The organism is Pseudomonas sp. LS_2, assembly GCF_042709235.1.
Classification (GTDB): Bacteria; Pseudomonadota; Gammaproteobacteria; order Pseudomonadales; family Pseudomonadaceae; genus Aquipseudomonas.
In genome coordinates, this window is sequence record NZ_JAVAYC010000017.1 from 1 (window position 1) to 104,955 (window position 104,955).

Annotated in this window: 89 protein-coding genes, 11 tRNA genes and 1 pseudogene; 82 read left to right on the top strand and 19 right to left on the bottom strand. The window is 63.3% G+C overall.

The window, feature by feature from the left end; genetic code table 11:
* The 4 genes from RAC97_RS16180 to RAC97_RS16195 all read left to right on the top strand — a co-directional run.
* A partial coding sequence (locus RAC97_RS16180; protein ID WP_375100322.1) for an RHS repeat domain-containing protein occupies window positions 1-2,361 on the top strand: 2,361 nt, incomplete at its 5' end.
* 178 nt (window positions 2,362-2,539) lie between these two features.
* The gene (locus RAC97_RS16185; RefSeq protein ID WP_375100323.1) at window positions 2,540-4,474 is read left to right on the top strand and encodes a hypothetical protein; all 1,935 of its coding nucleotides are present in this window, start codon (window positions 2,540-2,542) and stop codon (window positions 4,472-4,474) included.
* A 132-nt stretch (window positions 4,475-4,606) separates the two neighbouring features.
* Window positions 4,607-6,790 carry an autotransporter outer membrane beta-barrel domain-containing protein gene (locus RAC97_RS16190; protein WP_375100324.1) on the top strand — a complete coding sequence of 728 codons (2,184 nt, stop codon included), beginning with the start codon at window positions 4,607-4,609 and terminating at the stop codon, window positions 6,788-6,790.
* A gap of 64 nt (window positions 6,791-6,854) precedes the next feature.
* Window positions 6,855-8,312 (top strand): hypothetical protein, encoded by a 1,458-nt coding sequence (locus RAC97_RS16195; protein ID WP_375100325.1) that lies wholly within the window; start codon window positions 6,855-6,857, stop codon window positions 8,310-8,312.
* A gap of 8 nt (window positions 8,313-8,320) precedes the next feature.
* Here RAC97_RS16195 and RAC97_RS16200 read toward each other — a convergent pair whose 3' ends face one another.
* The 3 genes from RAC97_RS16200 to RAC97_RS16210 all read right to left on the bottom strand — a co-directional run bounded on the left by RAC97_RS16200 (window position 8,321) and on the right by RAC97_RS16210 (window position 10,269).
* Window positions 8,321-9,064, bottom strand: a complete 744-nt coding sequence (locus tag RAC97_RS16200) for a molecular chaperone (RefSeq protein WP_375100326.1) — start codon at window positions 9,062-9,064, stop codon at window positions 8,321-8,323.
* A 63-nt stretch (window positions 9,065-9,127) separates the two neighbouring features.
* The gene (locus RAC97_RS16205) at window positions 9,128-9,673 is read right to left on the bottom strand and encodes a fimbrial protein (protein WP_375100327.1); all 546 of its coding nucleotides are present in this window, start codon (window positions 9,671-9,673) and stop codon (window positions 9,128-9,130) included.
* A gap of 185 nt (window positions 9,674-9,858) precedes the next feature.
* Complete coding sequence (locus tag RAC97_RS16210; protein WP_375100328.1) at window positions 9,859-10,269, bottom strand: PA2817 family protein; 411 nt, start codon at window positions 10,267-10,269, stop codon at window positions 9,859-9,861.
* 177 nt (window positions 10,270-10,446) lie between these two features.
* Between RAC97_RS16210 and RAC97_RS16215 the strand changes: the two genes are divergently transcribed.
* Window positions 10,447-11,940, top strand: a complete 1,494-nt coding sequence (locus RAC97_RS16215) for a hypothetical protein (RefSeq protein ID WP_375100329.1) — start codon at window positions 10,447-10,449, stop codon at window positions 11,938-11,940.
* 39 nt (window positions 11,941-11,979) lie between these two features.
* Here RAC97_RS16215 and RAC97_RS16220 read toward each other — a convergent pair whose 3' ends face one another.
* Window positions 11,980-14,427: an acyl-CoA dehydrogenase gene (locus RAC97_RS16220; RefSeq protein ID WP_375100330.1), complete on the bottom strand. Its 2,448-nt coding sequence runs from the start codon at window positions 14,425-14,427 to the stop codon at window positions 11,980-11,982.
* A 195-nt stretch (window positions 14,428-14,622) separates the two neighbouring features.
* Between RAC97_RS16220 and RAC97_RS16225 the strand changes: the two genes are divergently transcribed.
* The 3 genes from RAC97_RS16225 (at window position 14,623) to RAC97_RS16235 (ending at window position 17,098) form a co-directional block, all read left to right on the top strand.
* Window positions 14,623-15,246, top strand: coding sequence for a glutathione S-transferase (locus tag RAC97_RS16225; protein ID WP_375100331.1), 624 nt, complete (start codon window positions 14,623-14,625; stop codon window positions 15,244-15,246).
* A gap of 143 nt (window positions 15,247-15,389) precedes the next feature.
* On the top strand, window positions 15,390-16,322 hold the full coding sequence (locus tag RAC97_RS16230; protein WP_375100332.1) for an ABC transporter ATP-binding protein: 933 nt from the start codon (window positions 15,390-15,392) through the stop codon (window positions 16,320-16,322).
* A complete protein-coding gene (locus tag RAC97_RS16235; protein WP_375100333.1) occupies window positions 16,319-17,098 on the top strand; it encodes an ABC transporter permease in 780 nt (259 codons plus the stop codon). The genes RAC97_RS16230 and RAC97_RS16235 overlap by 4 nt, the downstream gene beginning before the upstream one ends.
* 12 nt (window positions 17,099-17,110) lie before the next feature.
* Here RAC97_RS16235 and RAC97_RS16240 read toward each other — a convergent pair.
* Window positions 17,111-17,608 (bottom strand): annotated as a pseudogene (locus RAC97_RS16240) (DUF2062 domain-containing protein); the annotation flags it as partial.
* A gap of 141 nt (window positions 17,609-17,749) precedes the next feature.
* On the opposite strand from RAC97_RS16240, the gene RAC97_RS16245 reads away from it, so the two are divergent.
* The 8 genes from RAC97_RS16245 to murB all read left to right on the top strand — a co-directional run bounded on the left by RAC97_RS16245 (window position 17,750) and on the right by murB (window position 24,600).
* Window positions 17,750-19,975 (top strand): DNA internalization-related competence protein ComEC/Rec2, encoded by a 2,226-nt coding sequence (locus RAC97_RS16245; protein ID WP_375100334.1) that lies wholly within the window; start codon window positions 17,750-17,752, stop codon window positions 19,973-19,975.
* Between the two features lie 80 nt (window positions 19,976-20,055).
* Window positions 20,056-20,691, top strand: a complete 636-nt coding sequence (locus RAC97_RS16250) for a MotA/TolQ/ExbB proton channel family protein (RefSeq protein ID WP_375100335.1) — start codon at window positions 20,056-20,058, stop codon at window positions 20,689-20,691.
* Window positions 20,688-21,122 (top strand): ExbD/TolR family protein, encoded by a 435-nt coding sequence (locus RAC97_RS16255; RefSeq protein ID WP_375100336.1) that lies wholly within the window; start codon window positions 20,688-20,690, stop codon window positions 21,120-21,122. Before RAC97_RS16250 ends, RAC97_RS16255 begins: the two co-directional genes overlap by 4 nt.
* A complete protein-coding gene (lpxK, locus tag RAC97_RS16260; RefSeq protein ID WP_375100337.1) occupies window positions 21,122-22,132 on the top strand; it encodes a tetraacyldisaccharide 4'-kinase in 1,011 nt (336 codons plus the stop codon). Before RAC97_RS16255 ends, lpxK begins: the two co-directional genes overlap by 1 nt.
* A gap of 41 nt (window positions 22,133-22,173) precedes the next feature.
* Window positions 22,174-22,359: a Trm112 family protein gene (locus RAC97_RS16265; RefSeq protein ID WP_049861532.1), complete on the top strand. Its 186-nt coding sequence runs from the start codon at window positions 22,174-22,176 to the stop codon at window positions 22,357-22,359.
* On the top strand, window positions 22,356-23,120 hold the full coding sequence (gene kdsB, locus RAC97_RS16270; protein WP_375100338.1) for a 3-deoxy-manno-octulosonate cytidylyltransferase: 765 nt from the start codon (window positions 22,356-22,358) through the stop codon (window positions 23,118-23,120). Before RAC97_RS16265 ends, kdsB begins: the two co-directional genes overlap by 4 nt.
* Window positions 23,120-23,584, top strand: coding sequence for a low molecular weight protein-tyrosine-phosphatase (locus tag RAC97_RS16275; protein ID WP_375100339.1), 465 nt, complete (start codon window positions 23,120-23,122; stop codon window positions 23,582-23,584). The genes kdsB and RAC97_RS16275 overlap by 1 nt, the downstream gene beginning before the upstream one ends.
* Window positions 23,581-24,600, top strand: coding sequence for a UDP-N-acetylmuramate dehydrogenase (murB, locus tag RAC97_RS16280; RefSeq protein WP_375100340.1), 1,020 nt, complete (start codon window positions 23,581-23,583; stop codon window positions 24,598-24,600). The genes RAC97_RS16275 and murB overlap by 4 nt, the downstream gene beginning before the upstream one ends.
* Before the next feature lie 106 nt (window positions 24,601-24,706).
* Here the strand turns inward: murB and rne are convergent, their stop codons facing one another.
* Complete coding sequence (gene rne, locus RAC97_RS16285; protein WP_375100341.1) at window positions 24,707-27,931, bottom strand: ribonuclease E; 3,225 nt, start codon at window positions 27,929-27,931, stop codon at window positions 24,707-24,709.
* 753 nt (window positions 27,932-28,684) lie between these two features.
* Between rne and rluC the strand changes: the two genes are divergently transcribed.
* Genes rluC through RAC97_RS16300 form a run of 3 tightly spaced genes read left to right on the top strand, consistent with a single transcriptional unit; the run spans window position 28,685 to window position 31,314 of the window.
* The gene (rluC, locus tag RAC97_RS16290; RefSeq protein WP_375100342.1) at window positions 28,685-29,641 is read left to right on the top strand and encodes a 23S rRNA pseudouridine(955/2504/2580) synthase RluC; all 957 of its coding nucleotides are present in this window, start codon (window positions 28,685-28,687) and stop codon (window positions 29,639-29,641) included.
* Between the two features lie 6 nt (window positions 29,642-29,647).
* A complete protein-coding gene (locus tag RAC97_RS16295; RefSeq protein ID WP_375100343.1) occupies window positions 29,648-30,328 on the top strand; it encodes an HAD family hydrolase in 681 nt (226 codons plus the stop codon).
* 2 nt (window positions 30,329-30,330) lie between these two features.
* Window positions 30,331-31,314, top strand: coding sequence for a S49 family peptidase (locus RAC97_RS16300; protein ID WP_375100344.1), 984 nt, complete (start codon window positions 30,331-30,333; stop codon window positions 31,312-31,314).
* Window positions 31,315-31,333: 19 nt separating this feature from the next.
* Here RAC97_RS16300 and RAC97_RS16305 read toward each other — a convergent pair whose 3' ends face one another.
* On the bottom strand, window positions 31,334-31,912 hold the full coding sequence (locus tag RAC97_RS16305) for a Maf family protein (protein ID WP_375100345.1): 579 nt from the start codon (window positions 31,910-31,912) through the stop codon (window positions 31,334-31,336).
* 95 nt (window positions 31,913-32,007) lie between these two features.
* Between RAC97_RS16305 and RAC97_RS16310 the strand changes: the two genes are divergently transcribed.
* The 12 genes from RAC97_RS16310 (at window position 32,008) to RAC97_RS16365 (ending at window position 41,833) form a co-directional block, all read left to right on the top strand.
* A complete protein-coding gene (locus RAC97_RS16310; RefSeq protein WP_375100346.1) occupies window positions 32,008-32,535 on the top strand; it encodes a YceD family protein in 528 nt (175 codons plus the stop codon).
* 13 nt (window positions 32,536-32,548) lie between these two features.
* On the top strand, window positions 32,549-32,731 hold the full coding sequence (rpmF, locus tag RAC97_RS16315) for a 50S ribosomal protein L32 (protein WP_010223221.1): 183 nt from the start codon (window positions 32,549-32,551) through the stop codon (window positions 32,729-32,731).
* 3 nt (window positions 32,732-32,734) lie between these two features.
* Window positions 32,735-33,745 carry a phosphate acyltransferase PlsX gene (gene plsX / locus RAC97_RS16320; RefSeq protein WP_375100347.1) on the top strand — a complete coding sequence of 337 codons (1,011 nt, stop codon included), beginning with the start codon at window positions 32,735-32,737 and terminating at the stop codon, window positions 33,743-33,745.
* Window positions 33,746-33,872: 127 nt separating this feature from the next.
* Window positions 33,873-34,811, top strand: coding sequence for an ACP S-malonyltransferase (gene fabD, locus RAC97_RS16325; RefSeq protein WP_375100348.1), 939 nt, complete (start codon window positions 33,873-33,875; stop codon window positions 34,809-34,811).
* 16 nt (window positions 34,812-34,827) lie between these two features.
* Window positions 34,828-35,568, top strand: coding sequence for a 3-oxoacyl-ACP reductase FabG (fabG, locus tag RAC97_RS16330; protein ID WP_375100349.1), 741 nt, complete (start codon window positions 34,828-34,830; stop codon window positions 35,566-35,568).
* Between the two features lie 203 nt (window positions 35,569-35,771).
* Entirely contained in the window at window positions 35,772-36,008 is a 237-nt protein-coding gene (gene acpP / locus RAC97_RS16335; RefSeq protein ID WP_375100350.1) for an acyl carrier protein, read from the top strand.
* A 152-nt stretch (window positions 36,009-36,160) separates the two neighbouring features.
* Window positions 36,161-37,405 (top strand): beta-ketoacyl-ACP synthase II, encoded by a 1,245-nt coding sequence (gene fabF / locus RAC97_RS16340; protein WP_375100351.1) that lies wholly within the window; start codon window positions 36,161-36,163, stop codon window positions 37,403-37,405.
* A complete protein-coding gene (pabC, locus tag RAC97_RS16345; RefSeq protein WP_375100352.1) occupies window positions 37,405-38,226 on the top strand; it encodes an aminodeoxychorismate lyase in 822 nt (273 codons plus the stop codon). Before fabF ends, pabC begins: the two co-directional genes overlap by 1 nt.
* A 4-nt stretch (window positions 38,227-38,230) precedes the next feature.
* Window positions 38,231-39,394 carry an endolytic transglycosylase MltG gene (gene mltG / locus RAC97_RS16350; protein WP_375100353.1) on the top strand — a complete coding sequence of 388 codons (1,164 nt, stop codon included), beginning with the start codon at window positions 38,231-38,233 and terminating at the stop codon, window positions 39,392-39,394.
* Between the two features lie 9 nt (window positions 39,395-39,403).
* Window positions 39,404-40,036, top strand: a complete 633-nt coding sequence (gene tmk, locus RAC97_RS16355; RefSeq protein ID WP_375100354.1) for a dTMP kinase — start codon at window positions 39,404-39,406, stop codon at window positions 40,034-40,036.
* Window positions 40,029-41,015: a DNA polymerase III subunit delta' gene (locus RAC97_RS16360; RefSeq protein ID WP_375100355.1), complete on the top strand. Its 987-nt coding sequence runs from the start codon at window positions 40,029-40,031 to the stop codon at window positions 41,013-41,015. The genes tmk and RAC97_RS16360 overlap by 8 nt, the downstream gene beginning before the upstream one ends.
* Window positions 41,016-41,050: 35 nt before the next feature.
* A complete protein-coding gene (locus tag RAC97_RS16365; RefSeq protein WP_375100356.1) occupies window positions 41,051-41,833 on the top strand; it encodes a TatD family hydrolase in 783 nt (260 codons plus the stop codon).
* 225 nt (window positions 41,834-42,058) lie between these two features.
* Here the strand turns inward: RAC97_RS16365 and RAC97_RS16370 are convergent, their stop codons facing one another.
* Window positions 42,059-43,192 (bottom strand): aminotransferase class V-fold PLP-dependent enzyme, encoded by a 1,134-nt coding sequence (locus RAC97_RS16370; protein ID WP_375100357.1) that lies wholly within the window; start codon window positions 43,190-43,192, stop codon window positions 42,059-42,061.
* 72 nt (window positions 43,193-43,264) lie between these two features.
* On the opposite strand from RAC97_RS16370, the gene RAC97_RS16375 reads away from it, so the two are divergent.
* From RAC97_RS16375 to RAC97_RS16395, 5 genes are all read left to right on the top strand, one after another.
* On the top strand, window positions 43,265-43,900 hold the full coding sequence (locus tag RAC97_RS16375) for a TetR/AcrR family transcriptional regulator (RefSeq protein ID WP_375100358.1): 636 nt from the start codon (window positions 43,265-43,267) through the stop codon (window positions 43,898-43,900).
* Between the two features lie 130 nt (window positions 43,901-44,030).
* Complete coding sequence (locus RAC97_RS16380) at window positions 44,031-44,999, top strand: GTP 3',8-cyclase MoaA (protein WP_375100359.1); 969 nt, start codon at window positions 44,031-44,033, stop codon at window positions 44,997-44,999.
* 65 nt (window positions 45,000-45,064) lie between these two features.
* A complete protein-coding gene (locus tag RAC97_RS16385) occupies window positions 45,065-45,670 on the top strand; it encodes a DUF4823 domain-containing protein (RefSeq protein ID WP_375100360.1) in 606 nt (201 codons plus the stop codon).
* Window positions 45,671-45,680: 10 nt separating this feature from the next.
* Complete coding sequence (locus RAC97_RS16390; RefSeq protein ID WP_375100361.1) at window positions 45,681-46,241, top strand: DUF1285 domain-containing protein; 561 nt, start codon at window positions 45,681-45,683, stop codon at window positions 46,239-46,241.
* A gap of 91 nt (window positions 46,242-46,332) precedes the next feature.
* The gene (locus RAC97_RS16395) at window positions 46,333-46,752 is read left to right on the top strand and encodes a cupin domain-containing protein (protein ID WP_375100362.1); all 420 of its coding nucleotides are present in this window, start codon (window positions 46,333-46,335) and stop codon (window positions 46,750-46,752) included.
* Window positions 46,753-46,806: 54 nt separating this feature from the next.
* On the opposite strand, the gene RAC97_RS16400 is transcribed toward RAC97_RS16395, so the two are convergent.
* Window positions 46,807-46,882: transfer RNA gene (locus RAC97_RS16400), tRNA-Asn, on the bottom strand.
* Between the two features lie 61 nt (window positions 46,883-46,943).
* Window positions 46,944-48,140, bottom strand: coding sequence for an amino acid aminotransferase (locus RAC97_RS16405; protein ID WP_375100363.1), 1,197 nt, complete (start codon window positions 48,138-48,140; stop codon window positions 46,944-46,946).
* A gap of 286 nt (window positions 48,141-48,426) precedes the next feature.
* Here RAC97_RS16405 and uvrB point away from each other — a divergent pair, with 286 nt between their 5' ends.
* The 13 genes from uvrB (at window position 48,427) to RAC97_RS16470 (ending at window position 56,656) form a co-directional block, all read left to right on the top strand.
* Window positions 48,427-50,442 (top strand): excinuclease ABC subunit UvrB, encoded by a 2,016-nt coding sequence (uvrB, locus tag RAC97_RS16410; RefSeq protein ID WP_375100364.1) that lies wholly within the window; start codon window positions 48,427-48,429, stop codon window positions 50,440-50,442.
* A 98-nt stretch (window positions 50,443-50,540) separates the two neighbouring features.
* Window positions 50,541-52,022 carry a glutamate--tRNA ligase gene (gltX, locus tag RAC97_RS16415; protein ID WP_375100365.1) on the top strand — a complete coding sequence of 494 codons (1,482 nt, stop codon included), beginning with the start codon at window positions 50,541-50,543 and terminating at the stop codon, window positions 52,020-52,022.
* A 232-nt stretch (window positions 52,023-52,254) separates the two neighbouring features.
* Window positions 52,255-52,330 (top strand) — tRNA-Ala (locus tag RAC97_RS16420).
* 72 nt (window positions 52,331-52,402) lie between these two features.
* Window positions 52,403-52,478 (top strand) — tRNA-Glu (locus RAC97_RS16425).
* A 53-nt stretch (window positions 52,479-52,531) separates the two neighbouring features.
* Window positions 52,532-52,607, top strand: a tRNA-Ala gene (locus tag RAC97_RS16430).
* Window positions 52,608-52,648: 41 nt separating this feature from the next.
* Window positions 52,649-52,724: transfer RNA gene (locus tag RAC97_RS16435), tRNA-Glu, on the top strand.
* Between the two features lie 67 nt (window positions 52,725-52,791).
* A tRNA-Ala gene (locus RAC97_RS16440) sits at window positions 52,792-52,867 on the top strand.
* Window positions 52,868-52,909: 42 nt separating this feature from the next.
* Window positions 52,910-52,985, top strand: a tRNA-Glu gene (locus RAC97_RS16445).
* A 168-nt stretch (window positions 52,986-53,153) separates the two neighbouring features.
* On the top strand, window positions 53,154-53,699 hold the full coding sequence (locus tag RAC97_RS16450) for a TetR/AcrR family transcriptional regulator (RefSeq protein ID WP_375100366.1): 546 nt from the start codon (window positions 53,154-53,156) through the stop codon (window positions 53,697-53,699).
* Between the two features lie 25 nt (window positions 53,700-53,724).
* Window positions 53,725-54,558, top strand: coding sequence for an alpha/beta fold hydrolase (locus tag RAC97_RS16455; protein ID WP_375100367.1), 834 nt, complete (start codon window positions 53,725-53,727; stop codon window positions 54,556-54,558).
* A gap of 44 nt (window positions 54,559-54,602) precedes the next feature.
* The gene (locus RAC97_RS16460; protein ID WP_375100368.1) at window positions 54,603-55,037 is read left to right on the top strand and encodes an acyl-CoA thioesterase; all 435 of its coding nucleotides are present in this window, start codon (window positions 54,603-54,605) and stop codon (window positions 55,035-55,037) included.
* Window positions 55,038-55,088: 51 nt separating this feature from the next.
* A complete protein-coding gene (locus RAC97_RS16465; RefSeq protein ID WP_375100369.1) occupies window positions 55,089-56,057 on the top strand; it encodes a tRNA dihydrouridine synthase in 969 nt (322 codons plus the stop codon).
* Between the two features lie 152 nt (window positions 56,058-56,209).
* A complete protein-coding gene (locus RAC97_RS16470; RefSeq protein ID WP_375100370.1) occupies window positions 56,210-56,656 on the top strand; it encodes an Hsp20 family protein in 447 nt (148 codons plus the stop codon).
* Window positions 56,657-56,702: 46 nt separating this feature from the next.
* Here RAC97_RS16470 and RAC97_RS16475 read toward each other — a convergent pair whose 3' ends face one another.
* On the bottom strand, window positions 56,703-60,002 hold the full coding sequence (locus tag RAC97_RS16475) for a PAS domain S-box protein (RefSeq protein WP_375100371.1): 3,300 nt from the start codon (window positions 60,000-60,002) through the stop codon (window positions 56,703-56,705).
* A 61-nt stretch (window positions 60,003-60,063) separates the two neighbouring features.
* A complete protein-coding gene (locus RAC97_RS16480; protein ID WP_375100372.1) occupies window positions 60,064-60,942 on the bottom strand; it encodes a LysR family transcriptional regulator in 879 nt (292 codons plus the stop codon).
* Between the two features lie 131 nt (window positions 60,943-61,073).
* Between RAC97_RS16480 and leuC the strand changes: the two genes are divergently transcribed.
* The 20 genes from leuC (at window position 61,074) to RAC97_RS16580 (ending at window position 80,116) form a co-directional block, all read left to right on the top strand.
* Complete coding sequence (gene leuC, locus RAC97_RS16485) at window positions 61,074-62,507, top strand: 3-isopropylmalate dehydratase large subunit (RefSeq protein WP_375100373.1); 1,434 nt, start codon at window positions 61,074-61,076, stop codon at window positions 62,505-62,507.
* Window positions 62,504-63,148, top strand: coding sequence for a 3-isopropylmalate dehydratase small subunit (gene leuD, locus RAC97_RS16490; protein WP_375100374.1), 645 nt, complete (start codon window positions 62,504-62,506; stop codon window positions 63,146-63,148). The genes leuC and leuD overlap by 4 nt, the downstream gene beginning before the upstream one ends.
* A gap of 104 nt (window positions 63,149-63,252) precedes the next feature.
* The gene (leuB, locus tag RAC97_RS16495) at window positions 63,253-64,335 is read left to right on the top strand and encodes a 3-isopropylmalate dehydrogenase (protein ID WP_375100375.1); all 1,083 of its coding nucleotides are present in this window, start codon (window positions 63,253-63,255) and stop codon (window positions 64,333-64,335) included.
* A 64-nt stretch (window positions 64,336-64,399) separates the two neighbouring features.
* Window positions 64,400-65,512, top strand: a complete 1,113-nt coding sequence (asd, locus tag RAC97_RS16500) for an aspartate-semialdehyde dehydrogenase (RefSeq protein ID WP_375100376.1) — start codon at window positions 64,400-64,402, stop codon at window positions 65,510-65,512.
* 114 nt (window positions 65,513-65,626) lie between these two features.
* The gene (locus RAC97_RS16505; RefSeq protein ID WP_375100377.1) at window positions 65,627-66,631 is read left to right on the top strand and encodes an aspartate-semialdehyde dehydrogenase; all 1,005 of its coding nucleotides are present in this window, start codon (window positions 65,627-65,629) and stop codon (window positions 66,629-66,631) included.
* 75 nt (window positions 66,632-66,706) lie between these two features.
* A complete protein-coding gene (locus RAC97_RS16510) occupies window positions 66,707-69,334 on the top strand; it encodes a FimV/HubP family polar landmark protein (protein ID WP_375100378.1) in 2,628 nt (875 codons plus the stop codon).
* 89 nt (window positions 69,335-69,423) lie between these two features.
* Entirely contained in the window at window positions 69,424-70,278 is an 855-nt protein-coding gene (truA, locus tag RAC97_RS16515; RefSeq protein WP_375100379.1) for a tRNA pseudouridine(38-40) synthase TruA, read from the top strand.
* A gap of 60 nt (window positions 70,279-70,338) precedes the next feature.
* Window positions 70,339-70,959 carry a phosphoribosylanthranilate isomerase gene (locus tag RAC97_RS16520; RefSeq protein WP_375100380.1) on the top strand — a complete coding sequence of 207 codons (621 nt, stop codon included), beginning with the start codon at window positions 70,339-70,341 and terminating at the stop codon, window positions 70,957-70,959.
* Window positions 70,960-71,207: 248 nt separating this feature from the next.
* Complete coding sequence (gene accD, locus RAC97_RS16525; RefSeq protein WP_375100381.1) at window positions 71,208-72,101, top strand: acetyl-CoA carboxylase, carboxyltransferase subunit beta; 894 nt, start codon at window positions 71,208-71,210, stop codon at window positions 72,099-72,101.
* On the top strand, window positions 72,101-73,408 hold the full coding sequence (gene folC, locus RAC97_RS16530; RefSeq protein WP_375100382.1) for a bifunctional tetrahydrofolate synthase/dihydrofolate synthase: 1,308 nt from the start codon (window positions 72,101-72,103) through the stop codon (window positions 73,406-73,408). Before accD ends, folC begins: the two co-directional genes overlap by 1 nt.
* Window positions 73,392-74,051: an SPOR domain-containing protein gene (locus RAC97_RS16535; protein ID WP_375100383.1), complete on the top strand. Its 660-nt coding sequence runs from the start codon at window positions 73,392-73,394 to the stop codon at window positions 74,049-74,051. The genes folC and RAC97_RS16535 overlap by 17 nt, the downstream gene beginning before the upstream one ends.
* 155 nt (window positions 74,052-74,206) lie before the next feature.
* Window positions 74,207-74,761, top strand: a complete 555-nt coding sequence (locus tag RAC97_RS16540; RefSeq protein ID WP_375100384.1) for a CvpA family protein — start codon at window positions 74,207-74,209, stop codon at window positions 74,759-74,761.
* Between the two features lie 42 nt (window positions 74,762-74,803).
* A complete protein-coding gene (gene purF / locus RAC97_RS16545; protein ID WP_375100385.1) occupies window positions 74,804-76,309 on the top strand; it encodes an amidophosphoribosyltransferase in 1,506 nt (501 codons plus the stop codon).
* Between the two features lie 16 nt (window positions 76,310-76,325).
* On the top strand, window positions 76,326-77,537 hold the full coding sequence (locus RAC97_RS16550; protein WP_375100386.1) for an O-succinylhomoserine sulfhydrylase: 1,212 nt from the start codon (window positions 76,326-76,328) through the stop codon (window positions 77,535-77,537).
* Window positions 77,534-78,307 (top strand): SDR family oxidoreductase, encoded by a 774-nt coding sequence (locus RAC97_RS16555; protein WP_375100387.1) that lies wholly within the window; start codon window positions 77,534-77,536, stop codon window positions 78,305-78,307. Before RAC97_RS16550 ends, RAC97_RS16555 begins: the two co-directional genes overlap by 4 nt.
* A gap of 151 nt (window positions 78,308-78,458) precedes the next feature.
* A tRNA-Val gene (locus RAC97_RS16560) sits at window positions 78,459-78,534 on the top strand.
* Window positions 78,535-78,613: 79 nt separating this feature from the next.
* Window positions 78,614-78,690: transfer RNA gene (locus tag RAC97_RS16565), tRNA-Asp, on the top strand.
* A 97-nt stretch (window positions 78,691-78,787) separates the two neighbouring features.
* A tRNA-Asp gene (locus RAC97_RS16570) sits at window positions 78,788-78,864 on the top strand.
* Window positions 78,865-78,998: 134 nt separating this feature from the next.
* Window positions 78,999-79,075 (top strand) — tRNA-Asp (locus RAC97_RS16575).
* A 180-nt stretch (window positions 79,076-79,255) separates the two neighbouring features.
* Window positions 79,256-80,116, top strand: coding sequence for a DUF2242 domain-containing protein (locus RAC97_RS16580; RefSeq protein WP_375100388.1), 861 nt, complete (start codon window positions 79,256-79,258; stop codon window positions 80,114-80,116).
* A 241-nt stretch (window positions 80,117-80,357) separates the two neighbouring features.
* Here the strand turns inward: RAC97_RS16580 and RAC97_RS16585 are convergent, their stop codons facing one another.
* Together RAC97_RS16585 and RAC97_RS16590 are read right to left on the bottom strand one after the other, a co-directional pair.
* Window positions 80,358-81,398 (bottom strand): AraC family transcriptional regulator, encoded by a 1,041-nt coding sequence (locus tag RAC97_RS16585; RefSeq protein WP_375100389.1) that lies wholly within the window; start codon window positions 81,396-81,398, stop codon window positions 80,358-80,360.
* Between the two features lie 6 nt (window positions 81,399-81,404).
* Window positions 81,405-82,523 carry a nitrilase-related carbon-nitrogen hydrolase gene (locus tag RAC97_RS16590; RefSeq protein WP_375100390.1) on the bottom strand — a complete coding sequence of 373 codons (1,119 nt, stop codon included), beginning with the start codon at window positions 82,521-82,523 and terminating at the stop codon, window positions 81,405-81,407.
* Between the two features lie 184 nt (window positions 82,524-82,707).
* Here RAC97_RS16590 and RAC97_RS16595 point away from each other — a divergent pair, with 184 nt between their 5' ends.
* Window positions 82,708-84,744: an FAD-dependent oxidoreductase gene (locus tag RAC97_RS16595; RefSeq protein ID WP_375100391.1), complete on the top strand. Its 2,037-nt coding sequence runs from the start codon at window positions 82,708-82,710 to the stop codon at window positions 84,742-84,744.
* Between the two features lie 83 nt (window positions 84,745-84,827).
* Window positions 84,828-85,727 (top strand): 1-aminocyclopropane-1-carboxylate deaminase/D-cysteine desulfhydrase, encoded by a 900-nt coding sequence (locus tag RAC97_RS16600; protein WP_375100407.1) that lies wholly within the window; start codon window positions 84,828-84,830, stop codon window positions 85,725-85,727.
* Here RAC97_RS16600 and RAC97_RS16605 read toward each other — a convergent pair.
* Together RAC97_RS16605 and RAC97_RS16610 are read right to left on the bottom strand one after the other, a co-directional pair.
* The gene (locus RAC97_RS16605) at window positions 85,718-86,263 is read right to left on the bottom strand and encodes a cytochrome b (RefSeq protein WP_375100392.1); all 546 of its coding nucleotides are present in this window, start codon (window positions 86,261-86,263) and stop codon (window positions 85,718-85,720) included. The genes RAC97_RS16600 and RAC97_RS16605 overlap by 10 nt on opposite strands.
* 77 nt (window positions 86,264-86,340) lie before the next feature.
* A complete protein-coding gene (locus RAC97_RS16610; protein ID WP_375100393.1) occupies window positions 86,341-87,312 on the bottom strand; it encodes a DUF1853 family protein in 972 nt (323 codons plus the stop codon).
* A gap of 44 nt (window positions 87,313-87,356) precedes the next feature.
* Between RAC97_RS16610 and RAC97_RS16615 the strand changes: the two genes are divergently transcribed.
* The 11 genes from RAC97_RS16615 (at window position 87,357) to RAC97_RS16665 (ending at window position 99,231) form a co-directional block, all read left to right on the top strand.
* Window positions 87,357-88,247 carry an NAD(+) kinase gene (locus RAC97_RS16615; protein WP_375100394.1) on the top strand — a complete coding sequence of 297 codons (891 nt, stop codon included), beginning with the start codon at window positions 87,357-87,359 and terminating at the stop codon, window positions 88,245-88,247.
* The gene (locus RAC97_RS16620) at window positions 88,247-89,218 is read left to right on the top strand and encodes a metallophosphoesterase (RefSeq protein ID WP_375100395.1); all 972 of its coding nucleotides are present in this window, start codon (window positions 88,247-88,249) and stop codon (window positions 89,216-89,218) included. The genes RAC97_RS16615 and RAC97_RS16620 overlap by 1 nt, the downstream gene beginning before the upstream one ends.
* Window positions 89,215-90,108 carry a rhomboid family intramembrane serine protease gene (locus RAC97_RS16625; protein ID WP_375100396.1) on the top strand — a complete coding sequence of 298 codons (894 nt, stop codon included), beginning with the start codon at window positions 89,215-89,217 and terminating at the stop codon, window positions 90,106-90,108. Before RAC97_RS16620 ends, RAC97_RS16625 begins: the two co-directional genes overlap by 4 nt.
* A gap of 13 nt (window positions 90,109-90,121) precedes the next feature.
* Window positions 90,122-90,382 carry a YeaC family protein gene (locus RAC97_RS16630; protein WP_375100397.1) on the top strand — a complete coding sequence of 87 codons (261 nt, stop codon included), beginning with the start codon at window positions 90,122-90,124 and terminating at the stop codon, window positions 90,380-90,382.
* A complete protein-coding gene (locus tag RAC97_RS16635; protein ID WP_375100398.1) occupies window positions 90,379-91,209 on the top strand; it encodes a DUF2797 domain-containing protein in 831 nt (276 codons plus the stop codon). Before RAC97_RS16630 ends, RAC97_RS16635 begins: the two co-directional genes overlap by 4 nt.
* 12 nt (window positions 91,210-91,221) lie before the next feature.
* Window positions 91,222-93,879, top strand: a complete 2,658-nt coding sequence (gene pepN, locus RAC97_RS16640; protein WP_375100399.1) for an aminopeptidase N — start codon at window positions 91,222-91,224, stop codon at window positions 93,877-93,879.
* A gap of 192 nt (window positions 93,880-94,071) precedes the next feature.
* Window positions 94,072-95,085, top strand: coding sequence for a YCF48-related protein (locus RAC97_RS16645; protein ID WP_375100400.1), 1,014 nt, complete (start codon window positions 94,072-94,074; stop codon window positions 95,083-95,085).
* Window positions 95,082-97,478 carry an RND family transporter gene (locus RAC97_RS16650; protein WP_375100401.1) on the top strand — a complete coding sequence of 799 codons (2,397 nt, stop codon included), beginning with the start codon at window positions 95,082-95,084 and terminating at the stop codon, window positions 97,476-97,478. Before RAC97_RS16645 ends, RAC97_RS16650 begins: the two co-directional genes overlap by 4 nt.
* A gap of 65 nt (window positions 97,479-97,543) precedes the next feature.
* Entirely contained in the window at window positions 97,544-97,834 is a 291-nt protein-coding gene (locus RAC97_RS16655) for a DUF5629 family protein (protein ID WP_375100402.1), read from the top strand.
* Entirely contained in the window at window positions 97,797-98,930 is a 1,134-nt protein-coding gene (locus RAC97_RS16660; RefSeq protein WP_375100403.1) for a lactonase family protein, read from the top strand. Before RAC97_RS16655 ends, RAC97_RS16660 begins: the two co-directional genes overlap by 38 nt.
* A gap of 121 nt (window positions 98,931-99,051) precedes the next feature.
* Window positions 99,052-99,231, top strand: a complete 180-nt coding sequence (locus RAC97_RS16665; protein WP_375100404.1) for a hypothetical protein — start codon at window positions 99,052-99,054, stop codon at window positions 99,229-99,231.
* A 259-nt stretch (window positions 99,232-99,490) separates the two neighbouring features.
* On the opposite strand, the gene RAC97_RS16670 is transcribed toward RAC97_RS16665, so the two are convergent.
* Genes RAC97_RS16670 through RAC97_RS16680 form a run of 3 tightly spaced genes read right to left on the bottom strand, consistent with a single transcriptional unit; the run spans window position 99,491 to window position 104,954 of the window.
* Window positions 99,491-100,084, bottom strand: a complete 594-nt coding sequence (locus RAC97_RS16670) for a glutathione S-transferase N-terminal domain-containing protein (protein WP_375100405.1) — start codon at window positions 100,082-100,084, stop codon at window positions 99,491-99,493.
* On the bottom strand, window positions 100,081-103,725 hold the full coding sequence (locus tag RAC97_RS16675; protein WP_375100406.1) for an AAA family ATPase: 3,645 nt from the start codon (window positions 103,723-103,725) through the stop codon (window positions 100,081-100,083). Before RAC97_RS16675 ends, RAC97_RS16670 begins: the two co-directional genes overlap by 4 nt.
* Entirely contained in the window at window positions 103,722-104,954 is a 1,233-nt protein-coding gene (locus RAC97_RS16680; RefSeq protein ID WP_379671497.1) for an exonuclease SbcCD subunit D C-terminal domain-containing protein, read from the bottom strand. Before RAC97_RS16680 ends, RAC97_RS16675 begins: the two co-directional genes overlap by 4 nt.
* Window position 104,955: the final 1 nt, after the last annotated feature.

A 104,955-nucleotide genomic window follows, 5' to 3' on the forward strand; every position in this document is an offset into this window, starting at 1 on the left:
AAAAGCACCTCCCTACGCCATGCAGAACTCCCGACCGACGCTCTGCTGCATGGTCGCCTCCTGGTGAGCACGCAACGGTTCAACGGCTTGCCGACACAGGTCGCGTATGCCTACGCCAAGCGTGGGCAGGTGCTGGAAGAGGTTCAGACCATCACCGGCTTCGATCATGACCAGCCGCTCCCGGACGGCTCCCGCAGCCATGTTCTCAAGATCATCACCTTGCAGCACTCGGTGTTGATCAACCAGCCATTGCTGACCCGCGACGACAACGATGTAGAGATTGCCTATCTCTACGACGCCCTGCGGCGAGTTGTGCGGGAAACGGTGGCCCCGGGTGATCCGGATCTTGAGGCTACGCGCAAGTACACCTACCAACTGGTCAGCGGGCCCGGTGGCCAGGCCACTCAGACGGAAGAGGATGTCAACGGCGTGGTCACACAGACGCTGGTCGACGGGCTCAACCGTGTGGTGGCGCGTTTGCGCCAGGACGCCGACAACCCGGACCTGGCCCTGCGGGGGCAATTGCGCCCGATTTACCGCGCTCGTTACGACGCGTTGGGCAATCAGGTGGAGCAGACCGAGCTGGACTGGCTGGATTACGAGGGGCAGGCGCCTAGGGAGCTGCCATTGTCCCGGCAATTCCTCTTCGATGGCTGGGGCAATCCGTACTGTGAGATCGCCTCCGACCAGGTGCGCCACTTCGACCGGCTCGACCCGATTGGCACGCGGCTCTGGCAAGGGCCGCAGCAGACAAGCTGGCGCGAGTCCGCCGATGGCACTCTGCGCACCGGCAAGACCGTCACCTGGCTTACGTTGTTCGATGAGCCGACGCGCGAGGAGCGTTTCGACGCTGACGGCTTGTCCCAGAGCGTGAACCAGCTGTTCTACGATGGGCTGCAGCGCAAGGCGCGTGAAGTGAATGCCCGCAACGAGGTCAAGCAGTTCACCTATGACGCGTTTGACCGACTGGCTGAAGAGACGCTGGCCGATGACAACGTGGTGTATCGGGATTATGCGCGCCATAGCGGCGAGGACTTGCCGGTACGGATTCGCGTCGGCGATGTGGTGCTGGGCGAGCAACGCTTCGACGGCCTGGACCGCATGATCGAGTCGAACACCGGCGGGCGTTTACGCCAGTTCAGCTACGAACCCGGGCAGATCAAGCCGAGCCAGGTCAGGACGCCGGCTGGGCAACTGGTCGAGTACCGTTATCTGCCACAGCTCAGTGAAGAACCGGTGATGCGCCAGATCACCTCGCAACAGATCCGCACTGACTATGACTACGACGGCAAGAACGCGCGCCTGCAGCGCTGCGAGGAGCATGGCCAGGTGATGAGCCGGGCGTATTTCAGCCATGGCGAGGTCCGCCGCGAAACCCGAGAGTATCAGGGCCAGACGCACACCATGCACTATCAGACCAGCCTGTTAGGCCGCCAGCTGGGTTACCTCGACGTGCTGGGCAACCTGCAGTCGTATGAGTACGACGCTCATGGCCGCTTGACCCGGACGGCGTTGTCGGGGATCACCAGCGAGTTTGGTTACGATGCGCTGGGGCGGATGAACAGGATCGACACCCGCGAGGGTGATCGTTACCTCATCACGACGCTTCATCACGACGACTTCGATCGTGAGGTACGGCGCGATTTCGACACGGGGGATACCCGTCAGAGCTTGTCGCAGGCATACGATGGCGAGGATTCGATCGTCACCAAGACGTTGAGCGAAGGCAGCACACTCTTGCGCCACGAGACCTTCGAATACGACGTGCGCGCACGTCTGGTCCGCTATGAGTGCGAGGGCAGCGTATTGCCCGAGGACCCCTATGGCAAAGTGATTCAGCGGCAGGTGTTCAGGTTCGATGCGCTGGACAACATCACCCGGGTCCAAACCACGTTTGCCGAAGGCGTCAATCTGGCGAACTATTACTTCGAGAACGAGGATCCGGTGCAGTTGAGCCGCATCGAGAACAGCCACGCCGACTACCCTGCGCAGATCGACCTGGCATACGACGCCGATGGCAATCTCATTCGCGACGAGGCGGGGCGCATGCTGAAGTATGACGGGCTCGGGCGCCTGGTCAGGGTCGAGGCGCCAGCAGTGATCGAGAGCGCTTTCGATGAGGACGGCAACTCAGTCTGGGATGATCGCGGCCGAAGGCTGACGGCCGATGCCAGTGGCAAGCTGCTCAAGGTAGGCGTGCCTTCAGCGACCACCGTTGCCGTCGATGTCCCGTCCAGGGCAAACCTGACGCCCATGCGTGAAGCCGATGGCCGGTTGCTGTGGTGCGAGAGTATCGCGCCGGGGGAGGGCTCGACTTATGGTTATGACGCGCTCGACAGGCTGACCAGCCAGGAAAGCTGAACGAGGAGCCGCTAAGGTCTGCAGTAAAAAGGCCCGCCCGCAAAGGCGGGCCTTTCAGTTGAGGGTGTGCCGACCTGACAAAAATGCCAGTAGCCGATCTTTTTTTGCTGATGAAAAATTGCAGGGGCAGCGGTAGCGAGTTTTCCCATTAGCGAAAGTCACGGCGGAGAAGTGGCAAATGAACGAATTCATTTATGCACCGGTGAATACGAAAAGGCGAAAAGGTAAAGGTGTATTCAGACAGCAAACGCCAGCGCCGATTGTAGCGCCTGAAGTTCTGGCTGATGCCAATGACAATACAGTCAAGGTCACATACTTGCGGGCCGGTGGTCCTGCTCTGATTGTCACGGTTGAAGATCCCTGGATCCTGCCGACAGAACCTGGCGATGAGGACTATTTTGAAATCTATCATCTGCAAACCGATACCACTGTCTTGCAAGAAACGTTTGTGCCCGGGGATGAAGCGCGCTTCCCATTCAGTATTACGATTCCCCAGGAAATGATCGAGGTTTGGGGGGAAGGCCAAAACACGTTCATCTACAAAGTGGAGCATTACAATGGGTCCTATAGCGATTCGGCACCGCTGGTGCTGCTCTTCGACCGCTTTGCACCCTACGATCAGTTGCCACCCGTTAAAATGCCAGATATTACCGATATCACGAGTGCCAACATCGATGACGTCGAGCTGACCATACCGAATTATTCCGACTTCATGCCGGGTGATCGAGTCTTTTGGTGGTGGGGCACTGACCTCCCTTCAGACCCCACTATTGTACCGCCCACCGGGAATGCGCCTGTCCTCGCGAGTGGGACGACAATTCCGGTCGCTCGGAGTGTGATCGAAGCGACGGGCAATGGCGGTGTCGTTGCGCTCTACGTGCTGATGGACAAGGCGGGCAACAACAGTTCGCCCTCTGTCTACACCCAGGTCGGTGTTGCCCTGGGGGATCTGCCGGACAACCTTCAGGACCCTGTGGTACCGCGGGCGGCCAAGGGGCGGATCATCCAGGAGGATGCGGCGGCTGGCGTGGTAGTTCAGGTGCCGGAGTTCGATCATTGGATTGCGAGCGATGAACTGTGTGTCAGTTGGGGCGCTCATGTGTTCGACTGGAGCGCCATCGGCGAGGCCAGGCCATTCCCGCTTGAGTTCACCATTCCCAGCGAAGTGCTGAAGGCCCAGTACGGTAGCGCTACCGGTGACCTGGCCACGCCCGTTGCCTACGAGGTAAGGCGCGGCACCGTCAAGCAAGGACGGCGAGAGATCGAGGTCGATGTCAACCTCGAAACCATCGGCCCTGTCGACCCGGATTGGCCGGACCCGGTCAACTCGCTGCTTGAACTGGCAAGGGTGGTCGGCGAAGCGGGAGAAGAGAACTTCCTTACGGAGGACGACGAGGGTCTAGATGCCACGATCCATCTCGAGGTAAACACTGCCCTTCAGGAAGATGACCTGATCCAGTTCTACTGGGACGAAGAGCTGATGTCGAATGCCGACCATACAGTGCTGCCTGGGGAGCCCGGTACAACAATCGAGAAAACAGTACTTTGGGAGGTCATCAACAGAAGGGGAAATGCGATCGTTCCCGTTCGCTACACCGTGACGCGGCCGGGCAATCCGAACACGATCAGTTCCAGAGACACCGCGGTTCGGGTCGAGGCCGTTAACATTTATCCTGAAGCCCCCGAGTTTCTTAAAACCACCGCGAATGGTTGGTTGAACTGCAACTCGATCTACGAAGACGATAATGACACCGATCCCGCCGTGCGCGTACAAGTGCAGGACTTGAGCCAATATGGTCTCAAAGTTGGCGATACGGTCGTCATGCATTGGCGGGCGTTATATGCTCGAAACGGAGATGATGCGGTACCGGACACCGACTGGGATGAGTCGATAGAGTTGGATGGCACTAACCTCGGTGGGTTTGTCTGGAGGATTCCCTACGTTGAATATGTTCAACCCATTTATGACAAGGACAATGGCAGGCCCGATGGCCGTGGGAGAGCGCACTTCGACTTTACGCTCGCCGGTAGGGTTTATACATCAATGGTGAAAGAGGCCGTAGTGTCAATGCATAATGGCGTGGTGACATGTCCTTTGCGACCAACTCCTTGAGAAATGACTCACGGCGGGTGTCAATTCGCTTCTTTGACGATTTTTCCTACATGATTTTCGGAATCTCGCGTGTATCGTGCCGTCCTTGAAATTTGGGCGGTATCTAGACGTGTGAATATTCGAGGTGGTTTCATGAGTGTTGAGAAGTTTGGGTTGCATCCGCTGGTGCAGGCTCTGCTGCTGATATCGGCGGCAACAATGAGTTTCTCGGTATCTGGGCGTACTGTCGTGGACCGCGAACTGGTCATCGATTCCAGTACCCCTGCCGACGATTACATCGTCAACACTGGCGGCAAGCTGGTGGCAAATGGTGCCACGATGAATGAGGTCGGCTTGCGTGGTGGGTCACTCGAAATGAGTGGCAGTTCGCTGACGGCAACGGGGGCCGACGGGGTAAACCTGCAACCTGGGAGCCACGCCGCCATATCCGCCAATTCGCGCGTGACCAGTGACCGGTTCGGGTTGCGGTTGCTGCGCACTGGTCTGAATGGATCATCGGCGACCGTTACCGACAGCTATGTCGAAGGGGCGTCGGGGGGCGCGACGCTCTCGGGTGCCTCGACGCTGAATCTGCAGGGCAGTACCCTGGTCGGCGGCGGTACCAGTAGCGCCGCCACACTGTTCGGCGATGCCGTGCTCAATGCCCGCAACAGCCAGCTGATCGGAGGTGGCGCTGGCCTGATCATCCGCGGTGACGCAGCGTTCACCGATGCCACCACTGTCGTTCTCGACGGCACCACGGTCATCGGCCAGGATGGTTCGGCGATCGTCGTCGGCGTTGGGTCGGGCGAGCCTGCCAAGGCTGATATCCGTGTCGGTCCTGGTTCGAGCCTTCAAGGCAGCAACGGGACGATTCTGGAGATCAGGAGCGGCTCCAGCGCTTCGATGTACGTCGATGGCAGCGACCTGGTCGGTGACGTCGTCGCGCAGGCCGGCGCCAGCGCCAGCATCGCCCTGGACAACCGCGCCAGCCTGACCGGCCGACTGGAGAACGTCGAGGCATTGTCCATCGCCAACCAGGCACGCTGGAACATGGTCGAGGACACCACCCTGGGTAGCCTGACCCTTAACGGTGGCTCGGTGCGATTCGGCGAGGGCACCGAGTACCTGCGCCTGAGCGTGGGTGATCTCAGCGGCAGCGGCACGTTCGTCATGGATGCCGATTTCAGTACCGGGCAGACCGACTTCCTCGACGTGACCGGCACCGCCACCGGCCAGCACAGTCTGCTGGTCGGTAGCAGCGGCGCTGACCCGGTCACGGAGAACCAGTTGCACCTGGTGCGGGTGGCCGCAGGCGATGCCACCTTCTCGCTGCTCAATGGCCCCGTCGATCTCGGCGCTTTCTCCTATGAACTGGTACAGCGCGGCAACGACTGGTTCCTCGATGGTTCGCGCAGGCTCATCAGCCCGGGAACGGCCTCGGTGCTGGCGCTGTTCAACACCGCGCCAACAGTCTGGTACGGCGAACTCAGCACCCTGCGCAGCCGCATGGGCGAACTGCGCCAGGATGAGGGCAGGGCGGGGGGCTGGGTCAGGGCCTATGGCAACAAGTTCAACGTATCGGCCATGTCCGGTGGTGCCTACCAGCAGGTCCAGCAGGGCTTCTCGCTGGGTGCCGACGCCCCTTTGCCAATCGGTGACGGGCAGTGGCTGGTTGGGGTATTGGCTGGACACAGCAGCTCTGACCTGAACCTCGAGCGTGGCGCCTCGGCCGACGTCAAGAGCTACTACCTGGGCCTGTACACCACCTGGCTTGATGCCGCGAGCGGCTATTACTTCGACGGTGTGGTCAAGCTCAACCGCTTCGACAACAGCGCTGACGTCACCCTCAGCGATGGCAAGCGTACCAAGGGCGATTACGACAACATGGGGGTGGGTGTTTCCGCCGAGTTCGGCCGGCATATCGAGCTTGCCGACGGTTACTTCGTCGAACCCTATACCCAATGGTCTGCCGTTGACATCCAGGGCAAGGACTATCACCTGGACAACGGCCTGCGAGCTCAAGGCGATGACACCCGCTCGCTGCTCGGCAAGGTCGGTGCCAGCCTTGGTCGTACCTACGACATGGGGGATGGTCGGTTCGCCCAGCCTTATGTGCGACTGGCTTACGCCCATGAGTTCGTCAACAACAACCAAGTCGAAGTCAACGACAACCGTTTCGATAACGACTTGTCCGGTTCGCGAGGCGAAATCGGTGCTGGCCTGGCGGTGTCGTTGGGCGATCGGTTGCAGTTGCACGCCGATTTCGACTACAGCAACGGTGCAAAGATCGAGCAGCCTTGGGGGGCCAATGTGGGGCTGCGCTACAGCTGGTAGTGCAAACATCAAGGGCAGGCGTTGAGCCTGCCCTTTCTTTTTTCCATGCATGCAGGAGTAGAACATGATCGGTGTCGATGCTGCTCGGCCGTTGGCCACTGCCGATTTGCCCGAGCCTGGTGTACCGCAGGCGCTGCCTGATATTCCAGGCGGCGAGCCCAATCTGATGCCGGTGTCGGCATTGAACCAGCCGGTACGGCTCACGTTCACACTCTGGAATATTTCCGATCCCGCGCCTGACGCTCCCGAGTCGGTCATTTTCTACTGCAATGGCATTGAGGTGGTCCGCAAGCGCTGGGAGGCGCCGCTGGCAGAGGACGAGCGTTACGTGGAGGTGCGGCCGGAGGTTTTCGCCGAGGGCACATTGACGTTCGATTACCAAGGGTTGGTCTACAACGGCACCGAACTTCACTCCAGCCCGCTGACCGTGACGGTGGACAAGACCCCGCCTGTGTTGGGCGGTGACCGAGGGCGGGGGCAGTTGCTGTTTCCCGAGCTGGGGGACGATACGCTGACCGAAGACTTCCTTGCCAGGCACCAGGATCTGTTGGTGGCCGAAGTGCCCGATTATCTCCACCCAGCGCCCGGTGACACGATTGTCTATTTCTGGGACCGCGGGCTGTTCGACGATGACTGGGCTGGAGAGTGGGTGCTGACCCAGGAGGACATCGGGCGACCGCTGCGGTTCTCCTACAGTGGCGATCTGATTCGCGAGCGCGGCGATGGTGTGCGCTATGCGCAGTATGAGGTCCACGACCGCGCCGGCAACCGCAGCGCTGTGGCCAGCCCCAAAGATCTGCAGGTGGCCGCGCAACCTGCGCCTCGGGTACTCCCCGCTATTGAGATTCCGCTGGTGGACGGCAGTGGCCAGGCAAGCGAACTACCCCTGATGCAGTTGCAGAGTGATCTCGGCCTGGTCATCCCGCAGGCAGCGGTCATCAGGCCAGGTGAGCAGTTCGAACTGGTCTGGGCGGATGAAGACGCTTTCGGCCATTGGCTCGAACCGGGGCAGGAGGGCAAGCGAGACTACAGCCTGCCGCTGGCGAAGATAGTTTCCATGGCCGGCAAGGTCGTGCCGCTGTACTACCAGGTGTATGTCGAGGGGGCTGCGCAAGTATCGGTACGGCGTGAGATCAGGGTCGTGGCGGTACCGCAGAACAACATGCCGAGCTCGCAACTGAACAGCAAAAATGGCGGCACACTGGTTGTATCGGAGTTGACAGCGGATCTGCTGGTGACGCTGGGCACTTGGCGGCACATAGGACTCGAGCAGCGGGTCTCGATCTGGGTTGAGGGTGTGGGGCCCACACCACGGCACTCCGTACTTGACAGCTACAAGCTCACCGCGACCGATGTGCAAAGGGGTATCGGCAGCAGTGGCAGCGTCAAGCTTCCCTTGTCCTATGTGCGGCAGCTTTCGATTGGCAGTCAGATGGTCGTATCCGCCATGCTCAGCTACGACGATGGTGAGACCTGGCCACGCTCGCCGAACTTCCCAAGGACGACGTTTACGCTGGCCTGAGGGCCTCCTCATGGGGCGTTGCTGGTGAGTTGCTGAGTGAGGGCCGGGGTGCTGCCACCGTAATCGCCAAGGGTGGTGAACGTGACGCTGAGCTTGCCCGAGGGTGCTGAGGGGGGCAGCTCGTAGCGCTGGCGTCCAAAAGGCGCGACCATTTCGCGGGCGTTGAGCTGCTTGGTCCCGCCAGCGCCGGAAACTTCCAGCCGGCCAAGGGTGAAGTGATACGGCGAGGGGTTGTCGACCACCAGCTGTCGCTTGCCATCGACTTTTTCCACCGACCATTTCAGCTGGCTGAGGTAGGCAGCGGGGCTGCCCTGCAACTGGCTGGGGCGATAGAACAGCTTGATGCGCGTGCGCAAGGCGATGTTGAGGCTGTTGTGATCATGCTCCGAATCGACCTGGGGGATTTCCTGCAGATTGAAATAGAACAGCGACTCGCGATCCTGTGGCAGGTCGTTGGGCAGGCGGTTGATCTGTATCGATTGTTCATCGCCCGGGTCCAGGCGGAACAGCGCGGGCGAGGCAATGAGCGGTACGCTGGTGGTGGTGTCGTCCGTTTCGGTGTTGACCCACGCCTGAGCGGCATATGGGCGCTGACTGGGGTTGCCAACGGTGACCGAACTGCTGTTTCGGTCGCTCTCATGAACGATGCGGCTGTTGCTGAGGGTCAGGGCTGCGCTGGCGCTGTCGAGGCAGCCCAGCAGCGCCAGCAAGCAACTTGCCGAACGAAAGTGTCGGAAAGGGTGGAATGACATTGTGGGTCCTGGCGGATGTTGATGAACGTCGGTTTCCGGGTGCGATCGCACCCGGAAAGCCAGTTACGGCAGGCTGACCGTGAAGCCGACGTTGGCCATGGCGGGGCCAGACGTTACCGGTATGCCGATGGCCTCATACCTGGCAGAGAACGGCATCATGGTTTCGACCTGCTCATCGACTTGGTAATCCATCGATGCGGTGCCTGGTGCCAGCTTGGTGTCACTGTCGTCGAAAATGGCAACCGCTAGATTGTCAGCGCTGCCAGGCATCAGCCGATACAGGTCGTTACCCGGGCCGATGGCACCGCCCTGGGAGTCGAACGTGACCTGCACCTCGGTGCCCGGGGCGATTATGCAACCGCCGCCAGGGGTGATTTTCAGGGCAAACCGGGCTTCGGTCGTGTGGTCGCCCACTTGTTCGAATTGCGAGGCGCGAGGATGGCCGAGCATCACGCGGGATGGAATACCGGTGGTCGGGTCGACGACTTCGATCGGGCAGGGACCGGCGTCGGTCACGGTACCGTAAAAGTTGATGGTGCCGGTTTCCGGCGCCGCGATGGCAGCGCTGCTGGCGAATACCAGGGCCAGTGGGGTGAATATTTTTTTCACTGCAACTCCTACTCGTGTTCAATGTTGGCATGCGTTGAACGCATGAAGCGTCCTGGATGGATAGAGGCTTCCAGAACGCCGAGCAGAGTAGGGAAAGACGGGGCGGATAAATGTAAGGAGATTCGCGGTTTGGCTGTGCCTTTTCGTCACAGGCCTCGCGCCAGAGCGGCGCAAGGCCCGTCCAATCAGTGCCCGTTTTGCTCGTGCGGCATGCTAAGTAGTTGCTTTTGTTGGTGCCAGTCGAACGCCTCACCGCTCTGTTCGGCTTCGTAACGACGCTCTTCCAACTGCTGGTACAGGTCCAGTTCCTCATCAGGCATGAAGTGCAGGCAATCACCAGCGAAGAACCACAGAAGATCACGAGGCACCAGGTGGGCGATCTGCGGGTAGCGCTGGATCACCTGGCAGATCAGATCCTGGCCCAGGTACTGGCTCTCCAGCGGATCATGCGCCAGCACGGTCAGCAGTTCGTCGAAGCGCTCGAGGAACAGGGCGTGGCTTTCCTCCGGTACCTGTTCGGCATCACCCAGCGCGGCCAGGATGGTGCGCAAGTGGTGGAGCAATTGCATGTGGTAGTCCAGGTGGGGGGTGGCCATGAACATTTCCTCGGTATTGATTGAAGCGGGGGCGAAGTATACGTCCGATCACAGGAAGGGTGGAGTGGGTAGGGCTAGCTGGCGAATTCAAGCGTTGTTCAACTGTTAACTATGTCAGTTGTGGCGGCTCTGTTAGAAAAGGCTCTATGTGAATCATCCTCACAATGGTGATTCGCCATGAATGTTAACGAAATCTCGGATAGCGATAGATTGAAAGGTTGGGTTGGCTGTTTGGGTTATCCCCTGAGCCGCCTCAACGAAGCGCTGCAGAGCGCGCACAAAAATTCGCCAGGCCGCCCTCTTTATTTGGAAACCGTTATTACACCTGGCACTGCGTGGTCCGCCTTCCGAGGGACCGTCAGCGCACCACTTCTGCAGTTCGGAGAGGGTACCGGCACCCAGGCGATGCTGACGGTGAGTCGAGAAGTGTCCAAGGCTATTCATCTGGTTCTCGGGAAAGACTCAGGACGCAAGCACAGAGAGGTCCGCCAGGTTGAGGCTGATTGGAGCAGCGAGGGAACCTTGTCCGCAGAGACTGAGGTATTCAACCACGTGGGTAGCTATCAGGCGGATGGGAGCATTGTCCTCAACTGGAGATCACGCCCTCGTTACAGCTTCATTCAGGGGGACGTGGACGACCCTACCAAGGCTGCCAGATTAGCCGAAGGGCTGGAGGAAATAGGCGAGCCTATGGGCTGGCTTGGCAAGCGGGAATATCTGTCGCCGCCGTTGGTCGGGGCTCGATTCCGATTGGTGGTCGATACTGGATTGCTTGGGTTCAGAGAGGTATGGCTGTACTTCTCCACCTTGCGCGAAGCCGACGGACGTGTCGAGGCAAGAAGCCAGGATCTGCTGATTTACGTGACGTGCTACCTTGATTTGCTCAAGCTCGAGGCGGCTGGCAACTGGGAGGGTAATGACCTCTTGCAACTGCCGTACGTTCTTTATCCTTCAGGCAAATTGATTGCGGGTGAGTGGAAAGAGCTTGCGGGAAACGTCTACGAGATGAAGTTCACCCGCTTACGGGGAGCATCAACCGATGAGGCCACTGAGCCGTCCGCCCTTTCACTCGTGACCAACCCTGTTGCAAGGGTGGTTCAGCGTGGCCAGCAGCCCCTGCGACTCGAACATAACGGGGGTGCCCTGGCGGTCGACATGACGCTGCGCCAAGGTGGCGTGGGAGCGATCGAGCAGATGGAGGGTGCCTGGTACTACCGTCCCCCCGTGCTCATGGACCCAGGTGCCCTCTACGACGCACAAGGCAAGACGCAGCAGCTGCCTGCGCTGAAATCCAGCGTGATGGCCCCTGCCAACGTGGATTTCATCGATACCACGCTCCGTAATCTCAAGACCACCTCGGCATGCCTCATATTCAACGTCATGCAGACGCATTTCCTTCGCATGAGCATGATCGATGGGCAGTTGTACCTGCGCTTGTGGTACATCGACAAGAGTGGCGCCGAGGTGCCTGTCAACACTGCGTTGACCGAGTGGAGCGTGTTGGCCGGTAACGGCAAGATTTCCCAGGAGGGAGGGTTCGTACCAGGGCAGGCGCTCAGCGGCTGTACCGTCATTCAAGCTGTCGAGCCGGATGACAGGAGATGGTATTGGGCCGTCATTATCATCCCCGACCTTGATCCGGATGAGCTGCTGAAGCTACAGAGTGAATAGGTATCGGCCTCGCCATCGTGTGCGAGGCCGGTACTGTATTCAGCGCGTCTTTCCTGGGGTGGGTGTCAATGTTTGCTTGTCGAACGCATCGACATCGATCACTTGCCGTCGTGCGTCTTCTGCTCGTTGCAGCCTGTGCTGTTCCTCGGCTGTGATCACTCCTGCATCGACCGCCGCTTGGAGCTTTGATTGGCCAGGCGACGGATGCAGCTTGCCTTCCCGGCTAGCTTGGTGAAGCGTCTTGTGCAGCACGGCCACATCGTCCAGCAGATCGCTGGCCCGCTGCAAGGCGGCCACCGGGTCGCCGTCGGCTTGGGGCCTGAAGCATCCCGCCAGCAGTTCCTCCAGGGCAGGGTCACCTTTATGCCTGCCAATCAGCTCTGCGACTTCGGCATCCAGCGCGTCACTCGGGCCGTGATGTTGGCGCCCGAACGGGAACACCAGCACGCTCAGGGCACAGCCAAGCAAGCGGTTGGGGAAATTCTCGAGCAGAGCGCTCAATGCCTTTTCCGCCTGCCCCAGGCTTTCTTCCATGGCCCAACGCAACAGGGGGCGCATGTGCTCAGGTGAGCCCAGGTCGTGGTAGCGCTTGAGGGCAGCCGAGGAGAGGTACAGGTAGCTAAGCACATCGCCCAGGCGCGCACTCAGCCGTTCCCGGCGCTTGAGGGCGCCGCCGAGCAGCATCATCGACAGGTCCGCCAGCACAGCGAACGCGGCCGCTTGGCGGTTGAGGGCGCGGAAATAGCCCTGGCTCAGGGCATCGCCAGGCACCTGCTCGAAGCGTCCCAGACCCAGCCCAAGCACTAATGTGCTGGCGGCGTTGCCTGCGGCGAACATGACATGCTTCATCAACAGGTCATCGAACTCGCTCACTGCCTGTTCGTGGTCGTCACGACTTGCCAGGGCCATTTCCTTGAGAACGAAGGGATGACAGCGGATGGCGCCCTGACCAAAGATCATCAGGTTGCGTGAAAGAATGTTGGCGCCTTCGACCGTGATGAAGATCGGTGCGCCTTGCCAGTTGCGGCCCAGGTAGTTGTTGGGCCCCATGATGATGCCCTTGCCGCCGTGCACGTCCATGGCGTGCTGGATGCACTCGCGGCCGCGCTCGGTGAGGTGGTACTTGAGAATCGCCGAGAGCACCGAGGGTTTTTCGCCCAGGTCTACCGCCTTGGCAGTTAGCAGACGGGCACTGTCCATCAGCCAGGCGTTGCCGCCGATGCGTGCCAACGACTCCTGGATACCTTCGAAAGCGGCCAGCGGCACGTTGAACTGTTCACGGATATTGGCGTATTGGCCAGTGACCAGGCTGGTGTACTTGGCCGCGCCGGTACCCACTGCGGGCAGGGAAATGGAGCGGCCCACCGACAGGCAGTTCATCAGCATCATCCAGCCTTTGCCGAGCATCTCCTGGCCGCCAATGAGGAAGCTCAGCGGCACGAACACGTCCTTGCCGCTGTTGGGGCCGTTCATGAAGGCGGCGCCAAGGGGCAGGTGGCGCTTGCCGATCTCAACACCCGGTGTGTCGGTGGGAATCAGCGCCAGGCTGATGCCCAACTCCTCTTTTTCCCCCAGCAGATGGTCGGGGTCATAGGCCTTGAATGCCAGGCCCAGCAGGGTGGCGACCGGGCCCAGGGTGATGTAGCGCTTTTCCCAGTTGAGGCGCAAGCCGAGCACCTCTTCGCCGTTCCACTGGCCTTTGCAGATGATGCCGGTGTCAGGCATGGCACCTGCGTCGGAGCCGGCCAGTGGACCGGTGAGGGCGAAACAGGGGATTTCTTCGCCACGCGCCAGGCGTGGCAGGTAATGGTTGCGTTGCTCGTCAGTGCCATAGTGCAGCAGCAATTCGGCCGGGCCGAGGGAGTTGGGCACCATCACCGTGGAGGCCAGGTCGCCGCTGCGGGTGGCCAGCTTCATGGCCACTTGCGAGTGGGCATAAGCGCTGAAGCCCTTGCCGCCATATTCCTTGGGAATGATCAGTGCGAAGAAGCCGTGCTGCTTGATGTGGGCCCAGGCTTCGGGTGGCAGGTCGAGGTCCTGGCCGATCTGCCAGTCGCTGACCATGGCGCAGAGCGCTTCGGTGGGGCCGTCGATAAATGCCTGTTCTTCCTCAGTCAGCTTGGGCGCGGGATAGTCGAGCAGGGTGTGCCAGTCAGGTCGCCCGCTGAACAACTCACCGTCCCACCACACGGTACCGGCGTCGATCGCCTCGCGTTCGGTCTGCGACATTGGCGGCAGGGTGCGCTTGAACCAGTTGAACACCGGGCCGGTCAGTACCTTGCGGCGCCATTGCGGCAGCAGCAGGACTGCGGCTTTGAACGCCAGCACCAGCCAGATCAACGCCAGCAACCAGCCGGGCGCAGAGCTGAAGATACCCATCGCCAGCACATAGGCGGCGATGATTCCGAGAATCTGCAGGGGCGCCAGGCGCCGGTGCGTGAGATACGCCGCGCCGATCACCAGTACCACCAACCACAACAGCAACATAGACCTTCCTCCATGGCACAGGGGCTCGAAGCCAACCCAGAGAGCTTAGACCGCCCACCGGGTATGGCCCGCTCTGAACAGTGACAGGGTGTGGCAGGAGGAGTTCGCAGGGGGTTCAGCCAGGCTGTTCTATTCATCAACGTCGCTGGCTTCTTGGGTTAGACTGGACGACCTTCACTCAATCAGGACGTTACCATGCTGAAGATCTGGGGCCGGAAGAACTCGAGCAATGTGCGCAAGGCACTGTGGATCGCCCATGAACTGGGCCTGGAGTTCGAGTCGATCGACGCCGGTGGCGCCTTCGGCGTGGTCAACGAACCGCATTACCGGGCACGCAACCCCAACGGCCTGGTGCCGATGCTCGAGGATGGCGACCTGGTGCTTTGGGAGTCCAATGCCATCGTGCGTTACCTCTGCGCTGAATACGGCAGCGAGCAGGGCTGGTACCTGGACGACCCGCGTCAGCGTGCCCAGGCCGACAAATGGATGGACTGGACCACCTCGTCCTTTGCCACGCCGTTCCGCCCGTTGTTCTGGGGCCTGCTGCGCACGCCCGAGGAACAGCGCGACTGGGTGGCGATCAACGCAGCGCACAAGGCTTGCGCCGAGTTGCTGTCGCTTGCCGACCAGGCGCTGGCGCATCAGCCGTACTTGTCGGGGGAGCGGATAGGCATGGGTGACATTCCACTGGGTTGCTTCGTCTACGCCTGGTTCGAGATGCCGATCGAGCGTCCCGAGATGCATCACCTGCGCGCCTGGTACGAGCGGTTGAAAGCGCGCCCGGCCTACCAGGCCGCAGTGATGACTGCGCTGACCTGATCGAACACCTCGGCGGTTTCGATAGTCACTATCGATACGCATGACTGTACTTGCGCGGCCTGGCCTTGCACCATGGCCGCACTCACTGCGCCAGTGAACGCACCTGGCGTGTCCTGAACCTATTTCTCGGTACCTGGCCCGCTATGAGTTCCGCCCTGTCCATAAGACAGCTGACCAAAACCTACGGCAATGGCTTTCAAGCCCTCAAAGGCATCGACCTAGATGTTGCCGAAGGTGATTTCTTCGCCTTGCTCGGCCCCAACGGCGCCGGCAAGTCCACTACCATCGGTATTCTCTCGACCCTGGTGAACAAGACCAGTGGCACCGTCAACGTGTTCGGCCATGACCTGGACCGCGAGCCTGCTGCGCTCAAGCGCAACCTTGGCGTGGTGCCCCAGGAGTTCAACTTCAACCAGTTCGAGAAGACCTTCGACATAGTCGTGACCCAGGCCGGCTACTACGGCATCCCGCCCAAGTTGGCCAAGGAGCGCGCCGAGCAGTACCTGACCCAGCTGGGCCTGTGGGACAAGCGCGACGTGCAGTCGCGCGCCCTGTCCGGTGGCATGAAGCGCCGCTTGATGATCGCCCGTGCGCTGATCCACGAACCGCGCCTGCTGATTCTCGACGAGCCTACCGCCGGGGTGGACATCGAGCTGCGTCGCTCGATGTGGACCTTCCTCAGCGAGCTGAATGAAAAAGGCATCACCATCATTCTCACCACTCACTACCTCGAGGAAGCCGAGCAGCTGTGCCGCCATATCGGCATCATCGACCACGGTACCATCGTCGAGAACACCAGCATGCGCAAGTTGCTGGGCAAGCTGCATGTCGAGACCTTCGTCCTCGACCTCAAGCAGGAACTGGCCGGCGCCCCGCTGCTGCAGGGCTACCCCTGCCGGTTGCTGACCCCGCACAGCCTCGAGGTGCAAGTGGACAAGGACATTGGCATCACCGCGCTGTTCGGCCAGTTGGCACTGCAGAACATCGAGGTGCTGAGCCTGCGCAACAAGACCAATCGACTCGAGGAGCTGTTCGTGTCCCTGGTGGAAAAAAACCTTAACAAGGTGGCGGTATGAGCCTGGACCTTCGCACCAACTGGGTCGCCCTGAACACCATTGTCTACCGTGAAGTGCGGCGGTTCCTGCGGATCTGGCCGCAGACCCTGCTACCGCCAGCGATCACCATGGTGTTGTACTTCGTCATCTTCGGTAACCTGATTGGTCGGCAGATCGGCGACATGGGTGGCTTCACCTACATGGAGTACATCGTGCCGGGCCTGATCATGATGTCGGTGATCACCAACTCCTACGGCAACGTGGTATCGAGCTTCTTCGGCAGCAAGTTCCAGCGTTCGATCGAGGAGCTGATGGTGTCGCCGGTGTCGCCCCACACCATTCTCGTAGGCTACGTGCTCGGAGGGGTGCTGCGCGGCTTGGCGGTGGGCGTGATCGTCACGTTGCTGTCGATGTTCTTCACCCATTTGCAAGTGCATCACCTGGGCGTGACCGTGGTGGTGGTGGTGCTGACCGCGACCATTTTCTCCCTGCTGGGCTTCGTCAACGCGGTGTTCGCGCGCAACTTCGACGATATCTCGATCATCCCGACCTTCGTGCTGACACCGCTGACCTATCTGGGCGGGGTGTTCTATTCGATCAACCTGCTCCCACCGTTCTGGCAGACCGTGTCGTTGGCCAACCCCGTGCTGCACATGGTGAATTCGTTCCGCTACGGCATCCTAGGGGTTTCGGACATCAGCATTGGCTCGGCGATCACCTTCATGCTGGTGGCCACCGCCGTGCTTTACGGCATTTGCGTGCGCTTGCTGGTCAGCGGACGCGGCATGCGTGCATGACGCCCTGAGCTTGCGCCGCCGCCACTGCCGACCGACCCACCAACGCCAGTAGAGCATGGTCAGGCAGTAGGCGAGGGCGCCCAGTACCACGCCACACACTACCGAACCAAGCAGGAAGGGTTGCCAGACCGTGGAAAGCTGGTCGGTGATCCATTCAAAAGTCAGTTCCTCCGGCAGGGTGCGCGGAGGAACCTGCATCAGCCAGGCGCCGGTCATGTAGGTGACGATGAACACCGGCGGCATGGTCAGCGGGTTGGTCAGCCAGACCAGGCTGACGGCGATCGGCAGGTTGCCTCGCACTGGAATGGCCAGGGCGGCGGCCAGCAGCATCTGCATGGGAATGGGGATGAGCGCCGCGAACAGGCCAACGCCCATGGCCCGGGCCACCGAATGGCGATTCAGGTGCCAGAGGTTGGGGTCATGTAGCAGTTTGCCGAAGAAGCGTAACGACTTGTGTTCCCGAATGCTGGTCGGGTCCGGCATGTAGCGTTTGAAAAGTCGGCGCGGCATGTAGGCTCCCGGGGCTCGAATGCGGGCAGTATGCCTTGATTCCATCTCAGCCTTGTTCAGAGTTTGTGACAATTGTTGAGCGAGTAGAGGGTCGATTGCACCTAGCCTGATGGGCCGTGGTGTTTTTCGGAGCTCTATTTCATGCGCACAGGGATGATCGCGCTGGCACTTGGGCTGCTCGGCCTGAGGTTCTTGCCTGTCTTGCCGTCTGTCGGATGGCTTTTCCTCATTGCTGTGTTGGGTATTGCATGCCTGCGCACGCGCTTGTGGCCGCTCGGCTTCATGGCGTTGGGCCTGGTATGGGCCTGTGTGTCGGCGCAGCAGGCGCTCGACGACCGCCTGCCCGCCGAGTTGGATGGGCGCACCTTGTGGCTGGAGGGCAGGGTAGTGGGGCTGCCAACGCAAACCGAGCAGAGCGTTCGCTTTGAAATCGAGGACGCCGCCTCGCGCCGCGCCGAGCTGCCGCGGCGCCTGCAACTAAGCTGGTTCGACGGCCCGCGGGTCACGGCCGGAGAACGCTGGCGCCTGGCAGTCAACCTGCGCCGCCCCCATGGTTTGCTCAACCCCCATGGCCCCGATCGGGAGGCCACCTTGCTGGCGCGCCGGGTCGGCGCAACCGGCATGGTCAAGGCCGGGCAGTTGCTGGCCCCTGCCAGTGGAGGCTGGCGCGACGTACTGCGCCAACGCTTGCGGGCGGTCGATGGCAATGGTCGGGAAGCGGCCCTGGCGGCGTTGGTGCTGGGCGATGGCGGCGGGCTGTCCCAGGAACTGTGGCAAACCTTGCAGGCCACCGGCACGGTACACCTGCTGGTGATTTCCGGGCAACACATCGGCCTGCTGGCCGGGCTGATCTACGGGCTGGTGGCCGGTCTGGCGCGACTGGGGGCCTGGCCGCGAAGGGCGCCTTGGCTGCCGTGGGCCTGCGGCTTGTCGATGGTAGCGGCGCTGGGCTATGGCGCGTTGGCTGGGTTTCAGGTGCCGGTGCAGCGTGCATGCCTGATGTTGGCGGTGGTGCTGCTCTGGCGTTTGCGTTTTCGCCACCTGGGTGCATTCGTGCCGCTGTTGCTGGCACTGGTATGCGTGCTTCTGGTCGAGCCGCTGGCCAGCTTGCTGCCGGGGTTCTGGCTGTCATTCAGCGCAGTCGCGGTACTGAGCTACTGCTTCAGTGGTCGGCTAGGGGGTTGGCGTCCTTGGCAAGCCTGGAGCCGGGCTCAGTGGGTAATCGCCTTGGGCCTTTTGCCAGCGTTGCTTGCGCTGGGGCTACCGGTCAGCGTCAGTGGGCCTTTTGTCAATCTGCTGGCAGTGCCGTGGGTTGGCCTGGTCATACTTCCCTTGGCATTGCTCGGCACGTTGCTGCTGCCATTGGCAGGGTTGGGCGAAGCGTTGCTCTGGCTGGCCGGTGGAGCGCTCGATGTGTTGTTTCGGCTGCTGGCGTGGGTGGCCGCTTGGCAGCCCGCCTGGCTTCCACCGCCAGTGCCGACGTGGGCTTGGTTTCTGGTTAGTCTTGGGGCGCTACTGATGTTGCTGCCAAGGGGGGTGCCATTGCGCGGCCTGGGTGCTGTCATGCTACTGGCTCTTTGGGTGCCCAGGCCTACCATGCCCGAGGGGCAGGTGGAGGTCTGGCAACTGGACGTCGGGCAGGGCCTGGCAGTACTGCTGCGTACCCGCAATCACGCGCTCTTGTATGATGCGGGCCCGGCCAGCGGCGCCTACGACCTGGGAGAGAGCGTGGTACTGCCCACGTTGCGCAAGCTTGGCGTGCGGCAACTGGACCTGCTGCTGGTGAGCCATGCCCATGCCGATCACGCCGGTGGCGCGGCTGCGATCCAGCGTGGCATGCCGGTCGCCTGGGGGCTGGCGGGCGAGGCAAGTGATTTGGCGCAGGCGCTGGATGCCCGGGCCTGCCCTTCTGGCGAGGGCTGGCAATGGGATGGGGTCAGCTTTTCGTTGTGGCAGTGGCCCGCCGCGCAAACCAGCAACGATCGTTCCTGCGCACTGTTGGTGGAGGCCGGTGGCGAGCGGCTGTTGCTCGCCGGGGATATGGAGGCAGGGGCCGAGCGAGCCTGGCTGGCTGCCACCGAGGATCCGCGCCTGGACTGGTTGCAGTCGCCCCACCACGGTAGTCGCAGTTCGTCCAGCGAACCGTTCATTCGTGCTACCTCACCACGCGGGGTGTTGATTTCCCGGGGGCGCCACAACAGCTTCGGCCATCCGCACCCACAGGTCATGGCGCGTTACCTGCGCCATGGCCTGGCGATCCACGACACCGCGATCGACGGCGCATTGCGCCTGCAACTGGGAACCCGGGGCGAAGCCTTGAGCACACGCGGGCAGCGGCGCTTCTGGCGCCAGCCGAGCGATGGCTGAGCCACAGCCTGACCTCCGGCAGATGAGCGACCTGCGCGCCTATGGTAGAGTGGCGGCCTTTTTCCAGGGGGATGCGCACTGTGTGGGAATTGGTCAAGTCCGGTGGTTGGATGATGCTGCCGATCATTCTGAGCTCCATCGCTGCCATGGCGATCGTCATCGAACGCCTGTGGACCCTGCGCGCCAGCCGCGTGACCCCACCGCACTTGCTGGGCCAGGTGTGGATGTGGATCAAGGACAAGCAACTGACCAGTGACAAGCTCAAGGCTCTGCGCGCCGATTCGCCGTTGGGAGAGATCCTTGCGGCAGGCCTGGCCAACTCCCGCCATGGCCGCGAGATCATGAAGGAATGCATCGAGGAGGCCGCCTCCCGGGTCATCCACGAGCTCGAACGCTACATCAGCACCCTCGGCACCATTGCCGCCATGGCCCCGCTGCTCGGCCTGCTGGGCACGGTGCTGGGCATGATCGACATCTTCAGCGCCTTCATGGGGTCGCAGATGACCGCCAACGCCTCGGTGCTCGCCGGTGGCATCTCCAAGGCCTTGGTGACTACCGCAGCCGGCCTGATGGTGGGTATCCCGGCGGTGTTCTTCCACCGCTTCCTGCTGCGCCGCATCGATGAACTGGTAGTGGGCATGGAGCAGGAGGCGATCAAGCTGGTCGAGGTGCTGCAAGGCGACCGCGAGGTCGAGGTGGCCGGAGGCAAGGCGTGAAGTTCCGGCGCAATCGTCAGCGCGAGAACGTGGACATCAACCTGGCGTCGTTGATCGACGTGGTGTTCGTCCTGTTGCTGTTCTTCGTGGTCACCACCACCTTCACCCGCGAGACGCAACTGCGCGTGGAATTGCCGGAAGCCGCCACCGGCGCGCCGGCGCCAGCGGAGCAGGGCAAACGCATGGAGCTCACCATCAGCGCCGAGGGCGTCTATTCGCTGAACAACCAACTGCTGCCCAAGAGCGACCTGGCCACGTTGACCGAGGCTTTGCAGCGCGAGTCTGGCGGCGACAACCAGTTACCGCTCTCGATCAGTGCTGATGGCAAGACGCCGCACCAGGCCGTGATCACCGCAATGGACGCTGCCGGCAAGCTCGGCTTCAGTCACTTGCGCATGACCACCGTCGAGGCGGCCCAGGGGACACCCTGATGGCGCTTGCCGACCGCTTGCTTGCCGCGTGGTACGCCGGACACCCCGCCCTGGTCCTGTTGCGCCCGTTGGAAGTGTTGTACCGATATGTGGTAACACGCAAGCGCGCACGCTTTCTCAGCGGTGACAGCCCCAGCTACCGCGCGCCGGTGCCGGTGATCGTGGTCGGTAATATCACTGTGGGCGGCACTGGCAAGACACCGATGATCCTCTGGCTGATCGAGCATTGCCGACGCCAGGGCCTGAAGGTAGGCGTGGTCAGTCGTGGCTATGGCGCCAAGCCACCCAGCTTGCCTTGGCGGGTCGAGGCGCAGCAAAGCGCCGAGCATGCGGGCGACGAGCCCTTGCTGATTGTCCAGCGTACAGGCGTGGCGTTGATGATCGACCCTGATCGCTCCCGCGCCGTGCGCGCCCTGCTGGCACATGAGCCGCTGGATTTGATCCTCTGCGATGATGGCATGCAGCATTACCGTCTGGCCCGCGACCTGGAACTGGTGTTGATCGATGCCGCCCGCGGCCTGGGCAACCGGCGCTGTCTGCCGGCCGGCCCGCTGCGTGAGCCGGTCGAGCGACTGGCCGAGGTGGGTGCAGTGCTGCATAACGGAGCCGCTGCCGACCCTGCCGGCGGTTTCGCCTTCAGCCTGCAGCCCAGTGCCCTGGTCAACCTGCGTAGCGGCGAGCGCCGCGCGCTCGATCACTTCCCGGCAGGGCAGGCGCTGCATGCGGTCGCCGGCATCGGTAACCCCCAGCGTTTCTTCAATACCCTGCTGGCGCTAAACTGGCAGCCTGTGCCGCACCCCTTCGCCGACCATGCCCAGTTCAGTGCTCAAAGCCTGGCCTTCGAGCCCCCCCTACCGTTGGTGATGACCGAGAAGGACGCGGTGAAATGTCGTGCCTTCGCCGCGGGCGATTGGTGGTACCTCGCCGTCGATGCCGTGCCGTCGCCGGCGTTCGTCACCTGGTTCGATGGGCAGCTCGCAGGTTTGCTGTCGGCTCAACGGCAGCCCTGAAACTTTCACAACTTCGGCCTCCGGGTCTCAAGGACGCATTCATGGACACCAAACTGCTCGATATCCTGGCCTGCCCGATCACCAAGGGGCCGCTCAAGCTCAGCGCCGACAAGACCGAACTCATCAGTAAAGGTGCAGGCTTGGCCTACCCGATTCGCGATGGTATCCCGGTGATGCTGGAAACCGAGGCGCGCACCCTGACCGACGACGAGCGTCTGGACAAATGAGCCTGAACTTCACCGTGGTGATTCCTGCCCGGCTGAGCTCCACGCGCCTGCCGGGCAAACCTTTGTTGGCGATTGCCGGCAAACCGATGGTCCAGCATGTCTGGGAGCAGGCCTGCAAGAGCGGCGCCAGCCGCGTGGTCATCGCCACCGACGATGTCAGCATCGTCGAGGCGTGCCAGGCCTTTGGCGCCGAGGTGTTGCTGACCCGCGCCGACCACGAGTCGGGCACCGATCGCCTGGCCGAAGTTGCCGCGCGCCTGGGCTTGCCGGCCGATGCCATCGTGGTCAACGTGCAGGGTGACGAGCCGTTGATTCCACCGGTCATCATCGACCAGGTCGCCGCCAACCTCGCCGCGCACCCGGAAGCGGGCATTGCTACCCTGGCCGAGCCGATCCATGCGCCGGAAACCGTATTCAACCCCAATGCCGTCAAGGTCGTCAGCGACAAGCACGGTCTGGCGCTGACCTTCAGCCGCGCGCCGCTGCCCTGGGCGCGTGACGCCTTCGCGCTGAACCGCGAGCAGTTGCCGACAGACGTGCCGTATCGCCGTCATATCGGCATGTACGCCTACCGTGTCGGCTTCCTTCAGGACTTCGTCAACTGGGGCCCATGCTGGCTGGAGCAAACGGAAGCGCTGGAGCAATTGCGTGCCTTGTGGCACGGAGTGCGCATTCATGTCGCGGATGCCATCGAGGCGCCGGCAGTGGGGGTAGACACCCCTGAAGACCTGGAGCGCGTAAGGCGCTTGCTGGAGGCCTGATGCGCGTCCTGTTCGTCTGCCTCGGCAACATCTGTCGCTCGCCTACCGCCGAAGGCGTTCTGCGTCACCAGCTCGAGGCCGCAGGCCTGGGCGAGGTGGTTCATGTGGCCTCCGCCGGCACGGGTGATTGGCACGTGGGCAACGCGCCCGACAGCCGTACCTGCCAGGCAGCGTTGGTGCGTGGCTACGATCTTTCGCATCAACGTGCACAGCAGGTCACGGCCGCCCACTTCGCCGAATACGATCTTGTCCTGGCCATGGACAAGAGCAACCTGACCAACCTCACGGCGTTGCGCCCATATAATGCACGCGCTGAGCTCGACCTGTTCCTGCGCCGCTATGGGGCGGCCGTCCACGAGGTGCCGGACCCTTACTACGGCGGCGCCGAAGGCTTCGAGCAGGTATTGGACCTGATCGAGGACGCTTGCCGCGAGTTGGTCGTGGAAATCAAGGGGCGCCTATGACTCAGCGCTGGCAGGAGCAGGTATCGCTCAAGCCCTACAACACCTTCGGTATTGATGTTCGCGCGCGCTACTTCGCCCAGGCCCACGACGATGAGCAGGTTCGCCAGTCTCTTGCCCAGGCTGCGCAACGCGAGGTGCCGGTGATGGTCATCGGTGGCGGCAGCAATTTACTGCTCACCCGCGATGTCGATGCCCTGGTGTTGCACATGGCCAGTCGCGGCCGGCGCCTGCTCAGTGACGATGGCGAGCGGGTGGTGGTGGAGGCCGAGGCCGGTGAGCCCTGGCACCCGTTCGTGCAATGGAGCATCGAGCAGGGCTTGTGCGGGCTGGAGAACCTCAGCCTGATCCCCGGCACCGTGGGCGCCGCGCCCATGCAGAACGTCGGCGCCTATGGCGTGGAGATCAAGGACGTGTTCGCTGGCTTGACCGCGCTGGACCGCGTAACCGGTGAGTTGCAGGATTTCGACCTGAATGATTGCGCCTTCGCTTACCGTGACAGCGTGTTCAAGCGCAATCCGGGGCGATGGTTGATCCTGCGGGTGCGTTTTGCGCTGAGCCGAACATTGCTTGCGCACCTGGACTACGGCCCGGTTCGCCAGCGTCTGACCGAGCAAGGCGTGGCGCAGCCGACCGCGCGGGCCATCAGCGATGCCATCTGTAGTATTCGTCGTGAAAAGCTGCCTGACCCTGCCGAGTTGGGCAATGCCGGCAGCTTCTTCAAGAACCCTGTAGTGCCGGCTGTATTGGCCCAGCGTATCCGCAACAACTATCCGGGTGTAGTGGCTTACCCGCAGGCGGATGGCCAGGTGAAGCTGGCCGCTGGCTGGTTGATCGAGCAGGCTGGGTGGAAAGGGTATCGGGAAGGTGATGCCGGGGTGCACCGCCTTCAGTCGCTGGTGTTGGTGAACTATGGCCAGGCGACGGGGGAGCAGTTGCATGCATTGGCGCGCAAGATCCAGGCGGATGTGCTCGAGCGCTTCGGCGTAGCGCTGGAGATGGAACCGAACCTGTACTGAGCCAAGCCCCGAAAGGACGCGAAGCCTGGCCTTTTGCACAAAAAGCCGGGCAAGAAAAAGCCCCGCCAGTTCGCACTGGCGGGGCTTTTTCATTCAGCCGTTGGAATCAACCGTGATGAGGCTTGTGCTCTTCGGAGGTTTCCAGTGGCAGAGGCTGCTGCTCGGCTACTTCAGCTTCCACCACAGGGCTTGCCTGGGTGGCTGCTTCGGCAGCTGCGGCGGCCGCAGCAGCTGCTGCTTCGGCTTCGCGCTTGCGGCGACGCACTTCACGTGGGTCGTTCGGCGCGCGGCCGTTGGTCAGCATGACGGTGGCCGGTTCGGCCGGGGCAGGCTCGGCGGCGGCCGGGGCGGCTTCAACGACGGCAGGCTCGACCACTTCAACCGGGGCCTGGACAACCGGCGCGGCTTCGACGACCGGCGCTTGTTCGACCACGGCTGCTTGCGCTGCGGGTACTTCTTCTGCCTGTGCCTGGGTGGCAGGCAACTCGGCAACTTCTGCAACAGGCTCGTCGACAGCGGCTTCAACAGCAGGCTGCGGAGTCACTTCGACCGCAGGAGCGAAGCTCGGCTCGACCACCGGCACTGGCTCGCTGAGCGGCTGCTCGACCACTGGCGCGATGATCGCTTCCTCGGCCGGGGTGGCGGTTGCCGCTTGCTCGGTCGGCTGAGCAATTTCCTGGGTCTGGGCTTCTACGACTTCAGCGGTAGCGCGCTCGGCCTGCTCGTTGGCTTGGGCTTCGGCTTGCGCGCTGATGTTGCTGGTGGCAACGGCGGCGGTGACGGCAAGGCCAGCAGCAAGCTCAGCGCCCAGCTCGGTCGCCTTGTGTTGCTGCGGTTGTTGCTCTTCGCCGGACTCTTCCTCGCCATCGATCAGCTCGCCATTGGCATTGCGCTGACGCTCACGACGGTTGCTGCGACGACGCTGGCCGCGGGAGCGGCGACGCGGACGCTCGCCATCGGCACCTTCCTGCTCGTCCTGCAGCAGTTCTTCGTTCGGCAGTTGTTCCTCGGCGACCTCGGCTTCCTGCTCGGCGGCGCGTGGTGCACGCTCTTCGCGAGGTGGGCGTGGTTGGCGTTCTTCGCGTGGCGCGCGCGTTTCGCGTTCCTCACGAGGGGCGCGCTCTTCACGGGCTGGGCGATCTTCGCGCGGTGCACGTTCTTCGCGCGCTGCACGCTCTTCACGTGGTGCGCGTTCTTCACGGGCTTCACGTGGAGCGCGCTCCTCGCGGGCTACACGCTCCTCGCGTGGTGCACGCTCTTCACGCGGCTGGCGCTCCTCGCGGGCGGCCGGTGCAGCATCCAGAGGTTCACGCAGCTCACGCACGCGCTCCTCGCGGTTGCCGCGGCGATCTTCGCGTGGCTGACGCTGGGCACGCTCTTCGCGTGGAGCACGTTCTTCACGAGGGGCGCGCTCTTCGCGTGGAGCACGTTCTTCACGAGGGGCGCGCTCTTCACGTGGTGCACGCTCTTCGCGCGGCTTGCGGTCGTCTTCGCGACGGCCATTGCGGTTGCGGCTCTGCTGACGGCCGTTACGACGCTCGTCGTTACGCTGCGGGCGCTCGGTAGCGGGCTTCTCGGCGTTGGCAACCGGGGCAGGGGCGGTTTCTTCCTTGCCGGCGAACAGGCTGACCAACGACTTCACCAGGCCTTTGAACAGGCTCGGCTCAGGTGCGTTCGCAGCGGCCGGGGCGGTAGCAGCGGGCTGCTCTTCCTGCGCGCTCGGTACCGGTGCGTTGGCGCGAGCCGGGGCGGTCTTGACCGCCGCTTCCTGGCGGACCAGGGTGCGAGTGGCAGTCGGCTGCGGCGCTTCTTCGGTTTCGGCAGCGGCGATCTCGTAGCTGGACTGGTTGTTCAGCACTTCCGGGTTGTCGTCGCGCAGGCGCTGGACTTCGAAGTGCGGGGTTTCCAGGTGATCGTTCGGCAGGATGATGATGCGGGCACGGGTACGCAGTTCGATCTTGGTGATGGAATTGCGTTTTTCGTTGAGCAGGAACGCAGCCACCGGGATCGGCACCTGGGCGCGTACCTCGGCGGTACGGTCCTTCAGGGCTTCTTCTTCGATCAGGCGCAGGATCGCCAGCGACAGCGACTCGACGTCACGGATGATGCCGGTGCCGGAGCAGCGTGGGCAGACGATGCCGCTGCTTTCGCCCAATGATGGACGCAGGCGCTGACGGGACATTTCCAGCAGGCCGAAGCGCGAGATGCGGCCCACCTGCACGCGGGCGCGGTCGGCCTCGAGGCACTCGCGCACACGCTCTTCGACGGCGCGCTGGTTCTTGGCTGGGGTCATGTCGATGAAGTCGATGACGATCAGGCCGCCGATATCACGCAGACGTAGCTGGCGGGCGATTTCCTCGGCCGCCTCCAGGTTGGTCTGCAGGGCGGTTTCCTCGATGTCGCTGCCTTTGGTGGCACGCGCCGAGTTGATGTCGATGGACACCAGGGCTTCGGTCGGGTCGATGACGATCGAGCCGCCGGAGGGCAGGTCGACCACGCGCTGGAAGGCGGTTTCGATCTGGCTTTCGATCTGGAAACGGTTGAACAGCGGCACGCTGTCTTCGTACAGCTTCACCTTACTGGCGTACTGCGGCATGACCTGGCGGATGAAGGTGAGGGCTTCTTCCTGGGCGTCGATGCTGTCGATCAGCACCTCGCCGATGTCCTGGCGCAGGTAGTCGCGGATGGCGCGGATGATGACGTTGCTTTCCTGGTAGATCAGGAAGGGCGCGACGCGGTCCTGGGAGGCTTCCTTGATGGCGGTCCACAGCTGCAGCAGGTAGTCGAGGTCCCACTGCATTTCTTCGCTGCTGCGGCCAAGGCCCGCAGTGCGCACGATCAGGCCCATGTCACCGGGAACGGTCAGGCCGTTCAAGGCTTCACGCAGTTCGTTGCGCTCTTCGCCTTCGATGCGGCGGGAGATGCCGCCGGCACGCGGGTTGTTGGGCATCAGCACCAGGTAGCGGCCGGCGAGGCTGATGAAGGTGGTCAGGGCTGCGCCCTTGTTGCCACGCTCCTCTTTCTCTACCTGGACGATGACTTCCTGGCCTTCGCTCAGCACTTCCTTGATGTTGACACGGCCTTCAGGGGCCTTTTTGAAGTACTCGCGGGAAATTTCCTTCAACGGCAGGAAGCCGTGACGTTCGGAGCCGAAGTCGACGAAGGCGGCTTCAAGGCTGGGCTCGATGCGGGTGATCTTGCCTTTGTAGATGTTGGCTTTCTTCTGCTCACGTGCGCCGGATTCGATATCCAGGTCGTAGAGGCGCTGGCCATCCACCAGGGCAACACGCAACTCTTCGGGTTGAGTTGCGTTAATCAGCATTCTTTTCATGTTGTACCGTCGGTTTCCGGGCTGCCGGAAACGGCGTTCGGCACACACGACTTCTCATGGTCGGTGCCAAGGTGCGCAAGGGTGGCGGGCCACCCTGTGTCTGGCGACATTCGGCACCAGCCGGTTACCCAGCCTGCCGTGGTCGCGACGACGCGTCCTGTTTGCTGCGGTGCCTATGCACTCAGTCAGGAGGAGGAATAAGCCGAGGGCCGTGGACGCCTCTGGGGCATCTGTAAACACCGGTTCCGCTCGCCAGGCCATTGATTACAGTGGGCCGTTTGGCCGGACTCCGTACTTACACGGTCCGGGCTGTACATCTCCACCCTGCACGTATCCCTGATAATTCGGGTGCTGCCGCGCGCTGAATCCGCAACGGGTTGCATTTATTCGCGAGCTCGGTTGGTGAGCTTGCGCCATTCATGTCCAAGGCAGGTATTTCCGAAGCATTCGCCAAGCGCTGCGCGGAAGCGACGGTGGCGGGCAGAGGTATGGCGAAAAGAATCGGGGTAAGCAGGTGAAACACCGCACTTGTCGTTTTTTTTCGTTCTTCTCTGCTCGGCGCTGGTGGCGATTCCAGGCATTTCGGTAAACTGGCGAAAACCCCGTCGGACGGCCTCGCGTCCTCGAGAATTGCGTTGGTCAGGGGCCGACCTGAAGCCGTGTGCCGCTGGCCTGCCGCTTTTGGCGGCGTTCGCGACTATAGCAGCAATCATTAAGTGCTTCAATTCCATAAAAAATTGTTATGATCCCGCAATGACGACCAATAATCCCCCGACTTCCGGCGTTCAGCTGATCGAAGTCGCGCCGGAACTTGCCGGCCAGCGCATCGACAACTTCCTCATCACCGCGCTCAAGGGCGTGCCTAAAACCCTGGTCTACCGCATCCTGCGCAAGGGTGAAGTGCGGGTGAACAAAGGGCGTATCAAACCCGAATACAAGCTCCAGGCTGGCGACATCGTCCGGGTGCCGCCGGTGCGCCTGCCCGAGCGTGACGAGCCTGCTCCGGTCGCCCAGAGCCTGCTGCAGCGTCTGGAGGCGGCCATCGTCCATGAAGACAAGGCGCTGATAGTGATGAACAAGCCAGCCGGTATCGCCGTGCACGGCGGCAGCGGCCTGAGCTTCGGGGTCATCGAGGCCTTGCGCCAGCTGCGTCCGGATGCCAAGGAGCTGGAGTTGGTCCATCGTCTGGATCGCGACACGTCAGGCCTGCTGATGATCGCCAAGAAGCGCAGCATGCTGCGTCACCTCCATGCCGCGCTGCGTGGCGATGGCGTCGACAAGCGCTACATGGCGCTGGTGCGTGGCCACTGGCCAACATCCAAGAAGCAGGTCAGCGCACCGTTGCAGAAGAGCAACCTGCGTTCGGGGGAGCGCATGGTGGAGGTCAGTGATGAAGGCAAGGAAGCGCTGACGATGTTCCGGGTGCTGCGTCGCTTCGGCGAGTTCGCCACTATCGTCGAGGCGCGCCCGATCACCGGGCGCACCCATCAGATTCGCGTGCATGCCCTGCATGCTGGCCACATGATTGCCGGCGACAGCAAGTATGGCGACGAGGATTTCAGTCGCGAGATCCGCGAACTGGGTGGCAAGCGCCTGTTCCTGCATGCCTATGCCCTGACCGTGCCATTGCCCGACGGCGGCGAGCTCAAGCTCGAGGCGCCAGTAGATGAAGTGTGGGCCAAGACCGTGGAGCGCCTGAGTGCGACCTGATCGTTCATGAGCAAAAGCTATGAGTTGTTGATCTTCGATTGGGACGGCACCTTGGCCGATTCCATCGGGCGTATCGTGCAGGCAATGAATACCGCCGCCGAGCGTGCAGGCGAGGCGCCCAGCGATGAGGCTGCCATCAAGGGCATCATCGGGCTGGCGTTGGGCGAGGCTATCTCGACGCTCTATCCGCACCTCGATGCTCTTCAGGTCGAAATCTTCCGCCAGCATTACGCTGATATCTACATGGCGCTGGACCAGCAGCCATCGCCGCTGTTCGATGGGGTGGTGGAGTCGCTGGAGGCGTTTCGCGTCGAGGGCTATCGTCTGGCGGTTGCCACCGGCAAGGCGCGTCGAGGGTTGGATCGCGTGCTTCGGGCCAATGGTTGGGAAAACTATTTCGACATCACCCGTGCAGCCGACGAAACCCGTGGCAAGCCACACCCGCTGATGCTCGAACAGATCCTCGCGCACTGCCAGGTAGAACCTGAGCGTGCGCTGATGGTCGGAGATTCGGCGTTCGATTTGCAGATGGCCAGCAATGCTGGCATGCATTCGGTCGCCGTGGGTTATGGTGCCATGTCCCTGCAAGCCTTGAGTGAGTTCGGGCCGCAGGTGTGCATCGATCATTTTTCGCAATTGCGCGAGTGGCTGGCCGGTGCCTCGCCACTGCGCTTCCAGGGTAGGTAAGCATGGCTGACGAATGGAAGGCGCCCGAGCCGCAGGACGGTGAGGAGCGCAAAAGCTGGAAACTGCTGGAGAAGACCCTGCTGGCGGGTGTCCAGGAGCAGCGCCGGGCGCGGCGCTGGGGGATTTTTTTCAAGCTGCTGACCTTCCTTTACCTGTTTGGCATCCTGTTCCTGTTCTCGCCGTTGATGGATATGGAGAGCACTGCCACGCGTAGCGCGAACCATACCGCGCTGGTCGAACTGCGTGGGGTGATCGCCGACCAGGAGGCAGCAAGCGCCGACAACCTGATCAAGAGCCTGCGCGAAGCGTTCAAGGACCCCAAGACCAAGGCTGTGGTAATGCGCATCAACAGCCCGGGCGGCAGCCCGGTGCAGGCTGGCTACGTGTATGACGAGATCCGTCGCCTGCGCGCCGAATACCCGGCCATCAAGCTGTATGCCGTCATTACCGACCTGGGCGCGTCCGGGGCTTACTACATCGCCAGTGCCGCTGACGAAATCTATGCCGACAAGGCCAGCCTGGTCGGCTCGATTGGCGTCACTGCTGCCGGTTATGGTTTCGTTGGTGCGATGGAAAAGCTCGGTGTCGAGCGGCGCACTTACACCGCGGGTGAGCACAAGGCGTTCCTCGACCCGTTCTCGCCGCAGAAACCTGATGAAACCGCTTTCTGGCAGAGCGTGCTGGATACCACCCATCGTCAGTTCATCAGCATGGTCAAGCAGGGGCGGGGCGAGCGCCTGAAGGATCAGGAGCACCCTGAGTTGTTCAGCGGTCTTGTCTGGTCTGGCGAGCAGGCCAAGGCCCTGGGCTTGGTGGATGGCCTGGGCAGTGCCAGTTATGTGGCGCGCGAGATCGTTGGCGAGAAGGAGCTGGTCGACTTCACTGTGCAGGAGTCGCCGTTCGATCGTTTCTCCAAGCGCCTGGGGGCCAGCGTGGCCGAACACCTGGCGATGTGGATGGGCTTCCAGGGGCCGACGTTGCGTTGAGTCGCATGGTGCAGGTGCCTCAAGGCACCTGTACGCCTTCCTTTATCAGCATGTCCACCAGCCGAATCAGTGGTAGCCCTACCAGGCTGGTGGCATCGCTGCCGTGGGTCTCCCGGAAGAGGCTGACCCCCAATCCTTCCGCCTTGAAGCTTCCGGCGCAATCCAGCGGTTGTTCGGCGAGCACGTAGCGCTCCACGCGCTCACGGTCCAGTTCGCGCAGAGTGACGGTAAAGGGCACGCAATCGATTTGGCATTGCCTGGTGCTGCTGTTGAGCAGGGCCAGGCCGGTCAGGAAAGTCACCTGCTGGCCGCTGGCGGCGAGCAGTTGTTCGCAGGCGTGTTCGAAGGTGTGTGGTTTGCCGAGGATCTGCTCGCCGAGCACGGCAACCTGGTCGGAGCCGATGATCAGGTGTCCAGGGTGGGTGGCGGCCAGCGCCGACGCTTTTTCCCTGGCCAGTCGTCGTACGAGCTCATGGGCGGGTTCGTCGTCCAGGCGCCGTTCGTCTATGTCGGGGCTCGCCCAGGTAAAGGGCAGGCGCAGGCGCTGCAGCAGTTCGCGGCGGTAAGGGGAGCTGGAGGCGAGCAACAGGGGTAGCATGGTAGACTCCTGGGTAATTGCGCCCACTTTAACATGTTGAATGTCGCCTAATTTCCTTTGACAGAGTCGGGGGGCATCCCTAGAATGCTGCGCCTATGTTGAATGACCCGATTCCACCTCACGTTGACCCGCGCAAATTGGCCGATCGTGGCGTAACCCTCCAAGGTTCGCTGCAACTCGCTGATTTGGAAAGACTCTGCGACCCGCTGTCTGACGATGTCGGTACAGTGCAGGCGAAGTTCGATTTTGAGCGAGACGAGCAAGGCGTTGTGGTTGTCCACAGCGAACTCGATGTCGAAGTCAAGATGGTTTGCCAGCGTTGTCTTGAGCTGGTCACCCTGCCGATTCACAGCGAATGTACGTACGCTGTGGTGAAGGAGGGTGCGAATACCCAGTCGTTGCCGAAAGGCTATGACGTGCTGGAACTGGGCGAAGATCCATTGGATCTGCAGGCGTTGATCGAGGAAGAGCTATTGCTCGCCTTGCCAATCGTGCCTGCTCATCATCCGGAAGAATGCCAGCAGCCGGCGGGCGCAGACGAGCCCGAATCGAGCAAGGACGAGGTATCGCGGTCCAACCCGTTCAGTGTCTTGGCGCAGTTAAAGCGTGACCCAAACGTTTAGGAGTTAATCAATTATGGCTGTTCAGCAGAACAAAAAATCCCGCTCTGCCCGTGACATGCGCCGTTCGCACGACGCCCTGTCGGAAAACGCACTGTCGGTAGAGAAAACCACCGGTGAAGTCCACCTGCGCCACCACGTTTCGCCAGAAGGCGTATACCGTGGTCGCAAAGTGATCGACAAGGGCGCTGACGAGTAATCCTTGTCCGCTCAGATCATCGCGATCGACGCAATGGGCGGGGACTTCGGTCCCCGCAGCATTGTCCAGGCCAGCATTGCCTGCCTGTCCGCCACGCCCTCGCTTCACCTGACCCTCGTCGGTCATACCTCCCTTCTTGAAGAACTCGTCAGTGGCCTTTCGGTTGCCGATCGCGCGCGCCTGCAAATCGTCGGTGCCAGTGAGGTGGTCGGCATGGACGAGCGGCCTTCGCAGGCGCTGCGCGGCAAGCCGGATTCGTCGATGCGCGTCGCGCTGGAACTGGTACGCGACGGCAAGGCCCAGGCCTGCGTGAGTGCGGGCAACACGGGGGCGCTGATGGCATTGTCGCGTTTCGTGCTCAAGACCTTGCCGGGTATCGATCGGCCGGCCATGGTCGCAGCCATTCCGACCCAGGCAGGTTATTGCCAGTTGCTGGACCTCGGCGCGAATGTCGATTGCAGTGCCGAGAACCTCTACCAGTTCGCCGTCATGGGCTCGGTGGCCGCCCAGGCGCTGGGCATCCCGCGACCGCGAGTGGCCCTGCTCAATGTCGGTACCGAGGATATCAAGGGCAACCAGCAGGTGAAGCTTGCCGCCAGCTTGCTGCAAGGCGCCCGGGGGCTTAACTATATTGGCTTCATCGAAGGCGACGGCTTGTATCGTGGCGAGGCCGACGTGGTGGTGTGCGACGGGTTTGTCGGCAATATCCTGCTCAAGTCGAGCGAAGGGCTGGCAACCATGATCGCTGCGCGTATCGAGGCATTGTTCAAGGGCGGCGTGTTTTCGCGAGCGGCGGGCGCCCTGGCGATGCCGCTGCTCAAGCGCCTGCAGGCCGACCTTGCGCCTGCGCGTCACAATGGCGCCAGCTTTCTCGGCTTGCAGGGTATCGTCATCAAGAGCCATGGCTCGGCGGGCGTGCAGGGCCTGCAGAGCGCGATCCAGCGAGCGCTCATCGAAATCCAGGAGAACCTGCCGCAGCGCCTGCATGGTCGCCTGGAAGATCTGTTGCTTTAGGCATATTCGGCGTGAAGTGGTTAAATGTGACCGCTTGGTCTGCGTGTTCATCCAAGTCTTCAGTTTCCGCGCCCGGGCTTAGTCCCCACGCGCACTTTCCGACGACAAGATCATAAGGGCTTGTTCAATGTCTGCATCCCTCGCATTCGTCTTTCCTGGTCAAGGTTCCCAGTCGCTGGGCATGCTCGCCGAGCTCGGCGCCGAGAAGCCACTGATCATCGAGACCTTCAAGGAAGCTTCCGAGGCTCTGGGCTACGACCTGTGGAAGCTGGTCCAGGAAGGGCCGGAAGAACAACTCAATCAAACCGACAAGACCCAGCCGGCCATCCTCACCGCCTCCATCGCCTTGTGGCGCCTGTGGCTGGCCGAGGGCGGTGCGCAGCCGGCCTTTGTTTCCGGCCATAGCCTGGGCGAGTACAGTGCGTTGGTCGCTGCTGGCAGCCTGAGCCTCAAGGACGCCGTGCGCCTGGTGGAGCGCCGTGGTCAGCTGATGCAGGAAGCTGTACCGGCCGGGCACGGCGCCATGGCTGCGATCCTTGGCCTGGACGACGCCGTGGTGGTAGAGATCTGCGCCGAAGCGGCGGAAGACGAGGTGGTCAGCGCGGTCAACTTCAACTCGCCTGGCCAGGTGGTCATTGCCGGCAACAAGGCTGCGGTGGACCGCGCCATCGAGCTGTGCAAGGCCAAGGGTGCCAAGCGCGCATTGCCGCTGGCCGTCAGCGTGCCCTCGCACTGCGCACTGATGAAGCCCGCCGCCGAGCGCTTTGCCGAGTCGGTCAACGCCATCGACTGGAAGGCCCCGCAGATTCCGGTGGTGCAGAATGTCAGCGCCACCGTCGCCGGCAACCTCGATGCGCTCAAGCAGGACTTGCTGGCCCAGCTGTACCAGCCGGTACGTTGGGTGGAGTGTGTCCAGGCCCTGGCCGCCAATGGTGCGGTGAACTTGGTCGAGTGCGGCCCAGGCAAGGTCCTGGCTGGCCTGAACAAGCGTTGCGCCGATGGCGTGACCACCTACAACCTCAATACCCCGGATGCCATCGCCGCCACGCGCGCGGCGTTGGCCTGATTTAGGAGAAGCTTGCATGAGCCTGCAAGGTAAAGTTGCACTGGTTACCGGCGCCAGCCGTGGTATCGGCCAGGCCATCGCCCTCGAGCTGGGTCGCCAGGGCGCGATCGTGATCGGTACTGCCACCTCTGCCTCCGGTGCTGCGCGCATTGCCGAGACCCTGAAAGGTCACGGTATCACCGGTACGGGCATGGAGCTGAACGTGACCAGCGACGAGTCGGTCACCGCTGTGCTGGGCGCCATTCAGGAGCAGTTCGGTGCGCCGACCATCCTGGTGAACAATGCCGGCATCACCCGCGACAACCTGATGCTGCGCATGAAGGACGATGAGTGGTTCGATGTGATCGACACCAACCTCAACAGCCTTTACCGTCTGTCCAAGGGCGTGCTGCGTGGCATGACCAAGGCACGTTGGGGTCGTATCATCAGCATCGGCTCGGTGGTCGGTGCGATGGGTAACGTCGGCCAGGTCAACTATGCGGCCGCCAAGGCCGGCCTCGAAGGCTTCAGCCGCGCCATGGCGCGCGAAGTCGGCTCGCGCAGCATCACCGTCAACTCGGTCACCCCGGGTTTCATCGATACCGACATGACCCGTGAGCTGCCAGACGCCCAGCGCGAAGCGCTGCTGACCCAGATTCCGCTGGGCCGCCTGGGCCAGGCCGAGGAAATCGCGAAAGTGGTTTCCTTCCTGGCTTCCGACGGCGCAGCCTATGTCACCGGCGCTACCGTGCCGGTGAACGGCGGGATGTACATGTAACACCGCAACTCAATGTGACGGATTGCTTAAAAAAACAGTCATACTGCGAGCCTAAAATCCGTTATAAAGCTGCAACCAGATTCCGGGCAGCAGGCCGGTGGGTTTTGGGGACGGCGCGTTACGCTTGAAAAGCGGGCGTCTTCCTATAAACTTGGTCACCGGCCAGCTGCCTGACATATGTCCATTAGGAGTGAAAACTAGGTATGAGCACCATCGAAGAACGCGTCAAGAAAATCGTCGCCGAGCAACTGGGCGTCAAGGAAGAAGAAGTGACCAATGAGAAGTCCTTCGTCGATGACCTGGGTGCCGATTCGCTTGACACCGTTGAGCTGGTGATGGCTCTGGAAGAGGAATTCGAGACCGAAATCCCTGACGAAGAAGCCGAGAAGATCACTACCGTTCAAGCTGCAATCGACTACGTCAACACCCACCAGGGCTAAGACGCAAGCAGTCGACGCTTCTTGTCGGGAAAAACCGCACTGCCTTCGCTGGCGTGCGGTTTTTTCTTTACGAGGGTCGGGGCTTGTTGCGATTTCATTCGCCATCGTGAATGCCATGGCAAGAAACCCTGTTATCAAAAGAGGAGAGTACTGTGTCGCGTAGACGCGTCGTGGTCACAGGTATGGGTATGCTGTCGCCACTGGGTACGGACGTACCGAGCACCTGGCAGGGCATTCTGGCTGGTCGCAGTGGCATTGGTCTGATCGAGCATACGGACCTGTCTGCCTACTCCACCCGTTTTGGCGGCTCGGTGAAGGGCTTCGAGGTCGAGCAGTATCTCGATCAGAAGGAAGCCCGCAAATTGGATTTGTTCATCCAGTACGGCCTGGCGGCTGGCTTCCAGGCCGTTCGTAACGCCGGCCTGGAAGTGACCGATGCCAACCGGGAGCGCATTGGCGTGGCCATGGGTTCGGGTATCGGTGGCCTGACCAATATCGAAGAAACCAGCAAGATCCTGCACGAGAAAGGGCCGCGTCGTATCTCGCCGTTCTTCGTGCCGGGTTCGATCATCAACATGATCTCGGGCTTCCTGTCGATTCACCTGGGTGTGCAGGGGCCGAACTACGCCATCGCTACCGCCTGTACCACCGGTACCCACTGCATCGGCATGGCCGCGCGCAATATCGCCTACGGCGAAGCCGACGTGATGATCGCCGGTGGCGCCGAGATGGCGGCCTGTGGCCTGGGCATGGGTGGCTTCGGCGCTTCGCGCGCGCTGTCCACCCGCAATGACGAGCCTACCCGCGCCAGCCGTCCGTGGGACAAAGGCCGCGATGGCTTCGTGCTGGCCGATGGCGCAGGTGCCCTGGTGCTCGAAGAACTTGAGCATGCCAAGGCCCGTGGCGCGACCATCTACGCGGAGCTGGTCGGTTTCGGCATGAGCGGCGATGCGTTCCACATGACCTCGCCACCCGAGGACGGCGCCGGTGCCGCGCGCTGCATGGCCAATGCCTTGCGAGATGCGCAACTGAACCCCGACCAGGTCAGCTACATCAACGCCCATGGCACGTCGACTCCGGCAGGCGACGTCGCCGAGGCCGCAGCAGTCAAGCAGGTGTTCGGCGAACACGCCTACAAGCTGGCAGTCAGTTCGACCAAATCGATGACCGGCCACTTGCTGGGTGCTGCGGGGGCGGTGGAGGCCATTTTCAGCGTCCTGGCCATCAACAGCCAGATCGCACCGCCGACCATCAACCTCGAAGAGCCGGAGGAGGGCTGCGACCTCGACTTCGTGCCTCACAAGGCGCGTGAGATGCCGATCGACGTGGTGTTGTCCAATTCGTTCGGCTTTGGCGGCACCAACGGTTCGCTGGTATTCCGCCGGTTCGCCGGCTGATGCACAGCTGGATCGACGGCCAGCCGGGTACTGCGGTAAACCTGCAGAACCGCGGCCTGGCCTACGGCGATGGCCTGTTCGAGACCATCGCCGTGCGCGCCGGCAGGCCCAGCCTGCTGCGCTACCACCTTGATCGCCTGGCGCTGGGTTGCCAGCGCTTGGCGATCGAGGCGGACATCCCCTTGATGCGTGACGAGCTGCTGCGTTTCTCCAGCCAATTGGGCGAAGGCGTGGCCAAGCTGGTCGTTACCCGTGGCGACAGCCCGCGTGGCTATGCGCCGGCGCCTGGTGCGATGGCGCGGCGTATCCTCCAGGGTGCGCCATTGCCCGCATACCCCGCTGCCCATGCCGAACTGGGCATCAGTCTCTACGCCTGCAAGACCCGCCTTGCGGAACAACCGCTGCTGGCCGGGCTCAAACATCTCAACCGCCTGGAGCAGGTGCTCGCTCGGGCCGAATGGCAAGGTGCCGAGTTCGCCGAAGGCCTGATGCGCGATACCCAGGGGCGGTTGATCGAGGGTGTGTACAGCAACCTGTTCCTGATTCGTGACGACATGTTACTGACTGCGGACCTGAGCCGCTGTGGCGTAGCAGGTGTGATGCGTGCGGCGTTGCTGGAGCAGGCACCGTCCCTGGGTCTCGACCCGCAGGTAAGGGACCTTGAGCAGGCTGACCTGGAGCAGGCCGATGAGGTGTTCCTGTGCAACAGCGTCTATGGTATCTGGCCAGTACGCATGTTTGCCGAGCTGAACCTGAACTGGTCGCCAGGCCCGCTCACCCGTAAACTGCAGGCCGTTGCCCGTACGTTACTGGATACCTGAATTCGTGAGACGCAAATTCCTGCTGCTGCTGGAAATGGGGTTGATTCTGGCCGGCCTTGCCCTCGGTTGGTCGGCATGGAAGCTCAATTCGGTGCTCGAGCAGCCGCTGCAAGTTACGCAGGAACGCCTGCTCGATGTGCCCAACGGCACGACCCCCAACCGCATGTTCTACCGCATGCAAAACGAGGGGCTGCTGGATGACGCTTTCTGGCTGCGTCTTTACTGGCGCTTCAACATGGCCGGCACCGCGCTGCATACCGGTGAGTACCGCCTGACCCCTGGCATGACCGTGGAGTCGCTGTTCGACGCCTGGCGCCGTGGCGATGTGGTGCAGTACAACATCACCCTCGTCGAGGGCTGGACGTTCCGCCAGGTGCGGGCCGCAGTCGCCAAGCATGAAAAACTCAAGCACACCCTCGAAGGCCTGTCCGATGCGCAAGTGATGGATAAGCTCGGTCACACCGGTGTGTTCCCTGAGGGGCGCTTCTTCCCCGATACCTACCGCTTCGTGCGCGGCATGAGCGATGTCGAGCTGCTGCAGCAGGCCTACATGCGCCTTGAAGAGGTGCTGGCCAAGGAGTGGGCAGAGCGCATCGCCGGCCTGCCGTACCGCGACCCCTACCAGGCGCTGATCATGGCTTCGCTGGTCGAAAAGGAAACCGGTATTCCCCAGGAACGCGGGCAGATCGCCGGGGTCTTTGTGCGCCGTCTGCGCCTGGGCATGATGCTGCAGACCGACCCGACGGTGATCTACGGCATGGGCGAGCGCTACAACGGCCGGATCACCCGCGCCGACCTGCGCGAACCCACACCCTACAACACCTACACCATCAGCGGCTTGCCGCCGACGCCTATCGCCATGGTCGGCCGCGAGGCCATTCACGCGGCGCTCAACCCATCCGATGGCACCAGTCTGTATTTCGTCGCCCGTGGCGATGGCAGCCATGTGTTTTCCGATGACCTGGACGATCACAACAGCGCGGTGCGCGAGTTCCAGCTCAAGCGGCGTGCCGATTACCGCTCCAGCCCTGCTCCGCAGGCGCAGCCCGGGGCAGGCGAAGCGCCGACCGAGGCTTCTGGAGAAACTGCGCCGCAGGCCGAAGCGCCGACCCTACCCGCCAACGAAGCTGCCCCGGCCGATGTGCCGACGCCCAGCGAACAACAGTAAGGAATGCCCGTGAGCGGCTTGTTCATCACCCTGGAAGGCCCCGAAGGCGCGGGCAAGAGTACCAACCGCGAGTACCTGGCCGAGCGCTTGCGCGAACACGGCCTGGACGTGGTCCTGACTCGTGAGCCGGGCGGCACGCCACTGGCTGAGCGCATTCGTGAACTGCTGCTGGCTCCCAGCGATGAGATCATGGCGGCCGATACCGAGTTGCTGCTGGTGTTCGCGGCGCGTGCGCAGCACCTGGCGGGCATTATCCGTCCGGCACTGGCACGCGGCGCAGTGGTGCTGTGCGATCGTTTCACCGATGCCACCTACGCCTATCAGGGGGGCGGCCGCGGTTTGTCCGTGGAGCGCATTGCCCAGCTGGAGAGCTTTGTCCAGGGCGGCTTGCGTCCCGACTTGACCCTGGTCTTCGACCTGCCCGTAGAAGTGGGTCTGGCCCGCGCTGCGGCCCGCGGCCGGCTGGATCGCTTCGAGCAGGAAGGCCAGGCATTCTTCGAGGCAGTGCGCCAGGCCTACCTGCAACGCGCCATGCGAGAGCCTGCGCGCTACAGCCTGCTGGATGCCGCGCAGCCGCTGACGGTCGTACAGCGTTCCATCGACGATCTGCTGCCAGGCATCCTGGGGCTTTGCCGTGGCTGAGGGGTTCCCCTGGCAGCAAGGGCTCTGGCAGCAACTGGCAGGCCGTGCCCAGCATGCCCATGCCTACCTGTTGCACGGCCCCCAGGGCACCGGCAAGCGCGCCCTGGCCGAACGCCTCATGGCCAGGCTGTTGTGCCAGCGGCCCGACGGGTTGGAGGCTTGCGGCCAGTGCAAGTCGTGCCTGTTGCTCAAGGCAGGCAGCCATCCGGACAACTTCGTGCTAGAGCCGGAAGAGGCCGACAAGCCGATCAAGGTCGACCAGGTTCGTGACCTGGTGGCTTTTGTGGTACAGACCGCGCAGTTGGGCGGGCGCAAGGTAGTGTTGATCGAACCGGTGGAGGCGATGAACGTCAATGCCTCCAATGCCTTGCTCAAGAGCCTCGAGGAACCTTCTGGGGACACCGTGCTGCTGTTGGTCACGCATCAGCCCAGCCGCCTGCTGCCCACGATCAAGAGCCGTTGCCAGCAGGTGGCATGCCCGCAGCCAAGCCTGGCCCAGAGCCAGGCTTGGCTGGCGGCGGCGCTGCCGGAATGCGATGAAGCGGAGCGCGAGGAGTTGCTCGCCTTGGCCATGGGCTCGCCGCTGATGGCGGTCGACCTGCATGCCCAAGGCGTGCGCGAGCAGCGGGCACTGGTCACCGAGGGGGTGAAGAAGCTGCTCAAGCAGCAGCAGTCCCCAAGCCAACTGGCCGAGGCCTGGAGCAATGTTCCTCTGCTGCTGCTGTTCGACTGGTTCTGCGACTGGTCGCACCTGGTTCTGCGCTATCAGTTGACGCAGGACGAGGAGGGGTTAGGCTTGGGCGACATGCGCAAGGTGCTGCAATACCTCGCGCAGAAAAGTCGGCAGGCCAAGGTGCTGGAGGTCCAGGCCTGGATCCTCGAGCAGCGCCAGAAGGTGCTGGGCAAGGCCAACCTCAACCGCGCGCTGTTGCTCGAGGCGTTGCTGGCGCATTGGGTGCAACTTCCAGGCGCCCGCTAGTTTTCCACCACTCATTTCCTGTGTGTCGACATCCCATGCTCGTAGATTCCCATTGCCATCTCGATCGTCTTGACCTGAGTGCCCACGGCGGCTCCCTGGACGCTGCCCTGCACGCCGCGCGGGAGCGTGGGGTCGGGCATTTCCTGTGCATTGGCGTAAGCGCCGACAACGCCGGTGTCGTAAAGGCCTTGACTGAGCAATACGCGGATGTGGACTGCTCTGTCGGTGTCCACCCTCTCGACCTGGCGCCCGGCGAAACACCCACACTGGAGTGGCTGCTGCGCGAACTGGCACACCCCCATGTGGTGGCCATCGGCGAGACCGGGCTGGACTACCACTACGAGCCGGAAGCCGCCGAGCTGCAACAGGCGTCTTTGCGCCTGCACCTGGAGGCCTCGCGCCAGACCGGCAAGCCGGTGATCGTTCACACCCGGGCGGCGCGGGCCGATACCCTGGCCCTGCTGCGCGAGGCCAGCCTGCCCCAAGCCGGGGTGCTGCATTGCTTCACCGAAGACTGGGACATGGCCAAGGCCGCGCTCGACCTGGGCTACTACATCTCGCTCTCCGGCATTGTCACCTTCCGCAACGCCGATGCCCTGCGCGAGGTGGCTCGCCAGGTGCCGGCCGATCGCCTGCTGGTCGAGACCGACTCCCCGTACCTGGCACCCATCCCTCATCGCGGCAAACCGAACTTGCCGCAGTACGTGCGCGAAGTGGCCGAGTACATCGCATCCTTGCGCGGGGCGAGCTACGAGCAACTGGCCGAGCAGACCACCGCCAACTTCAAGCGGCTGTTCCCCTTGGCGCGGGTGGCCTGAGGCCGAGCGGCAAGGCAAAAAAAACCCGGGTTCTGGGGGAGGAATCCGGGTTAAGACCATTAGGAGTAAAACAAAGGTACGCGGTCCCTGGGCACCTTTATTGGCGCTTCACTAGGGGGGATGCGCTGCGCCAACACTTCAAGTATTGGCCAGGTTTGGCGCACTGCCAGCGACAGTTGGTCGTTTTTTAAACAGATTTGGAATACAGGCGAGGCCCGTTGAGCCTCAATGCATGGCAATGCGCCGAACTTTTTGCAAAGCTTGGTCGATCAGGCGCTCATCTGTATAGAAATGTGGCGAAAAGCGTATGCCACCGGCGCGTTTTGCACAAATCACCTGTTCGTCGGCAAGCAAGCGGTAAATGTGTTCGGGGTCGCGGCCAGCAAGGCTGAATGTAACGATTCCTGCGCGGCGCTGACGTTGCCGGGGGCTGATCACTTGCACGCCTGGCATGCCGACAAGCCCTTGCAGTAATTGCTCGACACGCAGATGAAGCTGTTGCGCGACTACCTCCATGCCGACTTCCTCAAGAAGCGAAAGGCTGGCCTCCAGTGCGCAGGCCGCGAGCATGTTCGGGCTGCCGCACTCAAAGCGCCTGGCGCTGGGCGCGGCTCGCCACTGGCGGCGTTCGAAATCGCCCAGTTGCTCCAGCATATGCCAGCCATAGGCATGCAGCTTGAGTTGGGGGCGCAGGGTCGAGCGGCAGTAGAAAAAGCCAAGGCCTTCGGGACCAAGCATCCACTTGTGACCATCGGCCATGGCGAAGTCGCAGTCATAGCGTTGCACATCGAAGGGCAGGGCGCCGACCTGCTGGATCGCATCCACGCAAAACAGCACGCTACGCTGGCGACAGCCTTGCCCGAGGCGTTCCAGGTCCAGGCGCAGGCCGCTACCGAACTGCACCGCGCTGACCGACAGCAGGCGCGTACGAGGGCCGCAGGCGGCCAGCAACGCACCTTCCGGGTCATCGCCGGCCAAGCTGGCTTGAATCACCTCGACCCCCTGATCGGCCAGCGCCTCCCATACCACGCGGTTCGAGGGAAACTCCTCGTCGCCGATCACCACTTGGTCACCGGCTTGCCAGGTCAAGCCAAAGGCGACCAGGGACAAGGCTTCGGAGGTGCTCTTGACCAATGCGATATCGCCCTGTGAAGGCGCGTTCACCAGGCGCGCCAGGCGCTGGCGCAGCCGTCGCTCGGTGGCCAGCCGGGCGGGGTAATCGCGAGCTCCGGCGCAAACGTTGTCGCGAGCGAAGCGTGCCACCGCCTCGGCGGCTCGCCTGGGCCACGGCGCTACGGCAGCGTGGTTCAGGTAGCACAAGCCTGGTGCTTGGTCGAACTCATCGTGAAACATAGACATGCTTGGATGATCCGTGCAATTTGCCGCAAGTTAGGCATAATAACCCGCTTCGATTGTCATCCAGTCCTTCCCATGCAGAAAGAACCTCGTAAGGTCCGTGAATTTCGCCGCCGCGAACAAGAGATCCTCGACACCGCGCTCAAGCTGTTCCTCGAACAGGGCGAAGACAGCGTAACCGTCGAAATGATCGCCGACGCCGTCGGTATCGGCAAAGGCACGATCTACAAGCACTTCAAGTCCAAGGCGGAGATCTACCTGCGCCTGATGCTCGATTACGAGCGCGACCTGAACGAATTGCTGCACTCGGCCGATGTCGATCGCGACAAGGAAGCCTTGTCGCGCGCCTACTTCGAATTCCGCATGCGTGACCCGCAACGCTATCGCCTGTTCGATCGCCTTGAAGAAAAAGTGGTCAAGGGTAATCAGGTGCCGGATATGGTCGAGGAGCTGCACCGCATTCGCGCCTCCAACTTCGACCGCCTGACCCAGCTGATCAAGGGCCGCATCAGCGAAGGCAAGCTCGAGGACGTGCCTCCCTATTTCCACTACTGCGCAGCCTGGGCCCTGGTGCACGGTGCCGTGGCGCTGTACCACTCGCCGTTCTGGAGCAACGTGCTCGAGGACCAGGAAGGTTTCTTCCAGTTCCTGATGGACATCGGCGTGCGGATGGGCAACAAGCGCAAGCGCGACCCGGAACCGGCGAACTGAAGCCACTGCTGGCGGCTTGTCGATAACGGGCCAGCCGGCGCCGCGCCCTGACTTCGGTAGCGGAGCTTGCAAAAACCTGATTTTTAAGTCAGGTTTTGCCGGCTCGCTTCCTACCATGCCGGAGTCATCCATGATCGTTGATCGTCAAGGCAGGCGTTTTCGCAATCTGCGCGTCAGCCTGACCGCCGCCTGCAACTACGCCTGTACCTACTGCGTGCCCAATGGCAAGCGTCTGGTCGCGACCCAGGATGAATTGCCTGCCGAGGTCTTGGCGCGTGGCGTCGCCTACCTTGTGGAAGCGGCTGGTATCGACCAATTGCGTATCACTGGCGGCGAACCTTTGCTCAGTCCTCGTCTGGAAGCCTTTCTTTCGGCAGTCGCCACGTTGCGCCTGAACGACGTGAGCCTCACCACCAATGGCCAACTGTTGTCGCGCAAGCTGCCTTTGTTGCAGGCGGCAGGTATTCGACGGCTGAACGTATCCCTCGACACCCTCGACCCCGATGCCTTCCGCCGCATCGCTCGCGGTGGCGACCTGGCTTGCGTGTTGGAGGGCATGACGCAGGCCAGTGCTGCGGGCATGCGTGTCAAGGTGAACATGGTGCCGATGCATGGCCAGAACTTTGACCAGGTACTGCCGTTGCTGGAGTACTGCCTGGAGCGAGGCTACGAATTGCGTTTCATCGAACTGATGCGTATGGGGCACCTGGCGCGGGATGCCAGCGCCTTCCTGCAACAGTTCGTAGGTCTCGGACAGTTGCTGGAGAGGATCGGCCAGGCCCATGACTATGCGCAGGCCTCGGCGCCACAGGACGCTACGGCGCTGCGCTATCAGATCCCCGGCAAAGGCTATTTCGGCGTTATCGCCAACGAGAGCGTACCGTTCTGCCGCACCTGCTCGCGGTTGCGCTTGTCGTCGACCGGCTGGCTGCACGGCTGCCTGTCGTCGAGTAACCGCCATTTCATCGGCGATCTGCTGGAGAAGCCGCGTCACCAGGCACTGCCGGCCTTGCAGCGCCTGCTGGTCAAGGCCTTGGCGGACAAACAGGAGCAGGCGTTCGCCGGCGACGTGATGGTGATGAAGGTGATTGGTGGCTGAGCTGGCGCAAAAGCTGCATCTGGCGGCTATTCGCCGGTTTTTCGTCACCGGTCACTGGAGGAAAAATGCGTAGCCTGGTCTTGCTGCTGGCGCTGATGGTGCTGGGCGGCTGCATGAAAGTCAGCGATATGGGCGAGGGTGTGCGCTACCACATGAGCGACGCCGGCCTGCTCGATCACAGCGATACGACCCGCAGCCTGTCGGTGCGCCTGCAGCCGGACTCGTTCATCTACATTGGCCAGGGCGCCTTCATGCCGCCAGGCAAGGGCCCTGCGCCAAGGCCCAACGCGGTAGCCGAGGAGGCGTTCAAGAGCTTCGTCGAGTACTTCCCGCTGGTGCGGCGCGCCCAAGGCCCGCTGGGCCTCGAAGATGCCCTGGCCGAGGCGCGCTCGGTGGGCGCCCACTACGTGCTGTACACCCGTTTTGCCCGTACCGACGACCGCATCGGCAATGGCGACGAGTGGTACGACGAACAGGCGGTCGACCGCTTGGGGTGGGACAGTGGCGTCGTGCAGATGATGTTGATCGAAACCAACACCCGTTACCTGATCGATACCGCGCGCATCAAGAGTCGCGGCGGTTTGTTGACGTTCCACGACAATACTCCCCAGGATTTGCTAGCCGCACCCATGCGCGAGTACGCTCGTAGCCTTCTGGGCATGAGTCGTTGAGGTAAGGGTAATGGCAGCTTCCGGCAAGGCCAACGATCTTCTGGCGCAAATTCCCAAGGAGAAGGGCCTGCCCCCGGTGCACCTGTGGAACCCGGATTTCTGCGGCGATATCGACATGCGTATCGCCCGTGACGGAACTTGGTACTACTTGGGCACCCCTATAGGTCGCAAGCCGATGGTGCGGCTGTTTTCCACGATCATTCGCCGCGACGGCGACGATTACTTCCTGGTCACGCCAGTGGAGAAGGTGGGTATCCAGGTCGACGATGCCCCCTTTGTCGCCGTGGCCCTGGACGTCGAAGGCAGCGGTGAGCAGCAGGTATTGCGCTTCACCAGCAATGTCGACGACCAGGTCGAGGCGGGGCCGGAGCATCCGCTGCGGGTCGAGACCGATCCGCTAACCCAGGAACCCTCGCCCTACATCCTCATGCGCAGCAACCTCGAAGCGCTCGTCCATCGCAATGTGTTCTACCAGCTGGTCGAACTGGCGGTGCCCCGCGAGCGGGAGGGCCAGCAGTGGCTGGGCGTCTGGAGTCGGGGGCAGTTCTACCCCATCGGGCGGGCGGTCTGAATCGGCCTCCTGATTTTTCTCGCTATTGGTCGTTTTGCTTGTTGCATGCCTTGCCTAACCTGTGGACACCCTCTACAGGAGACGCATCGAGATGAAGACTTCCCACTTGTCCCTTTCCCTGCTGATGGCCATGGGCCTGGTCACGGTCAACGCGCCCGCATGGGCTCACGACGAAGCGCTGGTGCTCAGTCAGGTAAAGGTGCTGCAGGAGCAGCGCCCTGATATTGCGCCGGACAAGAAGATCGTGATGCTGACCGTCAACTACGAGCCTGGGCAATCGTCGCCGGCGCACGCGCACCCGGGCGCGGTCATGGCCTATGTATTGGAGGGCGCGGTGGTGTCCCAGCTCAATGACGAGGCGGAGCACACCTTCAAGGCGGGGGAGTACTGGTACGAAGCGCCGGGCACGCAGCACAAGGTCTCGCGCAACGCCAGCAAGACCCAGCCGGCCAAGTTGCTGGTCTGGAGCCTGGTGGCGCAAGACAGCCCGGTTACCACGCCGCTGAAATAAAGCCGCTCAAAAGAAAAACCTCCAGTGCTTGCGCATCTGGAGGTTTTCAGTATTTGGCTCCGCGACCTGGACTCGAACCAGGGACCCAATGATTAACAGTCATTTGCTCTACCGACTGAGCTATCGCGGAATCTGCACGTATCTTACTGATTGCCAAGGGGAAGTCAAGCTTCCCCAGGGCAGGCTGGGGCTTACAGAACCTTGACGATAGCCTTGGTTACGACATGGATATTGCTCTGGTTCAGGGCGGCCACGCAAATACGGCCGGTGTCCAGTGCATAGATGCCGAACTCGTCCTTCAGGCGTGCAACCTGCTCGGCGCTCAGGCCCGAGTACGAGAACATGCCGCGCTGGCGGCCGACGAAGCTGAAGTCGCGGTTGGCGCCATATTGGGCCAGCAACTCGACCATCTGCTTGCGCATGCCGTGGATGCGGGTGCGCATCTCGCCCAGCTCGGCCTCCCACATCTGACGCAGTTCGTCGTTGTTCAGCACGGCAGCGACGATGCTGGCGCCGTGGGTCGGCGGGTTGGAGTAGGTGGTGCGGATGACCCGCTTGACCTGCGACAGCACGCGGGTGCTTTCGTCCTTGGAGCCGGTGACGATCGACAGCGCACCGACGCGCTCGCCATACAGCGAGAACGATTTGGAGAACGAGCTGGAGACGAAGAACTCAAGGCCCGACTCGGCGAACAGTCGTACGGCGAAGGCGTCCTCGGCGATACCATCGCCAAAGCCCTGGTAGGCCATGTCGAGGAATGGCACGTGGCCCTTGGCCTTGACCACCTCCAGGACGTTTTTCCAGTCGTCCAGGGTGAGGTCCACGCCAGTCGGGTTGTGGCAGCAGGCGTGCAGGACGATGACCGAGCCGGATGGCAGATTGTTCAGGTCCTCGAGCATGCCGGCGCGGTTGACGCCATTGCTCGGGGCATCGTAATAGCGATAGTTCTGCACCGGGAAACCGGCGGTCTCGAACAGCGCGCGGTGGTTTTCCCAGCTCGGGTCGCTGATGGCCACCACGGCATTGGGGTTCAGGCGCTTGAGGAAGTCGGCGCCGATCTTCAGCGCGCCAGTACCGCCGACCGCCTGAACGGTCACCACGCGGCCTGCGGCCAGCAGCGGCGACTCGGCGCCGAACAGCAACTTCTGCACGGCCTGGTCATAGGCGACGATACCGTCGATCGGCAAGTAGCCACGGGAGGCATGCTGGGCGGCACGCTGGGTCTCGGCTTCGATCACCGCGCGCAGCAGCGGGATACGGCCTTCCTCATTGCAGTACACGCCAACGCCAAGATTGACCTTGTCGGTACGGGTATCGGCGTTGAATGCTTCGTTGAGGCCCAGGATGGGGTCGCGGGGTGCCAGCTCGACGGCGGAAAACAGGCTCATTGTTACCTTGGCTCTGAATGGAGAGTGAGAGGACGCACATGCTCCAGCCCAGTGCACTGAAGCGGTGCAAACGGGGAGTCAGTATAGTGATAGCTGGCGGTCAGGGCGACAGTCCGGCGCAGGTTTTCAGACCGTTTACGCAAATATTTTTCAACCATCGGTCGAATTGCCGGGTCCACTGCAACAGACAGTCGCACACCCGGCGAGAAAGCTGCGCCCGATCAGCGGGTTTGGGTATAGACTACTGGCTAAATTTACAGTTACTGCTTCATCCGCGAGGTCCGTCATGTCCGAGTTCCAGCTCGTTACCCGATTCCAGCCGGCCGGCGACCAGCCCGAGGCCATCCGCCTGATGGTCGAGGGGATCGAGGCAGGGCTGTCGCACCAGACCCTGCTCGGCGTGACGGGCTCCGGCAAGACCTTCAGTATCGCCAACGTGATCCAGCAGGTGCAGCGCCCGACCATGGTGCTGGCGCCCAACAAGACGCTGGCTGCCCAGCTGTACGGGGAGTTCAAGGCATTCTTCCCGAACAATGCGGTGGAGTACTTCGTTTCCTACTACGACTACTATCAGCCCGAGGCCTACGTGCCGTCGTCGGACACCTTCATCGAGAAGGATGCCTCGATCAACGACCACATCGAGCAGATGCGCCTGTCGGCGACCAAGGCGCTACTCGAGCGGCGCGACGCGATCATCGTTACCACGGTGTCCTGCATCTACGGTCTGGGCAGCCCCGAGACCTACCTGAAGATGGTCCTGCATGTCGACCGCGGCGACAAGCTTGACCAGCGTGCCTTGCTGCGCCGCCTGGCCGACCTGCAGTACACCCGCAACGAAATGGATTTTGCACGCGCCACCTTTCGCGTGCGCGGCGATGTGATCGACATCTTCCCCGCCGAATCGGACCTCGAGGCCATTCGCATCGAGCTGTTCGACGATGAGGTCGAGAACATTGCAGCCTTCGATCCGCTGACCGGCGAGGTCACCCGCAAGCTGCCGCGCTTCACCTTCTATCCCAAGAGCCACTACGTCACTCCCCGTGAAACCCTGCTAGAGGCAGTGGAGGGCATCAAGGAAGAGCTCAAGGAACGCCTGGAATACCTCAACAAGGCCAACAAGCTGGTGGAGGCCCAGCGCCTGGAGCAGCGCACCCGCTTCGACCTGGAAATGATCCTCGAACTGGGCTATTGCAACGGCATCGAGAACTACTCGCGCTATCTCTCCGGGCGTCCGGCCGGGGCGCCGCCGCCCACGCTCTACGATTACCTGCCCGCCGATGCGTTGCTGGTGATCGACGAGTCCCACGTCAGCGTCCCGCAGGTCGGTGCCATGTACAAGGGCGACCGTTCGCGCAAGGAGACCCTGGTGGAATATGGCTTCCGCCTGCCCTCGGCGCTGGACAACCGGCCCATGCGATTCGATGAATGGGAGTCGGTCAGCCCGCAGACCATCTTCGTCTCGGCCACGCCAGGCCCCTACGAGGGCGAGCATGCTGGCCGGGTGGTCGAGCAGGTGGTGCGGCCCACGGGCTTGGTCGACCCACAGGTGGAAGTGCGCCCGGCGCTGACCCAGGTAGACGACCTGCTCTCGGAAATCGGCAAGCGTGTCGCAGCTGGCGAGCGGGTGCTGGCCACTACCTTGACCAAGCGCATGGCCGAAGACCTGACCGATTACCTGGCTGACCACGACGTGCGGGTGCGCTACCTGCATTCGGACATCGACACCGTCGAGCGGGTCGAGATCATCCGTGACCTGCGCCTGGGTACCTTCGACGTGTTGGTGGGCATCAACCTGCTGCGTGAAGGTCTGGACATGCCCGAGGTGTCGCTGGTGGCCATCCTCGATGCCGACAAGGAAGGCTTCCTGCGTTCGGAGCGCTCGCTGATCCAGACCATTGGCCGCGCAGCGCGTAACCTCAATGGCAAGGCGATCCTCTATGCCGACCAGGTCACCGGCTCGATGCAGCGGGCCATCGACGAGACCGAGCGGCGCCGCACCAAGCAGATCGAGTTCAACGAAGCGAATGGCATCGTGCCCAGGGGCGTGGTCAAGGACATCGCCGACATCATGGAAGGCGCCACCGTGCCTGGAGCACGCAGCAAGAAGCGCAAGGGTATGGCCAAGGCTGCCGAGGACGCCGCGCGCTACGAAGCCGAGCTGCAGACCCCGGCACAGATCACCAAGCGCATCAAGTTGCTGGAGGACAAGATGTTCCAGTTCGCTCGCGACCTGGAGTTCGAGGCCGCAGCGCAATTGCGCGACGAGATCGGCAAGTTGCGCGAGCGGTTGATCGCCAGCTGAGGTCGGGGAGGGCGCAGAGGGTTTCCTGATTGCTGGAGCCCGGTGCCCGCTCCCTGCTAACATCCCGCCTTTGTTTCATCTTTCGTCCGAGACTGTCCATGACCACCGTTCGCACGCGTATCGCGCCATCGCCCACTGGCGACCCCCACGTTGGCACCGCCTACATCGCCCTGTTCAACTACTGCTTCGCCAAGCAGCATGGCGGTGAGTTCATCCTGCGTATCGAAGACACCGACCAACTGCGTTCTACCCGCGAGTCGGAACAACAGATCTTCGACGCCCTGCGCTGGCTCGGCATCGAATGGAACGAAGGCCCGGACGTCGGGGGCCCCCACGGCCCGTACCGGCAGAGCGAGCGTGGCGACATCTACGCCAAGTACGCCAAGCAACTGGTCGACGCCGGCCATGCCTTCTACTGCTTCTGCACCGCCGAGGAGCTGGAGCAGATGCGCGCCGAGCAGATGGCCCGTGGCGAGACACCACGCTACGACGGCCGTGCATTGAAGATGAGCGCCGAGGAAGTGCAGCAGCGCCTGGCCGCAGGCCAGCCACACGTGATCCGCATGAAGGTGCCGAGCGAAGGTATCTGCGTGGTGCCAGACATGCTGCGTGGCGATGTCGAGATCCCGTGGGACCGCATGGACATGCAGGTCCTGATGAAGAACGACGGCTTGCCGACCTACTTCCTGGCCAACGTGGTCGACGACCACCTGATGGGTATCACCCATGTGCTGCGGGGTGAGGAGTGGCTGCCATCGGCGCCCAAGCTCATCAAGCTCTACGAGTATTTCGGCTGGGAGCAGCCCAAGCTGTGCTACATGCCGTTGCTGCGTAACCCCGACAAGAGCAAGCTGTCCAAGCGCAAGAACCCGACCTCGGTGACTTTCTACGAGCGCATGGGCTTCCTGCCTGAAGCCATGCTCAACTACCTCGGTCGCATGGGTTGGTCCATGCCGGACGAGCGTGAGAAGTTCTCCCTGGACGAAATGGTCGAGCATTTCGACCTGTCGCGTATCTCCCTGGGCGGCCCGATTTTCGACATAGAAAAGCTGTCCTGGCTCAACGGCCAGTGGCTGCGTGACCTGCCGGTGGAAGCGTTTGCTGCCCGCGTGCAGAAATGGGCATTCAACAGCGACTACATGATGAAGATCGCCCCGCACGTGCAAGGGCGTGTCGAAACCTTCAGCCAGATCGCGCCGCTGGGTGGGTTCTTCTTCGAGGGTGGTCTGAAGCTCGATGCCAAGCTGTTCGAGCACAAGAAACTGTCTGCCGACCAGGTGCGCCAGGTCATGCAGCTGATCTTGTGGAAACTCGAAAGCCTGCGTCAGTGGGAGAAAGAGCGCATCACCGGTTGTATCCAGGCGGTGGTCGAGGCGCTGGAATTGAAGCTGCGCGATGCCATGCCGCTGATGTTCGCCGCCATTACCGGCCAGGCCAGTTCGGTGTCGGTGCTCGATGCCATGGAAATCCTGGGCCCGGACCTGACCCGCTACCGTCTGCGCCAGGCGCTGGAGCTGCTTGGCGGCGTATCGAAGAAAGAAAACAAGGAATGGGAAAAGCTGCTGGCGACCATCGCCTGAGGGCTTCCTTGTCCCTTGCAGGAGTGGTCCTGGCCTGCTTCTGCAAGGGAGATGTTTTCATGACGGTCGGGGCAGGGCGGTAAGTGGTTGTTATCTGTGAAAAAAACTTTGAAGTTTTTCATGAATTCGTTTGACAGCCCTGCAATCCGATCTTAATATGCGCCCCGTCCACAGCGATGAACGAAATGAAACATCAGCACCCAGCCGATGCTTCTGTTCAAAGCGACATCGTGGGGCTATAGCTCAGCTGGGAGAGCGCCTGCATGGCATGCAGGAGGTCAGCGGTTCGATCCCGCTTAGCTCCACCAATTTCCGCTTCCGGGCCAAGGCCTTGAAGCAAGACCAGGTCCAGCAACCGGGTCTTGAAGGTAAGAAGGTTCGTCCCCTTCGTCTAGTGGCCTAGGACACCGCCCTTTCACGGCGGTAACAGGGGTTCGAGTCCCCTAGGGGACGCCAGTTTTGCACAAGCGATGTTTCAAGATGTCGCTGGGCCGAGAGGCTAGAAATCCGGGGCTATAGCTCAGCTGGGAGAGCGCCTGCATGGCATGCAGGAGGTCAGCGGTTCGATCCCGCTTAGCTCCACCAATTTGCCGCGGTTCGTGAATGCGAGCCGGCACGAAGGTTACGTCCCCTTCGTCTAGTGGCCTAGGACACCGCCCTTTCACGGCGGTAACAGGGGTTCGAGTCCCCTAGGGGACGCCACTTTTCCTGCGTTTTGCAGGGCTTGAAAGGCTCATTCGAATGTTGGATGAGCTTTTTGTTTTATACCGGGGCTATAGCTCAGCTGGGAGAGCGCCTGCATGGCATGCAGGAGGTCAGCGGTTCGATCCCGCTTAGCTCCACCAATCGCCAGGGTTTTGTGAATACGAACCCCGCACGAAGGTTACGTCCCCTTCGTCTAGTGGCCTAGGACACCGCCCTTTCACGGCGGTAACAGGGGTTCGAGTCCCCTAGGGGACGCCACTTTTCCCCGCGTTTTGCGGGACTTAAAAGGCTCATTCGCTTATTGAATGGGCCTTTTGTTTTTCTGCCCTTCCGTTTTTGTTCATCAGCGACCAGCGGTTGCGATTTTTGCTTGCATAAAAATATTACGAGCATAATATTATGCTCATCATATTCAGGTGCGGCCCCATGAACGACAAGAAGACCAAGACCCGCGAACGCATCCTCGAGGCGGCTCGTGACGCGCTGATCGAACAGGGGCCGGTTGACCCCAGCGTAGGCCAGGTAATGGCCGCCGCCGGGCTGACGGTGGGCGGTTTCTATGCGCACTTCGACAGCAAGGAAGAACTGATGCTGGAGGCGTTTCGCCAGTTGCTCGCTGAACGCCGAGCCAGGTTGGCCGCAATCGACTCGAGCCTCGACGGGGAAGAGCGCCGAGCCCTGGTAGCGGCGTTCTACCTTTCGCGTAAGCATCGGGATCGCGATGTCCAGGAGCATGCCTGTCCGATCCCTAATGCCTTGAACGAGATTCAGCGCCTGCCAGAGGTGTTTCGCCAAGTATTGGCCGAGCACATCGAGCTGATGACCGCGCAAATGGTCGATCGCCCAGAGGACATCGACAAGGCCTTCGCCGACCTTGCCCTGATGATCGGTGGGCTGGCGCTTGCGCGTGCCCTCGGCGACTGCGAGTTGTCCGATCGAGTCCTGCGTGCCGCCAAGTCGGCGGTTATCTGAACAACCTGAACCCTGGAGCAAGGCGATGACTACCCTGAGCTGGATTCGTAGCGTCAATGGCACCCTTGGCCACCTGGCCCCTGAGCACGTCGCCGGCCGCATGCGCCGGGCTTTCATGACGCCACGCAATTTGCCGCCCAAACCTTGGGAACTGCCCTTGCTGGCCAAGGCCGAGCGCATCACCTTGCGCTTCGGGTTGTCTGCCCTGCGCTGGGGTCAGGGGCCAACGATATTGCTGATGCACGGGTGGGAAGGGCGGCCAACGCAGTTTGCCGCCTTGATCGAAACGCTGGTGCAAGCCGGGCACACCGTGGTGTCCCTGGAAGGACCAGCACACGGGCGATCCCCTGGGCATCAGGCGCATGTGGCGCTGTTTGCGCGTGCCCTGTTGGAAGCGGCAGCTGAACTGCCGCCGTTGCGTGCAGTGATCGGGCACTCCATGGGTGGCGCCAGTATGATGCTGGCATTGCAGTGGGGCCTGCGTGCAGAGGCGGCGGTAAGTATTGCCGCTCCGGCGCAACTGCTGGGCGTGTTGCGCGGCTTTGCCCGGCGCCTGGGCATGCCGGCACGGGCGCGTGCGGCGTTCATTCGCCAGGTCGAGCGCGATGTCGGGGTGCAGGTGGCGCGGCTGGATGTCAGCGGGTATCAGTTGGAACTGCCGGGCCTGGTGGTGCATGCTGCCGACGACAACGTGGTGCCTGCCAGCGAAGCGCAGTTGATCCACAAGGCCTGGTTCGACAGCCGCCTGTTGCAGCTACAGGAGGGCGGCCACCAGCGAGTGCTGGCAGACCCGCGGCTGGGTCAGGCGGTACTTGAGCTGTTGCAGCGCGCGGCACAACCGGCACGGCAAAGCGCCTGAGCATCCGTTACACTCTGCCCGTCCAAAGAAAACGGGGAGCGGGCATGAGCTGGGACCTGGCAGCGCCATTCATCATCGACCTTCGCGTCGGCATCGAAGACATCGACGGCCTCGGCCATGCCAACAACGCGGTCTACGTGACCTGGCTGGAGCGCTGTGCCTGGCGTCACTCGCAACGCCTGGGCCTGGACCTGGCCGAGTACCGGCGCCTGGACCGGGCAATGGCCGTCGTACGCCACGAAATCGACTACCTGGCCGCCGCCTATGAAGACGATGAGTTGCAGCTGGCCACCTGGATCATCGACTGGGACTTGCGCCTACGCATGACGCGACGTTTCCAGCTCAAGCGCCCACGCGATGGCGTCACCTTGCTTCGTGCGCAGACCACATTCGCCTGCATCGAGTTGTCCAGCGGCAAGCCCAAGCGCATGCCTGCCGAATTCCTCGAAGGCTATGGCCCGGCGCTGATCGGTACCTGAGCACGCCGGTTTTCTTGCTAGACTGCCGCCTTTTTCCGCCGAGAGCCTTCCATGCAAATTGCCCTGGCCCCTATGGAGGGGCTGGTCGACAACATCCTTCGCGACGTCCTGACCCGGGTGGGTGGCATCGATTGGTGCGTCACCGAGTTCATTCGCGTCTGCGATCGCCTGCTGCCACCGGCGCAGTTCGACAAGCTGGCGCCCGAGCTGCGCCAGGGCGCGCGTACTGCCGCGGGTGTGCCCATGCGCGTGCAGTTGCTGGGCTCTGACCCGGTGTGCCTGGCGGAAAACGCGGTGCTGGCCTGCGAACTCGGCGCGCCGGTCATCGACCTGAACTTTGGTTGCCCAGCCAAGACGGTCAACAAGTCGCGCGGTGGTGCGGTGCTGCTCAAGGAGCCCGAACTGCTGCATGCGATCGTGCGCGAAGTGCGTCGCGCGGTGCCGGTGCAAATTCCGGTCACCGCCAAGATGCGCCTGGGCTTCGACAGTCCGGACGGCGCCTTGGAGTGTGCTACCGCCTTGGCCGAGGCGGGTGCCGAACACTTGGTGGTGCACGCGCGCACCAAGGTGGATGGTTACAAGCCTCCGGCCCATTGGGAGTGGGTGGCGCGGGTGCAGGACGTGGTGCAGGTGCCGGTCTTCGCCAACGGCGAGATCTGGACCGTGGACGACTGGCGGCGCTGTCGTGAAGTGAGCGGTGCGCAAGACATCATGCTGGGGCGCGGGCTGGTGTCGCGGCCGGACCTGGCCCTGCAGATCGCTGCCGCGCGCGAAGGGCGCGACTACCAGCCGATGAGCTGGGAACAGTTGCTGCCTTTGTTACGCGAATTCTGGCGCCAGGCCCAGGCAAAATTGTCGCCGCGCTACGCCCCAGGGCGAATGAAGCAGTGGCTGGCGATGCTCACCCGCAGCTACCCCGAGGCCGTGGTGTTGTTCGCCGAGCTGCGCCGGGTGGACGATTGCCAGCGCATCAGTGAATTGCTGGGTGTACTGGAGCAACCTGAGGCCCAGGTTGCCTGACTGCGCGATGGGGGCGTAGGCAACGGCGCGCATCGACAAAAATTTTCCGCTGTCCCCTTGAAAGCGCATTTCCCAACCTTATCTCTTGAGTACGCGATGCCGAAGTCGGGTCGCGTAATGACCTACTTGCTGATTCTCAGGAGTTAATGACCATGACTACCGCTTTCTCTCTCGCACCACTGTTCCGCCATTCCGTAGGCTTCGACCGTTTCAACGATCTGTTCGAGTCTGCGGCCCGTAACGAGGCTGGTAGCAGCTACCCGCCCTACAACGTGGAAAAGCATGGCGAAGACCAATATCGCATCGTCGTTGCCGCAGCCGGTTTCCAGGAGCAGGACCTTGACCTTCAAGTGGAAAAGGGCGTCCTGACGGTCACCGGTGGCAAGCGCGAAAACAGTGCCGAAGGCAGCGTCACCTTCCTGCACCAAGGCATTGCCCAGCGCGCTTTCAAGCTGTCGTTCCGCCTGGCCGACCACATCGAGGTCAAGGGCGCCGGGCTGGCCAACGGCCTGCTGAGCATCGACCTGCTGCGGGTCGTGCCGGAAGAGGCCAAGGCCAAGCGCATTCCGATCAACGGTGAAAAACCAGCGTTGAACTAAGCTTGGCGGCATAAAAAAGGGCACCTTCGGGTGCCCTTTTTGCGTTTCAGTAATCCGCCGGCGTTTCCAGCAACATCTGCCGGAACTCCGGCAACGGCAGGGGGCGACTGTGCAGGTAGCCCTGGTACAGGTGACAGCCCAGGCGCTCCAGAAACTCCAGCTGCTCGGTCAGCTCCACACCCTCGGCGATCACCGCCAGCTCGAGGCTGCGGGCCATGGCGACGATAGCGCGGACGATTTCGGCGTCGTTGGAGTCGACCGGGGCGTCGCGCACGAAGGTCTGGTCGATCTTCAGCGCATCCACCGGCAAGCGCTTGAGGTAGGTGAGCGACGAATAGCCGGTGCCAAAATCGTCCATGGCAAAGCTCACGCCGTAGCGTTTGAGCTCGCGCATCTTGCTGATGGTGTCCTCCAGGTTCTGGATGACGATACCCTCGGTGATCTCCAGCTTCAGCATGTGGCGCGGCAGGCGGTAGTCGTCGAGGCTGCGCAGCACCCGTTCGACGAAGTCGTTCTGTCGGAACTGGCGCGGGCTGATGTTCACGCACAGGCTGAAGTCGTTGGGGTCGATCAATCCGTCCTCTAGCATGCGAGCGCAGGCATCGCAGGCTTCATCGAGTATCCAGCTGCCCACTTCGAGGATCAGGCCGCTTTCCTCCAGTACCTGAATGAACTGCGCGGGCGGCTGTTGGCCCAGCTGCGGGTGGTGCCAGCGCAGCAGCACCTCGGCACCGACGATGCGGTTGTCGCGGGCGTCGACCTGGGGCTGGAAGTGCAGGGCCAGCTCGCCACGGGCCAGGGCCAGGCGCAGGTCGTTTTCCATGCGCAGGCGTTCGCTGGCAGCCTTTTGCATGGTGGTGTGGAACAGTTGCGTGGTGTTGCGTCCAGAATCCTTGGCCCGGTACAGGGCGATGTCGGCGCGCTTGAGCAGGTCGGCCGGGGTGGCGCCGTGGTCGGGGATCAACGCCACGCCAATGCTCGGGGTCACCTGCAGGCGCTGGCCGTCCAGCGACATCGGCTCGGCAAGCAGCTCGCGCAGGGTGTCGGCCAGCTCGCGAACCTTGGCCTCGACCTCCTCACGGCTGCCTTCCAGGCCGCTTAGCAGCACCACGAACTCGTCGCCGCCCAGGCGTGCCACGGTGTCTTCCAGACGCACGCTGGCTTCCAGGCGCGCGGTGATGATCTTCAGCACGGTGTCGCCGACCGGGTGGCCGAGCGAGTCGTTGATGTGCTTGAAGTGGTCCAGATCGAGGAACAGCAGGGCACCGCGCAATTTGTGACGCTTGAGCAGGGCGATCTGCTGGCTCAGGCGGTCCATCAGCAGGGCGCGGTTGGGCAGGTTGGTCAGGGGGTCGTGGTAGGCCAGGTGGCGGATCTGCGCTTGGGCATTCTTCAGCAGGCTGACGTCGCGTGCGGTCAACAGCAGGCAATCGGTCTCGTTGAGGCTGATCGGCTCTACCGACACCTCCACGGTAAGGATGTCGCCCCGCTTGTTACGCCCGAGCATTTCCCGATGATGTACCCTGCCGCGCTCCCTGAGCTCGGTGAGCAGGGCGCTGCGTTGCTTTTCGTCGGCCCAGATACCGATCTCGAGGACCGTGCGCCCGAGCACCTCGCCGGCGGTATAGCCGGTCAGGCGCGAGAAGCCATCGTTGACCTCCAGGTAGCGACCGCTATCGCGTTCGGTGATGGTGATGGCGTCGGGGCTCGAGTGAAACGCCTTGGCGAACTTCTCCTCGCTGGCCTTGAGCGCTGCTTCGGCGCGTTGCTGCTGAGTGATATCGCGCAGGGTGGTGACACTGCAGGGCTGGTTGTCCACGCTGATAAGACGACTGGAAATCACGCAGGTCAGGGGGGTGCCGTTGCGATGGTTGACCCCTACCGCCACATTGCTCAGGGCCTGCTCGCGAATCACCCGTTCGATGCGCAGCGCGCGTTCCGACGACTCGGCCCACAGCCCGAGCTGCTCGGCGGTGCGGCCAATCACCTGGTCGGCGCTCCAGCCGAAGGTCTGGGTGAACGCCGGGTTCACCTCGATGAACTGGCCGTTATCCTGACGGGTGACACAGATCGGATCGGGGCTGACCTGGAACAGGCTCGCGAACTTCTCTTCCGAAGCGCTCAGGCGTTGTTCGCGCTCGACCTGGTCGGTGATGTCCAGCAGGGTACCGGCCATGCGTAGCGGGTTGCCCTGGTCGTCGCGGTAGAGTCGTGCCCGGCTTTCGATAAAGCGCGAGGTGCCGTTGTCCAGTTGGATGCGGTAGGTGATCTGGTAGTTGCCCGCCGGGCCTTCACGCAGGCTGCGGTAGGCCTGACGCATGGCGCTGCGCTCCTGTTCCGGCACACCCTCGAAGAACGCCTCGAAGGACTCGTGGAAGGGTGCAGGGTCCAGGCCATGCAACTGCGCCGCGCGGGCCGAGCCATAGAGCATGCCGCTGGGAATGTGCCAGTCCCAGGTGCCCAACTGCGCCGAGTCCAGGGCCAGGTCCAGGCGCTCCTGGCTGTCCTTGAGGGCCTGCTCGGCGCGCTTGCGTTCGGTGGTGTCGACAAAGGTGCTGATCAGGTAGGTGATGCCTTCGAGTTCGATGCCCTGAGTGCACAGGATGCCGTCGTGCACCTTGCCGTTGCTGGCGCGGAACTGCACCTCCATGATGAGCGGGCCGCTGCTTGCGGTGGTGGTGGCTTCCAGCACCTGGCGGCGTTGCTCGGGGTGAACCCACAGCCCCAGCTCCATGCTGGTCTTGCCCACCACATGGGTGCCAGGCCAGCCGAACATGTCCTCGAAGTGCTGGTTGACCTCGAAAATCAGGCCGTCGTTACGACGGGACAGCAAAATGGCGTTGGGGCTCAGGTGGAAGAGGGTGGCAAAGCGCTTTTCCGAATTGACCAACGCCGTTTCGCGTTCGCGCTGGCGGGTAATTTCACGGATCACCCCGATCATCTGCGGCCGGCCGTGGGGATCGTGGGTCAGGCTGCCGTTGATTTCCAGCCAGTGCAGGCTGCCGTCTGGCCAGCGAATGCGGTGGCGCATCGCCTGCTCCACCGGCTCGCCACTGACCACGGCCTGGAACGCCTGGCGCGTGCGTGCGCGGTCTTCCTCGGGCAGCAGGTCGAGGTAGTCGACATCGGCGGGCAAAGGACGCAGCGGATCGAAGCCGAACAGCGCCTGGGTGCCCCGTGACCAACTGACCCGGCCGGTCTCGATGTCCCACAGCCAGGCCCCCAGGCGTGCTGCATTGAGCGCAGCCAGCAACTGCGGGGCATTTTGCCAGGCCTGCTCCGACTCCTGTGGATCGACCGCAGGGATGCGCGGCAGGCGCGGAAAGCGGTTTGCTGATTTGGGCATCGGTACCAGACCTTTGGCGGATGACGCGTCCTTGGAAGTGATATGCCGTGCTGACGACCGGTCAGGCGGACCCCGCGTGGCTGTCGAGCAATGCCATGAAGGCCCTTGCCGCGTTCGATAGCGTTCGTTCCGTATGCAAAATGTAGCCTAGCTGGCGCGACAGCTGTATGCCGGGTAAAGCGATGGGTGAAACCTGTTCATCGAGCATAGTACGTGGCAGCACGCTCCACGCCAGGCCGATGGAGACCATCATCTTGATGGTCTCCAGGTAGTTGGTGCTCATGGCGATGTTCGGCGTCAGCCCCTGGCTCTCGAACAGGCGTTGCACGATGTGATGGGTAAAGGTGTTGCCGCCGGGGAACACCGCTGGGTGCCGGGCCACGTCGGCCAGGTTGACGTTGTCGTTGTTGGCCAGCGGGTGCTCCGGCGCGGCCACGAAATCCAGCGCGTCGTCCCATACCGGGATGGCCCGCACCAGGTGATGGGGCTCCGGAGCCAGGGTGATTACCGCAATTTCCGCTCGGCCGTGGAGAATTTCATCGTAGGCCGCTTCCGAATCAAGGAACTGAATATCCAGCGCCACGGCAGGGTATTGGCGGGTGAACGCCCGGAGTAGCGGGGGCAGGCGATGGAGGCCGATATGGTGGCTGGTGGCTAGGGTCAAGCGACCGGTCACTTCCCCTGTCAAATTGGTCAGTGCGCGTCGGGTATCCTCTAACACGTTGAGAATCTGGTAGGCGCGTGGCAAGAGCGCGCGACCGGCCTCGGTCAACGTCACCTCGCGGCCCAGGCGGTCGAACAGACGTACCTCCAGTTGTTGCTCCAGCCCGGCAATACGTTTGCTGATGGCCGGCTGGGTCAGGTGCAGTCGCTCGCCCGCGCCAGAAAAGCTGCCGATTTCGGCAATGGCGATGAAAGCGCTGAGGTTGGCCAGGTCCATGACGATGAATTCCTATTGGTTATCCAAAGCATAAAAATTATGAATTTGAGTTATTCAATCTAACCCCCTAGCATCGCCCGTACAAGCCAAGGGGTTATTGGCATAGAAAGACGCTGATGAGGAACAGTCTGATGGCTGGCAAAACGCTCTACGACAAACTCTGGGATGCCCATGAGGTCAAGCGCCGCGATGACGGCTCTTCCTTGATCTACATCGACCGTCACATCATTCACGAAGTGACCTCGCCACAGGCCTTCGAAGGCCTGCGCCTGGCCAACCGCAAGCCATGGCGCATCGATACCAACATCGCCACGCCCGACCACAACGTGCCGACCACGCCAGAGCGCAAGGGCGGTATCGAGGCCATTGCCGACCAGGTTTCGCGCCTGCAAGTGCAGACCCTTGACGAAAACTGTGACGAATACGGCATCGTCGAATTCAAGATGAACGACGAGCGCCAGGGCATCGTCCACGTCATCAGCCCCGAGCAGGGCGCGACCTTGCCGGGCATGACCGTGGTCTGCGGCGACTCGCACACCTCCACCCACGGCGCCTTCGGTGCCCTGGCCCACGGCATCGGTACCTCGGAGGTGGAGCATGTGCTCGCCACCCAGTGCCTGGTCGCCAAGAAAATGAAGAACATGCTGGTGCGCGTGGAAGGCCGTTTGCCTGCCGGCGTCACTGCCAAGGACATCGTCCTGGCCGTGATCGGCAAGATCGGCACCGCCGGTGGCAACGGCCATGCCATGGAATTCGCTGGCAGCGCCATCCGCGACCTGTCCATGGAAGGCCGCATGACCATCTGCAACATGTCGATCGAAGCCGGTGCCCGGGTTGGCCTTGTGGCGGTGGACGCCACCACCATCGCCTATGTCGAAGGCCGTCCCTACGCACCCAAGGGCGCGAACTGGCCGCTGGCGGTCGAGGCCTGGCAGGGCTTGGTCTCTGACGATGATGCAGTGTTCGATACCGTGGTCGAGCTGGACGCTGCGCAGATCAAGCCGCAGGTCAGCTGGGGCACCTCGCCGGAGATGGTCCTGGCCGTAGACCAGCGTGTGCCGGACCCGGCCGCCGAGGCCGACCTCATCAAGCGTGGCTCGATCGAGCGCGCGCTCAAGTACATGGGGCTGAGCGCCAACCAGGCGATCACCGATATCAAGCTGGACCGTGTGTTCATCGGCTCGTGCACCAACTCGCGCATCGAAGACCTGCGCGCCGCCGCCGAGATCGCCAAGGGCCGCAAGGTCGCGGCGAACGTCAAGCAGGCGCTGGTGGTGCCGGGTTCCGGCCTGGTCAAGGCCCAGGCCGAACGCGAAGGGCTGGACAAGATCTTCCTCGAAGCGGGTTTCGAATGGCGTGAGCCGGGCTGCTCCATGTGCCTGGCGATGAACCCGGATCGCCTGGAAAGCGGCGAACACTGCGCCTCCACGTCCAACCGCAACTTCGAAGGGCGTCAGGGTGCCGGTGGGCGTACCCACCTGGTCAGCCCGGCCATGGCCGCCGCCGCCGCGGTCACCGGCCACTTCATCGATGTCCGCGAGTTGATCCAAGGGAGCGCAGCATGAAAGCCTTTACCCAGCACACCGGCCTGGTTGCGCCATTGGACCGCGCCAACGTCGATACCGACCAGATCATCCCCAAGCAATTCCTCAAGTCGATCAAGCGCACCGGCTTTGGCCCGAACCTGTTCGACGAGTGGCGCTACCTGGATGTCGGCCAGCCTTACCAGGACAACAGCAAGCGTCCGCTGAACCAGGAATTCGTGCTCAACCACGCACGTTACCAAGGTGCCAGCGTGTTGTTGGCGCGTGAGAACTTCGGCTGTGGTTCCAGCCGTGAGCACGCCCCGTGGGCGCTGGATGAATACGGTTTCCGGAGTGTCATCGCGCCGAGCTTTGCCGATATCTTCTTCAACAACAGCTTCAAGAACGGCTTGCTGCCGATCATCCTCAGCGACGAAGAAGTCGATGAGCTGTTCAAGCAGGTCGAGGCCAACCCGGGCTATCAGTTGACCATCGACCTGCAGGCGCAGGCCGTGACCCGTCCGGATGGCAAGGTGCTGCACTTCGAGATCGATGCCTTCCGCAAGCACTGCCTGCTCAATGGCCTGGACGATATCGGCCTGACCCTGCAGGACAGCGATGCGATCAAGGCCTTCGAGGGCTCGCACCGTGCCAGCCAGCCATGGTTGTTCCGCGACGCGTGATGCGTCGCGCTTTGCCGGGCATCGTCGCGTGATTGTGAGCTACGATGCCCGGCTGGTTTTTCCGGCGTGCCAGGGCGCGCCGCATGAGTGGATACGAGGAAAGCATGAGCAAGCAGATTCTGATTCTCCCAGGTGATGGCATCGGCCCGGAAATCATGGCCGAGGCGGTCAAGGTGCTGGAGCTGGCCAACGACAAGTTCCAGCTTGGTTTCGCCCTGGAGCACGACGTGATCGGCGGCGCGGCCATCGACAAGCATGGCGTGCCGCTGGCCGACGAAACCCTGGAGCGTGCACGCAAGGCCGATGCCGTGCTGCTGGGCGCTGTCGGTGGGCCGAAATGGGACAGGATCGAGCGTGACATCCGCCCGGAGCGTGGCCTGCTGAAGATCCGCTCGCAACTGGGCCTGTTCGCCAACCTGCGCCCGGCCATCCTCTACCCGCAACTGGCCGGTGCCTCGTCGCTCAAGCCCGAGATCGTCTCCGGCCTGGATATCCTCATCGTTCGCGAGCTGACCGGCGGTATCTATTTCGGCGCGCCGCGCGGCCAGCGTGAGCTCGAGGGTGGCGAACGCCAGGCCTACGACACCCTGCCGTACAGTGAAAGCGAAGTGCGCCGCATCGCCCGTGTCGGCTTCGACATGGCCCGTGTGCGCGGCAAGAAACTGTGCTCGGTGGACAAGGCCAACGTCCTGGCTTCGAGTCAGCTGTGGCGCGAAGTGGTCGAGGAAGTCGCCAAGGACTACCCGGACGTCGAACTCAGCCACATGTACGTCGACAACGCCGCCATGCAACTGGTACGTGCGCCCAAGCAGTTCGACGTGGTCGTCACCGACAACATGTTCGGCGACATCCTGTCGGATGAAGCTTCCATGCTGACCGGTTCCATCGGCATGCTCCCCTCGGCCTCGCTCGATGCCGACAACAAGGGCATGTACGAGCCTTGCCATGGCTCGGCGCCAGACATCGCCGGGCAGGGCGTGGCCAACCCACTGGCGACCATCCTCTCGGTGTCGATGATGTTGCGCTACAGCTTCAACCAGCATGCCGCTGCCGATGCCATCGAGAAAGCCGTCAGCCTGGTGCTGGACCAGGGCCTGCGCACCGGTGACATCTGGTCGGCTGGCTGCAACAAGGTCGGTACGCAGGAAATGGGCGACGCAGTAGTCGCAGCGCTGCGGAATCTGTAATCTCTCTGGCCCGCCATCGCTTTCCTGCGGTGGCGGCCCACTTTTTAGCAAAGGTGTAGTTGCGATGAAACGTGTAGGTCTGATCGGTTGGCGCGGCATGGTCGGTTCCGTGCTCATGCAGCGGATGCTGGAAGAGCAGGATTTCGACCTTATCGAGCCGGTGTTCTTCACCACCTCCAATGTCGGTGGCCAAGGCCCGAGCGTGGGCAAGGATATTGCTCCGCTCAAGGACGCTTATTCGATCGAAGAGCTCAAGACCCTCGACGTGATCCTGACCTGCCAGGGCGGCGACTACACCAACGAGGTCTTCCCCAAGCTGCGCGAAGCCGGCTGGCAAGGCTACTGGATCGATGCCGCCTCGTCCCTGCGCATGCAGGATGACGCGGTCATCATCCTCGACCCGGTCAACCGCAAGGTCATCGACCAGCAGCTGGACGCCGGTACCAAGAACTACATCGGTGGCAACTGCACCGTCAGCCTGATGCTGATGGGCCTGGGCGGCCTGTTCGAGGCTGGCCTGGTCGAGTGGATGAGCGCCATGACCTACCAGGCGGCGTCCGGCGCCGGCGCGCAGAACATGCGCGAGCTGATCAAGCAGATGGGTGGCATCAATGCCGCCGTGGCCGACGAGCTGGCCAACCCGGCCAGCGCCATCCTTGACATCGATCGCAAGGTCGCCGAGGCCATGCGTGGCGAAGCGTTTCCCACCGAGAACTTCGGCGTACCGCTGGCTGGCAGCCTGATCCCGTGGATCGACAAGGAACTGCCGAACGGTCAGAGCCGCGAGGAATGGAAGGCCCAGGCCGAGACCAACAAGATCCTCGGCCGTTTCAAGAGCCCGATTCCTGTCGATGGTATCTGCGTGCGCATCGGCGCCATGCGCTGCCACAGCCAGGCGCTGACCATCAAGTTGAACAAGGATGTGCCGATTGCCGACATCGAAGGCATGATCAGCCAGCACAACCCGTGGGTGAAGCTGGTACCTAACCAGCGCGAAATCAGCATGCAGGAGCTGAGCCCGACCAAGGTTACCGGCACCCTGAACATCCCGGTTGGCCGACTGCGCAAGCTGAACATGGGCTCGCAGTACCTGGGCGCGTTCACCGTCGGCGATCAGCTGCTGTGGGGCGCTGCCGAGCCGCTGCGCCGCATGCTGCGGATCCTGCTGGAGCGTTGATCGCCCCGCAATGCCTCCTGAACCCGCGCCTTCAACGGCGCGGGTTTTTTGTTTGTCTCGGCCCACAATCGAAGTAAAGTGCCGCTCCCGCCGTTCCAGCAGAGGATTCTTGCCATGACCCAAACCCTAGACATCGCCGTCGTTGGCGCCACCGGTAGCGTCGGTGAAACCCTCGTGCAGGTGCTCGAAGAGCTGGCGTTCCCGGTGGCGACCTTGCACTTGCTGGCCAGCATGGAGTCGGCCGGTAGCAGCGTGATGTTCGCGGGCAAGAAGCTCCGCGTGCGCGAGGTCGACAGCTTTGACTTCGCCCAGGTCAAACTGGCTTTCTTCGCAGCAGGGCCGGCTGTCAGCCGGAGTTTCGCGACCCAGGCGCAGCAGGCTGGTTGCACGGTGATCGATCTGTCCGGCGGTCTCGACCAGGCGGTCGCGTTGGTTCCCGAAGCCAACCCCGAGCAGGTCGCCAACCTGACCTGGCCGGCGTTGGTCGCCAGCCCCAGCAGCGCGGCGATCGCCTTGGCCGTTGCGTTGGCCCCGCTCAAGGGGCTTCTGGACATCGAGCGAGTGCAGGTGATGGCGGCGCTGGCGGTATCTGCCCAAGGGCGTGAGGCGGTCAACGAACTGGCCCGTCAGACCGCCGAGTTGCTCAATGCGCGGCCGCTTGAGCCGCGATTTTTCGACCGGCAGGTAGCGTTCAACCTGCTGGCACAGGTTGGCGCCAGCGACGAGCAAGGCCACGGACAGTTGGAGCGACGCCTGGTCGGCGAGCTGCGCGCGTTGCTGGGCCTGCCGGCATTGAAGATTTCCGTGAGCTGCGTTCAAGTCCCGGTGTTTTTCGGCGATAGCTTCAGTGTGGCGGTGCAGAGCCGTTACCCGGTCGACCTGGATGCCGTCAACCAGGCCCTGGAAGCGGCCGAAAGCATCGAACTGGTCGAGCGTGACGATTATCCGACGCCAGTAGGCGACGCAGTCGGGCAAGACGTGGTCTATGTTGGTCGTGTGCGCCATGGCATTGATGAAGAGCAGCAGCTCAACCTCTGGCTGACCACCGATAACCTGCGCAAGGGGGCGGCACTCAACGCCGTGCAGGTGGCGCAATTGTTGATAAAACACATGGCGTAAAAGATACTGGCCAGCAATTTTGTCCTACACCGTCGGCTGGTTTTGGGGACGATTCAAAATATAGGGAAGGGCTTCATGCTTCGAATTCGCAAACTGGTTCTGGCCATCGCGGCAGCTTCGGCGCTGTCGTCCGGCATGGCGAATGCGTTGGGGTTGGGAGAGCTGACCCTCAAGTCAGCCCAGAACCAGCCGCTGGATGCCGAGATCGAATTGCTCGACGTGCGTGACCTCACCGCCGCCGAGCTGGCGCCGGGCCTGGCGCCGCCCGAGGAATTCGCCAAGGCGAACGTGCCCCTGCCGACCTACCTGGAAGACCTCACCTTCACCCCGGTGATAAACCCCAACGGGCGCAGCGTGTTGCGTGTTACCTCCAGCAAGCCGCTGCCGGAGCCGGTGGTCAAGTTCCTGGTCCAGGTGATGTGGCCCCAGGGCCGTCTGCTGCGCGACTACGATGTGGCGCTGGACCGTCCCCAGGCCGCGCCCGGCCAATCGTCCCCTGCTGCAATCAACCCTGCGGTCAGCGCTGGCAGCTACACCACCAAACGGCGCGACACCTTGTGGCAGATCGCCGCGCGCAACAGCCACGGTGGCTCGGTGCAGCAGACCATGCTGGCGATCCAGGCGCTCAACCCGGATGCCTTCATTGGCAACAACATCAACCAGTTGAAGGTCGGCCAGGTACTGCGCCTGCCTGACCAGCAGCAGATCCAGAGCATTCCCCAGGGCGAGGCGGTTCGCGAAGTGGCCGAACAGTATGCGGCCTGGCGTGAAGGGCGACGCTTGGGGCCGCGTGCGCGGCAGTTGGACGCCACCCGGCGTGGAGCCGCCGATGCGGCGCCGTCGCGTATCGCCCAGGGCGACAACCTGCGCCTGCTCAGCTCGGACGGGCAGGCCGGGGCGAACAACGCCAAGGCGCTCAGCGACAAACTTGCAGTGACCCAGGAGAGCCTGGACACCAGCCGTCGCGACAACGACGAGCTCAAGAGCCGCATGGTCGACCTGCAAAGCCAGCTGGACAAATTGCAGCGTCTGATCGAGCTGAAGAACGACCAACTGGCGCGCCTCGAGGCGCAAAACGCTGCTGGACAGCCGCCGCAAGCTGTGACCCTGCCTGGCGAGCCTGCGCCCGCGCAGCCAGCGGTCAACGCTCAATTGACCCCGGCGGCGCCAGTCGTAGCCCCGGCACCGGCAGCCGCCGATACCGCACCGCAACCCGAGCCCGTCAACGAGACCGCGCCTTCGCAAGGCAAAGGTGTTCTTGATCAACTGTCGAGCAATCCGCTGCTGCTGGGCATTCTGGCAGGCTCCGCATTCCTCGTGTTGTTGCTGTTGCTGCTGCTGTTGGCGCGCAAGCGCAAGGCCCAGCAGGAGGCGGAGAAGCACCTGCGCATGGCACGGGCCTTGTCCGAGGAAAGCGAGCGTGCGCCGGACCTCGACCTGCCGCCCGACAGCTTCGATGGCCTCGAAGTGTCCTCGCCCAGCGTCACCTTGTCGCCCGCCGTAGTGGCCGCTTCGGCTGCCGCTGCGAGCGCTGCGGAAAAACCTGCGGTACCCACGCCGATCCCCGCACCGGTGGCCGACCCCACGGCGAAACTGTTGGCCGAGGTCGACGAAAGCCTGGCCAAGGGTCGCCTGAACCATGCCGCCACGCTGCTGGAGCCGGCAGTGGCCGCGCAACCTGAGCGCAGTGACCTGCGTTTGAAGCTGATGGAAGTCTATGCACGCCAAGGCGACCGTGATGCTTTCGTCGGCGAGGAGCGTCAGTTGCCGGTATCGGCGCAGAACCAGGTCGATGGTCTCAAGCAGCGCTTCCCTGCCATGCTTGGGGTGGCGGCAGCGGGTGCTGGCGCGGCGGCCCTGGCGGCAGAGCTGGATGAGCAATATGTTCAGGAACTGCTGCAGGACCAGGCTGGCGCTGGCGAGCCGACGCCCGAGCCTGTGGGCACCGTCGAGCCTGAGGCTGTCGATGCGCCGGCCAGTGCTCAGGACGACCTGGACAGCGCGTTCGACCTTAGCCTGGGCGACGACCTGCCGGCAGACGATCATCTCGAACCGCCCATGCTCGATGCCGACGAAGTCGCTGCCCAGCCGCTCGATGCTGAATTCGAGCCCCTCGCCGATACCCCGGCCGCTAGCGACGCCGATGACGACTTCGAGACCCTGCTGGCCCAGGCGCAAGCCCAGGCTGAACCGCAGAGCCTGGACGACCTGGCCGAGTTCGACCTGGATGTCGGCGAACCCCAGGCCCCGGTCGGGTCCGAGGACGCGCCAGTGGATGTGATGGCAGAATTGGCGGCCTTTGACGAGGCCCCCGAGTTCGACCCGATTTCCGAACTGGAGCTGCCGGACGACTTCGACCTGTCCCTGTCGCTCGAGGATGAATCACCCGCGGCGAAAAACTTCGCGTCGGAACTGGATGACGTCAACGCCGAGCTGGACAAGCTCTCGCAAAACCTCGAGTCGCCGACGCCGGAGCCCACGTTCACTGCCGAGGACGCGGCCCTTGAGCCCGAGGCCCTGGACGACCTGGACTTCGACTTCTTCTCCGGTGCCGACGAGGTGGCCACCAAGCTCGACCTGGCTCGCGCCTACATCGACATGGGCGACAACCAAGGGGCGCGGGACATCCTCGACGAGGTCGTCAAGGACGGTGACAGCACCCAGCGCCAGGAGGCCGAGGACATGCTCTCGCGCCTGGTCTAGGCCCACTCGCTTGAACCCAACGGCAGCCCAGTGGCTGCCGTTGTCGTTATAATGCCGGGCATTTCGTTCCCGCCACAGGTTTCACGTACTTGGACATCAACGACATCGACACGGCCGAGTCGGCCGCCGAAGGCTATTCGCGCATCGCCCTGGGCGTTGAATACAAAGGTTCCCGCTACCGCGGGTGGCAGCGCCAGTCCAGCGGTGTGCCCAGCGTCCAACAGGCGCTGGAGCAGGCATTGTCGAAAGTGGCCGATTCGCCGGTGAGCGTGGTCTGCGCCGGGCGTACCGACGCGGGTGTGCACGGCTGTGGGCAGGTGGTGCATTTCGATACCAGCGCGGTACGCGATGAGCGCGCCTGGACCCTGGGCACCAATTTCAACCTCCCCCATGACATCAGCGTCGCCTGGGCCAAGCCCATGCCTGCGCACTTCCATGCACGTTTCAAGGCCACTGCGCGGCGCTACCGCTACGTTATCTACAACGACCCGATCCGCCCGGCACACCTGGCCGAGGAAGTAACCTGGAATCGCCGTCCGCTGGATGTCGAGCTGATGGCCGCTGCCGCGCGGTACCTGTTGGGCACTCACGATTTCAGTGCGTTTCGCGCCAGCCAGTGCCAGGCCAAGTCGCCCATCAAGCATATCCACCACCTGCGGGTCACCCGCCACGGTCGGATGATCGTGCTGGATGTACGCGCCACGGCGTTCCTGCACCACATGGTGCGCAACATCGCCGGGGTGCTGATGACCATCGGTGCCGGCGAGCGCCCGGTCGAATGGGCCCGCGAGGTGTTGGAGGGGCGCAACCGTCGCGAGGGGGGGGTGACCGCGCACCCCTTCGGCCTGTACTTGGTGCAGGTGGAGTACCCGGAGGAATTCGTGTTGCCCCAGCGTTACATTGGCCCACACTTTCTTACCGGCTTCGAGGCGTTGCTCGACTGACGGGTCAAACGTCATTTGCTACCATCGGGCCTTTCACCGATTACGCAAGGTTGCCTTTCCATGAGTAACGTTCGCACCAAGATCTGCGGAATTACCCGCCTGGAAGATGCACTCGCCGCCGTCGAGGCCGGAGCCGATGCAATCGGCTTCGTCTTCTACGCCAAGAGCCCGCGTGCGGTGGATGCGCGCCAGGCCCGTGCAATCATTGCCCAGCTGCCGCCATTCGTGACCACCGTCGGCCTGTTCGTCAACGTGTCTCGCTGCGAACTCAACGAGATCCTCGAAGTGGTTCAACTGGACCTGCTACAGTTCCACGGCGATGAAACCCCGGCTGACTGCGAGGGCTACCACCGCCCCTGGATCAAGGCGCTGCGGGTGCGCCCGGGCGACGACCTGGAAGCGGCCTGCCAGCAGTACGCCGGCGCTCAGGGCATTCTCCTCGACACTTTTGTGGCGGGTGTGCCGGGTGGCACAGGCGAGGCCTTCGACTGGTCGTTGGTGCCGGCGCGCCTGAGCAAGCCGATCATCCTCGCGGGCGGGCTGTCGGCCGCCAATGTCGCCCAGGCCATCGCCCAGGTGCGGCCTTACGCGGTAGACGTCAGTGGCGGTGTGGAGCAGGCCAAGGGCATCAAGGATGCGGCGAAGATCGAAGCCTTCATGCAGGCGGTGAAACAGGCTTGACGCGGATGTGACGGCTGGCGGCGCGCCATCGTCCATAGCTATCGCAGCCCATTGCTGCCAGGCCAGGCCCGAGGGGCCGGCCAGAATACGCGACGCCACGGGCGTCAGCGCAAGGATGAAGGTGTAGCGGTGCGCGGGCGGTCCCCGTGGCCGGTCCACCATCGGTTTACAGAAGAATTTGAGCTCAAGGGCTGGGGTGGTGCACGCAAGACGATGCCCGCCACCGGCCGATACGGGAGAAACAAGGCATGAGCAACTGGCTGGTAGACAAACTGATCCCTTCGATCATGCGTTCCGAGGTGAAGAAGAGTTCGGTGCCTGAGGGCCTGTGGCACAAGTGCCCGGCATGCGAGGCCGTGCTGTACCGTCCGGAGCTGGAGAAGACCCTGGACGTCTGCCCCAAATGCAACCACCACATGCGCATCGGCGCACGTGCGCGCATCGACATCTTTCTGGACGCCGAAGGCCGTGCCGAGCTGGGCGCCGACCTGGAGCCGGTCGACCGCCTGAAATTCCGTGATGGCAAGAAATACAAGGACCGCCTGACCGCTGCGCAGAAGCAGACCGGCGAGAAAGACGCCCTGGTTTCCATGAGCGGTACCCTGATGGGCATGCCGATCGTGGTCAGCGCCTTCGAGTTTTCATTCATGGGCGGCTCGATGGGGGCCGTCGTCGGCGAGCGTTTCGTACGTGCCGCCAACTACGCCCTGGAAAACCGCTGCCCGATGGTCTGCTTCTCGGCTTCCGGTGGCGCGCGCATGCAGGAAGCCCTGATCTCCCTGATGCAGATGGCCAAGACGTCCGCTGTGCTAGCGCGCCTGCGCGAAGAAGGCATCCCGTTCATCTCCGTGCTCACCGACCCGGTCTACGGCGGTGTTTCCGCGAGCCTGGCCATGCTGGGTGACGTCATCGTCGGCGAGCCCAAGGCGCTGATCGGTTTCGCCGGTCCACGTGTGATCGAGCAGACCGTGCGCGAAAAGCTGCCGGAAGGCTTCCAACGCAGCGAATTCCTCCTCGAGCACGGCGCTATCGACCTCATCATCTCCCGCGAGCAACTGCGTCCGCGCCTGGCCCGCCTGCTGGCGCAAATGACCGGCCAGCCGACGCCAGAGCAAGCGCGAGAGGTCGCTGCGGTCGCGTGATGAGCCAGCGTAGCCTGGGCGAATGGCTCGCCTACCTCGAGCAGTTGCACCCTTCGGCGATCGACATGGGCCTGGAGCGCTCGCAGCAGGTGCTGGCTCGGCTCGGGCTCGGGCGCCTGGCGCCCCGTGTGGTAACGGTCACCGGTACCAATGGCAAGGGCTCCACTTGCGCCTTCGTGGCTGCGTTGCTGCGCGCCCAGGGGTTGAAGGTGGGCGTGTACAGCTCGCCGCACCTGCTGCGCTACAACGAGCGGGTGCTGATCGAGGGGACCGAGGCCAGCGACGAGCAGCTTTGCCAAGCCTTTGCCGCTGTCGAGGCGGCCCGTGGCGATATCTCCCTGACCTATTTCGAGATGGGCACCCTGGCGGCGTTCTGGCTGTTCCGCCAGTCGGCGCTGGATGCCGTGGTGCTCGAGGTCGGCCTGGGGGGGCGACTGGACGCGGTCAACCTGGTCGACGCCGACCTGTCGCTGGTCACCAGTATCGGTGTGGACCATGCCGACTACCTGGGCAACACCCGCGAGTCGGTCGCTTTCGAGAAGGCGGGTATCTTCCGCCAGGGCAAGCCGGCCCTGTGTGGCGACCTCGAGCCACCGCTGCCACTGCTGGACAAGGCAGTTGAGCTGGCGTGTCCATTGTTCCTGCGCGGGCGTGATTTCGACCTGGCAAGTACCGGTACCCACTGGCAATGGCGCGGTCGCAAGGCAGATGGTGCCAGCGTAGAGCTGTACGATCTGCCGTTGCTCGATCTGCCGATGGAAAACGCAGCCCTGGCGTTGCAGGCCTATCTGCTGATGGGCCTGCCATGGCAGGCAGCGAACATCGTCCAGGCACTGCTCGATACCCGCATCACCGGCCGCCTGGATCGCCGCACGCTGACCTGGCACGGCAAGTCGGTAGAACTGCTGCTGGATGTCGGGCACAACCCCCACGCTGCCCAATACCTGGCGCGACGCCTGGCGGCAAGGCCGCCGCTGGGGCGGCGCCTGGCGGTCTTCGGCCTGTTGGCCGACAAGGACCTGGAAGGCGTGGTCGCGCCGCTGCAAAGCCTGATAGCAAATTGGGCAGTGGCGCCGCTGCAGACGCCCCGCAGTCGCCCGGCTGCCGAGCTTGCTGAGGCCTTGACGAACCTCGGCGCTACGGTGAAGTCTTACGTCAGCGTCGAGGCCGCCCTGGAAGGGCAGTGCGCCGAGGCGATGGCGGGTGACCAGATCCTGCTGTTCGGTTCGTTTTTCTGCGTTGGCCAAGCCTTGGAATGGCTTGAGCGGCAGGCTCTCGAGGATGGAGTAGATGGCAGTGCTGGATAAAGGGATGAAGCAGCGTATGGTCGGGGCGCTGGTGCTGGTGGCACTGGCGGTGATCTTCCTGCCGATGTTGTTCACCCGCGAAGACGAGATGCGCCAGGTGCGTGTCGAGGCACCCGAGGCTCCAGCCATGCCGAGCCTGCCTGAAGTAGAGGTGGAGCCGGTGCAGGTGCCGGAGCCGCAGGTGTTGCCGGATCCATCCGAGCAACCAGCGGTGGTGGTCAACGAATCCACGGCACCGGTCACCACGCCGAGCCAGCCGATCGCGCCTGCGCCGTCTGCGCAGGCGCCGGCGGCCCCGCAGCAAGCGCCGGTTGCTAAGACCGAAAGCCACCCTGCGCCGGTAGCGGCACCGGCTGCCAGTGCGACGAAACCTGCCGCTGCCTCGAAGATCGATGCCAATGGGCTGCCGGTAAGCTGGTCGATACAGCTCGCCAGCCTGTCCAACCGGGCGGGTGCCGAAAGCCTGCAGAAAACCCTGCGCAGCCAGGGCTACAACGCCTATATCCGGACGTCCGATGGCCTGAACCGGGTGTTCGTCGGGCCGCTGATCGAACGTGCCGAGGCTGAGCGTCTGCGCGATGTGCTCGGTCGCCAGCAGAAGCTCAAGGGAATCGTGGTCAGGTTCCAGCCGGAGCGCAGTTGAGCGGCTGCTGTCACGCCTCCAACACGGTCCCGTTCGCGGGCTTTCTCGCGAATGGGACGCAACTCCCCTCCAAGGCGTATCCTGCCGACATTCCGCTTACCCCAAGCCTTGCGCTCTGTTAAAATGCGCCGCCTCAAACGTCTGCGGGCAGCATCGTGGCATTTACCTGGGTTGATTGGGCGATCATTGCGGTCATCGCCGTTTCCTCACTGATCAGTCTGAAGCGCGGCTTCGTCAAGGAAGCCTTGTCCTTGCTCATCTGGATCATCGCCGGCGCAGTTGCCTGGATGTTCGGTGGGTCGCTGTCGCAGTACCTGGAAGGCTACATACAGACACCTTCCGCGCGTGTCATCGCCGGGTGCACCATTCTTTTCGTCGCCACCCTGCTGGTGGGGGCGATGATCAATTTCCTGATAGGCGAGCTGATCCGTGTGACCGGGCTGTCCGGCACCGATCGCTTCCTGGGCATGGCCTTCGGCGCCGCGCGCGGGGCCTTGCTGGTGGTCGTGGCCATCGGGCTGTTGAGCCTGGGGCCTGTACAACAGGATCCGTGGTGGCAGGAATCGCGCCTGATACCACAATTTCTATTGGTTGCTGACTGGTCGAAGAACCTCATCCTGGGTTTCGCCGGTCAGTGGATGTCCAATGGGATCAGCGCACCGGTTGATCTTCCGTTCAAGGAACAGTTGCTCGGGCCAACCAAGCCCTGAGCGCTTTTCACTCAAGTTTCATCAATGTAGGGGTTGCGTCGCATGTGTGGCATCGTCGGTATCGTCGGTAAGTCGAACGTCAATCAGGCGCTGTATGACGCGCTTACGGTCCTCCAGCACCGCGGCCAGGACGCTGCCGGTATCGTGACCAGCCATGACGGCCGGTTGTTCCTGCGCAAGGATAATGGCCTGGTGCGCGACGTCTTCCAGCAGCGCCACATGCAGCGTCTGGTCGGCCACATGGGCATCGGCCACGTGCGCTACCCGACCGCTGGCAGCTCGACCTCGGCCGAGGCCCAGCCGTTCTACGTCAACTCGCCCTATGGCATCACCTTGGCACACAACGGCAACCTGACCAACGTCGAGCAGTTGGCCAAGGAGATCTACGAGTCGGACCTGCGTCATGTCAACACCAACTCCGACTCCGAGGTGCTGCTGAACGTCTTCGCCCATGAGCTGGCGGTGCGTGGCAAGCTGCAACCGACCGAGGACGACGTGTTCGCTGCCGTGTCCCACGTGCATAGCCGCTGTGTCGGTGGCTACGCGGTGGTGGCGATGATCACTGGCTACGGTATCGTCGGCTTCCGCGACCCCAACGGAATTCGCCCGGTGGTGTTCGGCCAGCGTCATACCGATGAAGGCGTCGAATACATGATTGCCTCCGAAAGCGTCGCCCTGGACGTGCTCGGCTTCACCCTGATCCGCGACCTGGCGCCGGGCGAAGCGGTGTACATCACCGAAGAAGGCCAGATGTACACCCGCCAGTGCGCGACCAACCCGCAGCTCAAGCCTTGCATCTTCGAGCATGTCTACCTGGCGCGCCCAGACTCGATCATGGATGGTGTCTCGGTGTACAAGGCGCGCCTGCGCATGGGCGAGAAGCTGGCCGAGAAGATCCGCCGCGAGCGCCCCGACCACAACATCGACGTGGTCATCCCGATCCCGGACACCAGCCGTACCGCAGCCCTGGAGCTGGCCAACCACCTGGGCGTGAAGTTCCGCGAAGGTTTCGTCAAGAACCGCTACATCGGCCGTACCTTCATCATGCCCGGCCAGGCCGCGCGCAAGAAATCGGTGCGCCAGAAGCTCAACGCCATCGAGCTGGAGTTCCGCGGCAAGAACGTGATGCTGGTGGACGACTCGATCGTGCGCGGCACCACCTGCAAGCAGATCATCCAGATGGCCCGCGAGGCCGGCGCGAAGAACGTCTACTTCTGCTCCGCCGCCCCCGCAGTGCGTTACCCCAACGTCTACGGCATCGACATGCCGAGCGCTCACGAACTGATCGCCCACAACCGTACCACCGAACAGGTGGCCGAGTTGATCGGCGCCGACTGGCTGGTCTACCAGGACCTGCCTGACCTGATCGAATCGGTCGGTGGCGGCAAGATCAAGATCGAGCACTTCGATTGCGCGGTGTTCGACGGTGAATATGTCACCGGCGACATCGACGACGTGTACCTGGCCCGTATCGAACAGGCGCGCAACGATGCCGCCAAGGTCAAGACCCAGGCCGTCAGCGCGATCATCGACCTGTACAACAACTGATTTTGGGAGCCACGGCATGACGGATCAATGGGATGCCGGTCGACTGGACAGCGACCTCGGGGGTGTCGGTTTCGACACCCTGGCGGTACGCGCCGGTCAGTACCGCACACCGGAGGCCGAGCACAGCGACCCGCTGTTCTTCACCTCCAGCTATGTATTCCGCACGGCCGCCGATGCGGCCGCGCGGTTTGCCGGTGAAACCCCGGGCAACGTCTATTCGCGTTACACCAACCCGACCGTGCGCGCCTTCGAGGAGCGCCTGGCAGCCTTGGAAGGTGCCGAGCAGGCGGTGGGTACCTCTACTGGCATGGCGGCGATTCTCTCCACGGTAATGGCCCTGTGCAGTGCCGGCGACCACGTGCTGGTTTCGCAGAGCGTGTTCGGCTCGACCATCAGCCTGTTCGAGAAGTACTTCAAGCGTTTTGGCGTGCAGGTCGACTACGTGCCCCTGGCGGACCTGGGCGGCTGGGAAAAAGCCATCAAGTCCAATACCAAGCTGCTGTTCGTCGAGTCGCCGTCCAACCCCCTGGCCGAGTTGGTCGATATCGCGGCCCTCGCCGAAATCGCCCACGCCCGTGGGGCCATGCTGGTGGTGGACAACTGCTTCAGCACGCCAGCGTTGCAGCAACCCCTCAAGCTCGGTGCCGACATCGTGGTGCATTCGGCGACCAAGTTCATTGACGGCCAGGGCCGTTGCATGGGCGGGGCGGTGGCGGGGCGTAGCGAGCAGATGAAGGAAGTCGTTGGCTTCCTGCGTACTGCTGGCCCTACCCTCAGCCCGTTCAACGCCTGGGTGTTCCTCAAAGGCCTGGAAACCCTCAAGCTGCGCATGCGCGCCCACTGCGAGGGCGCCCAGGCGCTGGCGCAGTGGCTGGAGCGCCAGGACGGTGTCGAGAAGGTCCATTTTGCCGGCCTGCCGAGCCATCCGCAGCACGAACTGGCCAAGCGCCAGATGAGTGGATTTGGTGCGGTGGTCAGCTTCGAGGTCAAGGGTGGCAAGGACGGGGCCTGGCGCTTCATCGACGCCACGCGGCTGATGTCGATCACGGCCAACCTGGGCGACAGCAAGACCACCATCACTCACCCGGCTACCACCTCCCACGGCCGACTGACGCCGCAGGAGCGCGAGGCAGCGGGTATCCGCGACAGCTTGATACGCGTGGCGGTGGGCCTTGAAGACGTGGCCGACCTGCAAGCCGATTTGGCACGTGGCCTGGCGGCGCTGTGATTGACTGGAAGGGCGGCGAACCTGGTCATAACGGCCGGGTAGCCTTGGTCACCGGTGCCGCCCGCGGCATTGGCCTGGGCATCGCCGCCTGGTTGATCTGCGAGGGTTGGCAGGTGGTGCTGAGCGACCTGGACCGCCAACGCGGCGCCAAGGTGGCCAAGGCCCTGGGCGGCAATGCCTGCTTCGTCGCCATGGACGTGGCCGACGAGGCGCAGGTCAGCGCCGGGGTAGCCGAGGTGCTCGGGCAGTTCGGGCGCCTGGATGCGCTGGTGTGCAACGCCGCCATCGCCAAGCCGCACAACCACACCCTGGAAAGCTTGAGCCTGGCCCAGTGGAACCGCGTGCTGGCGGTCAACCTCAGCGGACCGATGCTATTGGCCAAGCATTGTGCTCCTTACTTGCGTGCCCATGGCGGTGCCATCGTCAACCTGGCCTCTACCCGTGCCCGGCAATCCGAACCGGACACCGAGGCCTACGCGGCGAGCAAGGGCGGTCTGGTGGCTCTGACCCATGCCCTGGCGATGAGCCTGGGGCCTGAGATTCGCGTCAATGCGGTGAGCCCCGGCTGGATCGATGCGCGCGACCCCGCGCAGCGCCGAGCCGAGCCACTGACCGACGCCGATCACGCCCAGCACCCGACAGGCAGGGTAGGGACGGTGGAAGACGTCGCGGCCATGGTGGCCTGGTTGCTGTCGCGCCAATCGGCGTTCGTCACGGGGCAGGAGTTCGTGGTGGATGGCGGGATGACGCGCAAGATGATCTACACCTGAAAGGTGTTCTTGCTGGCTTTCGCGCGCTGATTCGGCGATTGGTCTTTTTTGTCCTTTTTCAAAAAAAATCCAACAGGGCTATTGACTTAGCTTCGGTACCTGCGTAAATTTCGCGGCCTCAGCGAAGCAAACGCAACAAGCAATATCACGAGGGTGATTAGCTCAGCCGGGAGAGCATCTGCCTTACAAGCAGAGGGTCGGCGGTTCGATCCCGTCATCACCCACCACTTCCTGAGATTGTTCCTGACCCGGGCCAAGCCGAAAGGTGAAGCTCAAGTGAGAGGAACCGGACGCAAGTCCAACTGCGCAGCGGTAGTTCAGTCGGTTAGAATACCGGCCTGTCACGCCGGGGGTCGCGGGTTCGAGTCCCGTCCGCTGCGCCACTTTTATTCCAGATGGGTGTTTTCACCGGTCTGAGGCAAGAAGGTAAAGCCTTCAAGCCTGATCCCAGTTTCAAGCAGGCCACGGTCTGTACGATACGCAGCGGTAGTTCAGTCGGTTAGAATACCGGCCTGTCACGCCGGGGGTCGCGGGTTCGAGTCCCGTCCGCTGCGCCATCTTCGCCTCGAGGTCCTTGAACACCTCCTGGCAGCATCGAAGGCGATCATCGAATCGCCTTTTTTGCGACTGTCACCCAGCTGCCAGCTGGTTGCAGATCCCAGTTTCAAGCAGGCCACGGCCTGTGCGATACGCAGCGGTAGTTCAGTCGGTTAGAATACCGGCCTGTCACGCCGGGGGTCGCGGGTTCGAGTCCCGTCCGCTGCGCCATCTTCGCCTCGAAGTCCTTGAACGCTTCGAAGCACGTGAAAAGCGACCTTCGGGTCGCTTTTTTCGTTTCCGGGAAAAGGTTTTTTACCGTTGCCTGACAGACTCTTCACCGATCAGCGGTTTCAGCAGGCCTGCGATGTGTTGCACAATAGGCCCCATTCGTTCTTCCCGGAATTGGCAATGTCTAGATCAACCGTCTTCGGTGCGCTCGGGCTGGCCCTTGTGCTGGCGGGTGTTTCCGGCTGTTCCTCGAAAAAAGCCGCGGTGTACGAGCACGAGAGCTTTGATGACTCGGGCACCTTCTCGCGCAGTTTCCCGGTCAGCGAAGCTGGCTCTTGCGAGGCTGCCCGGCGTGCGCTGCTCAGCCAGGGCTATATCATCACCAACAGTGATGCCAGCCAGGTGGCGGGCAACAAGAGCTTCCAGCAGAACGCCGAAAGCCATATGCAGATCAGCTTCAACGTCACCTGCGCGCCCGACAGCGGCGACGACCAGCGCTCGACCATGTTCGCCAACGCCCTGCAGGACCGTTACGCGCTGAAGAAGTCCAACACCTCGGCCAGCCTTGGGGTAGGCGTGCTGGGCTCGGTGTCGATGCCGATCGGCTCGAGCGACGACTCCATGGTCAAGGTGGCCAGCGAGACGGTGACGGCGGCGCAGTTCTACGACCGCTATTTCGCCCTGGTGGAAAGCTACCTGCCCAAGCCCAAACCCAAGGCCGAGCACAAAGTCGAACCCCAGGCCGAGGCGCCCAAGGTAGAGAAGCCCGCGCCAGACCTGGGTCTGCCAGAGCAACCTGCTGCCGCCTTGGCACCGCCTCCAGCAGCCGAGGAAGTGGTACCGGTGACGGTAGAACAGCCTGCAGCTCCCGAGCCTGCCGCCAACCAGGTACCTGCCGCAGTGCCGGCCAGCGATGTCCAGCCTGCGCCGGTGGTGGACGACCGTGAGGGCTCCCAACCCATCGTTCCGCCTATCGAGTCCGCGCCGATTCAGGTGCAGCAACAGGCGCCTGCCAGCGAACCTGAACCTGCGGCGATGTAACATAGACACCTTGCAGCGAATTGTTACAGGCTCTGCGGGATAACTTCCCCTGGCGCTGCTACGTTTACCACTCGTAGGGATGTCATGTTTCCTTCATCCGGCCAGCTTAAGTTGACGGAAGGTTAACGAATATCGACGAGTGAAGAGGGCGTAGGCCAATGGATGATTACCAGGAAGAATTGCTCGAATTCCATGCGTACGAGCTGGATACCCCCGAGCCGGCCGACGACGCCACCGAGCTTTAGCCCACCTGCCGCTGATGGCGGCGAAACTCTCCCGGTGTGAGGCGTGTCCAGCGCTTGAATGCGCGCTGGAACGCCTCGGCGGATGCAAACCCCAGCAAATAGGCGATTTCGCCGAAAGCCAGTTCCGTATCGCGGATATAGGTCTCGGCGAGGTCGCGGCGTGTGTCATTGAGCAGGTCGCGAAAGCGCGTGCCTTCCTCGGCCAATTTGCGGCGCAGGGTCCAGGTCGGCAGTTGCAGGCGCTGCGCGACCTCTTCGAGGTCTGGTTCGCGTCCGCCGTTGAGCAAGGGTCCGAGCAGGTGGGTGATGCGCTCGCTCAGGCTGCGCACCCGAGTGCGCTGGATAAATTCCGCTTCGCACAATTGCAGGAGGTGCTGCCAGGTACCTGGGCAGTGTTGCGGGTTAACCAGGTCGAGGGTAGTGCGGGCCAGGCGCAGCTGGTTTTTGGCGGCACCGAATTGCACAGGACTGGCGCACAGACGCTGGTACTGGCTGGCGTAGACCGGAGCTTCGAACTCGATGTCCAGGCGCTCGGCCTGTAGCGGCATGCCCGCCAGGCTCGACAATTGGGCCAGCCAGCCGGCCAGCAGCGAATCGACCACGAAGCGGTTGTAATGGTTGTAGGGGCTGATGGAGTAGAAGCGCAGCCAGGCGCCCTGGCTGTCCTCAAGGAAGCTGGAGTGGCCTCGGTAGTTGGCCGCATACAACGGCTCGAAACGCAGCAGGGTGCGGGCGGCCTCGCGCACGGTAGGGGCCTGGGCTGCGGTAACGCCAGCCAGGCCGGCTTGTGGCAAGCGGCTCAGTTCGCCCATGCGCAGGCCCAGCGCGGGGTCGCCACACAGTTCGATGGCTGCGTGGCCCAAGTGCATGTAGCGCGGAATAGACAGGCGGGCGTTGGGTTCGGCAAGTCGGGTGCTGTCCAGACCATAGCGTTGCAGTAGCGCCGCCGGGTCGTGCCCCAGGTGCTGCAAGGCGTCGCCCAACGGCTGCACGAAACCTACCGAAAGGTCTCCCAGGCGTACCCGTGGCCGCGGCATGCTGCGCTACAGCCACAGGTTGAGCAGACGAGCGCCCGCGCTGGGGTGGCCTGCCAGTTGCTCGCCGGCCTGGCTGATGAAGCCCTGGCCATCGCTGCCCAGTTCCCAGAACTGGCCGCGCAGGAACACGCTGATGGCCGGTGTGCCGGGGTTGGCGTCCAGGGTCAGTTGACGCCAGGCGTCCTGCTCGCTGACATCACCCTTGGCCAGTGGTAGAGAATCGGCGGCCTGCTGGTGGCGGTTGCCGCGCCAGGGGCTGTGCCAGCTGCCCTTGCCACTGAGAAATACCGGGTTGGCGATCAACTGCGCCGACTGGTCTGCCAGTTGCCGATAGTTCTGCGGGTACCAGCTGTCACTGCCGACCAGTACGCCGAGCCGTCCGGCCGGGGTCTGCAGCACTTGCAACGGTTGCTGCTGGTCGCCCTCGATGTAGCGGCGCACTTCGCTGTCGGGGTAGCGCTGGCGCTGAGGCTGGCCCAGCACCGAACCATCGGCGCCGAATACCAGGCTGCTGTTGAACAGCGGGCCTCGGCCGACGCGCAACTGGCCCTCCTCGACATACGGGGCGGGCAGCACGATCGAGCCGGCCACCAGGGTCACGCCGAACTCCCGCGCCAGGCTGCCGAACAGCTGCTGGTAATCGTCTGCCATCTGCCGGGCCTTCATGCGCAGGTGCGCATCCGAGCGCCGATCGTCGCCGGTGGCGCCCAGCATGGCCAGGCCATAGCGCAACGGGTTGCTCAGCTCCAGCCATTGCCAGGCTTCGCGGTAGCGGGTGACCTGGTATAGCTCCTTCTTCTCGCCACGCGCCCACAGCCAGGTGCCGATATGCTCGGGCAGCACCACCACCGTGCGCGGGTTGATCAGGCCTTGCTCGCGCGCCTGCTCGAAATAGGCGGACAGCTTGCGGTGCAGGCGTTGCAGGTTCTGGTAGTCGCTGGGGTAAAGCAGTGGTTCGATGCCCAGCAGGTTGCCATGCTCGCCCGGCACGCCGTGGTTGAGCGCCAACTCGATGCGCAGGTCGGAAAGGTAGTGGCCTTCCGGGCGCTGCTGGGTCCAGAAGCCATAACCACAGACTGCGGCGATCATCACCAGTGCCAGGGCGCTTGCCAGGAGTTTTCGCATATGGCGCAACGGTGCCTACAGAGGAAAGAGCCCTAGGTTAGTCCTGCTGTACACCAGGATCAATAAGTTGTCGCTTTCGATCATTGAGCGCCTTCAAACGCCTGTTTAATGTCGGCGGCAGACAACGACGGGGGCACGCCGAGGCTCTCGCATTCCGTGATTACGCCTGATAGGGAGTTGACCCATGGCTGCCGCCCCATATCCGCACCTGCTGGCCCCGCTCGACCTGGGTTTCACCACCCTGCGCAACCGCACCCTGATGGGCTCGATGCACACCGGCCTCGAGGAGCGCCCCGGCGGCTTCGAGCGCATGGCCGCGTATTTCGCCGAGCGCGCCCGAGGTGGCGTCGGCCTGATGGTCACCGGCGGTATCGCGCCGAACGATGAGGGAGGGGTGTATTCCGGTGCGGCCAAGCTCAGCACCGAGGAAGAGTCCGACAAGCACCGCATCGTCACCCAAGCCGTGCATGCCGCAGGGGGCAAAATCTGCCTGCAGATCCTTCACGCTGGGCGCTATGCCTACAGCCCGCGCCAGGTGGCACCCAGTGCCATCCAGGCGCCGATCAATCCGTTCAAGCCCAAGGAGCTGGATGAAGACGGCATCGAGAAGCAGATCGTCGACTTCGTCAACTGCTCGAAACTGGCCCAGCGTGCCGGCTACGACGGGGTCGAGATCATGGGGTCGGAAGGCTACTTCATCAACCAGTTCCTCGCCGCCCACACCAACCACCGCACCGACCGCTGGGGGGGCAGCTACGAGAACCGCATGCGCCTGGCGGTGGAGATCGTGCGCCGGGTACGCGAGGCGGTAGGCCCACAGTTCATCATCATCTTCCGCCTGTCGATGCTCGACCTGGTGGAAGGTGGAAGTGACTGGCAGGAAATCGTGCAACTGGCCAAGGCCATCGAGCAGGCCGGTGCGACGCTGATCAACACGGGTATCGGTTGGCACGAGGCGCGTATCCCGACCATCGCCACCAAGGTGCCGCGCGCGGCGTTCAGCAAGGTCACCGCCAAGCTGCGGGGTGAGGTGAAGATTCCGCTGATCACCACCAACCGCATCAACACCCCGGAAGTGGCCGAGGCGGTGCTGGCCGAAGGCGATGCCGACATGGTGTCGATGGCACGCCCTTTCCTGGCCGACTCGGACTTCGTCAACAAGGCCGCCGCAGGGCGTGCCGACGAGATCAACACCTGCATCGGCTGCAACCAGGCCTGCCTGGACCACACCTTCGGCGGCAAGCTCACCAGTTGCCTGGTCAACCCGCGCGCCTGCCATGAAACCGAGCTCAACTACCTGCCGGTGGTTGTCGCCAAGCGTATCGCCGTGGTCGGTGCCGGGCCTGCGGGCCTTGCCGCTGCGACCGTGGCTGCCGAGCGCGGGCACCAGGTGACGCTGTTCGATGCAGCGGGTGAAATCGGCGGGCAGTTCAACGTGGCCAAGCGGGTGCCGGGCAAGGAAGAGTTCTACGAGACCCTGCGCTATTTTGGCAACAAAGTGAAAAGTACCGGTGTCGAGCTGCGTCTGAACACCCGTGTCGGGGTCGATGAGCTGGCGGCGGGGGGCTTTGACGAGATCATCCTGGCCACCGGTATCAGCCCGCGTACGCCGGCCATCCCCGGCATCGACCACGCCAAGGTACTCAACTACCTGGATGTCCTGCTCCAGCGCAAGCCGGTCGGCCAGCGCGTAGCGGTGATCGGCGCGGGCGGCATCGGCTTCGATGTTTCCGAGTTCCTGGTGCACGAAGGTGTGGCCACCAGTCAGGACCGTGAAGCGTTCTGGAAGGAGTGGGGCATCGACACCCAGTTGCAGGCTCGCGGTGGTGTCGCTGGGGTGCGTGCCGAGCCGCATGCGCCGGCACGCCAGGTATACCTGCTGCAACGCAAGAAAACCAAGGTCGGCGACGGCTTGGGCAAGACCACTGGCTGGATCCACCGTACGGGCTTGAAGAACAAGCAGGTGCAGATGCTCAACAGCGTCGAGTACTTGGGGGTCGATGACGACGGCCTGCACATTCGGGTCGGCGAAGGCGAGCCGCAACTGCTGGCGGTGGACAACGTAGTGGTTTGCGCAGGCCAGGACCCGCTGCGTGAACTGCATGAGGGGTTGCTGGCCAAAGGGCTGTCGGTACACCTGATCGGCGGTGCCGACGTGGCCGCCGAGCTGGATGCCAAACGTGCCATCAACCAGGGCTCGCGCCTGGCTGCCGAGCTGTGATCGACAGCCGAATCGGCACCGCGAGCTGTTTCGCAAGAGGATTGCGCTGAGCTGGTAAGCTGGGCCTTTTCGGCATGCACCCGATGATCGATGGCTTTGCCTCCCTTGCGACTCCCCCCTTGCAACGCCTGCACCTGCCTTGGCTGGCCGGTGCGGGCGTGGCATGCGCGGTGTTGCGCCTGGACCTGGTCGACCCGCTGATAAGCGGCAACAAGGCCTACAAGCTTCGCGACCACCTGGACACGGCGCGGCGCAGCGGCGCGCCCGGGCTGATCAGCCTGGGCGGCAACCACTCCAACCACCTCCATGCCCTGGCGGCGGCAGGCCGGCGTTTCGGCTTCGCCACCGTCGGCTTGTTGCGTGGGGAACCCCAGGACACGCCGACGGTGCGCGACCTGCAAGCCTTGGGCATGACCTTGCACTGGTTAGGTTATGCCGGTTACCGGGCACGTCACCAAGCGGGTTTCTGGCAGCCCTGGCAGGCGCGCTACCCCGGTTGGCACTGCATTCCCGAGGGCGGTGGGGGACGCGAGGGCGCCGGAGGGTGCCAGCTGTTGGTCGAGCAGGCCCAAGCGCAGCTTTTCTCGCTCGGTTGGACGGATTACCACGCCTGGTGGCTAGCGGTGGGCACGGGCACCACCTTGGCCGGCCTGGTGCTGGCCGAGCGGGGCAGGCATGTGGTCCATGGTGCGCTGGCCGTGCCCGCCGACCATGGCGTGGCCGAGTCCGTGGAGGCACTCGCCGGGGGCCAGGGCTATGTGCTGCATGATGCCTGTCGAGGTGGTTTCGCGCGCCGCGACGACGCCCTGCTAGCGTTCATCGCCGAAAGCGAGGAGCAGGCCGGCTTGCCACTTGAAGCCCTGTATACGGGCAAGGCGTTGATGGCCCTGCGCGAACAGGTCGAGGCCGGGCGGTTCGCGCCCGGCACCCGCTTGATCTTTGTACACACCGGCGGCCTGCAGGGGCGGCGCGGCTACTTGTAGGGCAGCATGCGCAGCAGCGTGTTGTCGCGCCGCACGAAGTGGTGATAGAGCCCGGCCAGTGCATGCAGGCCGATCAGCCAGTAGCCCCAGCTGCCAATGCGTTCGTGCCAGCCCTTGATGAACTTGGCCTGGCCCGAGTCCGGGCCGATCAGCGCCGGAAGCTCCAGGCCATAGAACGGGATCGGCTTGTCGGCGGCACTGAGCATCAGCCAGCCGGCCAGGGGCAGGCCGATCATCAGCAGGTACAGCAGCAGGTGCACCAGGTGTGCAAGGCCGGTCTGCCAGGCCGGTGGCCGCGGCACGATCGGTGGGGCACGGCGAGCCAGGCGCATGGCCAGGCGCAGCCAGACCAGGAAGAACACGCTAAGACCGAGCATGAAATGCAGGCTTTTCATCAGGTCGCGTTCGGCGCTGTCCCTGGGGAACAGGCCGCGCAGTTCGATGCAGGCGTAGACGGCGGCCAGCAGTACCAGCATCAGCCAGTGCAGGGCGATGGACAGGCGCGCGTAGTGCGCGGCGGGGGTGGGTGAAACCATGTCGGGCCTCGTCATCAGGTGGGCGGAGCGCTCTTGGCGGCGCATTTTTTCTGTTAACGGCAACGCAGGTTCAAAGGTCATCGCTGCGGCAGGTGTGGCCAGCTATCGCTCACCAGGAACACCCGTCGTGCCTCGTGCCAAGCGCCATCGGCATGTTCCAGTTGCACCAGCAACTGTGCCGGGGCATGGATGTCCAGGCTCAGCAACCACGTCTGGAATGTCCGGCATGACCAACAGTCCTCCAGGCGCGCGGGCGCCAACCAGGCCTGGCGTGGTAGCGGCTGCCAGCGTTCCTGAGTATCCACGGGCCAGTCACGTCGATGCAGCCAGCGTCCACGCAGGTGTTGCGGGTTGGCGCCCTGCGGGGCCTGGGCCTGCCCGGGCCAGGGGTAGAACAGGTAGCCGCTGAGCCAGACATGGGCCTGCACCTGGGCGACACCCAGGCGCGCCAGCACCTCGCGGCACTCCGGGCGTGCCGAAAGCGGCAACTGGTGCCCGGCCAGGTGCGCAAGCTTCTGGCCCAGGCGGTCGTGGCAGCCAGGGCCCAGCCAGTGCAAAGGTTCCTGCCCGTCGTCGTGGGTAGGGCCGAGGTAGAGCTTGATGGCCAGCTCCAGGTGATGCAGGCCGTCGCGGTCGCGCAGCAGCAGGTCGAGTTCGCCCAAGGTATGACCGCCCACGCGGACCGGCAGGTTGGCCGCCAGCAGCTCGATCCCCGGTGCCTGGCGCAGGGCGAACTGCCACAGCGCTTCGTAGTACAGGCCCAGGCGGCGGCTGGTGAGCTTCGCCAGGCTATCGAGCAACGGCTGCGGGTCGTGGTCGAGCACCTGTAGCCAGTGCGCCAGCTGTCGCGGGTCGTCCGCCCAACCACTGGCGGCCAAAGGGTGGCGCTGCGGGCAGGGCGGTGCGTCGAGCAGCGCAGGCGACAACAGCGCCCAGGCCAGGTCGCGTACGGCCGGGTGGCTCAGTTGGCGGGGCAGGTCGTGCAGGTCGGCGAAAGGCGTCATCCAGCGAGCATAGCCGGTTTGCCGCTGGCGGGGCGTTTCGCCCATAATCCGGGAATCGTTACCCCGGCGCAGAGCCTCGCAGGAGCCCCATGGAGCAATTTCGCAATATCGGTATCATCGGACGCCTCGGCAGCTCCCAGGTGCTCGACACCATTCGCCGACTGAAGAAATTCCTGCTCGAGCGCCACCTGCACGTGATCCTCGAGGACACCATCGCCGAAGTGCTGCCCGGCCACGGCCTGCAAACCTCCACGCGCAAGTTGCTGGGCGAGGTCTGCGACCTGGTCATCGTGGTCGGTGGCGACGGCAGCCTGCTGGGCGCCGCCCGTGCCCTGGCGCGTCACAACATCCCGGTGCTGGGCATCAACCGTGGCAACCTGGGCTTTCTCACCGACATCCGCCCTGACGAGCTGGAAACCAAGGTCGCAGAGGTGCTCGACGGCCACTACCTGGTGGAAAACCGCTTCCTGTTGCAGGCCGAGGTGCGCCGCCATCACGAGGCCATTGGCCAGGGCGATGCACTGAACGACGTGGTGCTGCACCCGGGCAAGTCGACGCGGATGATCGAGTTCGAGATCTACATCGACGGCCAGTTCGTCTGCAGCCAGAAGGCCGACGGCCTGATCGTCGCCACACCCACCGGTTCCACCGCCTACGCCTTGTCGGCGGGCGGGCCGATCATGCACCCCAAGCTGGATGCCATCGTCATCGTGCCGATGTACCCGCACACGTTGTCCGGGCGGCCGATCGTGGTCGACGGCAACAGCGAGCTGAAGATCGTGGTGTCCAAGGACCTGCAGATTTATCCGCAGGTGTCCTGCGATGGCCAGAACCACTTCACCTGCGCGCCCGGCGATACCATCACGGTGAGCAAGAAGCCACAGAAGCTGCGGCTGATCCACCCGCTGGACCACAACTACTACGAGGTCTGCCGCACCAAGCTGGGTTGGGGCAGCCGCCTGGGGGGCAGGGACGACTGATGTTCGATCCGGCGCGAAGTTTCGACATCATCGGCGACGTGCACGGTTGTGCGCTGACCCTCGAACGCCTGCTCGACACCCTCGGCTACCAGCGGGTTGGCGGAGTATGGCGTCACCCACGGCGCCAGGCACTGTTCCTCGGCGATATCGTCGACCGCGGGCCGCGCATCCGCGAGGCGCTGCACATCGTCCATGACATGGTCGAGGCCGGTCAGGCCCATTGCATCATGGGCAACCACGAGTACAACGCCCTGGGCTGGATGACCCCGGCGCTGCCGGGCACTGGCAAGGCCTATGTGCGCGAGCACACCCCGCGCCACGCCCGGCTGATCGACGAGACCCTGACCCAGTTCGCCCAGCACCCCGGCGACTGGCACGACTTCGTCGAGTGGTTCTACACCTTGCCGCTGTTCATCGACGCCGGGCGTTTTCGCATGGTCCACGCCTGTTGGGACCCGCAACTGATCGAGCAACTGCGCCGGCAGCACCCCGATGGGCGTATCGACCAGCACTTCGTGCAGGCCTCGGCGGTGTCCGGCAGCTTCGCCGCCACCGTGTGCAACCGCCTGCTGCGTGGCACCGACATGCGCCTGCCCGACGGCCTTACGCTGACCGGCGGCGACGGGCTGACCCGCGCGTTCTTCCGCACCAAGTTCTGGGAAGAAGACCCGCAGACCTACGGCGACATCGTGTTCCAGCCCGATGCCTTGCCCGAGGCGGTGGCGCGCACGCCGCTGGAGCCGGCCCAGAAGAACGCCTTGCTGCGCTACGCCGAGGACGAGCCGCTATTGTTCGTCGGCCACTACTGGCGCAGCGGCCGCCCGGCGCCGATCCGCGCCAACCTGGCCTGCCTGGACTACAGCGCGGTGCTGTACGGCAAGCTGGTGGCCTACCGCCTGGATGATGAAACCCGCATCGACCCGCACAAGTTCGTGTGGGTCGATGTCGACCGCCCGCAGGCCAGCCAATGAATGTGATCGAAGTGATGCGCCTGCCGGTGGATGTCGACCTCAGCGGCTTCGTCGCCATGCTGCGGCGACTCGAACTGCCGCACCGGGTGATCGAGGACGGCGCCGAACAGGTGCTGTGGGCGCCGCCTGGGTTGGCCGGGCAGGTGCTGGAGTTGTACCAGCGTTTCCCCCAAGGCAGCCCTGATGTACAGCGTATCGTCGAGCCGGCCCCGCAGCAGCAGGTGCCGGAGGCGGATGCGCCCGTCGTGCCCTCGCTCAAGGAGCAGGCCCTGGCCTGCAAGGCCTGCATCGGCGTATTGCTGCTGACCCTGTTGGTCGTCGCTGTGACCGGCATGGGCGAGAACTACTCGACGGTCTCCTGGTTCAGCTTCATGGAATTCCAGCGCCACGGGGACTACCTGTATTTCACCTCGCTGGCCAAGACCCTTGGCGAAGGCCAGTGGTGGCGGCTGTTCTCGCCGATGCTGCTGCATTTCAGCCTGATGCAGCTGGCGTTCAATGCCGTGCTGTTCTGGGAACTGGGCAAGCGCATCGAGCTGCGCCAGGGCGCCTGGGCGTTGCTCAACCTCACCTTGCTGTGCAGCCTGGTGTCGAACCTTGCACAGCATTTCACCAGTGGCCCAGGCATTTTCGGCGGCCTGTCCGGGGTGGTCTACGGGCTGCTCGGCTACGTTGCGGTGTACCAGCGCCTGGCCCCCAACCCGCACTACGGCATGCCCAAGGGTTTTGTGGTGGTGGCGCTGGTCTGGTTGGTCGCGGGTGTCAGCGGTGTGATCAGCCAACTGGGCTTCGGGCAGATCGCCAACGCCGCTCATGTCGGCGGGTTGCTCATCGGATGCCTGGCCGGCCTCTTGGGTGGGGCGCTGGCCAGGCGTAAACTGTCGGCCTGAACGAGGAGACCCTATGTCCACTTTCGCGCAAATGATCGAAAACATCACACCGGAAATCTACGAAAGCCTGAAGACGGCCGTGGAAATCGGCAAATGGTCCGATGGCCGCAAGCTCACGGCCGAGCAGAAGGAGCTGTCGCTGCAGGCGGTGATCGCCTGGGAAATCAAGAACCTCCCCGAAGACCAGCGCACCGGCTACATGGGGCCGCAGGAATGCGCCTCGAAGTCGGCGCCTATCCCTAACATCCTGTTCAAGTCGGACTCGCTACATTGATCGAACTCGCTCGTGGCTCCCTGAGCAAGATGGCGGTGCGTCTGGAAGCACCGGTCGTGCAGTACAGCTTTCGCCTGGGCGAGGCGCAGGTGCCGGTCAACCCGCTGATCGGCCAGTCGCTGCGCCTGGAGTATCTGGGTGCCATCCACTGCACCCACTGCGGCAAGCGCACCAAGACCAGCTTCAGCCAAGGCTACTGCTACCCCTGCATGACCAAGCTGGCCCAATGCGACATCTGCATCATGGCCCCGGAAAAATGCCACTACGACGCCGGCACCTGCCGCGAGCCGTCCTGGGGCGAACAATTCTGCATGACCGACCACGTGGTGTACCTGGCCAACTCCTCGGGCATCAAGGTCGGTATCACCCGCGCCAGCCAACTGCCCACCCGCTGGCTCGACCAGGGCGCCAGCCAGGCGCTGCCGATCCTGCGCGTGGCTACCCGCCAGCAATCCGGGCTGGTCGAAGACCTGCTGCGCAGCCAGGTGCCCGACCGCACCAACTGGCGCACCCTGCTCAAGGGTGATGCCGAGGTGCTCGACCTGGTAGCGGTGCGCGAACAGATCTTCGATGCCTGCGCCGAAGGCCTGCAAGGCTTGCAGCAGCGCTTTGGCCTGCAGGCCATCCAGCCGCTGCCCGACGCCGAGGTAGTGAGCATGCGCTACCCGGTCGAGGCCTACCCGAAGAAGATCACCAGCTTCAACCTGGACAAGGACCCAGTCGTCGAAGGCACGCTGCTGGGCATCAAGGGCCAGTACCTGATCTTCGACACCGGCGTCATCAACATTCGCAAGTACACGGCTTACCAACTGGCCGTGCTCCAGTAAAAGGATCGCCACATGCGTACCGAACAACCGCAAGTGATCTACCTCAAGGACTATCAGGCGCCCGAGTACCTGATCGACGAGACGCACCTGACCTTCGAACTGTTCGAGGACCACAGCCTGGTCCATGCGCAACTGGTCATGCGCCGCAACCCGGCGCGTGGCGCGGGCTTGCCGCCCCTGGTGCTGGACGGCCAGCAGCTGGAACTGCTGAGCGTGCAGGTCGATGACCAGGCCCTGACTGCCAACGACTACCAGCTCGATGACGACAGCCTGACCCTGCAGCCTGCGGCCGAGCGCTTCACCCTCGATACCACGGTGAAGATCCACCCGGAAAGCAACACCGCGCTGGAAGGCCTGTACAAGTCCGGCAAGATGTTCTGCACCCAGTGCGAGGCCGAGGGTTTCCGCAAGATCACCTACTACCTCGACCGCCCGGACGTGATGAGCACCTTCACCACCACGGTGATCGCCGAGCAGCACCGCTACCCGGTGCTGTTGAGCAACGGCAACCCGATCGGCAGCGGTCCGGCCGACGATGGCCGCCACTGGGCGACCTGGGAAGACCCGTTCATGAAGCCGGCCTACCTGTTCGCCCTGGTCGCGGGCGACCTGTGGTGCGTGGAAGACAGCTTCACCCGCCAGTCCGGCCGCGACGTAACTCTGCGTATCTACGTCGAGCCCGAGAACATCGACAAGTGCGACCACGCCATGGTCAGCCTGAAGAAGTCCATGCGTTGGGACGAAGAAGTGTATGGCCGTGAGTACGACCTGGACATCTTCATGATCGTCGCGGTCAACGACTTCAACATGGGCGCCATGGAAAACAAGGGCCTGAACATCTTCAACTCCAGCTGCGTGCTGGCCCGCGCCGAAACCGCCACCGATGCCGCGCACCAGCGTGTCGAAGGTGTGGTGGCCCACGAATATTTCCACAACTGGTCGGGCAACCGCGTGACCTGCCGCGACTGGTTCCAGCTGTCGCTCAAGGAAGGCTTCACGGTGTTCCGCGACGCCGAGTTCAGCGCCGACATGAACTCGCGCACGGTCAAGCGCATCGAGGACGTCGCCTACCTGCGCACCCACCAGTTCGCCGAAGACGCCGGCCCTATGGCTCACCCGGTGCGTCCGGACAGCTTCATCGAGATCTCCAACTTCTACACCCTGACCGTGTACGAGAAGGGCTCGGAAGTGGTGCGCATGGTCCGCACCCTGCTGGGCGCCGAGGGTTTCCGCAAGGGCAGCGACCTGTACTTCGAGCGTCACGACGGCCAGGCGGTGACCACCGACGACTTCATCAAGGCCATGGAAGACGCCAACGGCGCCGACCTGACCCAGTTCAAGCGCTGGTACAGCCAGGCCGGCACCCCGCGCCTGGACGTCAGCGAAGCCTATGACGCCGCCGCGCAAACCTACCAGCTGACCTTCCGCCAGAGCTGCCCGGCAACCCCGGACAAGGCTGAAAAGCTGCCGTTCGTGATCCCTGTCGAACTGGGCCTGCTGGACGCCGCAGGCAACGACCTGCCGCTGCGCCTGGCAGGTGAAGCCCAGGCTGCCGGCACCACCCGCGTGCTGGCAGTGACCGAGGCCGAGCAGACCTTCACCTTCGAGGGCATCGCCGCCAAGCCGTTGCCGTCGCTGCTGCGTGGCTTCAGCGCACCGGTCAAGCTGAGCTTCCCCTACGACCGCGACCAGCTGATGTTCCTCATGCAGCACGACAGCGACGGCTTCAACCGCTGGGAAGCGGGGCAGCAGTTGTCGGTGCAGGTGTTGCAGGAACTGATCGGCCAGTACCAGCGTGGCGAAGGGCTGAAGCTCGACCAGCGGCTGATCAGCGCCCTGGATACCGTGCTGGGCAATCCCTCGCTGGACCCGGCGATGGTCGCCGAGATGCTCTCGCTGCCCGGCGAGGCGTACCTCACCGAGATCAGCCAGGTGGCCGATGTCGACGCGATCCACGCTGCCCGCGAGTTCGCCCGCCAACAGATCGCCGCGCAGTTGTTCGATGCGCTGTGGGCGCGGTACCAGGCGCACCGCGAGGTGTCGCGCAATACTGCCTACGTGGCCGAGGCCGAGCACTTCGCCCGCCGTGGCCTGCAGAACATCGCGCTGTCGTACCTGATGCTCAGCGGCAAGCCGCAGGTGCTGGAGGCGACGCTGGAGCAATTCGAGCAGTGCGACAACATGACCGAGCGCCTCACCGCCCTGGCGGTGCTGGTCAACTCGCCGTTCGAGGCCGAACGGGCCCAGGCCCTGGACGCCTTTGCCGAACACTTCAAGGACAACCCGCTGGTCATGGACCAGTGGTTCAGCGTGCAGGCGGCCAGCAGCCTGCCGGGCGGGCTGGCGCGGGTCAAGGCGTTGATGCAGCACCCGGCCTTCACCCTGAAGAACCCGAACAAGGTGCGTGCGTTGGTAGGCGCGTTCGCCGGGCAGAACCTGGTCAACTTCCATGCTGCCGATGGCTCGGGCTACCGCTTCCTGGCGGATCTGGTGATCGAGCTCAATGCACTCAACCCTCAGATCGCTTCGCGCCAATTGGCGCCGCTGACGCGCTGGCGCAAGTATGACGACGCACGTCAGGCGTTGATGAAGGGTGAGCTGGAGCGCATCCTGGCGTCCGGGTCGTTGTCCAGCGATGTATATGAAGTCGTGAGCAAGAGCCTGGCGTAAGCCAGAAAGAAGGCTGGGGCCGCGCAGCGGCCCCCGCTTTTTTGTGCTTAACAAAACATAACGTCCCGCTCGTTGTTTTCCCCGCGATATCCCCGCTAGGATGGGCCAAAGCTATTGCAGGGCTCTAACCCAGGGTTTTCGCAGTACCTGCAATCGCTGACCCACTACAAGAACACACAACAGGGGGCAGTCATGAGGGAATGGCTGACCAGGCGCACAGCCTGGGCACTGACGGCCAGCGCGGTATTGGCGCTGGGAACATTGACCGCGAATGCACATGCCGCAGTCGCCGGGGAGTACTCGACCGAGTCGGCCAAGGCCAGCGAAAGCCTGTTGATCGATGCCACCCATGCCGGCAAGCGCCTGGTGGTGGTCGGTGACCGTGGCCATATCCTGTTCTCCGACGACCAGGGCAAGACCTGGACCCAGGCCCGTGTACCCACCCGGCAACTGCTCACCGCGGTGTTCTTCCTCGACGACAAGCGCGGCTGGGCCGTCGGCCACGATGCGCAGATCCTCGCCAGCACCGATGGCGGCGCCACCTGGACCAAGCAGTTCGAAGACCTTGCCCGTGAAGCCCCTCTGCTCGACGTCTGGTTCCTCGATGCCCAGCACGGTTTCGCCGTGGGTGCCTATGGCGCCTTGCTGGAAACCACCGATGGCGGCCAGCAATGGCAGGATGTCGCCGAACGCCTCGACAACCCCGACCAACTGCACCTGAATGCCATCGCGGCGGTCAAGGATGCCGGGCTGTTCATCGTCGGCGAGCAGGGCAGCATGTATCGCTCCAGCGATGCCGGGCAGACCTGGTCGCGGGTCGAGGGCCCCTACGAGGGCTCGCTGTTCGGCGTGATCGGCACCGCCCGGCCGAGCACCCTGCTGGCCTACGGCCTGCGCGGCAACCTGTTCCGTTCCACCGATTTCGGCGATAGCTGGCAGCCCATCGAGCTCAACGCCGCCCGCGGCCCGCTCGAATTCGGCCTGGCAAGCGCTACGCTTCTCGAGGATGGCAGCCTGGCCCTGGTCGGCAACGGTGGCAGCGTGCTGCGCAGCCACGACGATGGCCAGACCTTCACGGTCTACAACCGCAGCGACCGCATCGCCCTGTCCGGGGTAAGCGGTCTGGCAGATGGCGGTCTGTTGCTGGTGGGGCAGGGTGGGGTGCACCTGGCCACCGCCGAAGGTGCCGAGGAGGCAAGGCCATGACCCGCAGGGAGAATTTCGACATGCAGCACAACCAGGAAAAGGCCACCCTGCTCGAACGCCTGATCTTCAACAACCGGCCCATCGTCATTGCCATCTGCGTGCTGGTGAGCATCTTCCTGTTCTGGCAGGCCACGCAGATCCGCCCGTCCACCAGCTTCGAGAAGATGATCCCGTTGCAGCACCCGTTCATCGAGAAGATGCTCGAGCACCGCAACGACCTGGCCAACCTCGGCAATACCGTGCGTATTTCGGTCGAGTCGACCAAGGGCGACATCTTCGACAAGGACTACATGGAGACCCTGCGTCAGATCCACGACGAGGTGTTCTACATCCCCGGTGTCGACCGCGCGGGCCTGAAGTCGCTGTGGAGCCCCAGCGTGCGCTGGAGCGAGGTCACTGAAGAAGGTTTCTCCGGCGGCGAGGTGATCCCCAACACCTACAACGGCTCCCAGGACAGCCTCGATACCCTGCGTGACAACGTGCTCAAGTCCGGGCAGGTGGGACGCCTGGTGGCCAACAACTTCAAGTCGAGCATCATCGACATCCCATTGCTGGAGAACTTCCCCGACCCGGAGAACCCCGGCACCCTGACCAAGCTCGACTACCAGAAGTTCTCGCACCAGCTCGAAGCGCAGATCCGCGACAAGTTCCAGGCGCAGAACCCGGACGTGAAGATCCACATCGTCGGCTTCGCCAAGAAGGTCGGTGACCTGATCGACGGCCTGGTGATGGTGGCGATGTTCTTCGGCGTGGCCCTGGTGATCACCTGGGCACTGTTGTACTGGTTCACCTGGTGTATCCGCAGCACCATCGCCGTGCTGGTCACCACCCTGGTGGCGGTGGTCTGGCAGCTGGGCCTGATGCATGCGGTGGGCTTCGGCCTGGACCCGTACTCGATGCTGGTGCCGTTCCTGATCTTCGCCATCGGTATTTCCCACGGGGTGCAGAAGATCAACGGCATCGCCCTGCAATCGAGCGGCGCCGACAACGCCCTGACCGCCGCGCGGCGCACCTTCCGCCAGCTGTTCCTGCCGGGGATGATCGCCATCCTGGCCGACGCCGTGGGCTTCATCACCCTGCTGATCATCGACATCGGCGTGATCCGCGAGCTGGCCATCGGCGCCTCGATCGGCGTGGCGGTGATCGTCTTCACTAACCTGATCCTGCTGCCGGTCGCCATCTCGTATATCGGTATCAGCAAGAAGGCCATCGAGCGCAGCAAGAAGGACGCCGTGTGCGAGCACCCGTTCTGGCGCCTGCTGGCCAATTTCGCCAGCCCCAAGGTGGCGCCGGTGTCCATCGTCCTGGCCCTGCTGGCCTTTGGGGGCGGTCTCTGGTACAGCCAGAACCTGAAGATCGGCGACCTCGACCAGGGCGCCCCGGAGCTGCGGCCTGATTCGCGCTACAACCAGGACAACAATTTCATCATCAGCAACTATTCCACCAGTTCCGACGTGCTGGTGATCATGGTCAAGACGCCGTCCGAGAGCTGCTCGATCCATTCGACCATGGCGCCGATCGACGAGCTGATGTGGACCATGGAGAACACCCCCGGCGTGCAGTCGGCGATCTCCCTGGTGACCGTGTCCAAGCAAGTGATCAAGGGCATGAACGAGGGCAGCCTGAAATGGGAGACCCTCTCGCGCAACCCGGACATCCTCAACAACTCGATCGCCCGTGCCGACGGCCTCTACAACGCCGATTGCTCGCTGGCACCGGTGCTGGTGTTCCTCAACGACCACAAGGCCGAGACCCTCGAGCGGGTTACCGCTGCGGCCAAGGCCTTTGCCGACAGCCACGACAAGGAGGGCCTGCAGTTCCTGTTGGCGGCGGGTAACGCCGGCATCGAGGCGGCCACCAACGAAGTGATCAAGTCGGCCGAGCTGACCATCCTGATCCTGGTGTACATCTGCGTGGCGGTGATGTGCTTGATCACCTTCCGCTCCTTTGCCGCGACCCTGTGCATCGTCCTGCCGCTGGTGCTGACCTCGGTGCTGGGCAACGCCCTGATGGCCTTCATGGGCATCGGCGTGAAGGTCGCGACCTTGCCGGTGGTGGCCCTGGGCGTAGGTATCGGCGTGGACTACGGCATTTACATCTACAGCCGCCTGGAAAGCTTCCTGCGTGCCGGCCTGCCGTTGCAGGAGGCCTACTACGAAACCTTGCGCTCCACCGGCAAGGCGGTGCTGTTCACCGGGCTGTGCCTGGCCATCGGCGTGTGCACCTGGATCTTCTCGGCCATCAAGTTCCAGGCCGACATGGGCCTGATGCTGACCTTCATGCTGCTGTGGAACATGTTCGGTGCCCTGTGGCTGCTGCCGGCGCTGGCGCGGTTCCTGATCAAGCCAAGCAAGCTGGCGGGCAAGGAGGGTGGGTCGATCTTCGCCCACTGATACGGTTGGGGCCGCACAGCGGCCCCCCGCTGTATAATCGCTACCTTTTCCCATCAGGTACCTCCATGACCACCCTTGCTACCGCCCTCGATACTTGCGACATGCTGCTGATCGACGGCCTGCACGCTTTCGACTTCACCTTCGACGCCACGGGCCTGGCCATCGAATGCATGGACGGCCGCCAACTGCGCCGCTGGCATTTCACCTCCGAACAGGTCGCTGCCGCCCAGGGCGCCGGCGAGGACTGGTGCGTGCAGGATGCTGACGGCGCGCATCGTCTAGTCTGTATGAGTGCCTTGCGCGCCCCGGAAGACGACGATGAGCAAAACGACCTGGACGAGCCTGCTGACCGCTAGCCTGATGACCCTGATGGCCGACACCCATGCCGCGACCCTGCTGGTAGGCAGCTATACCGATGGCCAGAGCCAAGGTATCTACCGCTACAGCTTCGATACCCGCAGTGGGCAGATCGACGCCACGCCGCAGCAAGTCATCCAGAGCGTCAGCCCCTCCTGGCTGGTGCTGTCCGCCGACCAGCGCCAATTGTTCGCAGTCAATGAAACCGCCCAGGGCCAGGTCAGTAGCTTCGCGGTCGACGCCAAGGGCGTGATCAAGCCGCTGAACCAGGTGCCCAGCCAAGGCGACGAGCCTACCCACGCCAGCCTCAGCCACGACCAGCGCTACCTGTTCGTGGCCAACTACGCCGTTGCCCCCGACCCAGGCGGCAGCCTGGTGGCGCTGCCGGTGACACGCGATGGCAAGCTCAAGGGTGTCGTCCAGCAGCTGCGCCATGCGCCGAGCAAGGTCAACGCCGAGCGCCAGGCCGGCGCCCACGTGCATTCGCTGGTGCTGTCGCCGAACGGCCGCCATCTGTATGCCAGCGATCTGGGGGCGGACAAGGTGTTCATCTATCGCTATGACGGGGCCAGCACCGCGCAGCCGCTAAGCCCGGCGATCCCTGCCTTCGTCAGCCTGCCGCCCGGCAGCGGGCCGCGCCACCTGCTGTTCGATGCCAAGGGGCGACACGCCTTCCTGACCCTGGAAATGAGTGGCGAGGTGGTGATGTTCGATGTGCAGGAGCCGGCGCTCATCGAGCGTCAGCGTTTGCCCCTGAGCGAAAGCCAGGAGCCGGCGGCGAAAGCCAGCGCGGCTCTGCACCTGTCGGCGGACGGGCGTTTCCTGTACGTCAGCAACCGCGGCACTGCCAACCAGATCGTGGTCTACGCCGTGGGGCAGGACGACGGCCAACTGACCCTGTTGCAACGACGTTCCACAGACGGAGACCACCCGCGCGAATTCGCCCTGGACCCCAGCGGCAACTTCCTGCTGGTGGCCAACCAGAAAAGCAACCAGGTGGTCGTGATACGTCGCGACCCACGCAGCGGCAAGCTTGGCGAGACGCTGCAACGCCTACCTCAAGCGGCACCCTCGGATTTGAAGTTCATCGAGTAACTATCAATCGGCGTGATGTTCGTTACTTCTGTAATGAATTTTTACAAGCTCCGACGGGGGCGTAGGTTTGTCCCAAGGCCTCACCGGCCACTGTCAAACCACCGAAGTCGAGGATAGTCCCATGAATTTCAATCTCTTCCCGGTCATTGCCGCTTCCGCCATTTCCGCTTCTGTCGTCCTGCCGGCCCATGCCCAGGTCGAGAGCCGCGAGAAATCTTCCAGCACTCACAGCTATACCGAGAAATACCTGCAACAGAGCGCGCATTTCTACGCAGCGCTGAACGGCAAGAACGCGCACTGAAACGTACGAAAAGCCTGGTAATAGCATATCGCCATGTGATTGAATTTGACGCTGGTTTATTGACTCACCTGGGGTGAAGCATATGTGGCGTCTCGTGGCGGTGGTGGTATTGCTGATGTCGTCGCCGATCCTGGCGATTTGAAGGCTGTTGAATGATGGCATCTTCGCGGGCAAGCCCGCTCCTGCAAGGTCACAGGTGAATCTGGAGGAGTGGGCTTGCCCGCGAAGAGGGCATCAAAAACCGTACAAGGGCAATGTTTCAACGGGCCATGACGGCGTTGAACAGGTCCGACGCAAGCCACCTTTGCAACCAGCTCCGCACGCGCGGGTAAGGCGCCTCGGCGAACCATTGCGGTTCGACCCCGGCAAACTGGCGCAGCAGTGGCAACAGCGCGGCATCGGCCAGGCTCGGATGCCGGGCGAACAGGTAGGGCCTGTCTTCGAGCAAGCCTTCCAGTTCCGCCAGCCAGGGCGCTGCCTGCTCGCGGTAGTGCGCCCGGGAATGCGCGGGGTAACGCTCGGCGTACTTGTACAGGTTCACCTGGGCCTTGAAGTCGTGATCATTACGCGCGATCAACGCCTCGGCCTGTTGCGCCGCCGATGGGTCGGCAAGCAGACGCCAATCTTCGGGGTCATGCTGCGCTAGCGCCCAGCGCATGATGTCCAGGCTTTCCTCCAGCACCTGCTTCCCCGTATCGAGCACTGGCACCGTGCCCTTGGGCGATAGCGCCAGCAGCTCGGCGGGCTTGTGCTTCATCTGCACTTCGTGAACCTGCACCTCGCAGCCGGCATAGCGCAGCGCCAGGCGCGCACGCATGGCCCACGGGCAGCGGCGGAACGAGTAGAGGATCACCCGCAGACCTCCACCTCGCTCAAGCCATTACCCTGGCGCCGCACCTGGATCTGCACCGGGATCCGCTCGTGCATCTCCTGCACGTGGGAAATCACCGCGACCTTGCGGCCCTGGGCCTGGAGGCCGTCGAGAGCGTCCATGGCCAACTGCAGCGACTCGGGGTCGAGGCTGCCGAAGCCTTCATCGATGAACAGCGACTCGATGCGCAGGGTACTCGACGCCATCGACGCCAGGCCCAGCGCCAGGGCCAGCGACACCAGGAAGGTTTCGCCGCCCGACAGCGAATGCACCGAGCGCAATTCGTCGCCCATTTCGGTATCCAGCACCAGCAGGCCCAGCGCGCTGCCGCCGCGCTTGAGGCGGTAGCGCCGGGCCAGCTGGCGCAGTTGGCCATTGGCGTGGTGCAGCAACAGGTCGAGGTTGTAGCCCTGGGCGATCTTGCGGAACACATCGCCGGAGGCCGAGCCGATCAGGGCGCTCAGCCGTGCCCAGCGCTGCCATTCGCCATAGGCCTGGGCGATGGCCTCGGCCAGTGCCTGGTGCGCCTGCTGGCGGCGTTGGTCGTCGGCCTGGCGGGCACGCAGTTCGGCGCAGGCTTGCTCATGGGCGAGCAACTGTTCACGCAGGGCGGCCAGGGCGGTGTCCAGGTCGTCGCCGGGCAGCTCTGGGTTGGCCTGCGCCGTGTGCTCTCGTAGACGCTGCTCGCGCTCCTGAAGCAAGACGCGGCCCTGTTCGAGCGCCTTTTCCGCGCCTTGCAGGCGCTGGCGCAATTCGCCCACCTGGGTGTCGTCCATGGCCAGCAGGCGATCGAGGCCATTGTCGTCCAGCTCGGGGTGTTCGGCCCGCCACTGGGCGATCTGCCCTTGCAACTGCTGGTGTTCTTGTTCCAGGGCGTGCTGGCGGTTGGTATTGGCCTTGAGTTCACTGGCCAGGCGCACACTTTGGGTGCGCGTTTCCTGAAGCTGCGTGGCCGTTTCGGCTTCGGCGGCGCGGGCCTGTTCGACCTGCTGCTCCAGGTGCTGCTGCCAGTCCTCGGCACGCGGCTGTTCGCCGAGCAGTTCGGCCAGGGCGTTGCGGGTGCTTTCGAGCTGCGCGGCCTGGATGTCCAGCTGCTGTTGCAGCTCCTGCTGGCGCTGCACCCGGGCCAGATGCTGGTCACGCAGGCGTACCAACTGCTGCTGGCGCTGTTGCAGCTCCTGCTGTTCGTCTTTTTGCTGGTCGAGGTGCTGCAGGCGCTGGGTAACTTGTTGGTCCAGTGCCATGAAGGCGTGGGCAGGGTCGTCGCGCAGGGCCTGCAGCAGGTCAGGCGGCAGCAGGGTGGCAAAGTCGGCCAGCGCCTGGTCCAGGCGCTCCTGGTCCGAGGCCAGGGCCTGGTGCTGTTGCTCCAGGTTGCGCTGCGCCTGCTGCTGGACGTCGCGGGTGGCCTGCACTTGCTGGGTCAGGCGGGCGGCATCTTTTTGTAGGGTCAGCAGGGTCGACTGGCGCTGTTCGTCGCGGACGATTTCCTGCTCCAGACGCTGCAACTGGGCGCCCAGCCAGGCGCTACGGGCCTTGTCGTCGTGGGCTTGGAGCGCTGGCCACAGGGCATGGGCGGCCAGTTGTTCGGCCAGCGGTTGCAGTTGCTCGGCCAATTGGCCCTGCTGGTGCTGGTATTCCTTGATCTGGCCGTTGACCACGCCCACCTGGGTGCGCAGCTCGTTCAGGCGAGCGTTGAGCTGTTCCACCCGGGCCGCGGCGCCAGCTTCCTCGGCCTGGTCATGCTGGCCAAGGCTGTGCAGCAAGGCCTCGGGTTGGTGGAAGGGGTGTTCTGCACTGCCGCACACAGGGCACGGCTCGCCTTCCTGCAACTGGGCGCGTAGTTCCTCGACGCTGGCGTCGCGGGCCAGGCGTTGGCGTTCGAGCAGTTGCCGGGTCAGCGCCAGGGCCTGCTCGGCAGCTTGCAGTTCGGCCTTGGCCGCAGTGCCCTCGCCGATCAGTTGCTGGCGCTGTTGCAAGGCTTGTTGCTGGCGTTCGCCCAGGCTATCGATGCCTTGCCGCAGCTCCTGCTCGCGAGTATGCAGGCGCGACAGTTCTTCCACCGCACGCTGCTGCTTGCGATTGTCCTGGAGCATGCCGCCCAACAGGTCGAGCTGTTCGGCCAGGGCGTGGGGTTCTGCGGCGGCTTCGCGGAACAGCACCTCAAGGGCATCGCGTTGCTCCTGCAACCGGGCGTTTGCCTGGCTGGCCTGGGCTTGCAGGCCGGGCAGTTCTTCCTTGCCCTTGGCCAGGCGGCTGGCCACCTGCAATACCTGTTGGAGCTGGCCGCGATAGGCCGGCCAGGCGTGGTCGAAGGCGGCCAAGGGGGCGCTGTCGGCCAGGGCGGTGTCGATCTGTGCCAACTGCTGTTGGCTGCGCTGCTGTTGCTCGTCGAGCTGCTGCAGCTGGGTTTGCAGCTCCTGGCTGGATTGCTCGGCCTGCGCAGCAGTGTCGCGCAGCTTGCCCTGTTCCTGCTCAAGGCGCGCCAGGGTGTGCTGCTCGGCGAAGGCCTGGCGCAGCTTCGGCGCGCTCTCGGTGAGGTTGGCCTGTGCCTGCTCCAGGGCTTGGCGGGCGACGACCTGCGCCTGTTCCAGCTGTTCGGTGCGGGCGTGCAGTTCGGCTTGCTGGCGCTGTTGTTCCACCCGTTCGCTGGCCAACGGCGTCAACTGTGCAGCCAGCGCCTGTTGGCGATGGAACTGGTGACGCTGTGGCGCCAGGCGCTCCAGGCGTTGCAGGTCCAGGCGCGGTTCGGTGAGTTGTTGCCAGTCCTGCTCGGCGTTTTTCAGCGCCTGGCCCGCTTCGTCGTGCTGGGCCTGCAATTGACGTTGTTCGTGGAGCCAGGTGCGTTGCTGTTCGAACTGGCGCTCGCGGGCCTGGTCGGCCTTGAGCCGCTGTTGCGCTTGTTCCAGCTCCAGGTCGAGCGCGGTGCGGGCCTCCTGGCCCATCGGCAGCAGATGCTCGGCCTGTTTGCCGAGGTCCTTGTGCAGTGCCTCGGCGTCGCGCGCCTTGCTGAATGCCCGTTGCCCCAGTCGTGTATAGATCGACGTGTTGGTGAGCTTTTCCAGCAGCTCGCTGCGCTCGCGGTCGTCGGCCTTGAGGAAGGCGCCGAATTCGCTCTGGGCCAGCATCACCGCGCGGGTGAACTGCTCGAAGTTAAGCCCCAGGCGGGCTTCGACCAGCTGCTTGTAGTCGTTCTTGCCACTGGCCAGCAGTTGCTCGGCGTCCAGGTCGTAGAAGCTCTGGCGACTGTGCTGCAACTTGCCGTTGGCCTTGTCGCGGGCACGGTTTGCTTCCCAACGGGCGCGGTAGCGCTTGCCGTCGATGCCGACGAAGTCGACTTCGGCAAAGCCGCTGCCGGTGCCACGGCGCAAGAGGTTGCGCGGGTCGTAGGTGGGGATGTCACCGTCGGCGTCCGGCACCTTGGCTTCGCGGCCAATGTCGTTGAGCCGCGGCACGGTACCGAACAGTGCCAGGCACAAGGCGTCGAGCAGGGTGCTCTTGCCCGCGCCGGTAGGCCCGGTGATGGCGAACAGGCCAGCGCTGGCCAGGGGTTCGGCGGTGAAGTCGATGTCGACAGGGCCGGCGAGGGAGGCCAGGTTCTTCAGGCGGATGGCCAGGATCTTCATGGCTGCTGCTCCTCCAGTTGCAGGTCCTGCAGCAGCAGGGCGAAGTCGGCCAGTACCTGGTCGTCGGCGGGGTTGCCATAGGCTTGTTCCCAGGCGCGGCTGAACAGGTCTTGCGGGGTCATCTGGCTGAGTTCCACGAATTCCAGCGCGTCGCCGTCCTGCGCGCCGCGCCCGGCGTATTCGGCACTGATGCGCACCAGGCGCACGGCCTTGCCGTGCAGCGCCGCCTCGATCTGCTGGCGCAGGTCGGGCTGGGGTTCGTCCAGGCGTACGCGCACTTCCAGCCAGGGCTGGCGGTTGGGGTCGTCGAGCAGGTCGACCACTGGCAGCTCGGCCAACTGCTCCAGCAGCTCGCCCAGGGGGGCCGGGCCGACCCGTTGCAGGGCCACGGCACGCGGCACCAGGCGTGGCTCCACGCTGATCAGCTCGGGGCCGTCCAGCTCCACTTCCAGCACCTGGTGCGGGTAGTTGATTTCGGCAAACGACAGCGGAATGGGCGAGCCGCTGTAGCGGATGCGCGCCTCGCGGTTGACCTTCTGCGGCTTGTGCAAATGGCCGAGGGCAACGTAGCCGATGGCCTTGTCGAACAGCCTGGCGGGCAGCGCCTCGGCGTTGCCGATGATCAGGCTGCGCTCGGAGTCCTCCGACACCGAGCCACCGGCCATGTGCGCGTGGCTGATGGCGACCAGCGCCTGGCCCTTCTTGCGCTTGGCCAGGGCCGCAGCGATCAGTTGCTGGTGCACCTGGGTGATGCCTTGCAGGTAGTCGTCCCCCAGTTGCGGCCCGGTGACCTCCGCTGGGCGCAGGAACGGCAGGGCCAGGCACCAGGCGCCGACCTTGCCGCGTGCGTCGGTGAGCGGGATCAACAGCCGCTCGGCATCCAGCTGGCCTTCGTCGAGCCAGTGCACCCGGCCCAGGGCGTGGGTGCGCAAGCGGCGCATCAGCGCGGCGGGCAATTCGATGCGCGAGCCGGAGTCGTGGTTGCCGGCGATCATCACGATATCCAGCTTGGGCTGCTGCTCGTGGGCCTGGACGATGAAGTCGTAGAGCCTTTCCTGGGCTTTGACCGGAGGGTTGACCGTGTCGAAGAGGTCGCCGGCGATCAGCAGCGCATCTGGCTGGCGCAGGCGCAACTGGCCGAGCAGCCAGTCGAAGAAGCAGGCGTGTTCGAAGTCGCGTTCCTGGCCGTGCAGGCTTTGGCCCAGGTGCCAGTCGGAGGTGTGAAACAGA

What these genes read in the sequence shown, in the direction of transcription:
- gltX (WP_375100365.1), top strand. Translation starts at nt 50,541, where the DNA reads ATGACCACCGTTCGCACGCGTATCGCGCCATCGCCCACTGGCGACCCC.
- RAC97_RS16395 (WP_375100362.1), top strand. Translation starts at nt 46,333, where the DNA reads ATGAAGACTTCCCACTTGTCCCTTTCCCTGCTGATGGCCATGGGCCTG.
- RAC97_RS16650 (WP_375100401.1), top strand. Translation starts at nt 95,082, where the DNA reads ATGACCCGCAGGGAGAATTTCGACATGCAGCACAACCAGGAAAAGGCC.
- RAC97_RS16535 (WP_375100383.1), top strand. Translation starts at nt 73,392, where the DNA reads ATGGCAGTGCTGGATAAAGGGATGAAGCAGCGTATGGTCGGGGCGCTG.
- pabC (WP_375100352.1), top strand. Translation starts at nt 37,405, where the DNA reads ATGCACAGCTGGATCGACGGCCAGCCGGGTACTGCGGTAAACCTGCAG.
- RAC97_RS16265 (WP_049861532.1), top strand. Translation starts at nt 22,174, where the DNA reads ATGGACACCAAACTGCTCGATATCCTGGCCTGCCCGATCACCAAGGGG.
- RAC97_RS16580 (WP_375100388.1), top strand. Translation starts at nt 79,256, where the DNA reads ATGTCTAGATCAACCGTCTTCGGTGCGCTCGGGCTGGCCCTTGTGCTG.
- RAC97_RS16660 (WP_375100403.1), top strand. Translation starts at nt 97,797, where the DNA reads ATGAGCAAAACGACCTGGACGAGCCTGCTGACCGCTAGCCTGATGACC.
- RAC97_RS16590 (WP_375100390.1), bottom strand. Translation starts at nt 82,523, where the DNA reads ATGCGAAAACTCCTGGCAAGCGCCCTGGCACTGGTGATGATCGCCGCA.
- fabG (WP_375100349.1), top strand. Translation starts at nt 34,828, where the DNA reads ATGAGCCTGCAAGGTAAAGTTGCACTGGTTACCGGCGCCAGCCGTGGT.
- RAC97_RS16645 (WP_375100400.1), top strand. Translation starts at nt 94,072, where the DNA reads ATGAGGGAATGGCTGACCAGGCGCACAGCCTGGGCACTGACGGCCAGC.
- leuB (WP_375100375.1), top strand. Translation starts at nt 63,253, where the DNA reads ATGAGCAAGCAGATTCTGATTCTCCCAGGTGATGGCATCGGCCCGGAA.
- RAC97_RS16600 (WP_375100407.1), top strand. Translation starts at nt 84,828, where the DNA reads ATGATCGATGGCTTTGCCTCCCTTGCGACTCCCCCCTTGCAACGCCTG.
- RAC97_RS16455 (WP_375100367.1), top strand. Translation starts at nt 53,725, where the DNA reads ATGACTACCCTGAGCTGGATTCGTAGCGTCAATGGCACCCTTGGCCAC.
- RAC97_RS16215 (WP_375100329.1), top strand. Translation starts at nt 10,447, where the DNA reads ATGAATGTTAACGAAATCTCGGATAGCGATAGATTGAAAGGTTGGGTT.
- RAC97_RS16450 (WP_375100366.1), top strand. Translation starts at nt 53,154, where the DNA reads ATGAACGACAAGAAGACCAAGACCCGCGAACGCATCCTCGAGGCGGCT.
- RAC97_RS16225 (WP_375100331.1), top strand. Translation starts at nt 14,623, where the DNA reads ATGCTGAAGATCTGGGGCCGGAAGAACTCGAGCAATGTGCGCAAGGCA.
- RAC97_RS16510 (WP_375100378.1), top strand. Translation starts at nt 66,707, where the DNA reads ATGCTTCGAATTCGCAAACTGGTTCTGGCCATCGCGGCAGCTTCGGCG.
- RAC97_RS16470 (WP_375100370.1), top strand. Translation starts at nt 56,210, where the DNA reads ATGACTACCGCTTTCTCTCTCGCACCACTGTTCCGCCATTCCGTAGGC.
- lpxK (WP_375100337.1), top strand. Translation starts at nt 21,122, where the DNA reads ATGGCGCTTGCCGACCGCTTGCTTGCCGCGTGGTACGCCGGACACCCC.
- rluC (WP_375100342.1), top strand. Translation starts at nt 28,685, where the DNA reads ATGACGACCAATAATCCCCCGACTTCCGGCGTTCAGCTGATCGAAGTC.
- RAC97_RS16370 (WP_375100357.1), bottom strand. Translation starts at nt 43,192, where the DNA reads ATGTCTATGTTTCACGATGAGTTCGACCAAGCACCAGGCTTGTGCTAC.
- RAC97_RS16605 (WP_375100392.1), bottom strand. Translation starts at nt 86,263, where the DNA reads ATGGTTTCACCCACCCCCGCCGCGCACTACGCGCGCCTGTCCATCGCC.
- RAC97_RS16385 (WP_375100360.1), top strand. Translation starts at nt 45,065, where the DNA reads ATGCGTAGCCTGGTCTTGCTGCTGGCGCTGATGGTGCTGGGCGGCTGC.
- RAC97_RS16630 (WP_375100397.1), top strand. Translation starts at nt 90,122, where the DNA reads ATGTCCACTTTCGCGCAAATGATCGAAAACATCACACCGGAAATCTAC.
- RAC97_RS16245 (WP_375100334.1), top strand. Translation starts at nt 17,750, where the DNA reads ATGCGCACAGGGATGATCGCGCTGGCACTTGGGCTGCTCGGCCTGAGG.
- RAC97_RS16200 (WP_375100326.1), bottom strand. Translation starts at nt 9,064, where the DNA reads ATGTCATTCCACCCTTTCCGACACTTTCGTTCGGCAAGTTGCTTGCTG.
- RAC97_RS16585 (WP_375100389.1), bottom strand. Translation starts at nt 81,398, where the DNA reads ATGCCGCGGCCACGGGTACGCCTGGGAGACCTTTCGGTAGGTTTCGTG.
- RAC97_RS16310 (WP_375100346.1), top strand. Translation starts at nt 32,008, where the DNA reads ATGTTGAATGACCCGATTCCACCTCACGTTGACCCGCGCAAATTGGCC.
- RAC97_RS16625 (WP_375100396.1), top strand. Translation starts at nt 89,215, where the DNA reads ATGAATGTGATCGAAGTGATGCGCCTGCCGGTGGATGTCGACCTCAGC.
- RAC97_RS16615 (WP_375100394.1), top strand. Translation starts at nt 87,357, where the DNA reads ATGGAGCAATTTCGCAATATCGGTATCATCGGACGCCTCGGCAGCTCC.
- pepN (WP_375100399.1), top strand. Translation starts at nt 91,222, where the DNA reads ATGCGTACCGAACAACCGCAAGTGATCTACCTCAAGGACTATCAGGCG.
- RAC97_RS16210 (WP_375100328.1), bottom strand. Translation starts at nt 10,269, where the DNA reads ATGGCCACCCCCCACCTGGACTACCACATGCAATTGCTCCACCACTTG.
- RAC97_RS16655 (WP_375100402.1), top strand. Translation starts at nt 97,544, where the DNA reads ATGACCACCCTTGCTACCGCCCTCGATACTTGCGACATGCTGCTGATC.
- RAC97_RS16460 (WP_375100368.1), top strand. Translation starts at nt 54,603, where the DNA reads ATGAGCTGGGACCTGGCAGCGCCATTCATCATCGACCTTCGCGTCGGC.
- RAC97_RS16185 (WP_375100323.1), top strand. Translation starts at nt 2,540, where the DNA reads ATGAACGAATTCATTTATGCACCGGTGAATACGAAAAGGCGAAAAGGT.
- acpP (WP_375100350.1), top strand. Translation starts at nt 35,772, where the DNA reads ATGAGCACCATCGAAGAACGCGTCAAGAAAATCGTCGCCGAGCAACTG.
- RAC97_RS16305 (WP_375100345.1), bottom strand. Translation starts at nt 31,912, where the DNA reads ATGCTACCCCTGTTGCTCGCCTCCAGCTCCCCTTACCGCCGCGAACTG.
- purF (WP_375100385.1), top strand. Translation starts at nt 74,804, where the DNA reads ATGTGTGGCATCGTCGGTATCGTCGGTAAGTCGAACGTCAATCAGGCG.
- RAC97_RS16520 (WP_375100380.1), top strand. Translation starts at nt 70,339, where the DNA reads ATGAGTAACGTTCGCACCAAGATCTGCGGAATTACCCGCCTGGAAGAT.
- asd (WP_375100376.1), top strand. Translation starts at nt 64,400, where the DNA reads ATGAAACGTGTAGGTCTGATCGGTTGGCGCGGCATGGTCGGTTCCGTG.
- RAC97_RS16195 (WP_375100325.1), top strand. Translation starts at nt 6,855, where the DNA reads ATGATCGGTGTCGATGCTGCTCGGCCGTTGGCCACTGCCGATTTGCCC.
- RAC97_RS16465 (WP_375100369.1), top strand. Translation starts at nt 55,089, where the DNA reads ATGCAAATTGCCCTGGCCCCTATGGAGGGGCTGGTCGACAACATCCTT.
- RAC97_RS16675 (WP_375100406.1), bottom strand. Translation starts at nt 103,725, where the DNA reads ATGAAGATCCTGGCCATCCGCCTGAAGAACCTGGCCTCCCTCGCCGGC.
- RAC97_RS16190 (WP_375100324.1), top strand. Translation starts at nt 4,607, where the DNA reads ATGAGTGTTGAGAAGTTTGGGTTGCATCCGCTGGTGCAGGCTCTGCTG.
- RAC97_RS16380 (WP_375100359.1), top strand. Translation starts at nt 44,031, where the DNA reads ATGATCGTTGATCGTCAAGGCAGGCGTTTTCGCAATCTGCGCGTCAGC.
- RAC97_RS16480 (WP_375100372.1), bottom strand. Translation starts at nt 60,942, where the DNA reads ATGGACCTGGCCAACCTCAGCGCTTTCATCGCCATTGCCGAAATCGGC.
- RAC97_RS16235 (WP_375100333.1), top strand. Translation starts at nt 16,319, where the DNA reads ATGAGCCTGGACCTTCGCACCAACTGGGTCGCCCTGAACACCATTGTC.
- rne (WP_375100341.1), bottom strand. Translation starts at nt 27,931, where the DNA reads ATGAAAAGAATGCTGATTAACGCAACTCAACCCGAAGAGTTGCGTGTT.
- RAC97_RS16390 (WP_375100361.1), top strand. Translation starts at nt 45,681, where the DNA reads ATGGCAGCTTCCGGCAAGGCCAACGATCTTCTGGCGCAAATTCCCAAG.
- murB (WP_375100340.1), top strand. Translation starts at nt 23,581, where the DNA reads ATGACTCAGCGCTGGCAGGAGCAGGTATCGCTCAAGCCCTACAACACC.
- folC (WP_375100382.1), top strand. Translation starts at nt 72,101, where the DNA reads ATGAGCCAGCGTAGCCTGGGCGAATGGCTCGCCTACCTCGAGCAGTTG.
- RAC97_RS16220 (WP_375100330.1), bottom strand. Translation starts at nt 14,427, where the DNA reads ATGTTGCTGTTGTGGTTGGTGGTACTGGTGATCGGCGCGGCGTATCTC.
- RAC97_RS16610 (WP_375100393.1), bottom strand. Translation starts at nt 87,312, where the DNA reads ATGGGCGAAACGCCCCGCCAGCGGCAAACCGGCTATGCTCGCTGGATG.
- RAC97_RS16550 (WP_375100386.1), top strand. Translation starts at nt 76,326, where the DNA reads ATGACGGATCAATGGGATGCCGGTCGACTGGACAGCGACCTCGGGGGT.
- RAC97_RS16505 (WP_375100377.1), top strand. Translation starts at nt 65,627, where the DNA reads ATGACCCAAACCCTAGACATCGCCGTCGTTGGCGCCACCGGTAGCGTC.
- RAC97_RS16595 (WP_375100391.1), top strand. Translation starts at nt 82,708, where the DNA reads ATGGCTGCCGCCCCATATCCGCACCTGCTGGCCCCGCTCGACCTGGGT.
- RAC97_RS16620 (WP_375100395.1), top strand. Translation starts at nt 88,247, where the DNA reads ATGTTCGATCCGGCGCGAAGTTTCGACATCATCGGCGACGTGCACGGT.
- RAC97_RS16295 (WP_375100343.1), top strand. Translation starts at nt 29,648, where the DNA reads ATGAGCAAAAGCTATGAGTTGTTGATCTTCGATTGGGACGGCACCTTG.
- accD (WP_375100381.1), top strand. Translation starts at nt 71,208, where the DNA reads ATGAGCAACTGGCTGGTAGACAAACTGATCCCTTCGATCATGCGTTCC.
- RAC97_RS16300 (WP_375100344.1), top strand. Translation starts at nt 30,331, where the DNA reads ATGGCTGACGAATGGAAGGCGCCCGAGCCGCAGGACGGTGAGGAGCGC.
- RAC97_RS16365 (WP_375100356.1), top strand. Translation starts at nt 41,051, where the DNA reads ATGCTCGTAGATTCCCATTGCCATCTCGATCGTCTTGACCTGAGTGCC.
- uvrB (WP_375100364.1), top strand. Translation starts at nt 48,427, where the DNA reads ATGTCCGAGTTCCAGCTCGTTACCCGATTCCAGCCGGCCGGCGACCAG.
- leuD (WP_375100374.1), top strand. Translation starts at nt 62,504, where the DNA reads ATGAAAGCCTTTACCCAGCACACCGGCCTGGTTGCGCCATTGGACCGC.
- RAC97_RS16405 (WP_375100363.1), bottom strand. Translation starts at nt 48,140, where the DNA reads ATGAGCCTGTTTTCCGCCGTCGAGCTGGCACCCCGCGACCCCATCCTG.
- RAC97_RS16230 (WP_375100332.1), top strand. Translation starts at nt 15,390, where the DNA reads ATGAGTTCCGCCCTGTCCATAAGACAGCTGACCAAAACCTACGGCAAT.
- rpmF (WP_010223221.1), top strand. Translation starts at nt 32,549, where the DNA reads ATGGCTGTTCAGCAGAACAAAAAATCCCGCTCTGCCCGTGACATGCGC.
- fabD (WP_375100348.1), top strand. Translation starts at nt 33,873, where the DNA reads ATGTCTGCATCCCTCGCATTCGTCTTTCCTGGTCAAGGTTCCCAGTCG.
- leuC (WP_375100373.1), top strand. Translation starts at nt 61,074, where the DNA reads ATGGCTGGCAAAACGCTCTACGACAAACTCTGGGATGCCCATGAGGTC.
- RAC97_RS16275 (WP_375100339.1), top strand. Translation starts at nt 23,120, where the DNA reads ATGCGCGTCCTGTTCGTCTGCCTCGGCAACATCTGTCGCTCGCCTACC.
- RAC97_RS16665 (WP_375100404.1), top strand. Translation starts at nt 99,052, where the DNA reads ATGAATTTCAATCTCTTCCCGGTCATTGCCGCTTCCGCCATTTCCGCT.
- RAC97_RS16375 (WP_375100358.1), top strand. Translation starts at nt 43,265, where the DNA reads ATGCAGAAAGAACCTCGTAAGGTCCGTGAATTTCGCCGCCGCGAACAA.
- RAC97_RS16475 (WP_375100371.1), bottom strand. Translation starts at nt 60,002, where the DNA reads ATGCCCAAATCAGCAAACCGCTTTCCGCGCCTGCCGCGCATCCCTGCG.
- kdsB (WP_375100338.1), top strand. Translation starts at nt 22,356, where the DNA reads ATGAGCCTGAACTTCACCGTGGTGATTCCTGCCCGGCTGAGCTCCACG.